This is a genomic window from Saccharobesus litoralis (genome assembly GCF_003063625.1).
Lineage (GTDB): Bacteria > Pseudomonadota > Gammaproteobacteria > Enterobacterales > Alteromonadaceae > Saccharobesus > Saccharobesus litoralis.
In genome coordinates, this window is record NZ_CP026604.1 from 115,343 (window position 1) to 230,685 (window position 115,343).

At 39.1% G+C, this 115,343-nt stretch carries 72 protein-coding genes (2 of these 72 running past the window's edge); 51 read left to right on the forward strand and 21 right to left on the reverse strand.

What is annotated here, in order from left to right:
* A protein-coding gene (locus tag C2869_RS00460) for a TonB-dependent receptor (protein ID WP_108601082.1) crosses the window boundary here: on the reverse strand, window positions 1-3,054 show its 5' portion. 678 nt of this gene lie to the left of the window's left edge; 3,054 of the gene's 3,732 nt are visible here — the first part of the coding sequence; it begins with the start codon at window positions 3,052-3,054; its stop codon lies off the left edge, out of view.
* Between the two features lie 245 nt (window positions 3,055-3,299).
* Window positions 3,300-4,730: a sulfatase-like hydrolase/transferase gene (locus tag C2869_RS00465; RefSeq protein WP_228710850.1), complete on the reverse strand. Its 1,431-nt coding sequence runs from the start codon at window positions 4,728-4,730 to the stop codon at window positions 3,300-3,302.
* Window positions 4,731-5,335: 605 nt separating this feature from the next.
* On the opposite strand from C2869_RS00465, the gene C2869_RS00470 reads away from it, so the two are divergent.
* The 3 genes from C2869_RS00470 (at window position 5,336) to C2869_RS00485 (ending at window position 10,794) form a co-directional block, all read left to right on the forward strand.
* Complete coding sequence (locus tag C2869_RS00470; protein WP_159083956.1) at window positions 5,336-7,900, forward strand: Ig-like domain-containing protein; 2,565 nt, start codon at window positions 5,336-5,338, stop codon at window positions 7,898-7,900.
* Window positions 7,901-8,090: 190 nt separating this feature from the next.
* Complete coding sequence (locus tag C2869_RS00475; protein WP_108601085.1) at window positions 8,091-9,404, forward strand: family 16 glycosylhydrolase; 1,314 nt, start codon at window positions 8,091-8,093, stop codon at window positions 9,402-9,404.
* A 652-nt stretch (window positions 9,405-10,056) separates the two neighbouring features.
* On the forward strand, window positions 10,057-10,794 hold the full coding sequence (locus C2869_RS00485; RefSeq protein WP_108601087.1) for a FadR/GntR family transcriptional regulator: 738 nt from the start codon (window positions 10,057-10,059) through the stop codon (window positions 10,792-10,794).
* Between the two features lie 68 nt (window positions 10,795-10,862).
* Here the strand turns inward: C2869_RS00485 and C2869_RS00490 are convergent, their stop codons facing one another.
* Together C2869_RS00490 and C2869_RS00495 are read right to left on the reverse strand one after the other, a co-directional pair.
* Window positions 10,863-14,567, reverse strand: coding sequence for an Ig-like domain-containing protein (locus C2869_RS00490; RefSeq protein ID WP_159083957.1), 3,705 nt, complete (start codon window positions 14,565-14,567; stop codon window positions 10,863-10,865).
* Between the two features lie 238 nt (window positions 14,568-14,805).
* Complete coding sequence (locus tag C2869_RS00495; RefSeq protein WP_108601089.1) at window positions 14,806-15,522, reverse strand: TetR/AcrR family transcriptional regulator; 717 nt, start codon at window positions 15,520-15,522, stop codon at window positions 14,806-14,808.
* Window positions 15,523-16,278: 756 nt separating this feature from the next.
* On the opposite strand from C2869_RS00495, the gene C2869_RS00500 reads away from it, so the two are divergent.
* The 5 genes from C2869_RS00500 (at window position 16,279) to C2869_RS00520 (ending at window position 24,472) form a co-directional block, all read left to right on the forward strand.
* Window positions 16,279-17,286, forward strand: coding sequence for a GGDEF domain-containing protein (locus C2869_RS00500; protein ID WP_108601090.1), 1,008 nt, complete (start codon window positions 16,279-16,281; stop codon window positions 17,284-17,286).
* 583 nt (window positions 17,287-17,869) lie between these two features.
* Window positions 17,870-18,526, forward strand: a complete 657-nt coding sequence (locus C2869_RS00505) for a putative glycoside hydrolase (protein ID WP_108601091.1) — start codon at window positions 17,870-17,872, stop codon at window positions 18,524-18,526.
* Between the two features lie 649 nt (window positions 18,527-19,175).
* A complete protein-coding gene (locus C2869_RS00510) occupies window positions 19,176-21,770 on the forward strand; it encodes a glycoside hydrolase family 2 protein (protein ID WP_108601092.1) in 2,595 nt (864 codons plus the stop codon).
* Window positions 21,771-21,925: 155 nt separating this feature from the next.
* Window positions 21,926-22,765, forward strand: a complete 840-nt coding sequence (locus C2869_RS00515) for an aspartyl protease family protein (RefSeq protein ID WP_159083958.1) — start codon at window positions 21,926-21,928, stop codon at window positions 22,763-22,765.
* 171 nt (window positions 22,766-22,936) lie between these two features.
* On the forward strand, window positions 22,937-24,472 hold the full coding sequence (locus tag C2869_RS00520; protein WP_228710727.1) for a methyl-accepting chemotaxis protein: 1,536 nt from the start codon (window positions 22,937-22,939) through the stop codon (window positions 24,470-24,472).
* Window positions 24,473-24,905: 433 nt separating this feature from the next.
* Here the strand turns inward: C2869_RS00520 and C2869_RS00530 are convergent, their stop codons facing one another.
* Window positions 24,906-25,661, reverse strand: coding sequence for a hydratase (locus C2869_RS00530; protein ID WP_108601096.1), 756 nt, complete (start codon window positions 25,659-25,661; stop codon window positions 24,906-24,908).
* A 228-nt stretch (window positions 25,662-25,889) separates the two neighbouring features.
* Between C2869_RS00530 and C2869_RS00535 the strand changes: the two genes are divergently transcribed.
* From C2869_RS00535 to C2869_RS00545, 3 genes are all read left to right on the forward strand, one after another.
* Window positions 25,890-29,630, forward strand: a complete 3,741-nt coding sequence (locus C2869_RS00535) for a S8 family serine peptidase (protein ID WP_108601097.1) — start codon at window positions 25,890-25,892, stop codon at window positions 29,628-29,630.
* 9 nt (window positions 29,631-29,639) lie between these two features.
* A complete protein-coding gene (locus tag C2869_RS00540) occupies window positions 29,640-30,569 on the forward strand; it encodes a hypothetical protein (RefSeq protein WP_108601098.1) in 930 nt (309 codons plus the stop codon).
* Window positions 30,570-30,760: 191 nt separating this feature from the next.
* Window positions 30,761-32,524 (forward strand): PAS domain-containing sensor histidine kinase, encoded by a 1,764-nt coding sequence (locus tag C2869_RS00545; RefSeq protein WP_108601099.1) that lies wholly within the window; start codon window positions 30,761-30,763, stop codon window positions 32,522-32,524.
* Window positions 32,525-32,562: 38 nt separating this feature from the next.
* Here C2869_RS00545 and C2869_RS00550 read toward each other — a convergent pair whose 3' ends face one another.
* Together C2869_RS00550 and C2869_RS00555 are read right to left on the reverse strand one after the other, a co-directional pair.
* Complete coding sequence (locus C2869_RS00550; protein WP_108601100.1) at window positions 32,563-33,123, reverse strand: YfaZ family outer membrane protein; 561 nt, start codon at window positions 33,121-33,123, stop codon at window positions 32,563-32,565.
* 319 nt (window positions 33,124-33,442) lie between these two features.
* Window positions 33,443-33,991, reverse strand: coding sequence for a YaeQ family protein (locus tag C2869_RS00555; RefSeq protein ID WP_108601101.1), 549 nt, complete (start codon window positions 33,989-33,991; stop codon window positions 33,443-33,445).
* A 163-nt stretch (window positions 33,992-34,154) separates the two neighbouring features.
* Between C2869_RS00555 and C2869_RS00560 the strand changes: the two genes are divergently transcribed.
* The 4 genes from C2869_RS00560 to C2869_RS00575 all read left to right on the forward strand — a co-directional run bounded on the left by C2869_RS00560 (window position 34,155) and on the right by C2869_RS00575 (window position 40,157).
* Entirely contained in the window at window positions 34,155-34,937 is a 783-nt protein-coding gene (locus C2869_RS00560; RefSeq protein ID WP_108601102.1) for a M48 family metallopeptidase, read from the forward strand.
* A 72-nt stretch (window positions 34,938-35,009) separates the two neighbouring features.
* A complete protein-coding gene (locus C2869_RS00565) occupies window positions 35,010-35,636 on the forward strand; it encodes an NUDIX hydrolase (protein WP_108601103.1) in 627 nt (208 codons plus the stop codon).
* Between the two features lie 60 nt (window positions 35,637-35,696).
* Window positions 35,697-37,718, forward strand: coding sequence for a tetratricopeptide repeat protein (locus tag C2869_RS00570; RefSeq protein WP_159083959.1), 2,022 nt, complete (start codon window positions 35,697-35,699; stop codon window positions 37,716-37,718).
* A 129-nt stretch (window positions 37,719-37,847) separates the two neighbouring features.
* A complete protein-coding gene (locus C2869_RS00575; protein ID WP_108601105.1) occupies window positions 37,848-40,157 on the forward strand; it encodes an ATP-binding protein in 2,310 nt (769 codons plus the stop codon).
* Window positions 40,158-40,660: 503 nt separating this feature from the next.
* On the opposite strand, the gene C2869_RS00580 is transcribed toward C2869_RS00575, so the two are convergent.
* The 5 genes from C2869_RS00580 to C2869_RS00600 form a co-directional block, all read right to left on the reverse strand.
* A complete protein-coding gene (locus C2869_RS00580; RefSeq protein WP_108601106.1) occupies window positions 40,661-42,205 on the reverse strand; it encodes a PAS domain-containing sensor histidine kinase in 1,545 nt (514 codons plus the stop codon).
* 61 nt (window positions 42,206-42,266) lie between these two features.
* Entirely contained in the window at window positions 42,267-43,178 is a 912-nt protein-coding gene (locus C2869_RS00585) for a GGDEF domain-containing response regulator (RefSeq protein WP_108601107.1), read from the reverse strand.
* A 6-nt stretch (window positions 43,179-43,184) separates the two neighbouring features.
* Window positions 43,185-43,592: a response regulator gene (locus tag C2869_RS00590; RefSeq protein ID WP_108601108.1), complete on the reverse strand. Its 408-nt coding sequence runs from the start codon at window positions 43,590-43,592 to the stop codon at window positions 43,185-43,187.
* Window positions 43,589-46,258, reverse strand: a complete 2,670-nt coding sequence (locus C2869_RS00595; RefSeq protein ID WP_108601109.1) for a PAS domain-containing protein — start codon at window positions 46,256-46,258, stop codon at window positions 43,589-43,591. Before C2869_RS00595 ends, C2869_RS00590 begins: the two co-directional genes overlap by 4 nt.
* A gap of 337 nt (window positions 46,259-46,595) precedes the next feature.
* Window positions 46,596-46,985, reverse strand: a complete 390-nt coding sequence (locus tag C2869_RS00600) for a response regulator (protein ID WP_108601110.1) — start codon at window positions 46,983-46,985, stop codon at window positions 46,596-46,598.
* Between the two features lie 402 nt (window positions 46,986-47,387).
* On the opposite strand from C2869_RS00600, the gene C2869_RS00605 reads away from it, so the two are divergent.
* The 6 genes from C2869_RS00605 to C2869_RS00630 all read left to right on the forward strand — a co-directional run bounded on the left by C2869_RS00605 (window position 47,388) and on the right by C2869_RS00630 (window position 59,563).
* Entirely contained in the window at window positions 47,388-48,572 is a 1,185-nt protein-coding gene (locus C2869_RS00605; protein WP_108601111.1) for a DUF3095 domain-containing protein, read from the forward strand.
* 428 nt (window positions 48,573-49,000) lie between these two features.
* A complete protein-coding gene (locus tag C2869_RS00610; protein WP_108601112.1) occupies window positions 49,001-51,130 on the forward strand; it encodes an EAL domain-containing protein in 2,130 nt (709 codons plus the stop codon).
* An 84-nt stretch (window positions 51,131-51,214) separates the two neighbouring features.
* On the forward strand, window positions 51,215-55,603 hold the full coding sequence (locus C2869_RS00615) for a response regulator (RefSeq protein ID WP_108601113.1): 4,389 nt from the start codon (window positions 51,215-51,217) through the stop codon (window positions 55,601-55,603).
* Window positions 55,596-56,444, forward strand: coding sequence for a CheR family methyltransferase (locus C2869_RS00620; protein WP_108601114.1), 849 nt, complete (start codon window positions 55,596-55,598; stop codon window positions 56,442-56,444). Before C2869_RS00615 ends, C2869_RS00620 begins: the two co-directional genes overlap by 8 nt.
* On the forward strand, window positions 56,416-57,006 hold the full coding sequence (locus tag C2869_RS00625) for a chemotaxis protein CheB (RefSeq protein WP_199915608.1): 591 nt from the start codon (window positions 56,416-56,418) through the stop codon (window positions 57,004-57,006). Before C2869_RS00620 ends, C2869_RS00625 begins: the two co-directional genes overlap by 29 nt.
* The gene (locus C2869_RS00630; protein WP_108601115.1) at window positions 56,996-59,563 is read left to right on the forward strand and encodes a response regulator; all 2,568 of its coding nucleotides are present in this window, start codon (window positions 56,996-56,998) and stop codon (window positions 59,561-59,563) included. Before C2869_RS00625 ends, C2869_RS00630 begins: the two co-directional genes overlap by 11 nt.
* Before the next feature lie 193 nt (window positions 59,564-59,756).
* Here the strand turns inward: C2869_RS00630 and maoP are convergent, their stop codons facing one another.
* The 3 genes from maoP to C2869_RS00645 all read right to left on the reverse strand — a co-directional run bounded on the left by maoP (window position 59,757) and on the right by C2869_RS00645 (window position 62,924).
* A complete protein-coding gene (gene maoP / locus C2869_RS00635) occupies window positions 59,757-60,116 on the reverse strand; it encodes a DUF413 domain-containing protein (protein WP_108601116.1) in 360 nt (119 codons plus the stop codon).
* An 11-nt stretch (window positions 60,117-60,127) separates the two neighbouring features.
* Window positions 60,128-60,445: a hypothetical protein gene (locus C2869_RS00640; RefSeq protein ID WP_108601117.1), complete on the reverse strand. Its 318-nt coding sequence runs from the start codon at window positions 60,443-60,445 to the stop codon at window positions 60,128-60,130.
* A 385-nt stretch (window positions 60,446-60,830) separates the two neighbouring features.
* Entirely contained in the window at window positions 60,831-62,924 is a 2,094-nt protein-coding gene (locus C2869_RS00645; RefSeq protein ID WP_108601118.1) for a PocR ligand-binding domain-containing protein, read from the reverse strand.
* A 151-nt stretch (window positions 62,925-63,075) separates the two neighbouring features.
* On the opposite strand from C2869_RS00645, the gene C2869_RS00650 reads away from it, so the two are divergent.
* The 8 genes from C2869_RS00650 to C2869_RS00685 all read left to right on the forward strand — a co-directional run bounded on the left by C2869_RS00650 (window position 63,076) and on the right by C2869_RS00685 (window position 75,168).
* A complete protein-coding gene (locus C2869_RS00650) occupies window positions 63,076-63,903 on the forward strand; it encodes a LysR family transcriptional regulator (RefSeq protein WP_108601119.1) in 828 nt (275 codons plus the stop codon).
* Window positions 63,904-64,068: 165 nt separating this feature from the next.
* Window positions 64,069-65,955, forward strand: a complete 1,887-nt coding sequence (locus tag C2869_RS00655) for an arylsulfatase (protein WP_159083960.1) — start codon at window positions 64,069-64,071, stop codon at window positions 65,953-65,955.
* A 723-nt stretch (window positions 65,956-66,678) separates the two neighbouring features.
* The gene (locus C2869_RS00660; RefSeq protein ID WP_108601121.1) at window positions 66,679-68,778 is read left to right on the forward strand and encodes a glycoside hydrolase family 127 protein; all 2,100 of its coding nucleotides are present in this window, start codon (window positions 66,679-66,681) and stop codon (window positions 68,776-68,778) included.
* 207 nt (window positions 68,779-68,985) lie between these two features.
* Entirely contained in the window at window positions 68,986-70,137 is a 1,152-nt protein-coding gene (locus C2869_RS00665) for a mandelate racemase/muconate lactonizing enzyme family protein (protein ID WP_108601122.1), read from the forward strand.
* Window positions 70,134-71,564, forward strand: a complete 1,431-nt coding sequence (locus tag C2869_RS00670) for an aldehyde dehydrogenase family protein (protein WP_108601123.1) — start codon at window positions 70,134-70,136, stop codon at window positions 71,562-71,564. The genes C2869_RS00665 and C2869_RS00670 overlap by 4 nt, the downstream gene beginning before the upstream one ends.
* Window positions 71,565-71,968: 404 nt before the next feature.
* Window positions 71,969-73,444: a sulfatase family protein gene (locus C2869_RS00675; protein ID WP_228710728.1), complete on the forward strand. Its 1,476-nt coding sequence runs from the start codon at window positions 71,969-71,971 to the stop codon at window positions 73,442-73,444.
* 162 nt (window positions 73,445-73,606) lie between these two features.
* Window positions 73,607-73,939: a zinc ribbon domain-containing protein YjdM gene (locus C2869_RS00680; protein WP_108601124.1), complete on the forward strand. Its 333-nt coding sequence runs from the start codon at window positions 73,607-73,609 to the stop codon at window positions 73,937-73,939.
* Window positions 73,940-74,289: 350 nt separating this feature from the next.
* Window positions 74,290-75,168 carry an AraC family transcriptional regulator gene (locus C2869_RS00685; protein WP_199915610.1) on the forward strand — a complete coding sequence of 293 codons (879 nt, stop codon included), beginning with the start codon at window positions 74,290-74,292 and terminating at the stop codon, window positions 75,166-75,168.
* 89 nt (window positions 75,169-75,257) lie between these two features.
* On the opposite strand, the gene C2869_RS00690 is transcribed toward C2869_RS00685, so the two are convergent.
* Window positions 75,258-76,133 carry a DNA alkylation repair protein gene (locus tag C2869_RS00690; RefSeq protein WP_108604906.1) on the reverse strand — a complete coding sequence of 292 codons (876 nt, stop codon included), beginning with the start codon at window positions 76,131-76,133 and terminating at the stop codon, window positions 75,258-75,260.
* 232 nt (window positions 76,134-76,365) lie between these two features.
* Between C2869_RS00690 and C2869_RS00695 the strand changes: the two genes are divergently transcribed.
* The 6 genes from C2869_RS00695 (at window position 76,366) to C2869_RS00720 (ending at window position 87,355) form a co-directional block, all read left to right on the forward strand.
* Complete coding sequence (locus tag C2869_RS00695) at window positions 76,366-77,112, forward strand: FadR/GntR family transcriptional regulator (protein ID WP_108601125.1); 747 nt, start codon at window positions 76,366-76,368, stop codon at window positions 77,110-77,112.
* Window positions 77,113-77,301: 189 nt separating this feature from the next.
* Window positions 77,302-78,867, forward strand: coding sequence for an MFS transporter (locus tag C2869_RS00700; RefSeq protein ID WP_108601126.1), 1,566 nt, complete (start codon window positions 77,302-77,304; stop codon window positions 78,865-78,867).
* A gap of 43 nt (window positions 78,868-78,910) precedes the next feature.
* Entirely contained in the window at window positions 78,911-79,831 is a 921-nt protein-coding gene (locus C2869_RS00705) for a 2-dehydro-3-deoxygalactonokinase (protein ID WP_108601127.1), read from the forward strand.
* Window positions 79,824-80,459 carry a 2-dehydro-3-deoxy-6-phosphogalactonate aldolase gene (locus tag C2869_RS00710; RefSeq protein WP_108601128.1) on the forward strand — a complete coding sequence of 212 codons (636 nt, stop codon included), beginning with the start codon at window positions 79,824-79,826 and terminating at the stop codon, window positions 80,457-80,459. Before C2869_RS00705 ends, C2869_RS00710 begins: the two co-directional genes overlap by 8 nt.
* Before the next feature lie 791 nt (window positions 80,460-81,250).
* Window positions 81,251-83,245 (forward strand): glycoside hydrolase family 127 protein, encoded by a 1,995-nt coding sequence (locus C2869_RS00715; RefSeq protein WP_108601129.1) that lies wholly within the window; start codon window positions 81,251-81,253, stop codon window positions 83,243-83,245.
* A gap of 1,083 nt (window positions 83,246-84,328) precedes the next feature.
* A complete protein-coding gene (locus tag C2869_RS00720; protein ID WP_108601130.1) occupies window positions 84,329-87,355 on the forward strand; it encodes a TonB-dependent receptor in 3,027 nt (1,008 codons plus the stop codon).
* Window positions 87,356-87,528: 173 nt separating this feature from the next.
* Here the strand turns inward: C2869_RS00720 and ltrA are convergent, their stop codons facing one another.
* Window positions 87,529-88,764, reverse strand: a complete 1,236-nt coding sequence (gene ltrA / locus C2869_RS00725) for a group II intron reverse transcriptase/maturase (RefSeq protein ID WP_108601131.1) — start codon at window positions 88,762-88,764, stop codon at window positions 87,529-87,531.
* Between the two features lie 955 nt (window positions 88,765-89,719).
* Between ltrA and C2869_RS00730 the strand changes: the two genes are divergently transcribed.
* Window positions 89,720-91,255: a tetratricopeptide repeat protein gene (locus tag C2869_RS00730; RefSeq protein WP_108601132.1), complete on the forward strand. Its 1,536-nt coding sequence runs from the start codon at window positions 89,720-89,722 to the stop codon at window positions 91,253-91,255.
* A 179-nt stretch (window positions 91,256-91,434) separates the two neighbouring features.
* Here C2869_RS00730 and C2869_RS00735 read toward each other — a convergent pair whose 3' ends face one another.
* On the reverse strand, window positions 91,435-91,944 hold the full coding sequence (locus C2869_RS00735) for a DUF6436 domain-containing protein (protein ID WP_108601133.1): 510 nt from the start codon (window positions 91,942-91,944) through the stop codon (window positions 91,435-91,437).
* A gap of 401 nt (window positions 91,945-92,345) precedes the next feature.
* Here C2869_RS00735 and C2869_RS00740 point away from each other — a divergent pair, with 401 nt between their 5' ends.
* A complete protein-coding gene (locus C2869_RS00740; RefSeq protein WP_108601134.1) occupies window positions 92,346-94,016 on the forward strand; it encodes a diguanylate cyclase domain-containing protein in 1,671 nt (556 codons plus the stop codon).
* Between the two features lie 143 nt (window positions 94,017-94,159).
* Here C2869_RS00740 and C2869_RS00745 read toward each other — a convergent pair whose 3' ends face one another.
* On the reverse strand, window positions 94,160-95,422 hold the full coding sequence (locus tag C2869_RS00745; RefSeq protein ID WP_108601012.1) for a hypothetical protein: 1,263 nt from the start codon (window positions 95,420-95,422) through the stop codon (window positions 94,160-94,162).
* Between the two features lie 218 nt (window positions 95,423-95,640).
* Between C2869_RS00745 and C2869_RS00750 the strand changes: the two genes are divergently transcribed.
* From C2869_RS00750 to C2869_RS00790, 9 genes are all read left to right on the forward strand, one after another.
* The gene (locus C2869_RS00750; protein WP_159083961.1) at window positions 95,641-96,021 is read left to right on the forward strand and encodes an EAL domain-containing protein; all 381 of its coding nucleotides are present in this window, start codon (window positions 95,641-95,643) and stop codon (window positions 96,019-96,021) included.
* A gap of 4 nt (window positions 96,022-96,025) precedes the next feature.
* Window positions 96,026-98,557: a chemotaxis protein CheB gene (locus tag C2869_RS00755; protein ID WP_108601136.1), complete on the forward strand. Its 2,532-nt coding sequence runs from the start codon at window positions 96,026-96,028 to the stop codon at window positions 98,555-98,557.
* A gap of 74 nt (window positions 98,558-98,631) precedes the next feature.
* Window positions 98,632-99,561, forward strand: coding sequence for a PAS domain-containing protein (locus tag C2869_RS00760; protein WP_159083962.1), 930 nt, complete (start codon window positions 98,632-98,634; stop codon window positions 99,559-99,561).
* Window positions 99,562-99,853: 292 nt separating this feature from the next.
* Window positions 99,854-100,276: an Hpt domain-containing protein gene (locus tag C2869_RS00765; protein ID WP_159083963.1), complete on the forward strand. Its 423-nt coding sequence runs from the start codon at window positions 99,854-99,856 to the stop codon at window positions 100,274-100,276.
* 3 nt (window positions 100,277-100,279) lie between these two features.
* Complete coding sequence (locus C2869_RS00770; protein ID WP_108601139.1) at window positions 100,280-101,551, forward strand: response regulator; 1,272 nt, start codon at window positions 100,280-100,282, stop codon at window positions 101,549-101,551.
* Window positions 101,552-101,593: 42 nt separating this feature from the next.
* The gene (locus C2869_RS00775; RefSeq protein ID WP_108601140.1) at window positions 101,594-104,308 is read left to right on the forward strand and encodes an ATP-binding protein; all 2,715 of its coding nucleotides are present in this window, start codon (window positions 101,594-101,596) and stop codon (window positions 104,306-104,308) included.
* 1 nt (window position 104,309) lies between these two features.
* Complete coding sequence (locus C2869_RS00780; RefSeq protein ID WP_108601141.1) at window positions 104,310-108,149, forward strand: ATP-binding protein; 3,840 nt, start codon at window positions 104,310-104,312, stop codon at window positions 108,147-108,149.
* A 5-nt stretch (window positions 108,150-108,154) separates the two neighbouring features.
* A complete protein-coding gene (locus C2869_RS00785; protein WP_108601142.1) occupies window positions 108,155-109,369 on the forward strand; it encodes an EAL domain-containing response regulator in 1,215 nt (404 codons plus the stop codon).
* 12 nt (window positions 109,370-109,381) lie between these two features.
* Complete coding sequence (locus tag C2869_RS00790; RefSeq protein WP_159083964.1) at window positions 109,382-109,795, forward strand: response regulator; 414 nt, start codon at window positions 109,382-109,384, stop codon at window positions 109,793-109,795.
* 137 nt (window positions 109,796-109,932) lie between these two features.
* Here the strand turns inward: C2869_RS00790 and C2869_RS00795 are convergent, their stop codons facing one another.
* The gene (locus C2869_RS00795; RefSeq protein WP_108601144.1) at window positions 109,933-110,214 is read right to left on the reverse strand and encodes a hypothetical protein; all 282 of its coding nucleotides are present in this window, start codon (window positions 110,212-110,214) and stop codon (window positions 109,933-109,935) included.
* Between the two features lie 197 nt (window positions 110,215-110,411).
* The gene (locus C2869_RS00800; RefSeq protein WP_108601145.1) at window positions 110,412-111,251 is read right to left on the reverse strand and encodes a LysR family transcriptional regulator; all 840 of its coding nucleotides are present in this window, start codon (window positions 111,249-111,251) and stop codon (window positions 110,412-110,414) included.
* Window positions 111,252-111,368: 117 nt separating this feature from the next.
* On the opposite strand from C2869_RS00800, the gene rimK reads away from it, so the two are divergent.
* From rimK to C2869_RS00825, 5 genes are all read left to right on the forward strand, one after another.
* The gene (gene rimK / locus C2869_RS00805; RefSeq protein WP_108601146.1) at window positions 111,369-112,271 is read left to right on the forward strand and encodes a 30S ribosomal protein S6--L-glutamate ligase; all 903 of its coding nucleotides are present in this window, start codon (window positions 111,369-111,371) and stop codon (window positions 112,269-112,271) included.
* 22 nt (window positions 112,272-112,293) lie between these two features.
* The gene (locus C2869_RS00810; protein WP_108601147.1) at window positions 112,294-113,328 is read left to right on the forward strand and encodes a succinylglutamate desuccinylase/aspartoacylase family protein; all 1,035 of its coding nucleotides are present in this window, start codon (window positions 112,294-112,296) and stop codon (window positions 113,326-113,328) included.
* The gene (locus C2869_RS00815) at window positions 113,325-113,768 is read left to right on the forward strand and encodes an ATP-dependent zinc protease family protein (RefSeq protein WP_199915611.1); all 444 of its coding nucleotides are present in this window, start codon (window positions 113,325-113,327) and stop codon (window positions 113,766-113,768) included. The genes C2869_RS00810 and C2869_RS00815 overlap by 4 nt, the downstream gene beginning before the upstream one ends.
* Before the next feature lie 67 nt (window positions 113,769-113,835).
* Window positions 113,836-114,642: a glucosaminidase domain-containing protein gene (locus tag C2869_RS00820; RefSeq protein ID WP_108601149.1), complete on the forward strand. Its 807-nt coding sequence runs from the start codon at window positions 113,836-113,838 to the stop codon at window positions 114,640-114,642.
* A 16-nt stretch (window positions 114,643-114,658) separates the two neighbouring features.
* On the forward strand, window positions 114,659-115,343 hold the 5' portion of the coding sequence (locus C2869_RS00825) for a GGDEF domain-containing protein (protein WP_108601150.1). 230 nt of this gene lie beyond the right edge of the window; 685 of the gene's 915 nt are visible here — the first part of the coding sequence; it begins with the start codon at window positions 114,659-114,661; its stop codon lies beyond the right edge, outside the window.

A 115,343-nucleotide genomic window follows, 5' to 3' on the forward strand; every position in this document is an offset into this window, starting at 1 on the left:
ACGTGATGCTTTGTAATCAAGTAATAAATCAGCATCTGATAATTCGTAATCTTCACGAACATCTTTATAGTGGTATGGAGTATTAATAGTTTCCTCAAAGTTAACCATGTCTTTGTGGAAAAGCGCGACTGATAGTAAGCCAGACTCGTTGAAATACCATTCCCAAGACACATCAATGTTAGTTGACGATAAAGGCTGTAGTTTAGTGTTACCCGCTGAACCGCTAGAATCTTCCCACTGCTGTTCAGTGATTTGAACTCTTGGGTTTAATGAATCAAAATTAGGGCGTGTCATTGTCTTAGTGACGGCAAAGCGGCCAATCATTTTGTCACTCAACGCGTAATTTAAATTCAAACTAGGTAACCAGATATCCGCTTCACCAGTATTGGTTACAAAAGCGGTTCTTTCTTGAACTTGGATACCATACTTTTCGAACGCTGGACCCCACTGCATAGTCGAGCGATCTAAATACGGCCACATGACGCCTTGAGCGCCGAATTGACGATGGTTCCAATTACTTGTCGTGATTAAATCGCCAGCAATATTATAAAATTCTCCGCGTGGATCATTCTGTTCAATAGTTGGTGGGGTCGTATCGTAATTAATTCGAACTCGACGGTTAACGTCTGGACCAACTTGACCGTTTGCCCCTGCTATTTGCCAATTTCCATTTTCATCTACTGGAAACGTATTTGCGTCATTACGAATATAGGCATGAGTAATCGCCCAATCCCAACAGCCGGTTAGTTGGTCGTTATTTACTGGTTGGTAGCGTTGATCAGTTCCTTGCATTATCGCTTGTGGACACTGCGGAGAACCTTCTATATCAGCTAAACCTCTTTCAATAAGTAAGTTGTATGGGTCAAACATATGAGCTGTACCAATAAAGTTGATTCCGCCCACGCCCGTTGCAACGCTCTCATCTTTGATGTAACGAACACCAACATTACCCGTTAGTTGACCGTCAAAAAATTCAAAGTTTGCTTTAAAGTATGCAGCTAGTGTTTCCGTTTCGATAAAACGTGTACCGCCTATACGAGGTCTAAAACCAATTTCACTACCGTCTTTATCGGCTAAAGCAGTTAACGCTTTGTTAGCGTCTAACATCGGCCAACCACCAAAGAACGCAGCCCCACGATCAATCTGCAAGTCCTCAGCAAAATCGTTGTACGGGAAGGCTTCACTCGCTAATATGTCGATAAGCTTAACGGACTGTAACCCTTTATCGTCTAGTGGCTCACCAGATTCAACATCTTGCAAATCACGGCTATTGGTGAAAGCGATATCTTGAACGCGTACGTCTTTGTTACGTTTAGCCCATTTTGCACCAAACTCTAAAGTCGTTATGTTTAATAAATCTACATCCCAGTCAAAGTCTAAGAAAATAGATTTATTTGTATCGTCTTGTTTGTTATTGCGTAAATTAAAGTTACCTAAATGACGAGAGAAAACATCAAATGGATTGAAGCGACTGGTTGCTGAATTAATGGAGCCGTCAAATGCGTCAAATTCCGCATTTTGTGTACCAGTTTGCCAGCTACAGTCTTCTAGGCTACCGGAAAGACAGTCATAACCAATTGTTTCTTGTACAGGCATGGCTTCTAGAGGCTGCCTAGTTCCCCATTGTGCCGTACCTATGGTTAAGAACCTATCTTCATCATTCAAATCTGGCGTTTCATCACTGGTTTTGGAGTAACCAGCTTTGAGGCTCATTTTTAAATCGTCTGTTAATTGTTGCTCTAGGTTTAATGTAACTACGTTAGTTTCTTGTGTTCTTAAACCTTGAGTACGACGAAATTCGCCTGTTTGTGAACGACTTAATGATCGCTCTAAGGTATTAGTACCCACATCGACAGTGTTTAGTTCTAAGTTATCATCATCTTCATGAATGAGTACTAACGGCGATATATTCATACGTAATACTTGATTATCTGTATATACGTCTTGCTTTGTGTGATTTATATCGAGTTGGATTTCTGTTTCGTCTGTAGGTCTGAACTGAATCGCTGTCGATAGTGAAAAGCGTTCACGGTCATCTGTGTTTAATGAAAAGTCAGCGTTTTCACGAGCCAATACAAATAAGTCACCCTGATGTAGGTATTGAGTCGCATCGTTCGCATCATAACCTTCCAATGTATCCAGTGGAACTAATAGGCGATTACCGTTATCATCGGTTTTTATCATCCCTTCAAGTGAGTTATCTTGAGCAATGGCTTGTGACTCTTCACGTGTATAGCGCTGGTAATTTTGTACGCGAATTTCTTGTTTAGCTAAGTTGCGTGCAACTCGATTGGCGCCACCGGATCTTGAATCCATAATTTCCACTGCACCGTCCGCCCAATCAATGTTGATGCGATCTTGTCGAATGCTTTGTGTGTCTTTAGAGACAGTAACCATGAAACCTAGAGTATCGTCTAAGAACTTTTCTGAGAAACTCGCATTTAATCGATAGTCACTTTCACCGGCAAATTCATTGTGTCGAGCTTCAATTGTAAAGTTACGACGAGGTTTATTGAGATTTAATGGTTTTACCGTATTCAGGATGACGCTACCACCCAAAGAGCCTTCATCTTGATCGGCAGACGCTGTTTTTTGTACATCAATAGACGCTAAAATATCAGAAGAAAATGTACTTAAATCAACACTATTGTTTTGTCCTTCTTCTCCTGAAGGATCACTTAAGCCACCAGTTAATGCCACACCGTTCATTGATATTTGGTTCAGATGCGCTCCGGCACCACGAATTGAAATTCGCGTTCCTTCACCGCCTTCTTCTTGCACGGTAACACCAGTAACACGTGATAGTGCGTCAGCAATATTTTGGTCAGTTGATTTACCGACATCTTCGGCATGGATTGAATCACTCACACCGGCGGCAAAACGCTTAGCGTTCATGGCTTTACGTAAGCTGGCGCTAAAGCCAGTAATTTCGATGACTTCTACATCATCTTCTGCTTTTTCTTTGTCATCTTCTGGGGCCGCGTAAAGCGGGGTCGCCATAAATGAAGCTGCAATAGCAACCGAAATTGCTTTGAGTTTAAATTGATGTGTCATGTGGCCTCTCCACGTTGTTTTGACTGTGCTTTGTAGTGCTTAACAAGCTTAAATAAGCTGTTAGGTATTTTTATACCGAGTGATTCAATGCTGGTTTAACTAGCTAGGCTTAGTGAATAATTGTTAGGAGCTAAGCCTTAATTTGGATCGCTACGGTTTAAAAATTTGTATCAGCAGGGCGCAGCAATGCGGCGTTGACTAAAAATAGTCATCGCTTATGGCTGTATCCTGTTGAAGGGTTTTATTTACAAGCTTGAAACGTTAATGCTTGTGTCGGGCTTTGTTTTTGTATCTCGATTTTTCCATCGGTATTTGTCCATACGCTCGATATCGTAGTTTTCAAATTTCCGTTGGAGTAACCAGCGCGGTCGCTCGAGTGTTGACTCCCATTTAAACAATTGTTTAAACATGTCACGTACTCGTTGCGGATGCTGGGCGGCTAGGTTGTTGATTTCTTTCGTGTCGTCTGGCACGTAGTACAATTCTGCTGGTCTGTCTGGGTAGCGAATAAGTTTCCAATCGCCTTGGCGAATTGTCGCTCGTGTGTCTTTTTTCCAATATAAAGTGTCATGAGGGCGGCCTTGCTTTAAGCCATTTACGTAAGGGACTAAATCGACGCCATCAATATCTTTAATTGTGTCTGTGTCACCACCTGCGGCAGCATAAAATGTGGGCAGTAAATCCAATGTACTAACTGGCAGTGAATATTTAGTGCCAGCTTTGAGCTTAGCAGGCCATTTCATGATGTAAGGTACGCGTAAACCGCCTTCTAAGTGATTCGATTTTGTACCACTAAACGGGTCATTGATTGACGCATTTTTGTCTGTTGGGCCACCGTTATCATTGGTGAATACGACTAAGGTGTTATCTTCAATACCTAACTCTTTAAGCGTATTTAAAATTCGACCAGAAGCGCGATCCATCGCTAACATCATGGCTGCGTAAATTTTGCGTGTACCCGTTAAGTGAGGGAATTTGGCTAAATCTTCTTCTGTCGCTTCCATCGGTGTGTGGGGTGCATTGAAAGATACAAAAGCAAAGAATGGCGTACCTTCGTTATGCTTGCGTTTAATAAAATCGATTGCTTCTTCAGCTTTTGCGTCTGTGTAGTAGCCTTTTGGCTCTTCAAAGTTGCCGAAGTTACGTTCGTTTTTATTTAGATGATCGGCTGGCGCTTTAGGGTAAGCCCAAAAGCTGCGCGCGCCGCCGCGAAAACCGTAGAACTCGTCAAAGCCTCGGTTTAAAGGGTGGAATTTATCTGCACCGCCAACATGCCATTTTCCGTAATAAGCTGTAGCGTAACCTTGCTTTTTAAGGTAATCCCCCATGGTTTTGTGTTCAAGTGGTATACCCATCTCTATGCCGTCTTTTGCGGAGTTGGCACTCATGTAACCAGGGACATTGTTTTCTTCAAAACCGAAGCGTTGTTGGTATTTACCAGTGATTAAACCTGCGCGAGAAGGGCCGCAGGTTGGGTCGGTGACGTAGCCTTGAGTAAAGACCACACCCTGTTGGGCAAATTGATCAAGATTAGGTGTTTTGATTTCTGTGCTGCCATGGAATCCGAAATCGGCGTAACCGGCATCGTCAGTAAATAACAGAACAATATTGGGCTTGTGACTCGCGATTGCATCTTTAGACACTGAAGCGTGGCTGCCGCAGGTAAAGATGACCATCAAAACTAATAACTTAGTTAATCTCATCGATTTGTGTACTCATTTTTACTGTTTTTGGTTTAGCTAATTGAAGCTTGTGCTGGTAGCTTCAATGACTCGTATAAACTGTTTATTTGATTAAGCCGTTTTGACTCAGGTTGCCCTGACTCGATTTGTCTTAGCGGTTTAATTATTACTATTAAGTTTAGTTTAATTAATAGTAATCGTTTAAACATATGATGTTTATATTTGTAATTATTTAAACATATGATGTTTGAATAAGCAATATGTTATTTTTATGTAAATGCAAAAAGTCGAATGTTAGTTTTATTAAATACGGCAAGAATTCTTTACACCCGCCAATCTAGCTAGGTTTGAGCTGCGCATTTATCGTTGTTTATCGATATTAAATATCTCTTAATGAAATATTTTTTACCCTTAGTGTTGAACATCATATGTTTGATCATGTAGCATCTTTATTGTTGATTGGTGAGTACATAGCAATATTTTTATTTTTTGTTATCAATGTGCGAGCGAATAAACAAAAAAGTAAACACACAGCAGGCTTTGTTCGCAGGAAAGGGACAAAGCTAAAAAACAAGCACAACAAAACAAGGTTTCAAACAATGAAAAACAATCTAATCGCTGCATTTGCGGTGGTGGCTGCGTGCGCCAGTGCGCAAGCTGAAGTGATCCGCCCAACAGGATTTGATGCAGGTAAAGTACGTTGGCAAGAGTTAGGTAATAAAACGGATGATTTTGAAAGTGGGTCGTTAAACCCTGCGATTTGGCAAAATGCACCGGCTAGCTTAAACGTTGGTGCGTGGACATTTGATGCAAATAACGCATACGTGCAAAATGGTCGCTTAAATATTGAGGTCACTCAAGAAACCCACACTCGCTCTTTTCAAGATAGTTGTTGGGATGGTGTCGCAGGGGGCTCGTCTCGTACGGTTCAGCGCGAACTTTATTATAAATCTGGCGCTGTTCGTACAGCAGCAGAAGGCGTTTATGGTTTTTATGAAGCAAAAATTAAAGGCGTAGATATTTTCCCTGGTTTAAGTCCTGCATTTTGGTTGTACAGTGATGGGCACCCATTCCCAGATCGAAATGACCCGACTAAACAATATGTTGATTACAGTGAAATTGATGTCGTTGAGTTGCAGCAAGCCGATTGGCGTAGCCCAACTGACTTTGATGATGTTTTCGATATGGACCATAACCTTCATGCGCGGGTTGAAGAAAATGGTCAAATTGTTTGGAAACGGCCAAAGCCTAATCCTGAAGCTCAACTGCTCCATTATGAAGCACCGTTTGATCCGTCTAAAGACTTTCATACTTATGCGGTTGAAAATCGACCTGATCGTATTTCATGGTATGTCGATGGTGTTCTAGTCGGATCTAAGCCGAATAAATGGTGGCATCGTCCTATGCATGTCATCTTTTCAATGGGTTTACGTCGTCATTTAATTCGCTATAACCCCGATTGTCAGCGTGCGGATCCAAATCCAGATAACGTGATTAGTGAAGGTTTTCCAGAGCGTGCAACTATGCAGGTCGAATATCTTAAAACGTGGCAGGCATTGCCATCTATTTGGCTTGATGATCCGCAAAATTACACGTCAACCAGTTACCAAGCCGGTTCAACGATGGACGTGACAGTGAACTATCATGGCGGCAGTAACCACTATGTGGTGGCGGATAAATACAATGGAATTACGGTTAATTTAGTTGAAAGAAATGCCAATGGTGTTGTGGCTGTCGTGGCGTCTGCTAATGATGCTTCTGTTAGTCATGAAGAAAAACGTTATGCTGGGCAAACCGTGATTAGCTTAAACCTAGCAGGTGTTACGCCAACATCACAACTACCCAATGGCCATTACTATGCGCTAGCGCCAGTATTTCGTTCATCTAATGGCTCTGATATTTTCTTACAAAATGCTATTACCAACATCAATATTACCAATGGTAACTATGAGCCAGTAACAGGCGTAAATATTGCGCCAACTAGCATTTCATTAAATGTGGGCGAAACTTATCAGCTTTCAGCGAGTGTATTGCCTAATAATGCCTCCAATAAAAACGTGACTTGGTATTCATACAATGATGGTGTTGTCACTGTTGATCCTAGTGGTTTAGTCACTGCGATTTCAGCAAATTCAACACAAGTCGAAGTGACGACAGTTGATGGCGGTTATACGGATTCTGTAACTTTCAATGTCAATGGTAATCAATCTCCTAGTGACTTGTTAAGTAACCCAGGTTTTGAAGAGGGTAACTTAATGACTACGTGGGATGCGAGCTATGGAAATTCCAGCATTGTTACTAACAACGCCAGAACAGGTAATAGAGCCGGTTACTTAAATGGTAATGGCGCGTTACAGCAATTTGTTGATGTTACACCTAACACAACTTATACATTAACTGGCTGGGGTAAAGTATCGGCTAATGGGCAAGATGTGTTTATGGGAGTGAGTGAATACGGTGGCGCAACTCAAAATGCCTTGTTCACCAGCACTAACTACCAACAAAGAACCATTACTTTTACTACAGGTGCAACTAATACATCAGCAAAAATTTGGTTCTGGAATGGTGACGCTAACGACCGTGTTTACGCTGATGATTTTGTATTAACCAGCGAAGGCGGTACGGGTACAGTTTCTGTGACTGGTGTGTCGCTATCTGACTCGTCAATTAATCTTGAAGTTGGGGGTACTCGTTCATTGTTAGCTACAGTGTTACCCAGTAACGCAACCAATAAAAATGTAACGTGGTCTTCAACTAACAATAATGTAGCAACAGTGAATAATGGTGTTGTTACCGCGGAATCTGCTGGTACGGCGACTATACGCGTGACAACTCAAGATGGAGGGCATCAAGCCTCTGCCAGTGTCAATGTGTCTGGGTCAAATACATCTTGTAGTGGCGGATGGGTTTCGGTAACCGGTGTTAATTTAACTGCGCCTAGTCAAACCGTGGCTGATGGCCAAACTTTACAGTTGTCTGCACAAGTATTGCCTGCTTGCGCAAGTAATAAGAATGTGACCTACAGTTCAAGTAATACGTCTGTCGCTATTGTTAACAGCAGTGGTTTGGTAACAGCACGTAACCCAGGGACCGCAGTGATAACAGTGAGAACTAAAAATATGGGTCGTACCGACACTATGACGATTACGGTGACGGGTTCGTAACGATTAAGTGAGCTTATCGCAAGTTCGACTCTTTATATGTGTGTAAATTAAAAGGCCAGCTTGTGCTGGCCTTTTTTTAACAAATTATTAAAAACCCTTGCGCTTGATTTGTTTAGAGTCTAATATCTCAATAATATAAACATCATATGTTTATATTTTCACAGCAAACTAAACAAGTATCGAAACGACTATGAATAAACTCGTAAAAACGGCACCAGCATGGGTGTTGGGATTACTGAGTATGTCTGCTTTTGCAGATGTACCTAAGGGTATGGATGCTAATCAAGCTATATATGAGATTGTGGCTGATCGCAGCGATAATTTTAATGGCAATTCTTTAGACCCCAATAAGTGGGTAAATGCACCGAAGAGCCTTATCGTTGGCGCTTGGACGTTTGCCCCCGCTAATGCCTTTGTTAAAGATGGCGTGTTGAATATTGCCGCGACACAAGAAACCCATACCCGACCTTTTCCTGATGTTTGCCAAGGTGGTAAAACAGTAGACCGTACTTTGTATTATAAATCGGGTGCTATCCACACGCATGCTAAAGGTGTTTATGGGTTTTACGAGGCGAAAATTAAAGGTGTAAAAATTTTCCCTGGGTTAAGCCCTGCTTTTTGGCTGTATAGCACGGATCATCCTTACCCTGATAGGCATGTGTCAGGTTCGGTTGATTATAGTGAAATCGATATTGTTGAATTGCAACAAGCGGATTGGCGAGCACCTGGCGACGAAGATCCGATAAATGTGATGGATCATAACCTGCATGCGCGAATAGTGGGTAAAAATGGCAAAACATTTTGGCGTCGTCCCAAACCTTACCCTGAGGCCCAGTTATTACATTACAAAGCGCCGTTTGATCCATCAAAGGATTACCATACTTATGTAGTAGAGAACCGTAAAGACAAGATTTCATGGTATGTTGATGGCGTATTAGTTGGCTCTAAACCCAATTTATTTTGGCATCGCCCTATGCGTGTGATTTTATCAATGGGTTTACGCCGCATGTTTATTAAATACAACCCTAAATGTCAAAGAGCGGATCCTAACCCTAATTATGTTGTACAAGACGGTTATCCTGAAGATGCAACGATGAAAGTTGACTATGTGAAAACATGGAAAGTACAACCGTCACTTTGGTTGCAAAATACTGACAGTCTTAAGTCTGTTAAAGCGGGAAGCACAATCGACGTGCAACTAGGTTATCACGCGGGTAGTGACTATCACGTGGCAGAAAGTGAATACAATGGTTTGTCATTAAACTTAGTGGAAATGAGTCAATTGGGAGTCGTTGATATTGTCGCTTCAGCTAACGACCCATCTGTTGCTTGGCAAGAGAACCGTTACGCAGGGCAATCAAACATTAAATTAGATTTAAGCTCAGTTAAACCAAGTAGTGACCTACCAAACGGCAATTTTTATGCATTGTTGCCCGTATTTAAATCGTCTAACGGTCAAGATATATACTTGCGCAAACAAGCTCATAAAATAACATTGCTTTAAGATTTATACTTTCATAAACCGTCCTGTGTACTCTAGCGAGTACTCCGACACAAAAGTTCTGACATGTTGTTGAGCTCGTTTTTATTAGCAATCTAAGTAGAAAAACGTGTGAGATTAAAGATCCGTTCCATCGTTGGACTGAATTTGGGCCGAATTTATTTCGGCTAACCCAAGGTTTGCCGATGTAAAATTGACCCTACAATTTAGCAAGTGGTTATAAATTCAACAGTTCAAAACTTTTGAGTTAAGGTGCGAGTATGATAATTCGCAGGACTGTACTCAATTACATCTATTATCGTTGCACAGCCCCGTTAATTATTAATTTGCATCTAGTTACAAACATCAGCATTTTATCTATATGTATGATGTTCCAAAACGCCTAATTTTTACTATTTTTAATTGGCTGCTGTAAATTGTTGCAGTAGAATGGATTTACATGTAAACGCATGTAGCGCTGACAAACTATATTGGTTTCAACTGTTAACAATATGATTTTGTTAGACTTTACGATCAAACACGCATCAACAGCTGAAAACCCAATAATAAGAAGGCCTATAAACATACAGGCTAAGTTTATAAAGCTGTTGAATATATGAACATCCTATGTTTATATTATTGTAACGAGAGTTTTAAATAATAGTAAAAATTAGCCATGAGTGAATTAGTTTATTACGATCTTAAACGCGCAGCGACCATGACACCGAGTTTATCGGTTCAGGTTGCTCGTGAGTTAGGTCGCCGTATTGTTGCAGGTACTTACGAGCCTGATACGTTAATTGATGACGAGAATGCGCTGGCTCAACGTTATCAAGTGAGCCGCGTTGTTATTCGCGATGCAGTTAAAATATTAGTGGGTAAGGGGTTATTAGATGTTCGCCGGGGGATTGGTACGCGTGTTCGTCCACGTAACCAATGGATTCTACTCGACGATGATGTTCTGGCTTGGCATATTACTGCGCCACCTAATGAACATTTTTTGACTCAGTTAATGGACATTCGCCGTTCGTTTGAACCTAAAGCGGCACGTTGGGCGGCCGAGCGTGCAACTGACGAAAACTTGAAAGAAATAGAAGCGGCTTTAGTGGGCATGGAGCAAGAAAAAGGCTCTATTGAAAACTTTATTATTGCTGATGCGCTTTTCCACCGTTCAGTTTTGCGCGCAGCTCATAATGAATTTTTAACCGCGATGGAAGGCGTTATTTATTCTGCGCTATTGGTGAGTGTGCGCATTACTAACCAAGATCCACGTGAAAACGAAACTTCAATTCCATTTCATCGCGAAGTTTATGAAGCGATTGCCGCTAAAGATGGTGACAAAGCAGAGCGTTTAACAGAAGCTTTATTAGGTGACGCGACAGCGCGTTTGAAAGATAAAGACTTTAAAGCTTAATCGCATTCCATATTAAAAAGGAAGCTAACTGGTATCGGCTTCCTTTTTCTATTGTTCTTCTGTTGTTTTTACTGTTTTGCTGTCTTACCCAAGCAAAATTGTCTATTTAGGTACATACAACACAGTAATGCCAGTAGCCACCAATTTAATGAACCGCCGCCGCTACTACTATTACTATTGTTGTTATCTGTATTATTGCTTGCGCTAGAGACAGTAACCCGCACACTGGCGCTGGCGGTCGCGCCATCTTGATCTTGAATACTGTAGTTGATGATTTCGTTGCTGGCGGTGCTAGGGGCAAAATAGCGAATTTGATTATTGATTATCTCTATTTGGCCATTGCCGGTTATTGTCGCGTCGACAATCGTAAGGGTATTGCTTTCTATATCGCTGTCGTTTGCCAATACGTTGATATCTATCGTATTACCGGCTTGTACACTGGCGGTGTCATTACTCGCTATTGGTAAATCGTTAATGGCATTAACGGTAATTGTGGCTAATTTTTCGTTGCTGTTCGATATACCGTCATTCACTTTAATTGGCACTAACAAATTGCCATTAAAATTTACATTTGGCGTGATTGTGGTGCCAGATACTTGATAATCATTACCTGCGGTAATCATGATGGTTAATGGATCTTGGTCGTCATTACTGACATCGAGATCGGCTAATTTAATGGTGATGGCCGTATCTTCGTTGGTTGTGAGTGGTAAAATAGCGTTAAGTACGGGGACTGTGTCAACAAAGTTCACTGTGACTGTGACGGAGCCTGTGCTAGTCCCCCCCTGATTGTCGCTCACTTGATAACTAAAGGTTTCGTTAGTAATGGCGCTGTTGGCATTAAAGCGGATCTGATTATTTTCAATGGAAACCGTATGGACTCCGGTGTAATTAATACTAGCCAATGTTAAAGGATCAGACTCAATATCAGTGTCATTGGCGAGAACATCGATTAAGTTACTGGTGTTGTCCGCCAATGTTGCGTTATCGCGAGCGACTAAAGGGGCATCGTTGACAGGCGTGACAGTTAAATTAAATGAGAAAGTATCACTGTCTAATTCACCATCGTTAACCTTGGCCGATACGGTTAAATTGCCGTTGAAGTTATTAGCTGGGGTAATTTGGTTATTTTGCACCGTATAGTTGTCGCCATTGAGTACTATTAGACTCAGCGCATCATTTTCAGTGTCTTGGGTTGTAAATTGATTGATAGATAACGTGATAGGCATATCTTCGTTAGTCGTTAGATTATCAACTCCTTGAATAATTGGCTTAGTATTGCTAGCGGCTACCGTAAAACTAAGTTGCCCTGTGGCTGTGCCGCCGTCTGTATCACTGACGGTATAGATTAAGCTATCGGCCCCGACTGTATCACTTGCCACTATCTGAATTTGATTATTAACTTGGCTTACGCTGTGGGGGCCAGTGTAAGTAATTTGGCTGATCTGTAATAAGTTGTTGGCGGTTTCAGTATCATTGTCGTTGGCGAGCACGTCAAACTTCAGTGTTTGACCTGTTAGCAAGCTTGCAACGTCGTCAACTGTGGTTGGTAGGGCATTAATTGTGATCAACATAGTGGCTTGACTACTTGTATTATTACTTTCGTCACTGACTGTTAAACCGACGGATAAACTCCCTGAAAATTGATCGTTGGGGATCACCGTTGTCCCTTGTACTTGATAGTTGTTGCCTTCTAAGACATTGAGCGTAAATACTGTGCTGTCGTTGTCATCAATAGTGACATCGTTGAGCGATAAGGTAATGTTGTCACCTTGGTTCATTTTCTTAGTGGTAACTTGCCTAATATCTGGGGTATCTTGCACCTGAGTATTACTGATTGATAAACGGGCGGGGGCAATATTGTAAAATACATTGTCGCTACATTTGACCATAACACGGGCTTGATTCACGTCAATGTTAGGTACGGTAACTGTTTCATTGCCATCGTTAGCTGTTTGGATGGTTAACGCCTGAGTAAAGGTTATGCCATTATCGGTTGATAACATAATATCCACTTGGCTACAGGATATTGGTGCTTGATCTGTGTTAGCGACTTGCCAATTAATCGTTAAGTTATCATTGCCATTTAAACTTTTATTAATCGCAGGTGAGGTGACAGTGAATGGACCCGCACTGGCTTCGACCTGTATTTGTGTACTATCGTCGCCAATACCGCCTTTATTGTCTCGTGATAAAAAGCGAAAATTAAGTGTGCGATCCGTTAATGGGTAGGTTTCTCCTAACACTAAATTGCCATCAATTACATCCTGTAGGCGAGGAAAGTAACGGACTTTGCTGTTACCGGGTTGATAGGCGCGAAATAATGGGCGAGTGCCATCATCAATCATATCGGCAGGAGAACTTGATGCTAAGCCTTTGTCGAATTGTTCCCAGCTATAGGTTAATACATCATTGTCGGCGTCTGTCGCGTTGCCAGTTAAAACAAAAGGGGTATTGGCAGGAATAGTAAAGTCTTGCCCTGCATTGCTAATGGGCGCATGGTTTAATGAATTTGATGTATTACCACAGGTTGCGCCAGCACCATTGTTAACAAAGTTGTTTATTTCATCGAGGGAAATAGAATGAAAAAAAGCCAAAGAGCCGGATTCAATATTTTGTGAATCACAAATACCAGCATAAGACATAATACTTGAACCGCTGCCTGTTTCGTAGGCGGTTGATGCATTGCGCGAGCCATCGCAAAATTCGTCAGTACCGTTAAAGCTATGATTCGCGCCCATTTGGTGACCGATTTCATGCGAAGCTAATTCAACCGCAAAGACATCACCAGTTGGGTTTTCTAGTCCGGTTGCGGCAGAGGCTTTGTGGCCCGTTAAACAAGTTACCCCAACACCGGCTAACCCGCCGTTACCGGTTAAAAATACATGACCAATGTCATAGTTTGCATCTCCAATTTGCGTGTCCAGTAAGGTTTGGTTAGCGGTTAAATCTGCTTCCTCTGGTGAATTAGCAAAAGGATCTGTGTTCGCGTTAGTTTGTAATAATGTTGAATTATTGGCTATTAGCTGAAATTGGATGCCAAACTCTTGTTGGTAAACTTGGTTAACGCGATTCATAGTCGTGACGATGGCATTTTGCGCGGCAGAAACACTACCAAAAAAATCTGTGTATTCAGCTGATGATGCGATGGCGATCCGATAAGTGATATTTTGCAAGGTGGTATTGCTGTCTGTAAATGAGCCTCGTTTGGCAAGGGTAATTGGCGTGGGCTGAAAATGCTGGATCACAGAGTCAACGAAGCGTAATTTTTGTTTCGGTTGCGGATAAAATGCCACTAGATCGGGAGACCCTTTGATTGCATCAATAAAATAAAGCTCGCCATTAATTTGATACATACCATTAAAACCCAATTCACCTATATCAAACCGTCCCGTATTTTGTTCCGCGCCTACTTGAGTGCCTTTAAAGGTATAAATGCTAGGAGTAAAGGAATGAAAGCTTGATGCGTAGATAGGCGAATAGCTTATTTTATATTGTATGGTTTGGTTATTGGGGGCCGGTAAGGTGATAACTAAAGCTGATGAGTCTGAGTGAGTTGCTAACAGTGTTAATTGGTTTTTAATGATTGAGACATCAGTTTGTAAATAAGATTCATCTAGCCGTTGTGCACTGGGGTGCAAAGCTACACTGTCTTGTTTGCCTGCTAGTTTTATCCATTGCCAATTTTGCTGACTATTGGCTAAAACTAAGTGTGATTTAAAAATGTGAGCAAGCAAGATAAATAAAAACAGACGGAATAATGTGGTTTTCATAGTGAACTTCATGAATATAGTGGGAGTGGGTCAGCGCGCTTTAATTAATTTAGTGTAGTCGAAAATGACTATAGGCGTATTAGAAACGACGAAGGTTTATCGGTAATTGTGACTGAGTTAAATTAAATTGTTAAATTGAGGTCGCCAAAGGGCTATGGGCAAGAACGAACTAAACGATATTGGCGGAGTTAATTGCCAATATCGTTTAATTTAATGGGTATAGTTAATAGTATAACTATTAATTAAATAGTTTACCTAATTTCCAGAAACCACCGCCTTTAGACGTATTTTGTTCCAGGTAACCAACCCAGAGTTGCGCTAAAGACTGTTTGGCTTCCATACTAAATTCAGGTTGCAATACAGTGAGGTTAGGTGAAGATAATATTTCTGCTAGCTTTTCTGGCGGTGTCGAAATTTGCCACAAGCCTAGTAACATAGCGTAACTTCTCACCAGTAATTGACTACAGGTTTCATCATCTTCTATTTCAAGTTTTTTTGCTAATTCTTGACCAGTCACTTGTACCATTTGAGCCATACGGTTTTTAAATGCGATTAAAATATCTTTATCGACATTTTGTTCAATAACCGAATGACTTAGGCTGGCTAAACGGAAAAATTGAGGCTGTTGTTCAACGTAGTGGCAAAGCGCTTGGATTATATGATCAGCATCGGGTTTATCTTCGGTAATTGCGCCGGTTATATCGGCATACCAATTTTTGTAGTGCTGCTCTAATAACGCTAAAAATATCTCTTCTTTACTTTTGAAATATAAATAAACGGTTCCTTTAGCTATTCCGGAATGGTTAGCGATTGCAGCAGCTGTAGGTAATAAGTCAGGATCTAAATCAAACAGCTGAGCAGCAGTTGTTAAGATAAGTTCGCGTTTTTGCTCTTTATCTTTGGCTGAGCGAGCACGTTTACTTTTTTCTTGGGGGGCTGGAGCTTCGGCAAGCATAGCAAATATCCTTATTATAAAAATCTTCGGTAAATCGCATGTTATTTACCTTATCAGCATCTCGGAATTACACGAAAATACGAGTTGTAGACTCAGATTATTTTTTAAACTATATGATGAGGGTTCATTTTGCAAATGTCTTGCTAAAAATCAATGAACTTTATCGGAATAATAAGATACTAAAATAAACTAATATAGTCTTTTCGCTCAGGTTTTATGGTTCATTGTCAGCGCTTACTCTCGACTTTGCTTACATGGATGTAAGTACTTAGGTTTCGTCGGGAACAGGAAACCTGTGGCTCCTGCGTCGTCCTAATACCTAAATCCACTTTCTTCCATTGAGAGCGGCAGCCCCAATCACATAATAAAGCATATGCTCAGGGATCTCGAAGCTTGCCTGCATGGATGCAGGTACCAAAAGTAGGCGCTTTAAGCGAGGGGCGAGAGCAGGGCGCGGTAGCTTTGACGGCTTTGCTTACAGGGATGTAAGTACTTAGGTTTCGTCTGGAACTAGAAGCCTGCCCCTAAAACCCGATCGCTTAGACTAATAGTTTAAGCCAAGTTATTAATTTAACAGGCGTTATCATATCCTATTTTTGTCGCTGCCAACTTGATTAACAATTACAGCTAATAATTAAAGCGTGAGCTTGTCGTCATTTACGTAACTTAATCGTAATTTTTAACTTAAATTGTTAGTTAAATTGTATTAATTGGTATATTGTGTAGATATTAAATAGCGTGCTGAGGTTGTACTAAATGGCTATTAAACGTAGAGAATCTGTTAGCGAAGCAAATGACTTAATGACAAAAGCTATTGCTTTATTGCGAAACTGGGAAGTACCGACAGACCCCATTAATTTTGCTGTTGCTTACGAAGTAGCAAAAGGGACAAATAAAGGGCTCATGGAAAAGTATGAGTTATTTATGTTTAGCGGCAGAAAAGTTGATAATTATTGTTTAGAGCAATGGCAACTTGAGTTTTTACAATCGCAACAACTGAATCAAGCAGGTTTAATATCCAGTTTAGATAAAGTATTAACTGATGTTCAAAACCATGTGCGCACTAGCGGCGGTTCAGTAGACAACTTTTTAACTGATATTGATTCAAGTATGAGTCAGTTAAGTGGCATTAAAAATGCTGATGATATCAAAACACCTCTTAAATCTATTTTAACCGCGACTCAAACATTAAAGTCTGAACATGATCAATTGAAAGATCAGTTAGCGGTTTCTCAATCTGAATCTCAAGCTCTCAAATCTGAATTAGATAAATTACAACGAGAAGCAACGACGGATACGTTAACCAGTTTACTTAACCGTAGAGGGCTAGAGCAGTATTTGCAATCGGTAGGTTCCAAAACCATGAAAGCCATGGTGCTGGATATTGATCACTTTAAACGTTTTAATGATACTTTTGGCCACCTTATTGGCGATGTTGTTATTGCAAAAGTAGCTGATCAATTAAATAAAGCGCTGCCAGACGACGCTAAAGCGATACGCTATGGTGGAGAGGAATTTGTTGTAGTTAGCCCCGAGCAAAACTTAGATGCAATGAAAGCGTTAGCTGAGCGTATTCGTTTGAAAGTTTCTAGTATGAAGTTGATTAATGGTAAAACTAAAGAAAGATTACCTACCATTACGGTTTCATTAGGCGTTGCTGAGCAATCTAAAGATGAAACTTTCGAGGCCCTTATTTCACGTGCGGATGAAGCTCTATACAAAGCAAAAGAAAATGGTCGAAACCAAGTTCAACTAGCCATTTAACGTTAATTCTAACAGCCTTATTTAATAGGCCGAAAAAGCAGGCCTATTATTTCCATCTTGTTTTATTGTTGACATTAATAAGTTAACTCTTGTCCTTCCCCGATAACTGAGCTAATCTGTTGTTAACAGTCTAGTCAAAGCGATCAGGTTTTAGGGGAAGCCGTCAAGCTTCGAGACCCCATGAGCATATGCTCTATTATGTGATTGGGGTGAGTAAGCGCCGACAATGAACCATAAAACCTGAGCGAGAAGACTATATTTCAATGGAATGAATGTTCAATATATATTTAGCTGAGCAAATTTTATGAAAGTACTTTGCCAGTTATAGATAACCTCAACTCTGGATAATAAATCCGTTTCTGGAGGCTATTTGAACCAATAACTGCGTTAAGTTTACTTGCAATAGGCTAGCTATTGACGCGTAAACTTGCCTTGTTCTTGGCTCAAATTTCTCTCCAGAAATAGAAAATAACTATTGTATGGTTATCGGGAGTTGTTAACGGACTTAAATTGATGGTAATAATTTTTATCGTCGCAATTCTTAACCAGAGTTGAGGTTAAATAGATTATGAGGCAAGCTTCCATGAAAAAAATCTCACTTTTATCCTTTCTTTTTGTTGCTTTGAGCCTGTTTGTTAGCGTTTTTGCTAGCGCGCAAAACCTTGATGCAAATGCTAATTACTATATTCGAGGCAATAATGTAGGCCCATGGCAATTTGCTTTGCAGTTTGGTCAAGTCGAGTTGCAAGACAAAAATGCCAAAACGGCTAAAGGTAGTTTGATAGCTAAACCGGCTAAAAAAAACAGTATTGGCGATGCTTTGCGTTTAACCTGGAACCCCAAAGGCATTAAAAATGAGTGGGGATCAGAAAACAAAAACGTATTAACTGCAACGTTAACCAATTCGCAGTGGCACACTGACTTGAGCAGTGTGGTTAATGGTGCTGCCTTGTCTTTTGATATTCGTGTAATTAAACCACCTAAAAAAGTGGTGGAGTTAACAATGGAAAGTGCATGGAACTGGCAGCAGCGCAGCACAATACCATTGAAAAATGTATTGCGTCGTTTACCTAAGAAAAAATGGACAACGGTACCTATCCCTCTTAAATGTTTTGACAACGGTAAGCTCGACTTTTCAAAAATAACCACGAGTTTTATGCTTTATTCACAAGGTAAAATGGATATCGAAATCGGTGATATTCGTTTAACCGCGTTTCCTGCTGATAAAGTAAAATGTTAACTTAGGTTGATAATTAGGTTTATTACTTCGCCGAATTTGTTGCATATAAAGCGGAAAATGCGCTAATTGCGAGTGTCTAGTTTAAATATAATGCTTGCAATTATTTGCTGTCGTATCGAATGCAACAGATAGCCTGTTTATGAGTTAAATAATTTTTATTTGACTCAACTTATTAGGGTTTTACGTCGAGGGTAAAACCTTAATCTTTACGGTTCGTGGACAATCACGAACCATTTTTTCTATTGTTATTTATATTTTTTAATCCTTTTTCTTTTTTCAATTATCTTCTTGATTCAATCTTACGCATTCTAATTAGTACTATTCCAATTTAGTTTTGATTAATTGACATTACTCTGCAGATCGAGGCTCGCTCAAAGCGCTTACTTTCGGTGCCTCGACAAAGGTTGCAGATATTAGGCGATGTGGCAGCTGGAAACCACGCTTGTAGCAGCATTGCTGCTATTGTCGAAATAAATTTCGACCTACACTGGTTTGATTTTTCTACTCATGCTAAGCATCCAACTGATCATTTCTTTATTGAAAAAGGACTGTGTTTAAAGAATACACAAAACAAAAATTCAATTTGAAAACTGACATGTTCATTTTTGTTTGATATTGTTAATGTGTATTTGATTTTTTCTTTCTGTATATGAATATTTATTGCGCTGGTTATAAAATTGTCCAATTCGTTTTGATTTTTGCTTTTTTAATCACTTCTTGTGGTGAAAACCCAAAGCCAGAACCTGATATTAACCAACCCGCCGTCGCTGCAGGTAAGACTAAGCAACGAGAAGTCGATTTTAATTTTGGTTGGAAATTTATTTTAGCAGATGAAGAGAACGCCCAATCTGTTACCTATAAGGATGATCATTGGCAAGCTATTAGATTGCCACATGACTGGAGTATTGAACTAGCGTATACCCAACAACAAACCGCAGGTGCAACAGGGTATTTGCCAGGTGGTATAGGTTGGTATCGTAAACAGTTTAAAACACCTAAAAGTGACATGAGTCAAATCCTGTTTGATGGCATTTATAACCACTCCAAGGTTTGGATTAATGGTCATTTACTCGGATATCGCCCTTATGGTTATGTGCCGTTTCACTATGATTTGACTCCTTATTTATATCGAGATGGGCGCATTAATACGCTAGCTGTGCGGGTTGATCGTAGTCGTTACGTCGATTCACGTTGGTATACAGGCTCGGGTATATACCGCAATGTGAAACTAATTAATACCGATAAAATTCATGTTCCGATTTGGGGGCAATATGTGACGACACCGCACATCGATAACACGGATGCTCAAGTGCAGGTACAAACTGAACTCAAAAATTCATTAAATAAGTCAGTCGAAATAGACGCGATTACTGATATTCAGGAATTATCTGGGCAAGTTATTACAAGCCGTAAAACTACAGCGACGCTAGACGCGAATCAAATGACAGTTGTAAAGCATCATTTGAATATTAATCATCCTAAACTGTGGGACGTTAATAATCCTAACTTGTATTTGGCTACTACTCGTTTTTTACACAAAGGTAAACTAGTTGACCAAATCACAACGCGCTTCGGCATTCGCAGTTTTCGAAATGATCCGGCACAAGGCTTTTTCTTAAATGGACAGCCATTAAAAATTAAAGGGGTTAATTTACATCATGATGGCGGATTAGTTGGCGCTGCTGTACCTAAAGGCGTATGGCAACGACGATTAACCACTCTGAAGCAAGCTGGTGTTAATGCCATTCGTACCGCACACAACGCTCCGTCGCAAGCGTTTCTTGAACTTTGTGATGAAATGGGTTTTTTAGTTCAAAATGAAATATTTGATGAATGGGACAACCCCAAAGATAAACGTAAAAATTTCAATTTGTCAGGCGCTAGCGATTATGTATCACAAAGCTATAGCGACTATTTTGCTGAATGGGCTGAGCAAGATTTAAAAAATACACTTAAACGTGATCGTAATCATACGTCAATTTTTCAATGGAGTATTGGTAATGAGATCGAATGGACTTATCCTCGTTATACCAGTTCAACGGGGTATTGGGATAAAGATAAGCCGCATGGGGTTAATTATTATTGGACAGCTCCTTATCGTACACCAGAACAAATTAAAACCATTTTACAAAGCAAACCGATAAAAGGTGCTGAATTGGCTAAAACGGCACAAAACTTGGCTAAATGGGTGCGAGAAATGGATGAGACTAGAGTGGTTACCGCTAATCTTGTTGTGCCGTCTGTTAGTCAATTGACGGGGTATGGACAAGCCTTAGATGTCATTGGTTATAGTTATCGACAAGCAGTTTATGAATATGGCCGCAAACACTTTCCAGATAAAATGATTTTAGGCACGGAAAACTGGGTGCAATGGCACGAATGGCTGCAAGTTCTCAATAAAAACTATATTGCGGGTATTTTTGTTTGGACTGGGATCAATTATTTGGGTGAATCTAATGGTCGTTGGCCTAAAAAAGGTTCGGGCTCAGGCATGTTAGATTTTGCTGGGTTTACTAAACCGAGTTATCACATGATGAAAACGGTTTGGAGTGATGAACCGCACATTTATGTGACGACTATCCCCATGGCAGACTCTGAGTATAAAGTCGAGAATGACAAAATAGTTGAAAAAGTCAAAGACAGTTGGAAGCGAGAAAAATGGGGTTGGCGCGAGGTAAACCAACATTGGAATTATGCTGAACCAGAACTCATATCGGTCGAGGTCTATACCAATGTCGAGCAAATTGAGTTGTTTTTAAATGGTAAAAGCTTAGGTGTACGCCATTTAGCAGATAACGCTGACCGTATTTTAAAGTGGGCTGTTCCTTACCAAAAAGGCGAGCTAGTTGCACGTGGAAAGGTTGACGGCAAACCGATTGAATATCTCGTTCGTACTGCGGCTAAACCTGCCGCTATTAAGTTATCTGTAGATAAGTCTGAGATAGTCGCGGATCGATACGATGTTGCCCATATCACCGCTCAAGTTGTTGATGAAAATGGTATTCCAGTTCAACACCAAGAAACGCAATTACAATTTAGTTTAAGTGAACAGCTTCGTTTGTTAGGTGTTGATAATGGCGCCAGTGACAATATTCAGAAGCACTTAAATACCCAGATCACAACGCACAAGGGTAAGGCGTTGTTGATAGTGCAAAGTAAACAGCAGACTGGGGTAGGGATAATTAAAGCACAAGCTGAAGGTTTATTAGCCGACAAAATATCATTCGAGCTTAAAGACGAGTAAACATAAACATTAAGCAAGGTGCGTAAGAGCCTTGCTTTTGCCATCATATGCACACCATAATTACGTCTTTACCGACAAAATCTGATTTTTTACTTTTGCCGAACCGACAGCTAACTTTCTATCACTTTATGCGTTTTGCTTGTTTGTTTTTTACAATGAGCTTTAGCGTATTTGCTAACGTAGAACCAAGTCACTATAAATTGGCTGAGCAATCTTTTAATGGCGAGCAAGGGTTTATCGAAGTCAGGGCCAAAGTCAACGATGTTGCGGTTAACGCTATTCTTGATACAGGAGCAGCTGCGCATGTGATGAGTCAAGGTTTAGTCGATAAACTCAATATTCAGGTTAGTCAATCCACTAAGGCTAAAGTGAAAGGTGTTGTACACACTGCATCCCTGCCTTTTGTTAATGGCGTTAGCATTGAATTATTAGGGCAAAGTGCTCAGTACAATCAGGTCATTGTCGCGCCCAATTTACCTTTTGACTTAATTATTGGCCTGCCTTTTCTGGTCAATAAGCGTGTACAAATTAATTACCCTAAGCAAAGTATTAGTTTGCTTAATCCACATTCAGGTATTTTGCTGCAAGTTGCTAATTTACGATTTAAGCGAAAAAATAATCTTTTGTTGATTAATACCCAAATTAAAGACGTAGAGTTAAATTTAGTCTTGGATACAGGTAATAGCGCAGGAGTATTACTTAATCGAGATATAGCCGTTCAACATAATTGGGTACAGCAATATCGGCAAAAAGCGGGCAGTATTCGAGGTGTTTTTATGCAAGCTGTGTCGACTAGTGTGTTAACCGTGCCAAGAGCACGTATTGGCCCAATTAAACTAACTAATGCCATAGTTGAAGTGCCAGAACAATCACATACCTTGTCAAACTTAAATCGTGGCTATCATGGTGATGGTTTGATTGGCAATACCATGCTCAATAATTTTATTTTAACTATTGATTATGACAATGCGATTGGTCATGTGTTTGTCCCTTAGGGGATGTAGATTTAATTAGCTGTGGCCTTAATTCTCCTTAGTCTTAAGAAAGGAGATAAATTCAAAAGTAAAGTTGCAACGTTAATAAACAATGGTGTAGATCAATAATAAAAACCACCTTTTCAATTATTATTTTGTCGTGAGTTTCAATATGAGTTGTTTGAACGCGCTATGTCAAAATCGGAAGGAATGGCTGCTAGCCACATTATTTTTGTTAGTGATACACAAGGCCAATTGCGTTATGTTTCGCAAAATTTTGTATCGCTAACTGGGAAAGCCCAACAAAGCTTAATTGGTGAAAGTTGGCAAAATTTACTGGTGGCAGATGTGCCTGAACTAGTAAAGCAAGAAATTAAACAAACGTTAGAGGCCGGCTTATCTTGGCAAGGTGTTATTGCGTTTAAATCTGCTCAATCTAGTCGTATATGGCTAAATGTTTTTATTACGCCAGAATATAAACAAGGGCAAAGAGTTGGTTTTCAATTTATTTGTACCTTGGCTAAAGATAATATTACTTCTCGTGCAGAAAAAACTTATAGGGCATTAAACAAAAGAGAGTATTGGGCAACGTTTGAACTATCCACTTTTAGTAAACTCTTTTTGTTGATAACGATCACCTTAATTGCCCAAGGCTTTATCTTTTGGCAAATGGGGTGGATTGTTTCCTTTATTGTTGCGATTAGCTCGGTTACACCTATCGTAATATTTTGGCAAGATATAGTGCCAACCGCTAAACGTGCACAGCAATTACAAACCGTGTTTGATTCAGTATCGCGAAAAATTGCTTTTGGTAAGGGAACAGCAAGTGTATTCGATTTTAATTTTTGTTTAATTAAAACTAAAATACGAGCCATTCTTGAGCGAACACTAGAAGCCGCCCAACCAATCGAAAAAGTGTTGTTAAGTGTCAAATCAGGCATCCATCAAACTCGAGAAAATCTTGACTTGCAACGTAATGATATTCAACAGCTTGGGGTAGCCATGGGGCAGATGCAAGCATCTACGAATGAAATAGCCATTAATACCGTCAACGCAGCCCAAAACTTAAACCAAACGTTGAGTCAATGTCAGCGTGCTCAACAAGAGATCTTTCATACAACGACCAAAATTCAAGCGTTAGCCAAAGAGGTTGATGCAGCGTCAAACGCTGCAGATAGTTTGACAGCTTCTGCAAATAGCGTAGGGGAGTTAATGGAGGACATTCAGTCGATTGCCGATCAAACTAATTTATTGGCGCTTAATGCTGCAATTGAAGCCGCACGAGCCGGTGAGCATGGCCGTGGTTTTGCCGTAGTCGCAGACGAAGTGCGTAATTTATCGTCTCGAACTCAAGAGTCGGCAAAGGATATCCATCAGCGACTATCGACTATGTTAACGACAATTGCTCAGTGGGTTGAGTTAATGGCACAAAATAAACAACAAGCCAATCATTGTGTAGAAAGCGCTGAAACATCCAATAATGAAATAGCCAGTGTGGTTAATAAAATTCAAAGTGTAACAGATAGCGCCAATCAAATTGCAACAGCGGCAGAAGAGCAGAGCGTTGTTAGCGGCGAGATTAACACTCGAATAATTCAAGTCGACAGTGCGGTTTCACAAACATGGCAAAATATGGATAGTGTTAGTGAACAAATGCAAACGTTAGCGTTAGCCGTGGATAATATCACTGGGGTGGTAAAGACGTTTGTACCGGAAAAAATCTCATAGATTGTAGAAACCCAATAAAAGAGAGGGAGGTTTCTTACTTTTTTGGATAGTACTTAAAGCTTTTCAATTAGCCAAGTATGATTATCGATTGCGGCTTTAGAGAGCATAAATTCTATTTTGGCGGATTTTTTATCTATTTTATGTAGAAAAACCAATGAAAACTCTCCATTTTCAGTCTGGATTCGCGTCGCTATTAAATTTTTAAGTGCCTTTGCCGTGAGTGGGTTGTAAGTTGACTGGAAGTGGCCGTTGTTATTTAAAGCCAATTGAAAAAGCTGAGCATTGGTCATAAGAATAATGTGGGTTTAATCTATTTTTATACGTGTTTATCAATATGAAGTGGCTGTGAAAAATGAATTGCCAATTTATCTTAAACCTCAGCGAGTATTAACAGACTAGCTTTAACTTGCTGAGGCTTAAATAAATATTAAATTTAAGCTTTGGCTGTAAATTGCACTTGGTATTCGCCTAAACCTTCGTAACTAATTGTGGTTGGCTGATCAAATGCGACTTCGACGATCCCACAGAAAGAACCGGTAATAATGGCTTGACCAGCCAGCAAATCAATACCGCGTTCACTCATATAATTGACAAACCAATACAAAGGTTTATCTGCTTGACCGTTTGGATGCACGCCTGAAAATGCTCGGTCATCACCTGGTTGATTCACTTTTATAGTCATTTCGTTAGCGTTAAATGCGGCTTGTTTGTCTAGCTCAGGACCAATAAATAGGCCTTGATTGACCATGCAATCGGCAAGTTTTTCAAAATAGTCTGCTTGGCTATCTGTGGCATATCTGGCTTGCATAAGCTCTAGTGCCATATGGGTTGAACTGATCGCTTCTTTGATTTCGCTTTCGCTATACCCACCTTCTTTTGCCGGTAAGTCTTTACCGAGAATAAAGGTGATTTCAGGCTCTAAGCGCGCACAATCATTGTCAGCAAATAATTCACAAGAAGCGCCGCTTTGTTTGCTGTTTTCAAATATTGGCGCTGCAATGACTTTCCCTTCTGCAGGAGGGAGTAAGCATTTCCAACCACCCACTTTAAGCTGTTGACTCATTTCGGCGTGGATAGCAAAAACATCATCCAAAGATGTAGGGCGAATTGATTCATCTAGCCTAGGCGCTTTTGTTCCGGCAACGCGGCGACTTAATAATTCGTTTGCTGCTTGAAGAGGATTACTCATGAGATTCCTGTTTAGTCATTTTTGCAATTATTGTATTCGTTTTTTACAGGAAGTGAATTTACAATTTTGTTTTACCTTATTTCACTTTTTGTAAATACCAATATTCACTGGATTTTGACAAACCTAAGCCATGAATTAATTTCATCTAAATTAAATGAGAAATGAGTGGTTTAGTTGCAACGCAAGGCCTATAATTCGCAGCAATTCAATATTACTAGGGAAGGTAAAATGAAATCTACCTCTATTGCGGTGTTATGCTGCGCCCTCTCATTACTTAGTTTTACAGTCAATGCGGTTATAAGCGACAAAGTCAAAGCAGCAAGTCAATCAGGTAAGGGTGCATATAGTACTAAGCCCCAGCCCAGCGCTATCATTGTAAAATGGCAAAATAAGCAAAGTCAGTCTGTTTCAGCCAGCTCAGTCAACCCAATGGGGCTAGTTAAGCGGAAATCATTTAAACATTTAACCGGTATGGAAATTTATAACGTACCGGCGCATTTATCGGCTAAAGAAGCTGCGGTATTAATGGCGAGACAGCCAGGGGTTGAAAGCGCAGAGCCGGAAGTCATATTTGAAGTTTTAGCGATCCCCAATGATGAGCATTTTGATCAATTGTGGGGACTGGATAACCAGTACGACACGGATATCAATGCACCAGAAGCTTGGGATATTACCCAAGGTAATGAACAAATTGTAATCGGAGTTATCGATTCTGGTATCGATTATCAACACGAAGATTTGGCGCCTAATGTATGGCAAAACCCAAATGAAATTCCCAGCAATGGCATTGATGATGATGGTAATGGCTATATTGATGATATATATGGAATAGATACCTATAACAATGACACTGATCCCTATGATGATAATGCACATGGTACTCATGTCGCTGGAACTATCGCAGCTAAAGCTAATAATTCTATTGGTATTGCTGGGGTAGCTCCCAATGTGAAAATAATTTCTTGTAAGTTCATTAGCTCTTGGGGTTGGGGTACTAGTGCAGGGGCAATTGAATGTTTGGATTATTTTTATGATTTAAAAATGAATCATAATATCAATATCATTGCGACAAATAACTCGTGGGGTGGCGGACTTGAAAGTCAGTTGTTAAAGGACGCAATTGAAAAGCATAATCAAGCTAATATTGCTTTTATTGCTGCGGCTGGCAATAGCAGTATAAACCTAGATAGCTTTCCTCAGTATCCTGCCGCATACGACAATGAAAATATCGTTTCTGTCGCGGCTGTTAATATAGAAGAAAACCTCGCGTACTTCTCTAACTATGGTACACAAAATGTAGATATAGCGGCACCCGGCGTTGGAATATACAGCACAATACCGGGCAATAGTTATGAGTATTTTAGCGGCACATCAATGGCCGCCCCTCATGTAGCTGGCGCCTATGCATTAGTGGATAGTTTGTATCCCGACTATACGTTAAGTCAAAAAATAAACTTGATTTCAAAAGTCGGTAAAACTCAACCCGCTTTACAGGGGCGAGTGGGAAGTGGCAAAAGCTTGGCACTTTGGACAGATGATAATTCGGGTTCATTAAATTGCCAAGATAGCTTATCGACTACGATTGTTTCTCCTGTGTTATTAAACGGTGGTGTAAAAACTGCGCCAGATGAAGAGCTAGTGGTTAACTTATCTGTTCTTGATTGTGGCGTTCCTGTTATTGGTCAAAGCTACGAGCTGTTTGTTGGCGGTGAAAAGGTGGGTGACTTAAATGATGCCGGATTAGACGCAGACTTAACCGCGAATGATGGTATTTATTCAATAGCGTTCACAGTTGACTTTATTGGCCAAGCACCAGCAACTATTAGCGGTGTGGTGAGTAATGTTTTTTATATTAATAGCTCGGTAGAACCTGCTAAATTTGAGAAAACCGACTACCAGTATCAAGAAGTGGTTGGCACGCCTATTTCCATATATGAAGAAGAATCTAAGCTTATTGATCTTGGTTTTTCAGTGGCTTGGCCTCTTGGAACGGTTGATAATTTGTATATCAGTGCAAATGGCTTATTTAGTGCCGATTTTGCTTTTGGTTACGGTTGGAATTTCCCGCTACCAGGCGGCTCTTCTGCTCATGTATTTTTACCGTATCATGATGACTTACATCCAGCTAATGGCCAGATAAGTTATCAAGTTAGTGGTGAAGCGCCTAATCGCCAAGTTATTTTTGACTATAAAAATGTTGAGTATTTTTATCCTGATTGGGATGATGAGTCGACAATTAGCTTTCAAGTCGTCATGTTTGAAAGTAAAAATGAAATTCATGTCAATTATAAAGATTTACTGGATCCAGGTTCTTATCGCAGTAATGGAGGCTCAGCCACAGTTGGCTATGAATATAATGGTCAAGCTGTGCAATTATTATATAACGAGCCCATATTAGACAATGAAACCAGTTATATTGTTAAAGCCGTTACGGTGGCGGGTTATCCGACGTTTAATCAATTTGAATTAACCGGAGGTGTAGCACGCCCTGGTTTTGAAATGACATTTACCGTTAATGCACAGGCTTCGACTGCTGACAATACAGTAAGCCTTGTCAGTTTAGATTTGGGTGATGGCACCGTTTTATCAAACCCTGATTTGGGTGAGATCAATCATGTGTATTCACAAGCGGGCGTTTATAAAATCACCGCGCGTATTTCCGAAAATGGTAAAAGTGTTTACCGGTCTATTAATATCTTAGTCGAAGATTTAACCGAAGATGAACAACAAATAATCGACTTGGTGACTCAATCAACAATTTCTCTCGTTCAGTCGACTCCGGCCGATTATGGTTTAGTTTCACAAAGTCAGCATGAAATAGATATTGCGACTGCAGAACAGGCGCGCCAAGATTTAATTGTCGCTAACCCTGAAAATTATCAATTGGTGTCACAAGCTAAATACGTTGCTGATATTTCGACTGCAGAGCAAGCACGGCAAGATTTAATTGTGGCTAATCCTGAAAATTATCAATTGGTATCGCAAGCTAAATACCTTGCTGATATTGCGACTGCCGAGCAAGCACGGCAAGATTTAATTATCGCCAATCCTGAAAATTATCAATTGGTATCACAAGCTAAATACCTTGCTGATATTGCGACTGCAGAGCGAGCAAGGCAAGATTTAATTGTCGCCAATCCTGAAAATTATCAATTGGTATCGCAAGCTAAATATGTTGCTGATATTGCGACTGCAGAGCAAGCAAGGCAAGATTTAATTGTGGCTAATCCTGAAAATTATCAATTGGTTTCACAAGTTAAATACGTTGCTGATATTGCGGCAGCAGAGCAAGCACGGCAAGAGCTTATTATTGCTAAGCCACAAGATTATAATTTAGTATCACAGTCGAAATATGAAACCGATATTGCCGATGCTGAGTTAGCGCGGCAAAACTTAGTGATCGCCAATCCACTTAATTACAATCTAGTATCAAATGCTCAATATCTGGCTGACATTGCAACAGCTGAACAAGCGCGGCAAAATTTAGTCATAGCTAATCCACTCAATTACAACTTGGTTTCACAAGCCCAATATACGGCTGATATTTTAGCGGCTGAAAATGCTCGACAAGCTTTGGTGATTGCAAATCCAACAAACTATGATCTCGTGGCTAAAGCGGTTCATGAAGCAGCCATTGCCGATGCGATCCAGTTAGCTAAAGACAATAAAGAAGCTGAAATTGATCAAAACCCAGCTCAATTTGGTTTAATAAAACTCAATACATTGTCGTTAATTGATCAGACCGTTATTGAAGCGCTAGCAACCGGTACCCATTTATTGGGTAGCCCTCAACCTTTGTCTGAATTTGAGACTTTGTTTGCCTCGGTTAAATTTATTTGGTTATACACAGATGAACTTGGTTTCAGTGGTTGGGCACCTGATCAAGCTAACAGGGATAAAATAGTCGCATCCGGTTATCAATTATTAACTGAAATTCCAGCCGGTGTTGGTTTTTGGGTTAAGAAATAGGGCAAAGTGATGTTGAATAGTTTAAAAATACTTTGCTTGATTATCGCAACATCATTATTAAGTGCTTGTGATGAACCTGGGCCATCGACCCAGGTTATTGGTAGTGTTAATAAAGGTATAGTGGTTAATGGCCAAGTCGATGTATATGAAGTTGCTGTTGACGGAGTCATTGGTAGCGAAATAAAAGCAACCGGCAGCACAGATGAAATGGGTCGATTTATTATGGATGTGCCATTGCCAGAAGGTGTGCGCCTTTATGTTAAATTGACGGCTAATCCGCAAGGTACTAGCAAAATGCTTTGTGATCTGCCAACTTGTTCGGGATCAAGTACTGACGCTCAAGGCAACATAATTAGACATTCGGTTATAATGGGGCAATGGTTACCGTTGCCAGATACTTTTATCTTAAGTGCATTTGTTAGTGAGGTTAAAGTAGGGGAATCGGTTAATATAAATATTCTGACTCACTCTGTCGCGCAAAAATATCAAGAACAAGCACCGGATAAAGCCCAGCTGGAAAATGAATATTTGCAACTGAAACAAGAGTTAAACCTAAACAGGTTGCCAAATGAAATTGAGCCGTTAAGTCCAACTGAAGACAATGTTGTTGACGACGCTAATATTCAAGATAATTTACTTGTGTTAGCCGCATTACAAACCATTGAGCAGGCCGATAACATAACCAATAAAGTGGCTAATTTTGTTGAGCATTTTCAACAAAACGAGTCTGTAGTCACTGAACATACCTCTCTGTCAGAAATTACAGCCACTGCCGTATCGCTTGCAGAGCCTCTTATTACATCAACTAATATTGGCGTATCAGAAGGCGTCGACATGGCTAGCTTAGAACGTGAATTGCAATCCGCTAACATAGTTGCAGCTAAAAAAGAAAATCGCTTACCAATGGCTGATTTACCTATTTCCCCTCCCAATTTATAGTCAAAGCGATCAGGTTTTAGGGGAAGCCGTCAAGCTTCGAGACCCCATGAGCATATGCTCTATTATGTGATTGGGGCGAGTAAGCGCAGACAATGAACCATAAGACCTGAGCGAGAAGACTATATAAAGACGTTTTAAATATGACTATGCTGGACTATCCTGTAATGGATACTCCAGCAAAATAATAAGTCATGACTAAAACAACGTTCACCTTTGATGAAGCTCGTCATTCTATGCAAATGATTTGCATAAATGCATTACATGTAGACGCAATGGCCGAGCAAGAAGACAAGCAAAGTCAGTATATAGAAGCAATTCAGTTACTAGAGCAACTGTTTAAAACCAAGCCTTTGTTAATGGCAAGCTTGTATATTGAGCCGGCTAACGAAGAATTGCATATACAATGGTATGGTGAGAGTACCTGTGTTGGCGATCACAGTGCAATTTTTAATCTTGAAGATTATGCTGATGATGAATGGGTTTTAGATTTACTTAGCTGTCATTTGCATTATTCGCGCAACAGTGCCCAATCGTTAAATCAACGTTTTCGTTTGCATTTGCCTGAAGGTGAATTCACCGTTCAAGCATTAGAATGCCAAGAGCAATGTGTAGGGCTGTTGGTTTATCAGTCTGTTCCAGAAGATGAGTTGCATATTCAATACTATGATGCGCTATTTAACACATTACGCTTATTGTTTTTTAACAAGCAGCAAAAAAACCTAGTTGAAAATAAACTGCAGACATACAAACAAGTCATGAACTTGATGCCACAGCGTGTATTTTGGAAAAACAAAAAATCCGTTTACCAAGGTGCGAACATGGCATTTGCCCGAGATGCAAGTATGAGTGATCCTGAGCACCTGATTGGCGTCACGGATCACGATATCTTTCCGTCGGAAGCTGAGTTGTATCGTTCTGATGATGCCAGAACGATGCAAACTCGGATCCACATGATCAATTCGGATGAACCGCAAACTCATGCAAATGGCAAAACAATTTGGTTACGAACCAGTAAACGGCCGATTATTAATCAGGATGAGCAAGTTATCGGTGTTGTAGGCACTTACGATGACATTACCGAGCTGAAAGTTGTCCAACAGGAATTACAAGAAGCAAAAGACAACTTAGAATTAAGAGTAAAAGAGCGAACTCAAGAACTGTCCGACAGCAATGAACGCTTAGAAAAAGTCTTGGTTGATTTAAGCCAAGCGCAAGCTCATTTGGTAGATAAAGAAAAAATGGCGGCCTTAGGTGGTCTTGTTGCGGGTATTTCTCATGAAATTAATACCCCCGTAGGCATTGCTGTAACTGGATCAAGCCATTTAAATCATGTGGTGAATCAATTACAAACAGAACAACAGTCTGGTAAGTTAACCCGGGCTAAATTTGAAAACTTATGTAGTGAGCTAAACGAAGGTTGCGATATTATTTTGCAAAACTTGAATCGAGCATCACAGTTAATCGCTAACTTCAAAATGATTGCGGTCGATCAGTCACATGACGAAAAACGTAGCTTGTTGGTGCGTGAATATGTAGAGCAAATTTTATCGACTTTACAACCTAAATTGCGGGCGCGAGACATAACCATATCAATAAATATAGACACTAGCTTATCGGCTGAAATATACCCAGGTGCTTTTGCACAAATTATTACCAATTTAACTGAAAACGCATTACTGCATGCATTTGAAAATCAAGATGGTCAGATTAATATTCAAATAGAATCAGCAGACCAGCAAATGCAGTTTATATTTAGTGACACGGGAACGGGAATTGACGATAGTGCGTTGAAACAAATATTTGATCCCTTTTTTACCACTAAGCGTAGTTCAGGTGGTTCGGGGCTAGGTCTAAATATTGTTTATAATTTAGTAACGCAACGTTTAGGTGGAAAAATAGAATGTGAAAGTTATAAAGGCAAGGGAACTGAGTTTAAAATGCAGTTCCCTATCTAGCTTCCATTTTAGTATTAGAAGCTTAATTAGCCATCTCTTTAAAATTTTAAAGTTAAGGCTAAAAACCCACCTGAATGAAGTTCAGCGTCGACTGGAGAGTCTTTGATATCTACCGAAATGTCGCGGTAGCCTAGAGATACTTCGGCTTCTGGCATTAACTGATAAGACAAACGAGCTTCTACTTCAACATAATTTTCAGCGTCGCCAAATGAAACTACTTGCGGTGCATAATAGGCTTGGCCACGTAAATATAATTCAGCCGCCAGTTTGTATTGGCCTTGTGCACCAATTGCTAAACCGCCACCATCGGCATCGCCAACAGAACCGTAAAAAACTTTACCGCCAACGAGCAAGTTGTTCATGTTTTGCGCTTTACCCACTAAGAACGCAATATCAGCTAAGTCTGCGTCTTCGTCATGGTGAAAATAACTTGCTTGAACATAGCTATTTTCGCTACCAATGCCACTATGGCCGTAACTGATCTTCGCGGTTTTATTGCTAAGTGCTAAATCTAGCGCTTTGTTTTGAGCTTGGGCAACACCAGTGATTGAGGCCGCAAGTGTAAGGGCTGTGATAAATGTTTTTTTCAATAAGTCCATGGTATTTCTTCTCAGTATTTCCGATATCAGTTATAGTCTTTTCGCTCAGGTCTTATGGTTCATTGTCAGCACTTACTCGCCCCAATCACATAATAGAGCATATGCTCATGGGGTCTCGAAGCTTGACGGCTTCCCCTAAAACCTGATCGCTTTGACTACAGTTAGGAACTGTCTTAATTAATATCAAGATCTGTTTGGCGTAAGTATGCCCGTTAAACCTTGATATTTAAACGATATTTTGTGTCATTTATCTTAAAACAGGGTTCACTTCTCGAAAATTGTTTATAAATGTTTGCTGTAATATTGGGGTGATTAAAGTTCAACCATTCTCTTGTAACGTATTAGGCGTGATATGGACTGAACCTATATCGCTCGAAATCCAAATTTCTCCACTGTCGATAGTGATTTGTAGCTGCATGTTTTTATTAACAAGTTGGCTTAATTCAATCATTTGTTGTTCAGCAAATTCAAAAACAGCTAAGTTTGTATAAGAATTTAATTTATTGGCTATTTGCTGCCACCAAGGTGTAACGGCATTACCGCCATAGCAATATAAGGTGACTCGTTCCGCCATTCGGCAGGCTTTTTTGAGTTGTTTCTCTTCGGGTTGGCCAAAAGCAATCCAATGTTTTATTTGGCCATTTAATTCAACTTGCCATAATTCCGCCTCATCGTCATTACTGCACAGTTCTTGGTTGAAATTAAGTTGGTCATTGGCATTAATAGCAAAAGCTAAAAGCCTAACCATTAAGCGCTGATCGGTTTCAGAAGGGTGTTGTGCGACGGTCAGTTTATGAGATTGATAATAATGCCGATCTGTATCAGCAATATCTAATTGTACTTTGAAAATGGTTGATTTTAAGGCCATTAAAATTTTTCATCTAGTTACTATTGCTAGTGAGTTTATCAGTATTTAATTGCCATTTTATTGTTTTTAATGGTAAATAAAATCAAGGTTAAGCGTAGGTAAGTGATTAAAATTAAAGTAAACTTGCTATAAAACTCATTTCATTTTTAAACGGAATCAAGTAATGAAAAATATCACTCTATTGTTTTTTGTCGTTTTAACTTTAGTTGCTTGTGCTAAATCACCAACGGGTCGTAGTCAGTTTATTATTGTTGGTGCAGAACAAATGTCCAAAATGGGCATAGAAAGCTTCGACAATATGAAACAAGAGCAACCGGTTTCTACCGATAAAAAGTTAACGGCTTATGTACAATGTGTTGCCGATCCTATTTTAAAAGTATTACCAGCCGAATGGCAAAATGATTGGGAAATTGTGGTATTTGATAGTGAGCAAATCAACGCTTTTGCGTTACCGGGACGTAAAATTGGGGTTTACACTGGTATTTTACAAGTGACCGAAAATGCTGACCAACTAGCGGCTATCGTAGGTCATGAAGTGGGACATGTTATTGCTAATCATGGTGCAGAGCGTGTTTCACAAGGTACGGCAGCGCAAAAAATAGCGCAAGGCGTTTCGGTATTAACTAAAGGTAGTGAATATCATAAAGAAATTAGCGCTGGTTTAGGTATTGGTGCGCAGTATGGTGTACTCATGCCATTCAGCCGACTACATGAATCGGAAGCGGACGTGTTAGGTTTACAGTATTTGATGCTAGCAGGTTATAAACCAGAAGAGTCGCAAAAGTTGTGGCAAAATATGGCGAAGGTTGGCGGTAAGCGTCAAATGGAAATTTTATCGACCCATCCTGCACCCGAAACGCGAATTAACAATTTAGGTAAACACATTAAAAAATATCGCGCACAGGGCATAAAACCTTTGTTTAAGCGTGCAGCTTGTTCTAAGTAAACAATCTTCGACTTTAGCGAGGTCTTTTTTCCTCGCTATTTTTTCACATGCTTAGGAAAATGGATATTTGTCATGAGTCAAAACTCACCTTGGTTTGATTGGGCAAAACAATTGCGGGCCATTGCGCAAGCAGGACATGCTTACAGTGAAAACCCTTATGATCTAGAACGGTTTGATCAAATAGCGGAAATAGCACACAAGATGTTTGCTGAATTGACTGAAACGCCAGTTGCAAAAATATCAGAGTTGTTTGTTGCTGAATCTGGTTATCCAACACCTAAAGTTGACGTGAGAGCAGGTGTCATTCAAGAAAATAAAATTTTACTGGTTAAAGAGCGTGCCGACGGGTTATGGACTTTACCCGGTGGATTTGCAGATGTATGTGAAACGCCAAGCGAAGCGGTTGTACGAGAAACATTGGAAGAGTCCGGTTACATCGTTAACAAGGCTAAATTAATCGCTGTGAAAGATCGAGATAGCCATAATTACTTACCTAAATATCCGTTCCACATTTATAAAATGTTCTTTTTGTGTGATTTGATTGGCGGAGAGCCTACAGTTAATTTGGAAGCGTCGGATATTGGATTTTTTGCGTTAAACAATATACCTGAGTTATCACAAGGTAGAACGTCGTTAGACGATATTAAAAGGGTATTTGATTTTACTGCGGGTAAAATTGATCAGGTTTATTGTGACTAATTGCTGCCGTTATGTAATTTGTTACGCATAAGCCAATTAAATGTACTAGTGGTGAAAACATTGATAAAACAAGTCATGACTAGCCAACTCAAAACTACACTTACTATTTGTATATTTTTGCTAATTACCGTTGGCTTAACTCTTTTATTTACTGGTGACGATACAGCGCAAGAAGCTTATTCACAAGAATCTGTCGATAATTCGCCATCGTTAACACTACCAACATTACTTAACTATTCAGTATCAAAAGGTGCCGCTCAGGGGTATGTTGACGATAGATTATGTAGCAATTGTCATGCCCAGCATAGCCAGACCTTTCAACATGTTGGCATGTCCCATTCTTTCGGTACACCTGCTGTAATGAAAAAAATCGAGAATTTTACTGCGCAGCCTTTTTACCATGCAAAATCTAATCGTTACTATCAAATAACTCAAGAAAATGAACAGTTAATTTTTCATCGCTATCAGTTAGATGAACAAGGTAACAAAATAAATGAATGGACACGCAATATAGATTACGTGGTGGGTTCGGGTAATACTAGTCGCTCTTACCTGTATCAGAATAATCTTGGGGAATTATTTCAACTGCCATTATCTTGGTATTCACAAACTCAACAATGGCAAATGGCTCCTGGTTTCGACAAAGCTGAGCATGCTGGGGTTAATCGGCCAGTACAGCGCCAATGTATGTTCTGTCATAACGCGTTTCCTGAAGTTGAGGTTAACTCTGATTTACACTGGCAGCCTCATATATTTCCTAAATCTTTGCCGTCAGGTATCGGCTGTCAACGTTGTCATGGCCCCGGTGCTGAACATATCGATAAAGTGCTCAATCCAATAGACGAAGAACCCTTATTAGCTATTCGTGAAGCGATTGTTAATCCGGCTAAATTACCAGCAGATCAACGTGATTCAGTCTGTTTTCAATGCCATATGCAACCGAGTGCGCACTTGAGTGGTATTCGCAAGCTTGAACGCGCCGATTATTCGTTTAGGCCGGGAGAAAACTTAAATGATTATTTGATCCATGTCGATGTAGTAGAGCAGGGTAAAAAACAAGACGATAAATTTCAGATCAATCACCATGGGTACCGACTCGCACAAAGTGAGTGTTTTAAACAGAGCAATAGCGAATTAACCTGTATTAGTTGCCATAACCCACATCAAAAACCCAACAAGCAAGATAAAAACCAGCACTTTGCTAATGTATGTATTGATTGTCATCAGGATGCTGCGGCTGTTGCACCTCATACGGTAAATGACAAGGATAACTGCATTGGTTGTCATATGCCTCGGCGCCGCACCCAAGATGTGGTGCATGTCGTCATGACGGATCATAAAATTCAACGTTTTTTACCAAAAGGAGATAGCCAAGCAGAATTGCAAGAAGTTGATCCTGTACTTCTCGATATGAATTTTGCGTGGCCACATGCCGCCCCTCAGGGCTCAGAAGGGGAAATGTACAAAGCCATTACCATGTTGCGAGCCTTTCCTAATGCAAATTACTTAGATTATCTTACGGCGATGATATCGCGTACAGAAGATGTTCCTATTCAAGCTTATTTTGATTTAGCCCAAGGACAATTATCTTTACAACGTTATGAACAGGCATTGAACACAGTCGAGATAATTTTAGCTGAACAACCTGATAATCAACGAGCGTTAATGTGGAAGGCATTAGCCTTGTTTGCATTGGGTGACAATAAGCAATCCGCAGCTATTTTTGCCACACTAGTTGAACAGAAAAGCCAAATAAGCGAGGTTTATTTTAATTACGCTTTGTTGCATTTAAAATTGAATAATATCAGTCAAGCTCAAAAACTGCTGAATAAAACCGTTTCCTTAAAAGAAAACATGCCACAAGCCTGGTATTACTTGGCGCTCGTTGCTGATAAAAACAATCAGTATCAATTAGCTATTGAGCACTTACAAACCGCATTGGCTATCGAACCAAGTTACACCAAAGCGTATAAAAAAATCATTGAATATTATACTTACTTAGGTGATGAAGCCCAAGCTCGGCGGTATACAGAGCATGCATTAAAATATGCGGCGCAGCCAAGCTCACTCAGCGTTAAATAGAGGTATTCGTCATACTTTAACTGACTTAGATTCTTTTTGTGTAAGGTACGAGACTAATTTTGCTTTAAATAAACAGCCACTCTATATTTTAAGAGTCGTCAAACTTATTTGGTTCTATTAAGGCTCGCAATGAAATTACAACATCGTTTTCAGTTAGCGCTAAGTGCCTTAATCATTCTCACTTTGCTGGTTACAGGCGCTTTGATATACCAAGCTGTAGAGTCCACGTTAATCGAATACAACAAAAAACAGTTGTTATTACAAAGTCAAATGATACGCAGTCACATTGATAGTAATCTTAATCAGGTTAAAGAAAACTTGAGATTATTATCTAGCCGAACTCAAATGCGCCGTTTATTAGCCAGTCGTCAAGTTGCAACAGATGAATCACAGATTAGCGGTATAACAGCCATTATAAATGATGCTTTAAAGGCAAGTGAAAGCATTACCAGAATTGATATTCATAACGCAAAAGGGATAGTTTTAGCGACAACATCAGCAGATTTCCCTCATCCAGTGGACCTACAAAAATTATATGCGCAAGCCAGTTTATCAAACGCCGAGGTTAGTGATTCTGTATCGTTGAATGATAGCCAAGGCGCCAATCATATCATGACAGTAAAACTATACTGGCAAGGAAGCGTGGTTGGTTTTCTAAGTGCCCACTTAACGTTACAGAGTATCTATCACTATATAGACATAGCTGAGAAATATGACGAAGCCACAAAAATCTATTTATTGTCGAAAATTAATGACGAATGGAAAGCTCTCAATGCAAATTATATTACCCAGCCGCAATCTAATATTCCTGTTGGTATTTCACCAGAGGTTATGCAGCTAGAAGATGAAAAAGCTTTTAACTGTATAGACAGTAAAGGTAAACAATATACTTGTTTGCTAGCCAAGGCCAAAGCGTTCAATTTTAAAACCTTGGTGGTCAATAACACAGGTTTAATGTTAAGCCATTTAACTAAAATTAAATGGCTGTTTATCGGCATACTCATAGCGTCTAGTTTGGCTTCATTGTTATTAGCTAGCTATTTAACTAAGCGATTCTCAAGGACTTTTGCTGCTGTTGCTAAAGTGGCTCATCAAATTGTTGATGATAAACCGACCAGTAAAATTGAAGTGGCAGAGCATGATGAGTTGGCTTCCTTAGCTCATGACATTAATAGTATTACGGAAAAAGTTGCGGCACGAAACCTGATGATGAATCAAGCGTTAGTGGACAAAAATGAACAACTTTGTGCTGAATCGCAACGGGCTGACGAGGCTGAACTAGCCAGTTATGCGTTTTTAGCCCGCATGAGCTATAAAATACGAACGCCATTGAATGGAATCGATGGTGTGACCTTGTTATTAAAAAATACTGAGCTAACTCCCAAGCAATCCGAGTACTGTAATACAATAGAAAAGTGCAGTGAAAGCCTATTGTCTCTGTTAAATGATGTACTAGATACCAGTAATTTAAAATTAGGCAAGTTAACTTTAGTGCCTACTATGGTTGATATCCGTAATTTCTTTTCTGAGTTACAACAGCAGTACGCTAAGCTATTCAAAGAAAAAACATTATCTTTGCAAGTGAGTATTGCCGATGATGTACCGTCCTATCTTGAAATCGATCCATTACGTTTTTCGCAATTAATAACAAAACTTATTAATAACGCACTTAAATATACGGAATTTGGCCATGTGATTATTTCATTGGATTGCTTGTCCAAATCAGCTCAGGGTTGTCATTTACAGCTTAATATTGAAGATACTGGCGTAGGTATTGATGACGAGTTACTGCCGCATGTATGTAACGCATTTGTGCAGGAAAATGCTGAAGTGGTTAAAAACTATGGTGGACATGGATTGGGATTAACTATAGCAAAACATTTGGTTGAACTCATGCAAGGACATTTAGAGGTTGAGTCAACTAAAGGATCCGGAACCTTAATTAAAATCAATTTACAGTTACCTTTTGTCACTAAAGTCACTTCATCATTTTCGCCATACAATGAGGGAACGGAAGGGACAGACGATGCAGAAAGAACTGGGGTTAGTCGCTTAGTTAATTGCCGTATTTTGTTGGTCGAAGATAACCTAATAAACCAAGAGGTAGCGGTTGCTTTGCTAGAACAATTAGGTGCTAGTGTGCCAGATATTGCTAATGATGGTTATGATGCAATACAAAGCATAAAAGAAAATAGCTATGATTTGATTTTAATGGATATCAACATGCCAAACTTAGATGGATATCAGGCCACACAAAAAATACGAGCGATGGAAGATATAACACAACCGATTATTGTAGCTTTGACTGCGAATGTACTACCCGAAAACGTCGAAAAATATTTGAATAATGGCTTTGATGCACATATCGCCAAGCCTATTCATATAGATGAGTTTTCACGCGTGTTGGAGCGGGTTCTTCAACTTTCGACCGTTAAGTGAGACAAACTGCATTTATACCGTGTTATTGCATGGCATAAAGACACTGACTCTCTATTTACTGATATAAGTATGGGCGCATGCCTGGTATGACAATTTGTAAATTTTTATGATTGAGGAGTTGTGCAACACGTCATGTTTCTAGTAACACTCGCTTTAATATAGCCTTCTCGCTCAGGTCTTATGGTTCATTGCGTTTACTCTTGACTTTGCTTACATACTGTATCTTCTACACAAATATTAATTATCACATGCTAACCAAAAGTCGAATAAAATTGCGGATTAGTAGGTAGTATTTAATGGTTTAAAAAGTACCGTCTTTCCTGCGAAAGCACAGCTACCGCATCCATGCTATCGCTAAGTACCTGCATCCCTGCAGGCACGAGGATGACGAGTGTATTTACCTATGCCAAGGTTATAAAATTTCAACCCATTAACGTAAAAGAGCGCTTTGACTATAACTTCATTGCGCGGTGGTGAATCAAAAGGGATTGCACTGGTTTAAATTAATTTTGCGGTAAGGTAAATATAAAGCTTGTGCCGTGTCCTAGCTCGCTACGGCATTCTATGGTTCCGCCATGTGCTTCGATAATATGTTTACAAGTGGCAAGCCCTATACCGCTTCCCTCAAATTGCGATTTGGGATGCAATTTAAAAAAAGCGTCGAAAATCATGTGCTTGTATTTAGCCGCGATACCTATGCCATTATCAGATACTGAGATGCTAGTTAGATTATGATGGTCTTGTTGGTCAATGTTAATAATAGTCGTACTGTCGGTATTGCGGAACTTGATTGCATTAGACACTAAGTTTTCAATGAGTAAAGTAATTAGATTTTTATCTGCAATAAAATCGTTAGCTTTGCTTTCGACGTTAATGATAGCCTGACTCGAGTTAATCGACATAGCTAAATCCAGCTTCACGTTTTCGACAATGTCGTATAAGCAACATTGGCTAAGATGCAATTTACCAGAGTCTATTTGCGAAAGTCGCTGGATATCTGACACCATGGACCGCATGCGTTCTGCACTGTGTATTATGCGTGAAAATTCATATTTAACTCGTTCGTCTTTGTTTAGCAGGGGAGAAATACGGCTTTCCACTGAATCAGAAAATGAAATGATTTTTCTTAGTGGTTCTTGTAAATCATGTGATGCTGCAAACGCAAATTGCTCTAAACGTTTGTTTTCGGCAATTTGATATTCCAGTTTTGCGATCAAGGCTTCTTTATCTGTCACATCGCGGATAGTTGCCAATGCTAGCTTTCCAGCTGCGGTATCAAGTAAGTTAAGGGTAATTTCAACAAAAATAATGTCGCCTGATTTTGTTACGGCTTGCAGTTTACCGCGCTGAGCTCCCATTTTTCTGGAACCACCAGTTTGAAAATAATGTTTTATATTATCTGCATGCTGAGCATTTTGGCTACTTATAAGCAACTGTTGGATATTTAAATGATTAAACTCTTCATTGCTATAGCCAAACAGCGCAGTTGCTTGTTGATTGGCTTTTATAATGTTACCGTTTATGTCCACCATCAAGTTAGCATCAGGGGCTAGTTCAAATAGTTGCTCACTTTGCGAAAACGCTTGATCGAGTTCATCATTTTTATTTTGTAAATTGGCTTCAAAAAGCTTTTGCTCGGTAATGTCGATATGTGACCCTATCATTCTGATTGGCATATTATTTTGGTCACGTAAAGCAAATCCTCGACAGCGGATCCAAACGGTAGAGCCATTCTTATGTTTGTATCGAACAACTTGATCATACGAGTGGCCAGGGTCTGCACAATGCTTATTAAAATTATCCATTGCGACACGTAAGTCATCTTGGTTAATGATATTTTGCCATTCTGCCGCCAGTGGTTTCTTGTCGGTTGGGTCATAGCCTAGAACATGCCAAAATTTGTCATTCATCCATTCGTTTTCAGGCTTTTCAATATCCCAATACCAAAAACCATCTAAACAAGCATCTTGAATAAAGTCGAATACACGATCATCGGTTTTAATTAATTGATAAAGCTCTTTTTTAAGATAGCTGTTGTTACTGTCCATTATTAACCTTAGCAGTTAACTGAATTGGCAAAGTTAACGAATTTAATTAAACGTGATTATGTTATTTAGCGATACAATAGGGTTGGTTATTTTGTTTAGCTTTGTACATAGCTGCATCAGCTTTTTCCATTAAGCCTTCAATGGTGTCGCCATGCAAAGGAAATACAGCCGCGCCAATCGAAACCGTCACGTCTATTTCTACAATGTCTCCATTTAATGATTGTAGGCAATAATGATCGGCTAGGGTTTTGTATTTTAGTTTGAGTAGGGCGTCGAGCTCTTGAATGCTGTCAATTTCAGGGGCGAGAATAACAAATTCGTCTCCGCCATAACGGGCGACAAAGTCAGATGCACGATTAAACATTTTTAAACGTGCCGCGAGCAGTTTTAGTAGTTGATCACCCGCAGAGTGTCCATAGTTGTCGTTAATTTCTTTAAATTTGTTGAGATCTATAAATAGAATGGCGAAAGAGCGGTTGTACCTTTGCCCTTCATCAAATAACGAGTTTAGTCGCTCATCTAACGAGCGCCGATTATTGATTAGGGTTAGCTGGTCAATACTGACTTGATTTGACAAGCTTTCTATAAGCGAAAAGCGTTCTTTAGCATAGCGAATAGAACGGCATAAAAAGTTTGTGGTTAAATCTGATTTTGGTAAATAGTCTTGTGCGCCTAAATGTATCGCTTTTTCACCAAATTCATTTTCGTCACTGCCGGTTAAAACGATAATGGGCGTTTTTTTATAACACTGTCGCACTTGCACTAGCGTATCTAAACCAAAGCTATCAGTCACGTTTAAATCGACCAATATTATATCGGGTACCATGATATGAATGGTTTTATTAAGTGCTTCTACCGTATTAAAGTCTTTGACTTGATACTTACGGGCAAAAGTCGTTTTGTTTAACAGCTCTTTTACTAGGTAAACATCATCCGGATCATCTTCTAATAAATAAACAACAACGCTATGCATTTTGGGTTACATCCTTACGTTTGTGTTATACCAATAATCTAATAAATTTGTGATCAATTGTTTAATTTCTAGCTTTGTATCGGGCTTGCAAATAAATGACTTAGCTCCCTGAGACATGGCGTCCGCAATGTCTTTATCATTTTTTGATGTTGTATAGACAATAATATAAAACAGGTTAACTTTATTTTCAGCTTTCAGTTGCTTTAGAACATCTAAACCACTTAAATTTGGCATGTTTAAGTCGAGCAAAATTAATGAATTAAGTCGATCTTGATTACGAGCGTAATATAGAAAATCGCTACCATTGGTGAAAGTAGTTAACTTAGGTGGTGATTCTAGCTCTTCACATACTGACTCTAGTAAATATATATCATCAGGATCATCATCGACTAAAATTAATTCAGGTTTAATCATAGCTGAAACTCCAGTGTAAACTTCGCTCCATTTGTATGTTCAAGACATTGAATTTGTCCATTATGAATTTGCATAATTTGCCGACAAATACTTAACCCCATTCCAGAACCACTAACCTGTAAATCTTGCCTTAGTCTTTTAAAGGGGGTAAAGATGTCTTTACTGTACTTATGGTCAATACCTATGCCATTGTCAGTATATTCAACTAGGATTTTTGAATCTATTTGCTTAACCTTAATGTGAATTTCAGGTGGTTGTTGTGGTTTATTAAACTTAATACTGTTTGAAATTAAGTTTTGAAAAACTTGCGGCAATAAACTTAAATCGGCAGACAAAGCAATTTCAACATTTTCAACCACAACTTTCGCATTGTTTTCCGCAATTAAGTAATCTAAGTTGTCTAACGCTAGGTTGATGATTTCTTCAATTGTTGTTTGCATGAAGGTGGTTTGTGAGGTGTTTATGCGTGATAATTGCAGCAGATCTTGTATCATGCCACGCATGCGTTCAGCTGCACTTTGTAGGCGGCTCATCTCGTATTTGGCTTTTTCATCGTTTGCTAGCATTGGTGCAATCCGCTGGGAAACGCTACTGGTAAATGCCGTTATTTTACGTAAAGGCTCTTGTAAGTCATGTGAGGCTGCAAAAGCGAAACGCTCCAACGATTCGTTAGAGTCTTTTAACTTATCGAGTAATATTTTGTGCGAACTGACATCAACAAAAGTACCGAGCATGATTGTTGGTGCACCTGATTCGTCACGCTCCACTATTGTGTCGAGAGAGTAGCACCAAATCCAGTTACCATTTTTATGCTTAAAGCGGTATTCCAACGGGAGCATTTCATTGTAATTCGAGCCAACGACTTGCTCCATGTGCTGTAGTACAGCGTCTAAATCGTCGGGGTGAAACAAAGATAATAGGTTTTCGTTGCTATGCAAGTCATCAAGTGTATAGCCTGTAATTGAGGTATAGCGCTGACTGATTTTTATATTTTGCTGTTTATTTAAATCATACAAATATAAGCCGCAAACTGCAGAGTTAATAATGCTTTCAAGGAACTCCTCATTTTTTGCTAGCTCTTGTTCGACTTGCTTTTGCGCAGTAATATCTATCGCAGTGCCGACGACTTTAATAACTTGTTGTTGGTCATTGTAAATAGGATACAGCGAGGTTTGATACCACTTTTCATCTGTTCCTTGTGGCAACATTTCAATATACTCAACCACTTCACCGGTATTGGAACAGCTAAAGTAGTTGTTGCGTAAGGTGGTGGTAATATCAGGAGTGAGAACCAGTTCACCGAGCTCAGTTAGGGTTTTATTGACAACCTGTTCTCGAGTTAAAGATAGTTTTTGTGCTGTGGTGTCGTTTACATCTAAGAACCGATACTCTTGATTGGGTAAAACTTCTAATACCCAAATGGCTTGATTAGCGCCCTGATATATAGCTTGTAAAATATCGCGTTTTTCTTTAACTCGAGATTCAAGTAGTTTGTTTTCGTGTATGTAGCGAAGCGAACCTGACATGACAATAGGTTGGCCTTTTTCGTCAAAAATACTGTCGCCTATGCTGTAAAACCAGCCATACTCTTGTTGAGCGTTTAACCCCAAGTATTGCACTTTATATTTTTTCTTTGTTTTGAAATGTTGATGGATAGCGTCATCCACTTCTTTGACAAAGTCAGGATGAATGTGGTTATGCCATGCATCGAAAGATGCAGGAATATCGGGCGACTGACCTATCATGGCCATTAATGTTTTTGAGTAATTAACCTCATTGGTTTCTATGTTCCACTCCCAAATACCATCTTCTGTTGCATCAATGGCTCGGTCTAGTCGCGAGTGTGAATCCAATAATTGTTGTTCTACATCTTTAATTTTAGAAAGGTTTTTGAATGAAACTAGCGTCAGTTGTTGACCTTCAAAAAAATCACTTGAAACCGTAATATCCACGGGTACATTTTTGTTATTGCATATAACGTGGCCTATCACCGTGGTTGGCTCGATAAGAGGGTTGGCCGCTAAACATTGTTTAATATGATGCTCAATAGAATGTGAATCCGATTCTATGATTTGACTAATATGTGTCGTGGTTTTATCGAGTTTGCCAAACTCCTTCTTAAAATTTTTATTTACGCGTTGTATTTGACCTTCGCTGTTAATCAATATGGTACTTAGCGGTAGTATATCTAACATGAATTCCGTCAGTTTGTGGTTAGATAATTTCGCTTGAAGTTCATCTTTAGCACCCGACATTTCGAATAATTCTTTTTTTACCCCTTCTAGCTGTTGTAACGTCGGAATTTTGATTAATTGCTTGCGTATTTTAAATAAGTAGAGTGCGGTTGTTAGTGATACACCGGCGGTTATTATTTTTGAAACACCTTGAATACCATAAGCACCCGTCCAAACTGTGTAGATACTGAAAAGGTGCGTCACGCCACACAGCAAAATAAAGGCTGAAAACAAAAAGAATATCCAAGGGTAACGCAGGTCCTGTCTCGTATTGGCAAAAACCTGAATCAGATAGGCAATAGAAAAATAAGAGAATGCGATGATGATGTCTGAGCCAACATTTGCCCAGAGAATATGAGATTGCCATAGGTAACAATGTCCGTGTGGCATATAGCTTTGACTGAAAAATGACGCTAAGGTATTAATTTCCATGTACAACTAGCAAATCTATATCGGTTTAACGACTAGTTTAGCCTATGTTTAATCTACCTACCTGCTTTTACAGTGTTAATTTGACCCAGTTATCTATCATTAGTAAAAAATTACCTTTTATTGACTTTAGATTTAACTAATATTCACAAAGTGTTGATTTTAAATGGTTTACCCCTCTTTATATTAGTTTTGATTGTGATTGAGATTAAACATGTAGCTATTATGCAGGATCAAAACTAGCGGGATTACATCCATGTATTTAAAAGCGGGTTGAGATAGCTGGTGCTGGTTATTTGCTGATTGAGTGGAAATTACATTTTTAACACAAGTTTAGCGTTTAATGGTCCATTTCAGCTAATTTTGATTCAATTAAATGACTGATAGCTTCACAAGTATCGGGTTTAACAATATAACCATCGGCACCGACTTCAGAGGCTTGCTGCCTTGCTTTGTCGCAATCGGTAATAGTATAAATGTATAGCTTGTTATTTTTCGTTAAGCCTTTTTGTTTAAGATTGGTCATTAGGCTAAATCCATCAACCAAAGGCATATTAACATCGATAAAAATTAAGCAATTATTCAAATCATTTTTTGTCGTATAACTTAAAAAGTCCACACCATTAGTAAAAGTGAGTAAATTCAATGAAGGCTTTATGCTCGCACAAGCCTCGGTAAAAAAATAAACCTCATCTGAATCATCTTCAATTAATATTACATCACGTTTCATAAATACCTGATTGATTAAAACTACGGTGAGACATAATTGTAGCAGGCGAAGAGCTTATTGGAAAAAATAACATTGTATGTTGATGGATATGCTGCCAGTATTATTTAAATAGGTATCCGATGATATCCAATTAATTGTTAATGATGGCGCTAGTACCTTTTCAATTTAATTTTGATTAGTTGAAAACATAGGTGATCACTTTCACACTGAGCGCGAAGCAGTCGAAGTGTCGGTAAATTAGAAAGTAATAAGACTTCGACAAGCTCAGCCTGAAGTTGTTTATTTAATCTAAATATGGCTAAAAACATCACTAGTGATAGTAAATTATGCGAGTGATTCAACTGATCATTTCTTTCTGGAAACAGTACTAGCCCTGTTTATTCTAATCACAAGTGGCGGACGATGAGTAACGATAGTTTTTACCAAGACTTACCCGGTTTTGAGCGCTTTAATGATTGCTCAAATAACCAATATTATTCTCCATTGCCTGATGATTGGATTGTGATAGTAACTGATGTTGTCAATTCAACTAAAGCGATTGAGCAAGGTAAATACAAACAGGTGAATGCGGTAGGTGTTGCGTCCATTGTTGCATTGTTTAACTCAGTTAAACCTTTAACCGTGCCTTATGTTTTTGGTGGTGATGGCGCCAGTATTTGTGTGCCGAATAAATATAAAAAACAAGTGGTTAACGCCTTATCAGCATCAAAACAACTCGCAGCTAACCATTTTAATCTGGAATTGCGAGTTGGTATTGTGCCGATACAGGATATTCGCCAACGCGGCAAAAACGTACTTGTTGCTAAATTCCAGCCTTATAGTCATTTTAATCAGGCCTTATTTATCGGCAATGGCTTGGCAGAAGCTGATAAAATGGTTAAACAACAAGATTCGCCTTATCTCGTTGAAACAATTAGATCTGCTACTAACGATTTATTTGATGGTTTTGAATGTCGCTGGAATGAAATACCCAGTCGCAGTGAAGAGCAAGTGGCAATTTTAATTCAGGCGTTATCGACTAATTCAGATGACATTGAACGCACGTATCAACAAATATTGACTTTGATCCGCAATATTTATGGTGAAGAAGAAGAGTATCGGCCTCTAGCGTCATCTGGATTATCGTTAACCAACTCAAGTAAAAACCTCTATTGCGAAGCGTCAATTCGTAATGCATTTTCGAGTATATTGAGTAAATTCAAATATTTAGTTAAATTGCGAGCCTTGCGCCTCGTTGGTATATACCTGATGAAAAACCAAGTTAAAACTCAAGCTACAGATTGGGGGCAGTACAAACAATTTTTGATAAAAAACACTGACTTTCAAAAGTTTGATGACATGTTACGCATGGTTATTTCTGGTTCTAAACAGCAAAGGTTACTTCTACTATCAGAGTTAGAAAAATTAAAAGATAGTGGACAAATTGTATTTGGCTTACATGCAGCCCCTAGTGCATTAATTACCTGCATGGTTCAAGATTACCATACAGATCACGTGCATTTTTTAGATGTTAGCAATGGCGGCTACGCAATGGCAGCAAAACAAATGAAAAATCAAATGAAACAGTCTTGCTCCTTAAATACTTAACTTAGTATTGGATATTGAATAAACCCTTCATTCGCTTTCTGTTTGTTGATTATAAAGCGAGTCAGTTTCATTAATTTCTGCTTCGCTAATTCCTTCACTATAACCGTTAACGCTAACTAGGTGTGGTTTATACTAAACTAGACTAAAAATTAACCGTTTATTCATATTCAAAGTTATTTTCATCGACTACACTTTGCTTTATCAAATCCCGCTTAATCAGGGGGTAGGCCTTAACGTTATATTAAGACAAGAAGGAACTTACCATGATTACTCACTCCATTGGTCAGGCTGACCACCTTGCATTAGTTCGCTCTTCTGCATCGCTTTGCTATCTATCGCAACGGTCTAAACTGCACTTATCGCTGTTTTTTTCTTTCATATTTTCCTATTGAATTACGCATTCAGTTGTATGGCTGTAAGGTTGTTATATGGACAGTGTCGCAAAAATTTTAGTCGTAGATGATGATGCTTTTAATCGAGAAATTCTTAGTAACCTATTAATCGAGCAAGGCTATGACGTTTTATGTCGAGACTCTGGTGATAGCGCTTTAGCTGTTGTAACAGGTTATGAACCGGATTTAATCTTGTTAGATATTATCATGCCAGGTATTGACGGTTTTGAAGTGACCCGCCGCTTAAAATCGGACGATAAATGGATGCATATACCCATTGTTTTGCAAACGGCATTAAACGATCGTAAATCCTGTATTAAAGGTTTGAGTTTGGGGGCAGAAGATTATATTACCAAACCAATCGATCCGTTAGAGCTAACCGCAAGGATCAGTAACCTATTGCGTTTAAAGAAAGTTAGCGATTTTCTTAAATACAACAATCAAGTACTAACTGAGTTTGATAATTTAACGGGCCTGCCCAACCGTAGTTTGTTTTTTCGCCGTTTAAAGCGCAATTTAAAGAACTGTTTAGCTAAACAGCAACAGTTAGGTTTAATTTTATTGACCAGTAGCGACTTAGATCCGGTAAATCGAACGCATGGCTCGTCTATGGCGGATTTATTGCTCAAAGGTATAGCGCAGCGCTTGCAAAAAATCAGTTATGCAAACAGCTTTTTAAGTTATATCGGGAATGGCCTATTTACTATTATTGTTGAAGGTAATAAGCAACACATTCAACAGTTTTCACAGCTGATTTTACTCGCATTTGACAAACCATTAATTTTACTTAACCAAGAGATTTTCGTTAAAGGTGATTTAGGCATCGCCATGGCGCCTGATGATAGTACTGATGCTGAAACCTTGTTACGTCGCGCTGAAATAGCCTTAAATAGTGTTAAGCAACAAGCTTTACATCAAGAATTGTTTTTTGTACCCGCCATGGATGCTCAATTAGCGCAAGCATATTCTTTAGAGCAGGATTTGCATCGCGCAATCAATCATCAAGAGTTTATTTTAAATTACCAACCTAAAGTGGATTTGCATGATGGCTCTGTTAGCAGTGCAGAATCCCTCATACGTTGGCTACATCCAACCTTGGGTTTGGTGTCTCCAGCTAAATTTATTCCTATCGCTGAAAGTAGCGGCTTAATTTTACCTATTACGCGCTGGGTACTTAATGAAGCCTGCATGCAAGCCATGCATTGGCAATTAGAGTTTTCGCGGCCAATTAAAGTGGCAGTTAATATTTCAGGTACCCATTTTCAAAGCGGTGACATTTTAAGTGATGTTCAGCAAGCGTTAAGTAATAGTGGATTAGCACCGCATTTGCTGGAATTGGAAATTACCGAAAACATCATGATGGATGATTTCAATGCTGTTTTAACAACGTTAGAACAGTTAAGTGAGTTGGGGGTTTTGTTGTCAATTGATGATTTTGGTACAGGTTATTCGAGTTTAAAATACCTTCAACACTTACCGGTTAACCGCATCAAAATTGACCAGTCATTTGTTAAAAATATCATAAACAATGCTGGGAACGCGGTCATCACTAAAAGTGTGATTGCCATGTCACACCAGTTTGGTTTTAGTGTAGTGGCTGAAGGCGTTGAAACGTCAGATGAACTTAACTTTTTACTGCAAATTGGTTGTGACACCATTCAGGGCTATTATTTTAGCAAGCCTTTACCGGTAGAAAAGTTTGATTGCCTTCTCGCGTCTAATCGCAGCTTAACCCTTTCGTCTACAGCTGCGCAAACATCCAATAAAACGCTGCTTATTTTATGCAATAACGATGATTGGGTGCAGTCATTATCTAGTGTTGCTCGGTCATTACATATAAAGGTGCTGGTCGCTAAAACTGATAAAGAAGCCATGCAACTACTCAATGTGTATGACATTCAAGTTTTGTTTATGGCAACCAATGAGCATGTCAATTTATGGACCAATACCATTACGCAGATCAGACAAATGTATCCACACGTTATGTTGTTAGTCATGAGTGAGCGCAGCGAGTATGACACCTTATCGGCGCTTAATCATCGTGGTGATATTTTAAAGTTTTATCTTACGCCCTGTGACAGTGAAAAAGTAATACGCGGTGTTTGTGATGCGTTTGAGCTCAATAAAATGATGGGGCTTAATCAAATGATTAAGGTCGTTAATTAATCAGTTAAAAATGAAAAAATCTATCGTTATTGTGGTGTAAATAGGCAGATTAAAGCTAATACGTGTAAAAGGATAGGTACGAAGATGTTTTATATCAAAAGGCTAGCGAAAGTAAAAAATACATTGTTCAGTTCAGTTGTGCTGATTGTCGTAATTGGATTTGGCGCTATTAATTATTACGGTATCAACAATGCAGCGACGACAACCCGCTGGGTTGAGCATACTTACCAAGTCATTAACGATGCCAGTCATATTGAACTTTTGCTTAGTGAAATGGAGTCATCTCAACGTAATTTCTTGCTAACAGGCAATGAAACACACCTTCAACCGTTTATAACACAAGAAAAAGCTCTTTTATCAGCTATTACAGACTTACAGCAATTAGTCAGTGATAACCCTCCCCAAGTAGAAAAACTTGAACAATTTAAAGCACTATTACAACAATGGCTTACAACACAAGCAAAACCACTCATAGCCGAGCGGCAAAAAGTTGCGCAAGGTGCGGGTAGCCTTGAAGATTTACAGTCTTTAGTTGGCAGTGAAAAAGGCAAAAATATTTTTGATAATATTCGGGTTGAATTAGCGGCAATGGATCAAGCGTTTTACCATGCAGAAAATGCCGAAGCTCGGGTATTGGTTTTGGCTATTGCCAAAAGCTTAGTGGATATGGAAACCGGTGAGAGAGGGTATTTAATTACAGGCAATGATAAATTTTTACAACCTTATCGTTTAGGCCAATCGCAAATCACTGAGCAAATTGATCAGTTACATCAGCTACTTAACAATAGCTTTAACCCGCAATATGTGAAGGCTCAATTGGATGATCTTGCTTTTATATTGTCACAGTGGCGTAATCACTTAATCACGGGTTTAGTCGAAAATAAACAAAACAGTCAACCAATCAAGCGCAGTAGTGATTTAGTTTTATCAGCAAAAACAACTGAGTTAGCAACCCAAGTTGATATGCGTTTAACAAGCCTTTATAGCCAGTTTTCACAAGCGCATAATCAAAAGGCGGTTAATTTACTGTTATCTATTCGTGAATTAATGGCTCAGCAGCAGGTGTTAGCTAAAGGTTATGTATTAACTAACCACCAACCTTTTATTGAAAAACTCACCGCCGAACATGATTTATTACAAGTTAAGCTAACTGAGTTGGAGCAAATGTTGGCCGTTAGTTTTAGTGCTAATGAGATGCGGCGTCACTTAAACAAAGTTGAATTTTTAAGTAAGGAATGGCGAGAAAGCGCCGCTATGCCTTTAATTGAATTAAGAACACAAATCAATCAAGCGCCTAACTCAATCACTAATCTTGTTGCTGAGGTTGAACAACAATCAAAGCAATCGCAAATAACTGAACTACGCGAGCTACTCAATATATTTAAACAAGTTGAGCTGGATTTACTGATTAAGCGTCAAGCTGATGCTAAAAGCACAGCTACTTTTATGCTGTGGTTAGTGGTGTTAGGTACATTGGCGATAGCGAGTTTTGCGGTTGTGGTATTAAGGGCTAGCTCAGCTTTACGTGTTAAATCAGACGAATTGCAACAAGAGCGCAGTAAACTAGAGCAACAGAATTGGGTTAAATCGAGTTTTAGCGATACGGTTGCGCAATTGCAAGGACACAAACAAATTGAGCAATTTGGTAACACATTACTGACGACGTTAGTGCCTAAATTAAACGGCCAGCTGGGTTTATTTTACTTTACGCAAAAGAGCGATGATGGCAGCCCATACTTAAGTTTGCTCAGTAGTTTTGCATTTAGCCAACGCAAAAATTTGGCGTCAAGTTATCAGTTTGGTGAATCACTGGTGGGGCAATGCGCTTTAGAGCAAAAAACCATTTTACTGAGCAATGCTCCCAATGATTATATTGTTGTCAGTTCGGGGGCTGGCGATGCGGCACCGCAAAATATCATTATTTTCCCCATTTTATTTGAAAAAAATGTGTTAGCTGTTGTTGAAATCGCATCTTTGCAAGCCTTTTCCTCTTTGCATCAATTATTAATAGAACAACTAGTCAGCAATACAGGGGTCATATTAAACAATATTTTGGCACAGCATCGTACTCAAGAGTTATTAACCGAGTCACAGGCGCAGTCAGAAGAGTTACAGGCTCAGCAAGAAGAATTGCGAGTTGCAAATAGCAACCTTGAAGCGCAAACCAATCGATTAACGGAATCAGAACAAAATTTACAGCAACAAAGTGAAGAGCTACGAGTTGCAAATGAAGAGTTAGAAGAAAAACAAGAATTACAAAAAAAACAACATGCAGAATTAGAAAAAGCGAAACAAGAAGTGGATCGCAAGGCACAAGATTTAGCCACAGCCAGTCAGTATAAAACTGAGTTTTTAGCCAATATGTCGCACGAGCTAAGAACCCCACTAAATAGTTTATTGATACTGTCCAAGGAGCTAAGTAAAAATCGACATGGTAATTTAACTAAAGAACAATTAGAGGATATTGATGTTATTCATAGTGGTGGTCATTCACTATTAACATTAATTAATGACATTATGGATTTATCCAAAGTGGAAGCAGGTAAGCTTCATATTGAATCGAATCCAACCTCTATCAAGTCGACATTTCAATCTTTACAGCGGTTATTTGCCGGTGCGGCAAGTGATAAAGGACTTAAATTTATCATTGATATTGATACAGCGATCCCTGATTACTTGCTGACTGATGCCTTGCGATTAGAGCAAATAATTAAGAACTTTTTATCTAATGCGTTTAAATTTACCAGTGCTGGCGAAGTTAAACTGCAGGCATGTTTAGCCGAGCAAAATAAACAGTTTAAGCAAAGAGCATTGCAAGAAAACTCAGTGTTAGCCATCACGGTCAGTGATACCGGTATTGGCATTGCACCTGAAAAACAACAACAGATATTTGAAGCGTTTCAACAAGCTGACGGCTCAACTACACGTAAGTTCGGTGGCACAGGGTTGGGATTAACCATTTCAAAACAACTCGCTGAGTTATTAGGCGGAGAAATTCAATTAACGAGCCAAGAAGGCGCTGGTAGTCAAGTCACACTATACCTGCCGCTTATTGAAGCTAGTGGTCAGAGCGATAACAGATTGATAAACTCGCCATCTAATAAGGCGTTAGTCAATAGCGGTTCAGAGCCGGAAGCAAAACCCGATAGCCAATCCACTACAACGGATCCTGAAATAGCTCATCGTCAAGCAAGCGCGCGCACAGATGAGTCAGGTCTAGTATTACAGACTGAGCCATTTATTGATGATGATAGACGGATTATTCAGCAAGGTGAACGTTGCATACTGATTATTGAGGATGACCTTCACTTTGCACAAGTTTTACAAAAGTTAGCTCATGAGGATGATTACAAGTGCCTAATCACAGATAAAGGACGTGAGGGCATATATTTAGCGAAAGAATATAAACCAACCGGTATTTTACTTGATATGGGCTTGCCTGATATCGACGGCGCTCATGTATTAGAACAACTCAAATTTAATTTGATAACGCGGCATATTCCGGTTCATGTTATATCTGGCGGTAATCAAAAGGTTCAGTCTCTTAATTTAGGCGCGTACAGCTTTATTGAAAAACCAGCCGAAAGCGACAATATTCGCACCGTACTAGCACAAATTGAAAAGAGCAGCCAAGGTGGTGCTAAGCAAGTGTTGGTGATTGAAGATGACAGCAAAACGCAACAAGCTGTAAAGCGCTTGTTGGATGTACCAGATATTGAATTAACATTCGCGGCCAATAGCCAGCAAGTTAACGATTGTTTAAACAAAAATGAATATGACTGCATAGTATTAGACCTTGGCTTACCTGACATAAGTGGCATTGAAGTACTAGAGAAAATTAATCAATTGCCAGGAAATAAGCCGCCAGTCATCATTTACACTGGCCAAGAAATTTCAGATCAAGATATGATGATATTGGGCAAAAACACAGCTGATATTATTATTAAAGGGGTCGAATCACCAGAGCGCTTGCTGGATGATGTGACGTTATTCCTGCATTCAGTCGGTCACGATTTACCAGAAGAACAGAAGAGCGCTATTGAGTTATTGCACAATGAACATGATGTTTTGCGAGGCAAAAAAATACTGTTAGTCGATGATGATATGCGTAATGTGTTTGCTATGTCTCGCCAGTTAACCGCTGTTGGTTTGGATGTTGTGATGGCAGAAAATGGCAAAAAGGCGATTGATCTTTTAGAGCAAGGCGTTGATGAGGAAACGCAATTTGATCTAATTTTAATGGATATTATGATGCCGGTGATGGATGGCTACGAAGCCATGACACGTATCCGTAAAATGCCGTTATTCAAAGAAATCCCTATCATTGCGTTAACAGCAAAAGCCATGACAGAGGACAAACATAAATGTTTTGATGCCGGCGCGTCTGAATACATTACTAAGCCTGTCGATATGGATAAATTAATTTCTATTCTCAGTGTTTGGTTATATGAAAACAGGACAAAGCATGGCTAAGTTAGATCACCAAGCTTATGAGTTAGATCTGTTATTAAGTGCGATACATTATCGATATGGATATGACTTTAGAGATTACGCTAAAGCTTCATTAACACGAAGAGTCGAGTTGTGTTTACAAAAACTAGACTTAACTTATGTGTCTGAGCTAATTCCTAAAATTTTACATGATACGCATTGCTTTAATGTGTTCTTAAAGGAAATGTCGGTCACTGTGACCGATTTTTTCCGCAACCCAGAGGTGTTTAATGAAATACGCACTAGTGTATTTCCTAAGTTACAAACCTTTTCTCGAATTAGTATTTGGCATGTTGGTTGTGCCACGGGGCAAGAAGTTTATTCAATGGCAATGCTCTTAGATGAAGCTGGGCTACTTGAGAAAAGCCGCTTGTATGCCACCGATTTTAATTCGGGTTCATTAGCTTATGCTAAAAAAGGCATCTATTCACAGCAAGAACTACAAGATGCGGCAGAGGGCTATCATAAAGCTGGCGGGCAAAAGCAATTATCCTACTATTTTCATTCAAACTTTGGCTCAGCAAAAATTTGTGACAATTTAAAATCGCACGTTACCTTTGCTCATCACAACTTAATGCAAGATCAAGCTTTTGCTGAGATGCAGCTAATTTTATGTCGAAATGTACTAATTTATTTTGCAGAGCCGTTAAAAAATAGAGTACTTAATATATTAAGCCAAAGCTTGAACCGCCATGGTTATTTGGTACTGGGTGATAAGGAATCTCTTATGTTTAGTGAGGTTCATGATAAGTTTCAAGAGCATGACGCTAAGTTGAAAATATACCGGAAAAAACGTGAACACAGTGTCGCCTATCATCCCTAAAATCGTAGTTATTGGCACGTCTGCAGGGGGCTTAAGTATGTTGCAGCATATATTAGCTGATTTACCAAAGGATTGGTCAACGCCGATATTGATAGTACAACATCAACTGCAAACGGCAGACGAAAGTTTAGTTGAGTTACTCAATTTAGTGAGTCCTTTACCATGTTGCTATGCGTTAGATGGGCAAAAAATTCAGTTAGGTCATGTTTATGTCTCACCGCCGGGTTACCACTTTTTAGTCGAAGACAGTCAAACATTGGCATTGTCGGATGACGAGCCTATTCATTATGCACGTCCTTCAATTGATTTACTTTTGCAATCTGCGGCAACCGCTTTTGGTAAGGCTGTAATCGCGGTGATATTGACCGGAGCGAATAGTGACGGCGCAGCAGGATTAAAAAAAGTGAAAGAGCAAGGTGGGATCACCTTGGTACAAATGCCGTTGTGTGCTGAGTATGATGCTATGCCCAACGCGGCTATTAGTGCCACTGATATTGATTGCGTATGCTTGCCTAGCCAGATCAGCTTAAAATTAAGGGAGTATTGTCACTATGAGTCATAAACATAAGCTACTAGTGGTTGATGATGAACCTCATAATTTATATACCATGCGGCGTATAATAGAGCCTATGCAAGTAGAGATTATTGAAGCTCGATCTGGCGAAGAGGCGTTGCGGGCTTTGTTAAACAATGACTTTTTTTTGGTATTAATGGATGTGCAAATGCCAGGGATGAGTGGTTTTGAAGCGGCAAGCCTTGTGTTAGATAATCCTAAAACAGCACATATTCCTATTGTGTTTGTCACCGCTAATACCCGAGAAGAAGGCGTCGCGTTAAGAGGCTATAAAACCGGTGCTGTCGATTATCTATCTAAACCGGTCGACCCGATTGTGTTGCTCGCTAAAATTCGCGTATTTCGTGAATTATGGAGTAAAACAATAGAGTTAAAACAAACTAATTTGCAATTGGCTGAGGTAAATAGAGAACAAAGTAAACTTAACCAAGAATTAGTGAAAGCCAGTGAGTCGTTAGCGTTAACCAATCATCAATTAAAACAAGAAGTCGCAGACAGGTTGGCTGCCGAGCAAGCGCTGGAAGAAGCTCGATGTCAGGCTGATTCCGCCAACAAAGCTAAAAGCGCTTTTTTAGCTAATATGAGTCATGAAATACGCACTCCACTTGGCGCTATCACAGGTTATTTGCATTTGATTATGCAGAGCCAATTAACCAGCCGACAACAGGAATATTTAAATAAAATTAAGTTGTCAGCTAACAACTTGCTGGCAGTGATTAATGATATTTTAGATTTTTCTAAAATTGAGGCGGATAAACTGGAAATAGAGTCTGTTCCGTTTGATCTTGATTCTGTGTTACACAATGTTAGCGATGTCGTCGCCTTTAAAGCGGAAGATAAGCAACTGGAATTGGTTATTGATTGCCCACAAAACATACCCTGTAATCTGGTTGGTGACCCATTGCGTTTAGGTCAAATCCTTTTGAATTTGGTCAGTAATGCTGTCAAGTTCACTAATAAAGGTGAAATCGTGCTTTGTATTCGACTGGCATCTGAAATTAAAACAACAGATCCGCGAGTGTGTATTCAATTTTCGGTGCAAGATACGGGAATAGGTATGGATGACAGCCAAATGGCTAAATTATTTCAGCCCTTTAGTCAGGCTGATTCATCTACCACTCGCCAATATGGTGGCACTGGCTTGGGGTTAGTGATTTGCCAAAAATTACTAGGGTTAATGGGCAGTGAGCTCAAAGTTGAAAGTGCAGTGGGAAAAGGTAGCCAATTTAATTTTACCTTAAATTTTGACCTAGGTGACCAAGCGCCAATTGTCAGTTTTGAGCGGTTAAACGCTTGTTTTGAGCAGGCTAATGTATTGGTGGTTGATGATCATCAATACTCACGCACTATATTGGTTAATATGTTACGCAGCTTTGGAGTTAATGCGACAACAGTTGATAGTGGTAACAAGGCTATAAAAGAGGTGAAAAAAGCCCTCGATAGCAAGCCATACAACTTATTGTTGGTAGATTGGCGAATGCCTGAATTGGATGGTTTACAAACGATTCAAGCTTTAAAACAACAACTGCCGGAACCGTCATTACCCAAGTTTATTTTAATGAGTGCTTATCAATTTGATAGCCCTGAATTACAGCAATATGATGCGTTACTTAATGGCTTTTTGGCAAAACCTGTTAGCTCATCCCAATTACTTGAAACCTTACAGGCCAGTTTGTTGTCAGCTGATTTTAACGAATTTATAGATAAGCGTACTCATACCGATCAATCAATTGAGATCCCAGACTTTTCGGGTAAAAAAGTATTATTAGTTGAAGATGATGCACTCAATCAAGAAATAGCCTTGGAGTTACTCAACCAAGTTAATTTAACTGTCGATTTAGCAGAAAACGGTCAGCAAGCTGTAGACTGTATTATTAGAAATGCTGAGTTTAAAACTTACGATATTGTGCTGATGGATTGCCAAATGCCAATTATGGATGGATACCAAGCCACCAAAACTATTCGTCAGCATGAAAGCTGTAAGCACTTACCTATTATCGCCATGACAGCAAATGCTATGACTAGCGACAAAGAAAAATGCCGCGCAGCTGGTATGACTGACCATGTGGCTAAACCGATAGACGTAGAACAACTATATAAAACATTACAGCTATATTTAAATACTGATAATTCGTTTGCACTGCAAGATCAGAGTTCAGTGCAACAAACGGGAGCTAAGACTCACACAAACGCAGAACAAAGTATACTTGATGCGCCAGGTTTAAATTCAGACGAAGGGATAAGAATGTTAGGAGGACAAGATAAATTCTATCGAAAAATGCTTGTGCAATTTGCAGAGCAAAACAGTGGTGTTGTAGAAACCATTAAAACCCAATTATCAGCAGGCCACTGGGAAGAGGCACACCGCACAACACATAACTTAAAAAGTGTATCAGGCAGTTTGGGCGCTGAAACGCTTTATCAAGTGGCGAGTCAATTGGAAAATAAAATTCTAGGAAAAAATATAGACGATATACAAGCTGCTTTACATCCGGTGCAACAACACGTGACACCTATTATTCAGCATGTTAAAAAATATTCTTAATACTGTAGAAGACGGTTAACGGCGGCGCTGCCTCTAATTTACAACTATTGTCGAAACAGCAAGAAAAACTTGTAGGGCCGGTTTTATACCGGCAAACAGCGGTACTACAAAGGTACTACAAAAATCTATGGCTGGAGGATATCAAACCCACCCCACAAAACTGATGCTTTGTGGGGCAGAGTTTATAACAAAATTACATTGCCAATTCGCTTGAAAACGACTCATCCATAAATTGGCTAACTTCGTTATTGTGCTTTGATGAAAACGGTGACGCTTTACGATGCGTCGCAGCTATGGCTTCTTGATATTTACGCCATAATTTAACCGCATACATGGAAGATTCACCATTTTGGCAAATAGTATTAACAAAGGTTTCTTCATCTGCTGAACATGGTGGAATATTACCCGATAGCAGTGATGAGAGTCTTTCACCATATTGCTCTAGCAACTGAGATTCTTTAATTGAGAAACAGCCACTTCTGCTGATCCCAGCTTTAAAATTTACGTTGTCGTAATAAGCGTATTGACCAAGGTTAATGCCGTTTTCCATCATGATATTGTCTCCTAATCACGATATTGCTGAATAAAACTAACGATGTCGCCGAAGGTGTCAAACAACAAAAACTTTTGTTGTTTGAGCTGTGAATTTGTACACTCGACTATGGTATCTTCAAACGTGAGTTGACCGTTCTCGCCACTTAAGTCGTCATCAGAATTGCCGACTTTTTCTAGGCATTTTTCAACTATTGAAGACACAGTTTTATAAGGAGCCTCGTTTGTTACACTTTGCTCACTATCAAGGTTTGATTCTTGGGCATTGAGTTTAAACACTGTTAAGGCGATAACAGCGAGTAATAGGGTAGTGATAGGCAACTTTTTCATGGTGTATACTCGGTTAAGTTCAAAGAGAAATTAATCCAAAATACCCTTCAAGAAAAACAAAAAATAATTGTCGCTACGATAAATTACTTTGTATAAAAAACGGTATTTGCAATTGAAAAAATAGAGCTGTTTTTGGTAATTAATCTTGTGACTTATGTGAAAAAAGCTGCTTAAAATTATCAAGTTTTTGTGGGCGAGCATTTATGCTTGCAGAGCGTGCAAACCTTTTAACTCAAAAGAGTAAGACTACAGAATTTTGTTCCAGACAAATAATAAGTACCTGCATCCATACATGCACCAAAAGCAGGGGGAGCAAGGGCTTACTACTTGAAATGCTGAATAGTTACAATTTCTGTTAATACAGTTTTTGTCACACTAGGGCTTACTACTTTAAATACTTGGCAATGGTGTCAAGCAACAGTGGCATATCTATGGGTTTACCTAGATACTCATCAAAACCAGCATCTTGGTAGTTAGCAAGTTCATCCTTCATGACACTGGCCGTTAGTGCCACAATAGGCACGTCAGGGTTCAGTGCTTTTATGTTTTTACAGGCTTGCATACCATCGAGGTTTGGCATGTGAATATCCATTAATATTAAATTAGGCTTGTTTTCTTTGTATTTGTTTATAGCTTGTTGACCATCGTTGGCAAAAATTAATTTCGCTTGCGTAGGTTTTAGCATATTGCCGACGACTAAACGATTTATGTCATTGTCTTCTGCTATTAATACTTGTTTGTTTTTCAGTTGCAAACCGGCCGCTGATTTTGTTGATAGTTTTTCTGGTTTTAGGTTAGTTGTCGATAGAGGCAAAATTAAATTAAACTGAGTCCCACGCCCTAATTGGCTTTCAACTTCAATAGTACCCTGCATTAAATCAACTAAGTTTTTCGAAATGGCCATACCTAAACCTGTACCGCCATATCTGCGAGTAGTCGATAGGTCGGCTTGTTCAAATCGCTCAAACAGAGCTTTGATACCTTGCTCATCCATGCCAATGCCAGAATCTATTATATTAATTGATAGTGCTGAGCTACCCTGATAATTAATTGATTGGCAAATTATTTTAACATAGCCTGAATCGGTAAATTTAATGGCGTTTGATACTATATTAATGAGTATCTGCCTAATTCTAACAGGGTCTCCTAACCAATTTTCTGGGCAGGTATTTTTTACGTCATACGTTAGATGAATGTTTTTTTCATCGGCAATTAGGCTAAAGTCGGCAGCGGTTAGATTGATTAATTCATTAATGGAAAAAGGTATTTGTTCTAGGCTAATTTTTCCTGCCTCAATTTTAGAAAAATCAAGAATGTCATTAATGATGGTTAAAAGTGAACGGGCTGAGTACATGGCTTTGTCTACCAGCAACTGACTTCTCGATTCAGTTATTCTACTTTGTAATAACTGTAGTATGCCCATGATACCGTTCATCGGCGTGCGGATCTCATGACTCATATTCGATAAAAATTCACTTTTAACTTTAGAAGCCGCTATCGCTTTTTCATTCGCTTGCCTTAAGTTTTGTTCTAGTAGTTTAGTGTCGGTTATATCTTGAATAACAGTCCAAACGCTTTTGTTGCTTGTTTCTTCATCGGCTATTACTGAATGCAGTAGCCCAAATATAATATTTCCATCGGTTGTTTTTAGTTTGATCTCAAGTGGTCCAAAAGAATGTTTTTCGGGTAATAAGACTAACTTTTCATTTAACTTCGATTTGTCTTTCTCTATAACAAAATCAGTTAATGTCATTTGCGAAATGGCTTGAGTTGAAGAGCCGATTAGCTTTAAAAATGCATGGTTTGCCAGGCTAATTTGGCCAGATTTAGCTGTTGTTTTTACAACGCCTAACGGAGCCATTTCAATAAATTGCGCGAAAGATTTAGCTAACATTTCGCGTTTACGGGTTTCTTTTTGCTTAGCGCTTAATATTTGTGCTTGGGCTAAACCCATTTCGGCAATCATTTCTGCCAATTTGGCTAAAAATTTAAAATGCGCTTCAATTTCCGACTCTGAATACACGGGTACTTTTTTAATGGCTTGAATATAGGCTTCTTCTTCAAAGCCAACGTTTTTCGCGCGCTGGCGAAACTCATCTATATCTGGTGGATTAAAAAAGAATTGGCCAGTAAATAAATTGGCGACATGCTGACCAGCAATAGTGACAGGCGTCGCGACATCGACTAAGCCATTTTTACAACGATAAACATTGTATTCATTACCTTGTTCAAGTTGTCCTGCTAGGGCTGTGTCGCTTTCTAAACAATTAGAACAAGTCGTTGCATTTTTTCGATGGAATTGGGTACATGAGTCTTGCCAGTTTGTGGCGATTAACACATTACCTTCAAGGTCGAGCAGGGCCGTAGTCATGCCGGTGGCGTTCGAATATAACTCTAATAGTTCGGTGAGTTTTTCGACATTAATTAGGTCTTTAATTAAATATCTAGGGCTAATGAGTTGATCAGGATCATACTGCATTTTTAACACCACCGTTGGGTAAGGTTAATACTTGAGTATAGTAGTCAAATAATGCTTTTTCCAAAAGCAAAAGTTAGAGTTTAAAAAAAATAATTGTCGCTACGATAAAAATTAACTAAAGTTGCCAGCAAAAAAATAGGCAAGGATTTAAATGGATATTCGGGTTTTTAAAACTTTTCTTGAAGTCGCAAAAGTAAAGCATTTCGGCAAGGCGTCAGAAAATCTTTATATAACGCAAGCGGCGGTTAGTGCACGGATAAAGCAACTCGAAGATTACTACGCCACTAAGTTGTTTATTCGTGAAAAAAATAATATCCGTTTAACCTCAGCGGGTGAGCGCTTGTATCAATATGCCAATGCTATTGTCGAGCAGTTAACCCATTCTAAGCTGAATTTAACATTAGCAGAAACCAACCAAGTATTGATAAATATTGCGGCTACCCCTAATGTTTGGGACGCTTATTTAGCAGGCAGTATTAGTGCCATTGTGTCCCAAGCCAGTGAGGTAACACTGGGAGCTGAAATTTCGTCGCGAGAATCCATTCATCGCCGGCTAATCGATAAAACGTTAGATATAGGTGTATTGTCCGACCCAATCAAAGGGGACGAACTAATTAATGAAAAAATTGGTACGTTTGAACTCGTATTGGCAGCGACGGATTTGGATTGTTTAAATAAACAAGACAAGTTTAACTATGTATTAGTGGATTGGGGGATGGCGTTTTTAAAAGAGCACAATGCGCTGCATAAATTTACCCCTATGATGCGCACAACGACTGCAAAAATTGCCTTAGATGTTATCTTAGAAAATGGTGGCGCGGCATACTTGCCAGTTGAATTAGTCGACCCTTATGTCAAAGAAGGGCAGTTGTTTTTATTACACTCCAATCTCAATATCCAACGCAGTGTATATTTAACTTACCATAAATCAAACGCTCAGCATGAAAAGATTAAACATTTGATTTGTAAGTTAGATTAGTGCGCTATTTCAGCATTTCTTAGGCTTTTTATTGTAATTCTTGCGGTTTCTTCACATATTTTAATTTAAATCATACGGCGGGTTAATAATTGTAAATCCGCTAATAATCCTGCGCTATTGTGTTAGTGTTTTTTGTGTTGATTGTTGACGATGATAAGAAAACTAATGGAACACAAAAACAATACGGTTAGATTAACAAGAGCCTTTTTTCTAATACTTTTGGGGGTATTTTGCATTGGAAGTTTAACGTTCAATGCTTATGCGAAACAGCCTAATGTTATCGTGATTTTAGTTGATGACCAAGGGTATGGTGATTTGGCAGCGCATGGCAATCCTTGGCTAAAAACGCCTGCTATGGACGAGTTATACCACTCTAGTTTACGTTTCACCGATTTTCACGTTGACCCAACTTGTTCCCCTTCACGCGCTGCATTAATGACAGGTAAATATTCGACAAAAGTCGGTGTGTGGCTGACCTATGCAGGCAGAGAGCATTTAAAGCGCAATGAAAAAACCATGGCTGATGTTTTTAAAAGTAATGGTTATTCAACCGCTATTTTTGGTAAATGGCACTTAGGAGAAAATTATCCATTTAGACCCATGGATAGAGGCTTTGATGAATCGCTTATTCATGGCGGTGGCTCTATTACCGAAACCCCAGACACGTTTGGTAATGATTACTATGACGATATATACAAGCGTAATGGTAAAGCCGAGCAAGTGTCAGGTTACGCAACCGATGTATGGTTCAAAGAAACCCAATCCTTTATTCAACGACAAGGCGATAAGCCATTTTTCGTTTACTTACCACTCAATGCCGCCCACAGCCCATTAACAGTACCAGAAAAATACGCAAAACCTTATCAAAATAAAGCGGGTATTCCTGCTCGCCGTGCTAATTTTTATGGCATGTTAGCTAATATTGATGAAAACCTTGCTAACTTGCGTAAAACACTGAAACAACAGGGTATAGCCGATAACACCATATTGCTATTTTTAAATGATAATGGCACTGGCCACGGTGTTAAATTAGCAGCTAAAAACGGGCAAGGTAACACTAAAGACGGATGGGCGATAGACGGTTACAATGCGGGAATGCGTGGCCGAAAATCTTCTGTGTATGACGGTGGCCATAGATCATTTTTATTTATGCATTGGCCAAACGGTGGTTTAGATAAAGGCAGGGATTTTCCTCATTTAACCGCCCACTTTGATTTATTACCCTCGTTAATTGAGATGTGTGGCTTGGCGTTACCCGAGCCGATCAATTTTGATGGTATTTCACTTTTGCCTTACATTCAAACGGAAAAGCAAAAACAAAAGCAATATCCAGATAGAACCATCGTTGTTCATCATCAGGGAAGACGATCTGTTAAAAACACTCATTTACAAAAATATAAAGATTATGTGGTAATGACGGAGCAATGGCGGTTAGTAGGTAAAGAGTTGTATGCAATTAAAACTGATCCAGCCCAAGCGTTTAATCTTGCACATAAGTACCCTAAAGTTGTTAAACAACTTTCTGCTGAATACGAAAATTGGTGGCAGTCAGTTGAGTTTGCCGATGACAAACCTGAACCTATCGTTTTAAACCCACGTAAACAACATACTTTAGTGATAACTACTCAAAATTTACAAGGTATGCAGCGCGCTCATTATAGTCAATTTGATAACAGAGCAGGAAAGCTAGCCACAGATGGTTACACGCATATTTACAATGATATAAGAGGCAAATATAAAATTACTCTGCGCCGTTGGCCGCGTGAATTGGATTTAGCCATTAATGCTAAAGGCGAGGACTTTAAACTTGATCCTACTAAACATGATGCTTTTTATCCTTTTCACCAATATAAAAACAAAGCACTCCAGCTAAGCAAAGCCCGTTTAAAAATTGGTAAGTTTGATGAGACTAAACCGGTAAAAGCTAACGATACTGAAATTGTATTTAAGGCCTTTATACCAGCAGGAGAATTCACAATTCAAACTTGGTTTTATACAAAAGATAATCAACAGACAAGCGCTTATTACACCTATATTGAACCTGATCTATAAGAGTTCTTCTAAAGCTTGTGTATAAGAGACATACATCCATGTCTGTCTCTTATACACAAATATTAAATAACTTAAAACAGTCAAAAGTCGATGAAAAATGCGGATTAGCAGGTTGTATATAGTGGTTAAAAAGTACCGTCTTTCCTGCGAGAGCAAAGCTACCGCGTCCTGCTATCGCCCCTCGCTTAAAGCGCCTACTTTTGGTACCTGCATCCATGCAGGCACGAGGATGACGAGGGTATTTTCTTACGCCACTGCGATAAAATTTCAAGCCATTGACCTAAAAAAGTGCTTCTGAAACTTGTGTTCAAGAGACAGACATCTATGTAGGTTGAAATTTATTTCGACAATAGCAGTTGAGCTGCTACAAACTGGTCTTCTAGGCGCGATATGGCTTAATACCGCTAATCTGACCAGCAACAACTCAGCTCAGAACAGGCCAGAAATCTTAGATCAATTTATGGGTTGAGCTTTCTTCAGCCAATATTTCCAACAGATCCCACCAAACACTCCAACTTCCATTTTGTTAACAGTTTTTAATCTTGCATAACCGCAAATATGTAATAAACTTATTGATTATATAAACATCATATGTTTATATATTTGTCATGAGTGTATTAATGGTTTGTAATTTATAGTCAAACAGTAAGACTGTTGCTTTGATAGACAGACAGCGCTGTTCAATACTTATGTGACGATTAAATAATCAGGTTTAGCAGATAGATGATTAGATTAGTTTTATTAACCAGCTTAATTTTGTTGGCCCTAGTGCAAGCTAGTATGGCTAATGATAAGTCGGTTAATCGACACATAAGCAGTCCATACGCGCAATTACAACGCATTGATATTGGCGAAGCCAAGTGGACAACCGGTTTTTGGGCTGACAAATATAAGTTAACCGAACAAGCGGTTGTGCCACACATGGGCAGTTTGCTTAAAGGCGATATTGGTCATGCATTCAATAATTTTAAAATCGCAGCTGGATTAAAGGATGGTGTTCATCAGGGCATGCATTGGCATGATGGCGATTTTTATAAATGGATGGAGTCACTGATTTATGTGTATGCCATCAATGGTGATCAAAACATATTAGCTGAATTAGACGAAGTCATTCAGGTGATTGCGCAAGCACAACTTGCCAATGGATATTTGTCTACCTCTAATCAAGTACGTGGCATTAAACCTTGGACAAAACGTAACCACCATGAGTTATATAACTCTGGTCATTTGATTACTACCGCTGTGGTACACAAGCGAGTAACAGGGCAAAACGAACTGCTCGATGTAGCGATTAAACACGCTAACTATTTGTACGATCTCTTTATGCCGACGCCAGATCATTTAAAACGATTTGGTTTCAATATGTCGCAAATCATTGGACTGGTAGATCTTTATCGAGAAACCGGAGACAAGCGATATTTAGTATTAGCTAATCACTTTACCTTGATGCGCGCCCCGCAAGATACAGACAAATTTATGCCGGCTGACGATACAGTGTTCTATATTCATCAAGGTGACATGGTTCAAGAGCGTACGCCGTTAAGAGAAGAGACAGAAGCGGTAGGCCACGCTGTACTGGGGATGCATTTGTGGTCTGGTGCAGCGGATATTTACGCAGAAACGGGCGAGGCGGCAATTATTGATGCCCTTAAACGAATTTGGGGCAGTGCTATTAATCGTAAAATGTTTGTGCATGGTGGTTTAGGGCAGATAGATAAAGCTGCAAGTGAACATTATGATTTGATCCACGAAGGGTTTTATTACGATTATTTGCTACCTAATTCAAGGGCTTATGCTGAAACTTGCGCCAATGTTTCTAACGCTATGTTCAGTTTTCGTATGCTGGGTTTGTTAGGTGAATCCAAATACGCAGATGTAATGGAATTAGTGCTATATAACGGTGCGCTTTCAGGTTTAAGTTTAGACGGAAAGCATTATTTTTATACCAACCCAACTCGTAAAGTTAATGGCGTTCACGATTATCACCAGTTAAAAAATGAGTCAGCTATACGGCAACCTTATATCGCTTGTTTTTGCTGCCCGCCAAACTTAGCGCGAACGCTCGCAAAGCTATCCAATTGGGCATATAGCAAATCAGCTAACGGTATTACAGTCAATATTTATGGTGGTAATACACTTGATACCACACTCCTTGACGGTTCAAGGCTTAAGCTCACTCAAACCACAAATTACCCTTGGCAAGGCCAAATTACTATTCAAATTGAGCAAGCTAAGTCGCAAGCGTTTGATGTGCAACTGCGGATCCCAGCTTGGGCGCAAACAGCGTCTATCGCAGTAAACGGCCAAAAGGTTAATACAGAAATTTTACCAGGTCAGTTTAGTCAGTTAACTCGCCAGTGGGCAAAAGGGGATGTCATAACCTTGGATATTCCAATGGATATTACTTACCTCGAAGGTCATCCACTGATTGAAGAAATACGCAACGAAGTTGCTGTTAAACGAGGCCCGATTGTTTATGCGCTTGAATCGGTCGACTTACCAACAGGTGTCGATATTTTAGATGTTTATATTGCACCCAATCATGAGTTTATACCCGAATATAAGCCTAATTTTTTAGGTGGCGTTACGACTTTACAAGGTTCAGTTTTGTTGCGCAGCGATAAATCGCAAGGTTTGTACCGAGCCGTTTCTCAACCTAGGTTAACCCCTTATAACACTCAATTAATTCCCTATTTTGCGTGGAGTAATCGGGGTGATGAAGATAATGAAATGACAGTGTTTATGCCAGCCGTTTGGCAATATGAGCAGGTTGTGCAAACACCGAATCATATCAAGGGCAAAGATAAGCAATGGTCTTGGTGACCATTTTAAAAAAATAAAAATGTTCAGATAAAAATTGGATAAAGGTTACGAGTACCGTAGCCCATATGCCAGAAAAGGCGCTTTTAGTAGTGCCGACTGTGTTGAAAACACATATTAAATAAGGGCTATTAGCTGCTTTTCCTATTCGCATATGCGTAGCAGTTATCAAGTCAAAGTATTAGCAGATTGAATAGGATAGTTATATCTATGAAAATTGAATGTATTCGCACCCACCATTTGCGTTGCCATTTAGAGCAGCCTTTTGGATTCTCGCAGTGGTATTACGATCAACGTAATGTCCTTGTTATCGAAGTGATCACTGATGAAGGTGTTTCCGGTTGGGGCGAATGTTATGGTCCGGCTGATGTTATTCAAGGTGCAGTCGAAAAGTTTTATGCGCCGCGTATTATTGGAATGGATCCAATTTGTACGGATGCGATATGGCAGCATATGTGGCGTTCATCGCTCGATTTTGCCCGAGCAGGTGTGATGATGGCTGCAATGTCAGGCATTGATATGGCATTGTGGGACTTAAAAGGTAAAGCATTAGGCTTGAGCGTTAGCGAATTAATGGGCGGTCGTCAGCGTGATTTAGTCCCTTGTTATGCAACGGGAATGTATTACATCGACATGCCTGAAGATACTCTAATGCCACGCTTAATTGAAGAAGCTAAGGGGTATGCGAACGAAGGCTATACCGCGATGAAAATCAAAGTTGGTAAGAACGTTGATTTTGACCTTAAATTTATTAAAGCCATGCGCGAAGCGCTACCTAACACTAAGTTAATGGCTGATTCAAACCATGCGTTTGATTTGCCAGAAGCGATTAAAATTGGTCGTGCGCTTGATGAATATGGTTACGATTGGTTTGAAGAACCTTTATCGCCGGAATATCCACATCAGTTCCGTCAATTGCATGAAAAACTGGATGTGGCGATTGCCACAGGTGAATGCGAGCAAACGCGCTTTGGCTATCAAAAATTGATAGAGCGAGGCGGCGTGCAGATTCTGCAAGCTGACTTAGCCTATTGCGGTGGCCCAAGTGAAGCGTTAAAAATCCGTACCCTAGCTTCAACACACGGTATAAATATGATCCCACACGTTTGGGGAACTCAGCTTAACTTAGCGGCAGCGACTCATTTCTTGGCCACCGCTTATCACGAGCCAGGCCGTAAAGAAGAACGCGAATTATTGCTTGAATATGATCGCACCGAAAACCCATTACGCGACGAATTATATTCAACTATGGTTCAGGTATCTGGCGAAGGTGCAGTTGTGCCGACAGCACCGGGTTTAGGCGTAGTAATAGACAAATCTGCTCTTAAGAATTTTGACATTAACACAACGGAAACACGATGAACGATTATCAATACAAGATGCTAATTAATGGTGAACTTGTTGGCGCAACCACAACTTTTCCTGTTACTAATCCAACAACAGGCGAAGTGATTGCACAAGTACCCGATGCTGAACCTCATCATATTGAGCAATGTTTAATCAGTGCTAAGCAAGGTTTTGCTACTTGGTCGGCTACCTCGTTAAGTGAGCGTGAAGCAATTATTTTAAAGTACGCTGAGATCTTAGAAGCCAACAAAGAAGAAATCATCGATCTGTTAGTGGCGGAAACGGGTAAGCCGTATGACAACGCCGAGTATGATTTTGGTATGTTGACCACATGTTTGCATTTCTTCGTTGAAGAAATGAAGCGTATTGATCAGCCCGTGATTGCTGATCCTGATGGTCGTTTCCTTAACTACATTCAGCGTCAGTCATTAGGTGTTGTAGTTGGCTACCTAGCTTGGAACTTCCCGTTATTAAATGTTGGTTACAAGTTAGGCCCATCTTTAGCATCTGGTTGTGCGGCCATTATTAAACCATCACAAGTGACACCACTGGCTACATTAAAAGTGGCTGAATACGCGTTACAAGCCGGTATTCCTGCCGGTGTGGTTAACGTGATCACCAGTAACAACTATGATGTGACTAATCCTTTGCTGACCAGTGACGATGTGTCTATGTTCACTATGATAGGCTCAACTCGAGCTGGCGTAAACGCAATGAAGACGGCTTGTACCAACATTAAGCACTTCTCGGTTGAATTAGGCGGTAACGCCCCTGTAGTGGTTTATGACGACGCTAATTTAGATAAAGCGGTTACTGATATTGTTAACCTTAAGTTTGCTAATTCAGGTCAGGTTTGTGTTTCGCCCAATCGCTGCTTTATACACGAGTCTATTTACGATGAGTTTATTGCGAAAGCGAAAGCGCACGCCGAAGGCTTAGTTTTAGGTGCTGGTAAAGGTGAAGGACGCTTGATGGGACCACTATCTAGCGAAAAAGAGCGTTCGCGCATTCTAGGTTTAGTGAAGTCTGCTCAAGAAGCGGGTGCTAATATAGTACTTGGTGGCAATGTTGTGGGTGACAAAGGTTTCTATATGGCGCCGACGATTATCTCTGACGTTAAGTTAGATATGGATTTGGCTACTAACGAAATTTTTGGCCCTGTTTTGCCTATTGTTAAATACACAGATCAAGATGATGTTATTGCACTAGCTAACGACAATGAATATGGCTTAGCGGCATACGTATATACCACAAATATTCAACGTGGTTTACAAGCAGCAGAAAAGATCACCGCCGGTAGCGTTTGTGTTAACGAAGTGCATTATGGCGTGCATTTACCACATGGCGGCCTAAAACAAAGTGGTGTTGGTAAAGACTGTTCGCGTTACAGCTTAGCCGAGTACTTAACGCTTAAACGTGTTTCTGTTTTAGTTAACGATTAGTACAGTTTCCAGAAAGAAATGGTCAGTTGAATCTTTTGTAGGTCGCCGTACGCTGTTCCAGACGCTTAACGGCATTTCCTACATCCATGTAGGTCGCCGTGAGCTGTTCCAGACGCTTAATGGATGTAGGTCGAAATTTATTTCGACAATAGCAGCAGAGCTGCTACAGACTTGGTTTCTAGCTGCGATATTTGCTTAGAATTGCAAGCTTTGTCGAGGCAAGCCTCGACCTACAAGGGGACTTTAATTAATCAAAATTAGCTAGAAACGGTACGAGTTAAAAACGTGTTTTGGCCACGCACCCTGTGGCCAGTAGTTCACGCCCAACTGTTTTGTTCCTCAAAGTAAAACAGTTGGGCTTTTTATTAAGCGATATACAATTCTTTATGAGAAGCGAGAAAATAATGCATATAAAACGTGTTGCGCAATTATTATTAAGCTTGATTATCATAGTGCAAGGAATGTTGTTCGTGAGCTTAGTTCACGCAGCAGAAGCCCCGCGCCCTAATATTCTATTTATTCTTACCGATGACCAAGGTTATGCCGATGTTGGCTTTAACGGCTCTCCCGACATCATTACACCTAACTTAGATAAGTTAGCTGAAAATGGCACGATTTTTACCTCAGCTTATGTTGTGCATCCTTTTTGTGGCCCGAGCCGTGCAGGTTTAATGACTGGCCGTTACCCGCATAAATTTGGCTCACAGTTTAACTTACCTTCTAAATACGGCATGTCGGGTGGCTTAGGTATTGATGTAAAAGAAACCTTTATCAGCAAAGTTTTACAAGATGCCGGTTATTACACAGGTGCTATTGGTAAGTGGCACTTAGGTGAAACGGCAGAGTTTCATCCAAATAATCGCGGCTTTGATGAGTTTTATGGCTTTTTAAATGGCGGTCATGTGTATTTTCCTGAGAAGTTTCAAAAAGTTTGGAAGCAAGGCCGCGAGCGAGGTCAATATCACTCGATTTGGCACTATATGAAGCCGTTGGAATACAATGGCCAAGACGTGCAAGAAAACGAATATGTAACCGATGGCTTAAGCCGTGAAGCGGTTAAATTTATTGAAAAAGCTGGAAAAAAAGACGAGCCTTTTTTCTTATATCTAGCCTACAACGCACCACATACACCGTTGGAAGCGAAAGAAGAAGATATGGCGATGTTTCCTAACATTAAAGATAAAAAGCGTAAAACCTATGCAGGTATGGTTTACGCGGTAGATCGTGGTGTTAAACGCATCGTTCAAAGCCTGAAAGACACTGGCCAGTATGACAACACCATGATCGTATTTTTAAGTGACAATGGTGGCCGACCTGATCAAGGTGCTAATAACTATCCATTGCAAGAAGGTAAAGGCAGTGTACTAGAAGGTGGTTATAGAACACCTATGTTTATTCATTGGCCTAAAGGTTTACATGGCGGTAATAAATATAAGCATCCTGTGTCGGCATTAGATTTTTATCCAACCTTTGCTAATTTAGCTGGCGCCAAAGTACCAGAACATAAAAAGCTTGACGGTAAAGATATTTGGCCAGCCGTTGTTCGCAATAAAAGTGCGCGAGCGGGTGAAAATATTTACGTTATGCGCCATTGGGCGGGTAAGTCGGATGTGGCGGTACGTCGCGACAATATTAAAGCGGTCAAGTTAAAACATGGAGCATGGCAAATGTATGACGTGGATAACGATCCGGGTGAAACCCAAAATATCGTCGAACAAAACCGTTTCCTGTTACAAGAATTAGTCGCTGAGTTTGAAATATGGAGCTGGACCAATGTGCAACCACAATGGTTTTACACGCACAATGAAGGCGCTACATGGCGAAAGCATGGAATGCCAAGGTTTGATCAGACGTTTAAAATAGCGCCTATAAAGAATTAACCCTGCTACACCATTTAAGCCATAAAATCCCAGCTCTGCTGGGATTTTTATTTATCAAATATCATCATACATCTTGTGGTTATTGGCTTTAAAATTTAAACTCCACGTTTTACATCAGTCAACGCACTGTTTTGTACAACCATTTATAAAAGTTAATAATCAATGCTGCCAAATTGCCCAAAATGCCAATCCGAATACGTATATCAAGATCAATCACTGTTAATTTGTCCTGAATGTGGCTACGAGTGGGATCCAGTTGAAGCAGAAGCCGAAGATGAGGTAATCGTTAAAGATTTTAACGGTGCTGTTTTGGCAGAAGGCGATAAAGTGACTGTCATTAAAGATTTAAAAATTAAAGGCAGTTCTCAAGTGATTAAAATCGGTACTAAAGCCTTGGTGCGCCGTATTTTTGATAAAAAAGATCACGAACTCGATTGTAAAGTCGACGGCGCTGGCGAAATGATGGTGACCGCAAAGTTTGTGAAAAAGGCTTAGTTTATTGTTTTGTTGAAAGCAGTAGTGGCTTGTATTTATCTATCGGGCTGTTCAACACTTTCACCCTGAGCGCGAAGCAGTCGAAGGGGTCAGGGTTTCTAATTTACACGTGGTCCTTCGACTCCGCCCAACTTGAAATTAGTAGGACGCTCTAAATCATGTTACAAAAATCACCAGATGCGAACTTTCGACGCTGTCTGAAAAATCGGATTGGTATTTTCTTGTTATAAACATGACTCGTTTCTCACACGCGCACCATTGCAATCACCTTGTAAGTTAGCAATTTCGGTCAAGCAAGGATTAGCTCTATCCAACATAATGCAGCCGTACCTGAAACAATAAGGATAAAGATGAAGGCTAGGCTGCATAACTCCCTTGAAAAACGCATCAAACTCGTATGTGAATATATTAACCACAACCTTAATGAATCGTTAACGCTAGATAAAATGAGTGGTATTGCTGCATTATCTAAATACCATTTTCATCGTGTCTTTAGCGCTTATACTGGGGTATCGGTTACGCAATTTGCGCAATTACAAAGGTTAAAACGTGCGTCGTTTCGCTTAGCGTTTGAAAAGGATATTCGCGTGATTGATATTGCATTAGAAGCCAGTTTTGAAAGTGCTGAAGCATTTTCTCGGGCGTTTAAGCGTACCTTTGAACAATCTCCTTCTGATTTCAGGTCAGTTCCGCAATGGCAAGAATGGCATTCGCGGTTTAATTTTTTAAATCAGACACATGGAGAGACACAAATGAAAGTCGATATTGTTGAATTCGCTGCAACAAAAATAGCGCTACTTGAGCATTTAGGTTCGCCGGATACAGTATATGAAACTGCGAAAAAGTTTATCGATTGGCGTAAAGAAACTGGATTGTCCCCGATTAAAACCAGCAAAACTTTTGGTATTCCATATAGTGATCCTCAAACGACAGAGCCTGAAAAGTTTCGTTGGGATATTTGCGGTGAGGTAAGTTGTGATGTGCTAGACAATAATTATGGGGTTAAAACAGGGATAATACCGGCCGGAAGGTGCGCGACTTTTAGGCATCAAGGCAGTTACGATAATATTCGTGATGCTATCTGTTATGTTTATCGTGAATGGTTAGCTGAAAATAACGAAGAGTTACGTGATTTTCCGTGCTTTTTTCACTACAGAAACTTTATTCATGAAGTCGATGAATGCGACTTACAAACCGATATTTATATTCCATTAGCTGCGAAAGATTAAAGCCCTTGACGAAGCAGCCGCTTCGACAAAAGATTCAATTGTTCATTACTTTAGTGAAAAAGTACTAGAGTTGGCCAAATCAATCTCGTCTATTTAGCCAACTCTCTTATTCTTAATGCTTCAGGGTGTTGCTTTTTAGCGTAATAGCGTACTGCATGGCGCAATAACCATTTTCTTTCTTTGCTTGCGCCATCTAGCCAGTCATGGCAGATTTCAAACACGGTATCGGCGTGATTTTTTGCTATATCACCTAAATGGTTAGCGACACTGCGGCGAACATATAGGGTTTCATCGTCTTTGAGAGCGTCGAGTATTTTTAACGTATAATTGGGGTCTTTAATGAAGTCAGGAATGTTGATCCCCCAAGGTAATTTGGGACGCGTTCCTTCCGAACACAGGCGGCGAACATGCGGATTTTCGTCACTGATCCAACTATACACACGTTCTAGCATTTCATCTCGATAATTGACTAAAAAGGGTCGAATACAAAATTCAGCGCTAAAGCGTTTAGTGACGGCTAATATGCCTTGGCAAGCCATTTCAAAGTTTTGTGCAGTGTGACCAGCCTCATTGTTTTTATTACTTTCAAGGCCAGGGTAGTGATTACAAATAAAGCTACCATAAGGCAGGTAAAACATTCCGCTAAGACCAAAATTGTCAGTGTCTTGTTTTTCCTCAGCCATCGCGCCTATTAAAATTGCAATACTTTGTTGGTAATCGACAGCTAAGCTGTTGTTGACCGCTTTGGCTATATGATGAGCGCGTTGTAACAAAGACAAGGGTTCTAAACCGGTTAAAGCCAAATTAACAAACGTTTTCTGATTAAATTTAGCGTCACTAATTTGTAAATTACGCGCTAAGTGTAAAACGGCAGTCTCACCAAGTAAGGTATTAAGCGGTACGCCTTTATTGATGGCATGGGGTGCGGCTGGCACTTGCGGGGTGTTGTAGTCGAATCCTGACATATCAAACACGAATATCTATTGTTTGGTTTAAGTTCATTATGCCATGGCACTAATGTTAAGTAGAACAGATTGTATGTTGTATGAGTGTTTTAACCTCATATCGCCACTTTCATACCAAATTAGGTTCTGTTTTAAAACAATGTAATAAAAAAGTTAGTTTAATTGGTGATTTTTTCTTAAAAATTAAATAAACCTATTGAATATATAAACATCATATGTTTATATATTTGGTATGAGTGAGATGGTTTATTACGATTTAAAGCACGCCGCAACAATGTCGCCCAGTTTATCCGTGCAAGTATCACGAGAGATTGGTCGGCGTATTGTTGCTGGTACGTATGCACAAGACAGCTTAATTGAAGACGAGTCGGCTTTGGCTGAGCGCTTTCAAGTGAGCCGAGCGGTTGTGCGTGATGCGGTTAAAATTCTGGTTAGTAAAGGGCTACTTGAAGTTCGTAGAGGTATAGGAACGCGTGTTCGGCCTCGGTCACAGTGGATATTGCTAGATGACGACGTGTTAGCTTGGCATATTTCAGCGCAGCCTAATTGTGAGTTTGTGCGTCAGCTTATGGATATTCGATTATGTTTTGAGCCGATGGCGTCGCGTTGGGCAGCAGAGCGGGCAACGCTTGAGCAAATTAGCGAAATTGAGCATGCCTGCATTGCGATGGAAAAAGAAAAAGGCTCGGTAGAAAACTTTATATTTGCTGATGCTATGTTTCATAAGGCCGTGTTAAGAGCTGCTGGCAATGAATTATTAACCGCAATGGAAGGCGTTATTTATTTAGCCTTGTTGGTGAGTGTACGCATTACCAATCAAGATCCGCGTAAAAATGGTACGTCTGTGCCCTTTCATCGCGAATTGTATAGTGCAATTGCTAGAAGAGAAGCCGAAAAGGCGGAGCAACTTACCGAAAAATTGTTAACCGATGCCAGCCGTCGCTTGCAAGAAGCAGCTAAACTAAATGAAATACGTTAATTTTTAAAACGGCTGACATGATTAAATTCAGTCGATAGTAGAGGATGTGAGATGGTGACTCGTCAGTATACTCGCAGTCTGAAACAACAATTTATAACAACGCGAACGCTGACAAAAAGTTAGATAAACAGGCAGCACTAAATAGAAATATGGCTGTTATTCGTAAGTGACAGTCCTGTAGGTATCCATATGGTAAACACACAACGTAACGTGACATTTTATGCATTAATCGCCGCATTTGGTGGTTTTGTATTTGGTTTAGATCTGATGAATATATCAGGTGCCATACGCTATATTAGCTCAATATTTGAATTAGATGACGGCCAAGTAGGGCGCGTTGTTGGTATTAGTTTTTTAGGTGTGGTTTGTGCATTATTTTTTGCCGGTACCTTATGCGAACGCTATGGTCGCCGTGCAGTATTAGTTGGTATTGCGTTAGCGTATTCGCTTTCATCTATTTTATCTGCTTTTGCCGTTAACTACGAAATGCTAGTTATTGGCCGTTTTATTGGTGGTGCAGCTTTTGCGTCGATTACAGTATCGGCCATGTATATAGGTGAAATTGCCCCAGCTGAGCAACGCGGAAAATTTGTGTCGGTTAATCAGTTAATGATCGCCATCGGTATTTTGTTGGCATCGATTGTTAATTTCTTTCTCATTAAATACTTAGATGATATTAGCTTTTTAAATGGTGAAAACGTTTGGCGTTATATGTTGGGCGCTGAATTAATCGCTAATGTTGTGTGGGTAGCTTTGTTACTAACCGTACCAGAATCACCGCGCTGGTTGTTGAAAAAAGGCCGTGATCAAGAAGCCAAATCTATCATCGAAAAGATTGTTCCAGCTGAACAAGTCACTAGTTTTATTAATGAAGTAAAACAAAGTTTTCATAATGAGAGCAAATCAGACACATTAACCCAGCTTAAAAACTTATTTCATAAGCGTATGAGTTTAGTGTTATGGATAGCCATTGCCTATGCCATAGTGCAAGGCGGTACTGGAATGAATGCATTATTATCGTTTGCGCCAATGGTTTTTGAGCAGGTGGGAATGACAACCGAAGACAGCTTTATGCAAACTGTTATCATGGGAGTGGTTAATTTAGCTGCTGTATTTATCGCGATTTTCACAGTCGAAAAATTAGGTCGTCGATTCTTAACCATTGCCGGATTAGTGTTGGTGGTGGTTGCTCATACTTCAAGCTGGATCGGCTTTAAAGATACCACTTATGTATTCGACCAAGCCGCTTATAGCAAAATAGAGAAACAGCTTGAAGGGGAAGAGGTTGATATGACTAAGCTATTACCTCTTGTTGGCACTACATTCGAAAACGACGTTGAATTGAAAAAAGCCCTTGCCAATGTACTGAGTAAAAAAGAATTACCGTTAGCCAGTGGCGCTATTATTAACCAAACAATCCAAGGTATTAAACCTATGCTGATTTTGTTTGGTATTTTTGCAATGTTGGCGGCATTTAATATGTCTATTGGGCCTATATTATGGGTGATTTTCTCAGAAATATTCCCTAATAGTGTACGCAGTGTTGCTTTACCGTTTGCCGCGTTAGTCCAAACCTTATCGTCATGGGCGATCAGTGAATTATTCCCATGGCAATTAAGCACATTTGGTGCAGCGAATGTGTTTTTAATGTATGCCGGTATAGGTTTAATTGGTTTGGTTGTGATGTATTTCATCTTGCCGGAGACGAAAAGCAAATCAATAGAAATGATTGAACGAGATTTGGTACGCGCTTAAGCGGCCAAATCCAAATTGAAATAGATTGAAAGTAAGTTAATAAATGACAGTGAAAAACCAAGCAATTGAGTATTTGATTATCGACTGGGGTACGACCAATTTTCGTGCCTTTGCGTTAGATAACCAAGGCCAAGTTCAAGATAAAAAAGAATTAGGGTTGGGTCTATTACAAGTCGAAGACGCTGACTTTGCCAACGCATTACAGGGCGTTTTAGCCAACTGGTTAAACAATTACCAAAGTCTACCTATTTTTATGGCGGGTATGGTGGGTTCTGCCCAAGGTTGGGTTAATGTCGACTATGCTGCTACACCGGTCAATAATCGTGGCTTAATTAACAACGCCTATCGCTTTGAATTGCCGTGGGGGGCGCTAGCCACCATTATCCCAGGTGTTAGTCATCAAGCTAAAAATGGCGTTTATGACGTAATGCGTGGTGAAGAGGTGCAGCTATTTGGTTTAGCTAAATTAACCCAATCGGCTTCATTAACGGCTGTTATGCCGGGTACACACAGTAAACATGCCGTTTTAGATAATGGAAAAATGACCGAGTTTGCGTCGTTTATGACAGGTGAGCTGTTTTCCGTTATTTCACAGCACACAATTTTAGGTCGTGGCTTACCAAAACAAATCGACAATCAAGACGCGTTTTTACGCGGTGTAACTGAAAGTAAAACTGAAAAGCTAACCAGTGCTTTGTTTGCTGCTCGTACCCACAGGCTATTTAATAATATTCAAGAATCTGATGTTTATGATTACTTATCTGGTTTGTTGATTGGCTATGAGTTAAATAATTTAGCTAACAATTTAACCAACAACCCAGTTTACTTAGTTGGTGGCAAAGGGCTATGCGCGCGTTACCAAACCGCTTGTGACGCTTTATCTATTTCAGCCATTTACATGAATGGTGATGAATGTTTCTTAGCCGGAATGGCTGATTTAATTTCGGAATTATCTAATGTCTAAACCGTTTTCTTTACAAGGCCAGTTGCCGTTAATTGCCATTATTCGCGGCGTTTTACCCCAAGATGTGATCCGTATTGCAGAGATTTTGGTAGAAGAGGGCTTCACTATGATTGAGGTGCCTCTTAACAGCCCAGATGCGCTAGACAGTATTAGTCGTTTAGTTAAGCACTATGGTGACAAATATTATATTGGTGCCGGAACCGTTACCACGCCAGAGCAAGCTAAAGCTGTCATTGAAACAGGGGCTAACCTTGTCGTGACACCAAATATGAATGAAGAAGTGATCAAAATGTCGGTGGCTGCCGGTTGTGCAACATTTCCTGGGGTTGTTACCCCAACCGAAGCGTTTAATGCGCTAGCAGCTGGTGCGACAGGCCTTAAACTGTTTCCTGTATCCGCTTTAGGTTTAGATGGCTTTAAAGCACTTAAATCTGTAGCGCCTCAAGGCACGCTGTTCTTTCCTGTTGGTGGTATTAACCCAACAATAGAAAGCATGAAGCCTTATACAGATATTGGTGCGCAAGGGTTTGGTTTAGGGTCGGCATTGTATAAGCCGAGTATGTCAGACGAACAAGTACGGCAGAATGCTCGCGACTACGTAAAATTTTTCAACGCCTGTATTGAGTAAGTCGAACTAAAACTCGACTAACCCTAGTACTGTTTCAATTTAATTTTGATTAGTTGATGTTGTTCAGTGTAGGTCGGCCTTTAGGCCGATGGGTACGCGAGTGACAACGGTTTAAATAATGGCCTAAAGGCCAACAAGGGATTCAACTGAACATTTCTATATTGAATAGGTACTAGTACCTTTTCAATTTAATTTTGATTAGTTGAAAACATTGGTGATCACTTTCACACTGAGCGCGAAGCAGTCGAAGTGTCGGTAAATTAGAAAGTAATAAGACTTCGACAAGCTCAGCCTGAAGTTGTTTATTTAATCTAAATATGGCTAAAAACATCACTAGTGATAATAAATTATGCGAGTGATTCAACTGATCATTTCTTTCTGGAAACAGTACTAGTACTCCGACACAAAAGTTATGACATGTTGAACTCGTTTTTATTAGCAATCATAAAACGAGCGAGATTAAAGACCTGTTCCCTTGCGGGGACGAATTTGTAGGGCCGAATTTATTTCGGCTAACACAAGGTTTGTCGATGTAAAATCGACCCTGCAATTTAGCAAGTGGTTATAAATTAAACCGTTCAAAATTTTTAGTTAAGGTACTAGATATTTTGAGCAAAAGAGTGATCTTTTGCTTAAATTAATCCCAAACGAAATGTACCGATTTGGGATTATTGTACGCAAAATTCAAATGTATGATCTAACTTAAAATCATAAGTAGATTGTATAAATGAACATAACAATCAGTTTAGAGCTTGGGTTATATACCTAAAGCATTTTAAAAGGTGAAAACTATGAGCAAGTTGCATACGCATCCTAACGCAATTGTCGCGAATTCAGAAAGCCCGCACGTAAAGTTAAAAGGCATAAACTTTGGCGATTGTTCTTGGAAAAAAGACGGCTTTTGGGGTGAAAAAACTCAAAAGGCAGTTGACGTTATGTTGCCATATATGGGTGATGTTTTATGTGGTGATGTCGGACACGCATTAAACAACTTTAAGATTGCGGCTGGCATGAAAGAAGGTAAACACCAAGGTATGTACTGGCATGATGGTGACTTCTATAAATTTATGGAAGGTAAAATTTATGCCTATGGTTTAACAAAAGATGAAAGCCTTTTAAAAGAGTTAGACGAGTACATTGAAATAATTGGCAAAGCGCAGGAGCCAGATGGTTACTTGCAAACTCAAATCCAATTAAAAGTAGACGCCGACGCCGAGCGTTACGCAAACCGTAAATATCATGAAATGTACAATACAGGCCATTTCTTAATTACAGCCTGTGCCCACTTTAGAATTACTGGTAAACGTAGTTTACTAGAGATGGCAATAAAACATGCCGACTTGTTATATACCTACTTTTTCCCAAATACTAAGCATTACCAACGTTTTGGTTTTAACCAAACGCAAATTATGGGCTTGGTAGAGCTATATCGCACGGTAGGTGACAAGAAATATTTAGAGCTAGCACAAAAGTTTATTGATCGTCGCGGTACTTACGAAATTGAGCACGATTCAACGACGGTTGGCTACCCAATTGGTGACATGGTGCAAGAGCGCACACCATTACGCGACGAAGTTGAACCAGTAGGGCACGCAGTATTAGCATTGTATTACTACGCAGGCGCGGCAGATGTGTATGCTGAAACCGGTGAGCAAGCGCTTAAAGATGCATTAGAGCGTTTGTGGGAACGTGTAACTCAGAAGAAAATGTACGTAACCGGTGCTGTTGGTCAAACTCACTACGGAGCATCGGCCAACCGAGACATGATTGAAGAAGGTTTCATTGATGATTATATGATGCCTAACTTGACCGCCTACAATGAAACTTGTGCCAACCTTTGTAACGCCATGTTTAGCTACCGTATGTTGGGGCTAAATGCTGAAGCCAAATATGCAGACATTATCGAATTAGTTATGCATAACTCAGGTTTGTCAGGTATCAGTATTGAAGGTAAAGATTATTTTTATGCTAACCCGCTACGTATGCTGCACGGTACACGTGATTACGATGCCCATAAAGATGTAACCGAAACACCGAACCGCGAATCCTATTTAGATTGTTTCTGTTGTCCGCCTAATTTAGTGCGTACTATTTCTAACTTGTCTGGTTGGGCCTATAGCCTTTCTGATAACGGTGTATACGTTAACCTTTATGGTGCTAATAACCTAAATACTAATTTATTAGACGGTAGTGCAATTAAGCTTTCACAAGATACTGAATATCCTTGGAAAGGCTTAGTTAAATTAACCGTAGAGCAATGTAAAACCGATGCGTTTGAAATTGCTTTACGTGTTCCGGGTTGGGCTAAAGGCGCAGACATTACCATTAACGGCCAGCAAGCTGATGTACAAGCTGTACCTGGGCAATACGCGATTATTAGTCGTCAATGGCAAGAAGGTGATGTCATCATCATTGATATACCGATGGAAGCTACCTTAGTTGAAGGTCATCCGCGTATTGAAGAAGTGCGTAACCAAGTGGCTGTTAAACGTGGTCCTGTTGTTTACTGTGTTGAAACACCTGATCTACCTGAAGAGACGAGTGTGCTGGATGTGTATATTAAAGGTGATACGGCATTAGAAGTGGACTATCGTCCTGAGTTCTTAGGCGGTACTACCTTTATTAAAGCCGATGCATTACTGCGTTCACAAAATAAAGACAGTATGTATTCAGCAATCAGCAAACCCGACTTTAAAGAGTTTAAAGCTGAGTTAGTGCCTTATTATGCATGGAGTAACCGAGGCTTAGCTGAAATGACAGTGTTTATGCCTATTATTTGGAAATAGGTTGCTAATTTTTTGTTTTATCAAACCCTGCAATTGCAGGGTTTTTTTATACCTTTGAAAATTGTTGCGCATTTTGGGCTAACAAACTTCGCGCCCCTTCATTAATTTCTTCTTGGTGCATGTTCTAACCGCAGATGGTTTAATTTACCGACTTTAGTGGGTGAGCATTTATGCTTGCAGATCCTACAAACTTTTTGCCCCAAAGAGCAAGACGACAGAATATCATTCTCGACAACAATTTCTAAATACCTGCATCCATGCACCAAAAGTAGGGGCTTTTAATCTAGGTATCGCCACAACAGCTTTATTATGTTGTAACTATAGATGGTAATAAGCTCGTTGCTTGAGATGCTGAATAGTTACGTTTGGTAATTCATAATAAATGTTTTGGTATTACCAAATTAAAGTTAATTTCATCACGGCTACTTTAAATTTTTTGATCGTTTAACTTCTACAAATATTGATCCTTATTGCTTAGTAACTATAGCTTGAATCTAAATCCGTTACCGGACAACTATCTATAATTGTAACTAATCAGCATGTCTACCACAGGCATAAAAATTACCATCATACCTGAGTATTCAGGCATCCAGCGCCTATGTATAGGTAAACTTAGCTCTCGTTTACTAAGCAAAGTCGCTAGGTTACCGCTTTCGCGGCAAAGACGGGGTAATTAGCAACACTAGGGTGTGTAATACGAATTACGCTGAGTAGATACCTAAAATTTATCCTTTTAGAAGGTTGGGTGTTGGCTTATATGGATGAGGGAAATTGTTCGCCTTGTGCTTTGTGACCTAAAAGCGCGGTTTCTGTTGAATTAACGCTAAAACCATTTATCTCAATCAATTACTAACTGCGATAAAAATTCGTATTGATATAATTCAATAACAGTTTTTGCTATTGGAATTACCAATTGTTTTTATTTTGTTAGGTTTTGTTTGATAAATTGGTTGATATTAAATCTGAAATGTGAAAATATTTGGATATACCTCTTACATTGAGGTGTAAGTCATAAATACAATAATTTATTAAATTGTTTGATATTTGGTAATGCCAATATCGACCTAGACAAGGTGAACAACAATGCATTTCAAGAAACATACAATCGCAATGGCAGTTTTATCTGTTTCTGCTTTTGGTTATTCAGCAAACACAATCGCCCAAGAAGAAGCAGCCGACGAAACAGAAGTAATTCAGGTTTCAGGTATTCGCGGTTCATTATTGACTGCACTTAACGAAAAACGCTCAGCAGATAACTTAGTAGAAGTTATTCAAGCCGACGATATTGGTAAATTACCTGACCAAAACTTAGCGGAAGTACTAGAAAACGTTACAGGTATTCAAATTACCCGTACCGCAGGTGTCGGTACTGGTGTACAAATTCGTGGTACCAATGCTAACCGTGTTGAAATTAACGGTGTATCAACCGTTGGTTCTGGCGGTGGTCGTAACGGTATCGATTTTGAAGATGTATCAGCAGCCATTATTGCCGGTGTAGAAGTGACTAAGTCTCCGCAAGCAAAAACTATTGAAGGTTCTGTTGGTGGTACTATCAACCTTAAAACCATTCGTCCTTTAGCGTTAGATGACACGCTTGCGTCTGTTCGTGTCCAAGCTGAAAACAGCAGCTTAAGTACTGAATCAGCAAAACCAAGACTGTCAGCAACGTTTGGTAAGAACTGGGAATCAGATTTAGGTAAATTTGGTTTTGTTATTGCTGGTAGTTATATTGAACAAGAAGCGGTTTCTTTCCGTCCGCGTACTGACCGCGATAGCTTAGATAACGACGGTAACCTAGCTATCCAATTCTTGACGCAAGAGCAAGAAAACGATGACTACGAAACGGTTAATATCGCCACAACATTAGAGTGGGCACCAAATGAAAACAGTAAATTCTATTTTGACGCCATTATCAATGAACAAGAACAAAGTCGTGACCAATATCGTGCTCAAGCGTCTGGTGTTAGTGCACTTAAAAATAAAGATGCTAGCAAACCAGACGAGTATGAAGTGGTTAACTTTGGTACTAAAGGCGATCACAGCTGGCCAGATTTCAAAGCAGCTTTAAAAGGTTCTATTGGACCTGATGCAAGCGAAGGCTTTGATAACCCTAACTTACGTATTTCAAGTGAAACTGGCTCACGTGTGACTGATACCGAAGTTTTTGTTTTTGGTGGTGAGTTCCAAGCTGAGCAATTTAAAATTAGTGCAGAAATTGCTACATCAAGCTCAGATTCAGTTAAGCCTAAATTTGAATCGACGGTTAACTTTATTAACCCGAAAGCACCATTGGTATCACGAATTAATTATGAGCGTACTAATGGTGATGGTGAAGTAGAAACTGGCCGAGTTGAAGTTCCTTTTATTGATGGTATTGATAGCCTTGAAGATGCAATTGCCAGTGTTGATGGTGGTACTAGCGGTATCATTTACAACGATAATGCAACACCGTTTGCCTATGATTTATCTGGTGGTACGTTATCTTTCGGTATTGACCCTAACTCAGCATACACGCCAACTAAAGAGCAGCTGTTAGATCCGAAAAACTACGTATTCGAAAAGCTAGAAAAAGGCGGCGATTTACAAAAGAACTCTGAAGATAGTTTCCGTATTGATGCAGAATACTATATAGATGATAGTGTGATCACCTCTATTGATGTGGGTTATCGTTTTAACAAATCGTCTAGTGAATACACGCGTATTAACGGTAGTTTCAGTTATGGTGATATGACTCGCGCAGCGAATGGTGAGTTATTTAAAGAGCTATTAGTGCCAGGCCCTGACAACTTTGGTAGTGCAGATGATCGTGAGCTTTATATTAAAGACTTCTTGTGGATTGACCCAGATCGTTCATTCTCTGATCCTCAAGGTACAGTTGATATTATCTACAACGCGTTAGATACACATTATGGTTCACAAAGCAGCCGTGTTAACGAAACGCCACAAAACAGCTCGTACTACTTAGTTGAAGAAGACACTAATGCTTTCTATGCTCAAGCTAATTTCGAGTATGAAAATATTCGTGGTAACTTCGGTTTACGTCATGTGAGCACTGAAGTGCAATCTTCAGGTTATGTAGATGGCGTATTAACGCCGATTAAAGGTGATTACAGCTTAGTTTTACCACGCATTAATGTGATTGCTGATTTAACTGATGACATGGTTGTACGTTTTGGTGTCGGTAAAGATATCCGTCGTCCAGATTTTGATTCACTTAAATATGGTTACAATCTAAACGATAACGAAAACACGGCTGTTGCGTTAGGTAACCCTGGCTTAGCCCCAGAAGAAGTCCAATCATTTGACCTTTCTTGGGAATGGTACTTTGCTGAAGGTTCAGTTGTTAGCGTTGGTTACTTCACTAAATTACGTACCGATATTTTTGGTACTAAAACCTTTGGTGCACCTTTACACCCAGATCCAACTACCGACAGTGGTACAGCTCGTTCAAACGATCCAAGCTGTCCAGGCGGTGGTTTCTATAACCCGAATGTAGTGCCAAGCTTATTGGGTAACCCTGATGTTAAAGGTTTATGTGTAGACTATACCCAAGACAGCAATGATGATGTTTCAACTATGCAATCGGGTTGGGAATTTGCTGTGCAATACGACTTAGCAGGTTTTGAAGATAAGCTAGGTTGGGCATCAGGTTTTGGTGTGATGGCTAACTATACAATGCAAGAATTTAACGGTGGTTCAATTGAAGATTGTACCTTTAGCCGTGGTGCAGATGTATTAGGTGATGACGTGTGTGCAGAGCGTGGTTTGGAAGATTTCTCTGAAGACGCTTATAACTTCACGCTTTACTATGAGAAGTATGGTTTATCAGCTCGTATGCGTTACACATGGCGTGATGCGTTTACCTCGACTGACTTTGGTGGTGGTTCAAGCACAAGTAGTACGCTTAGTTTCCCTGTGGTTACCTCTGCACGTGGTCAGTTAAATGCCAGTGTGACTTATGACATTACTGAGCAATTAAATGTCGGTGTTGAAGCGGTTAACTTAACTGAGCAAGGCGTAGAGCAATATTGTGTTAACGATGGCGCGCTACTGTGTTTTGTTGGTTTACCAGACCGTCGTGTCACTGCAGGTGCAACGTATAAGTTCTAAAATGCTTATTGGTTGTTAGGTAACTATTGGTGGGCGAGCATTTATGCTTGCAGAGCCTGCAAACCTTTGTTACCAAATATTTTGGTCGAGTAGGCCGAGGGAGCTTCCCCCTCAGCCTCTCACAGATCCGTACGTGAACCTCTCAATTCATACGGCTCCTCTCGTTTCACCATTTACGGCCTGCAACCAAATTGCCAATGAGAAAATAGATACGGTTGTGTATTACACACCCTTTGCATCCATTTTCTTGCTCTTTGGTAACTGAATTTCAGCCGTTTGTATTTCTTCTTCGCCCATTTCAACAATTTAAGGTTTATCCAAGACATAAGTGGCCTTAATGCTGTTTTCCAAAACCGACTGAAGTAATTTATCCACCCGCTTATCATCGGATTAAGCTTATACGCCAACTCTTGTATCGTTAACCCCGTTTGCTTATGTAGCTTGAGCGCTTTAACTTTCTCTCTAATTTTCTGTTTCGCTTTAGGGCTAATAGCAGGTGTAAAGCCAACAAACATGCGACCCCACCGATTCCTTACTAACCTTGGCCTGAAACAGTAACTAAGAAAATCAAAGCTAATGACTTCATGTGCTTCTTGTCTACCTTCATCAAAGCAGTAAACCAGTTTAGTTTTCTCTGGATGACATTCTAGACAACAATCTAACATGCGTTGCTCAATAGCTTGCTTTAACGCCTTTGCTTCTTGCTCACTACGACAGTGAACCACTGCATCATCCGCATAGCGTGCAAATTGAACATGTGGATGTTCTCTTCGCAACCATTTGTCGAATGCGTAGTGTAAAAACAAATTGGCTAGCAATGGGCTTATCACGCCTCCTTGTGGTGTTCCTTTCGTTCGCTCTATTATCTGACCATCCGAGGTTTCCATTGGCGCTTTAAGCCAACGTTCGATATAGAGTAATACCCATGGGTTATTGGTATGTTTGCGTAACGCTTTGCCCAATAACACCCAGTCCAAGTTATCAAAGAAGCCTTTGATATCTAAATCAATCACCCAGTCGTATCGCCAACACCGCTGGCGCGTTATCGCTAATGCATCATGTGCACTGCGATTAGGTCTGTAACCATAAGAATCATTATCGAATACCGATTCTAATTCAGGCTCCAACTCCATCTTGACGACCATCTGTGCAACTCGGTCTGATACCGTGGGTATGCCTAGTACTCGAACGCCCTTATCCTTAGGGATTTCGACACGCTTCACCGTCGGTGGAAAATAGCTGCCCGATGACATTCGATTCCATATCTTGTACAGGTTCTTCTTCAAGTCCTGTTCAAAATCACTCATCGATTGCTCATCAATTCCTGCCGCTCCACCGTTGGCTCTTACACGTAACCAGGCTTCATAAACTGTCCATTTCGAAATACTAAATGGTTTTGCTGAATTCAATCATTCCTCCTGCTGCAGCAGTTGATGAAAGTTTCATTTAAAACGAGGCAATCCCTTCGCTAGATAACCATTACAGCTATCATCATCACTACTACGAATTGCTCCGCCCCAGTGCTTTGCATTCAGACTTGGCTCTCATGGGGTTTCCATTCGAGGATATCTGTTAACATCAAAACGACTGGTTCTTACGTTCCATATAAAACCCCGAGTTAAATTCACGTCAGCTCTTTGCCGGCTCCCGCTTAGTTGGTAATCAGGTTGCCTCTAAGCTCTTCCCAAACTCCACCCAGTAGCTTGGTTTCGGGATGCAACGGTTAAATATTTCGACACCTACGCTGTTCGTCTCTTTAACTCACACCTGACAAATCATTGTGTTTGCCTTTCCCTTATCGCTCACGACAGTGACTCTTAACCAATGCCGCATAAGGTGGTTTCCACCTGCACCTGAATGCCGATGGGATGGGCCAAACCATCATGTTTTATATAGTTGCGTTACCTTCCAGCCTTCCTTGTACTGTTGGTAACTCGTAACACACTGGGCGAGCATTTATGCTTGCAGAGCCTGAAAACCTCTCACTAAGAGAGCAAAACAACAGAATTTTGTTCCCGACAAACTCTAAGTACCAGTATTTTACTGCAACTCCTAAGATTGAGCTTTTTAGTCGCATTACTTTCTGCAATAAGGCCTATTGTGTTGTTGCTTATATATGGTTAAGTCCTCTGCTTGTAATGTTGAATAGTTACAATTTCATTTTAATTATTCTTTTAACTTCTCTTTTACGCTTCGCTTTTCAAATTAATTGCCGTTTTACTTGTTTACCAAGAACATTATTTCGCTCGTTTGCCTTTCAATTATCTTCTAAATCGCATTTACAAATGTTTACCATGTTAAAGCTTGATTGATTGGTTTTTTTATATAAATTGTGTAATTCATATAAAAGGAATCCGTTTAAAAATGAAAAAGTTGTTAACAAACCTAAAATTGGTTTTTTCTGTGGCATCGGTTTGCGTTGCCTGCTATTCAACAACAGCACAAGCCAATATTTTTAAAGGTGATGAGCTATTTACTAAGCAAAATTATAAGGCCGCGTTTAAGGAATATGCTAAATCTGCCAATATTGGTAGTCCGCATGCTTATTATCAAATGGGTACTATGTATCACAAAGGCTTAGGAGTGGGTCAGGACTCAATTAGTGCATTAATTTGGTTTTCATTGGCCGCTGAATATCAATTTAATGATTCCGAACAGATCCTTAAAAAAATGATTAACGCTTTGCCGACTGATCAACGTGCTTTTTTTGAACAGTTGGTTTTTTCATTTCAAGAAAAGTTTGGTAAACAAAAAATTCAACAAAAATATTACCCAGAGCTCATAACAACGAATTTAGCAACTAAGGTAACTTTTGGTGGCGACGGTACGTTAGAAAGCCAATATCAAACCGCAGATGAATTATTTGGTGCAATTGATTCGGGTTTTAGTGATAGCTTTGAAGTGGAGCCGGTATCGTTTGGTTTTGAAGATGAAGAAGGTGCCATTTCTGAATCTTATGACGACCCAAGCCAATCAAAAGATCCGCTACAAGATTTTTTTAATCGTCCCTATTTTTTAATTGTTGATTACGATGTAGCTCCTGACGGCTCAGTAAGAAACATGACACCTATCCAAACAATAGGTTATCCGCGCAGAGCGTTAGAAAATTTAGAAACACAAACTTTCCCCCAGCCAACCTTTAATGGTAAGCGCGTGAATTTTGTTAATCGTACCTATATGGGCATGGCGACCTATTCTAAGTTTCAAATGTCAGATGAAAATGAACGACTGTATGATAGGGTCAGACGTTTAGCGAAGAAATTGAAGGCTAGCCAAGCGTTAGACGATAAGTATCAATATGCAATGGCTCTTTTAAATTTTACTTGGTTAAAACAAGAAGAGGGGGAAGCGTTAAGTCTACTTGAAGAAGCCGCCAAGGCAGGACACCCAAAAGCACAATTTGAATATGGCTTAAAATTATACCGTGAGCAAACTAATCCAGCGGAAGCGATACATTGGATCGCCAAAGCCAGTCAATATGGTTTAGTACAAGCTGAATATCGATTAGCGCGTATTTTACAAGATAGTCCTTGGGTGGTCGCAGATGAGAAAAAAGCCTTGTTTTGGTACGAAATGGCAGCAAACAAGCAACATGAACCTGCAATATTAAAATCAATTGAGCTTAAATTATTAGCTAATGACAAATCATTGCACAATCAAAAACAAGCGGTAGAAATGTTAAGTCAGCTAGCCGATAAAAAACACAACCATCCGACTTTTAATTACTTAGTAGCGGTTTCTCATTTAGGTGGCGAATATCGTGATTTTACTAAAGTCGTAAAACACATGCGCAAAGCGATAGACTTAGGTGAAGACTTAAACTGGGATGTATCCGCTTGGGAAGAGCAATTAGCATCTTGGACTACAGGCACGGTTTATATTAGTGAAGAGTCACAATAAACTTTAATTAGATTTATTTACCTACCAGTTTATATGATTCGATTCCCCCATGAGCATTTGTTATTTAATGTGATTGGGGAACACTCTTAATGGTATACATTCCAGATCACAGTTTCTCACCAACTTAATCAAAATAGAGCGCCAATAATAAACGTTAAAAGCAAAGTGAGAAAATATACTCACACTGGGCAAAAGCAACCATAGTGATCCAATAACAAATATTGTGGATTGATTCCAGTATTTAATTGGCTCAATACCACATCTAGCATGGCTGTTCCTTCTCCACAAACATAGCCATTATTATGTGGTCCCAAATAGCTAATATGTTGATAATCTTTAGATAGTACTAATAATGCTGGGGTTGACGGAATAAGTACAAGTTGTGCTGGAGTTAGTTTGTCGTGTGCAAGATCAAGCGTAACATTCGCAACAGCGTAAGCTGACAAACTCGATTGCATGGCTTTAAAGTATTGGCTGCATAGGCAATTTGAATTGATAATGGAAATGGCAGTCACGTTATTTTCAGTTTGTCTGTAATTTTCAAATAACGCGTATACCTTTTTTGTGTAAACCTCTCTTTCTTGCGCAAATTCATTACTAGCAAAATATCGCCAGTGCTGCTGTGCGTTGTTAACACTGAAAATCAGTAATGTGAATATGGCAATGATGACTAAAAAGTATATTAACAAATACCTAAGCCAAGGATTGTTTTTTCGTATTTTATTATTCAATAGAAGAGCACTTAGGCACAATAAAATTTCTAGTAAAAAGTATACGTTGCTTTAATTAAACTGCCAAAATGAGTAGGTTTTTTTAGTAAAAATGGGGTCTAAACTTGCGTCCTTTTTACACATCTTTGCAAATCATGTAAAAAAATATAACCTTGATTTTTATAAGGTTTTCTCTTTTAAAACAAAGGGATATAGTATTCATGTGAATATTATGTATAGCAATGGTTAATATAATCTATACTTTAGTGTAACTAAAATGACACAGTCATTAAATTACTAATATAAACAGCAATTTACGTTCATTTGCGAAGTGGGATGTAGTAAGGTGAATCGATTGAATAGGATGTTTTTTTAAGTAAATGAGCAGTTACGCAAAAATTCTGCAAGATCTCACTTTTTTGCCGGGTATATTAGAATCCTACGGCGGTTTTTTGCTGTTTGTTGATACCAATGGTTTACCCGCGCAACTTGTATATGGGTTAACTAAACAAGAAGTTTCCAGCGTGCTAAGCGGGATCGCCTCCTATGAAGATGACTTTAACAGTGATCATGATATAAAAGTGTCTCATCAGTTTGGTGATTTAACAGATAAATATCGCTGCTGGGTACGTAAACATGAATCGGGCTATTATATAACCGGCTTACCAAAAGATATTATCTATACAAGTAGCTTAAATTTAATGCCGATTGGTATTTTAAAGCTCGATCAGCATTGGATGGCGATACATAGTAATGCTTTTTTAGAAATCATTCTTGGCGTCAATCAACACGAATTACTAGAACGGAACTGGCTAAATTATTTAGATCCCGACGAAATTGTCAAAGCGCGTAAATTTTTACTAACAAGTAAAACACTCAATAACCCTTACGAGTTTGAACAAAGTGTAATGACCCCACTCGGGCGAGAAATTACCGTTAGTGTACAAATTAGTGCTGATTACGGCACTGGCTCCTCGGGCATTGAAGGTTATATGGTATTGGTCAGTGATATTACCGAGCAAGAAGAAGCCCAGCGCAAAATCGTTTTTGCCGCCAATCACGACCCACTAACAAAATTACCTAATCGTCGTGCATTAAACGAATTTATCGAACGTCATATTAACCCTGTCAGTATAAAATCTTGGGTACTCGTTTTTATTGATTTGGATGGATTTAAACAAATAAACGATACGTTAGGTCATGCTGTTGGTGATAAGTTATTAGTTGAGGTGTCGGATCGGCTATCTGGATTTATTCGCCGAGGTGAATTTATTTGTCGTAATGGCGGCGACGAGTTTTTAATGGTAATGGCTAACACGCCTTATTCTGTATTAGCTAACCGTATTACTGAACTTAGCTTATTGGTAAATCAAGATGTATTAATTGATAAGCATGAAATACATATGAAGGCCAGTGTCGGTGCCATTCCTGGCGAGGTATTAACCGAATACCATCCGCCACAAGCGCAAAAAAGTTCAATTGTAGAACTGTGGTTTACGGTTGCCGATGCGGCAATGTATTTTGCTAAGCATAAAATGAAATCGCATTGGTGTATTGCCGATATGTCTTTTATTCATAAGGTGTTTAATCATCTCGAACATAAGCAACATATCGAAACTTGCGTGCTCAACAAAAACATAGATATTTATTTTCAGCCAATTGATAAGCTTTATGCACTTGAGGCTCTTACGCGCTTTAAAGGTCCGTTGCAAGGCAGCAGTCCTGAGAATATTATCAATGCTGCAATTGAAATTGGCTGTCATATGGGGCTGTTTAACTTAATGGCGGAACAAGGTGTAAAAGTTTATGCCAAATTATTTCATGCTTCGAGTTTACAAAGCGATGAATTCCCATACTTGAATATAAATTTGGAAGCGCCACAGGTAATAGATAAAGATTTTATCGACAATTTTGTGCAACACTTAAAACAAGAAGGCTTGTCGCCTGAGCAAGTTTATATAGAAGTTTCTGAAAAAATGATGATGTTTGATTTAAGCGATATGGTCAGTGCATTCAATCAAATCAAGCAGTATGGCAGCAATTATTGGTGAAGCTGTATATGCAAGCACTGATGGCCTTTTTACTGTTATTTTGCCAAGTTAAGCCATCTTAGATTGGTGGGACCCATTTAATCTCTATGCTTCGCGCAGGGGTGAACCTATGCTTCAGCATCCTTTATTCACAATTTCTCTACTTAAGGTCGATAATAAGCTTCCTCTGTAATTTCATGGTCTGTGAGTAGATGAGTCATTAAATCTGCCCATGAATCAAACAAAACATACCGGATTGTGACTCTGAAGTTTTCCCATAAAAAACGCTTTGAACCGTACTCTTGCCGACACTGTTGGTACGCTCCATCTGTCAATTCAAAGATTTGATGGTAGAAAAAGGCAAGCAAGGTCAGTAGGTACATGTTGTAACTTAAATTCTCGTGGCCATGACCGTAGTTATGTTCAACTTCATACCCTTGGTTTTTAAGGCTGTTGAAGCATTCGTTTTCTATTTTCCATCGACAGCGCCCTGCTTTCGCCAACGCAATCACATTGTCTTTATTTATCTCAATGTCACTGACCCAGCTACCAAGATATGTCTGTTTACCCTTTTTGATTTGCCGATATTCTAGATAATTGACATGGATACTCTTTTCGCCACCATGAAGTGGCACATCATTTTGCCAACTAAATTGGTGAGTCACGTCTTTTTCATCTGTGTATGACTGACTAGATAGTGACTCATAAGCCGCTAACCAGTCATACAGGTACTTATGGTCATCTTTCTTTGCCATAAATAGAAAGCTAAACCCTTCTGCCAATGTCGATTCGATTAAGGGTTGTTTCGACATTAAACCGTCACCGCAAATAATAAAGGATTGACGAGGGTGAGCTTTTTTCAGCCTTTTTACAAAGCGCTTAGCCGCATTCATTTCACAGTCTTGTTTTTTCGCACCGTCTGTATTTTTTATGGCTTCAGGCATAACCGGAATAACCTGTCGCTGACTTGGATGCATAATGGCACCTTGTAATACCGCATGGTTATAGGTGATTTCGCCATTACGATGTTGCTTCGTTAGGCAGCCGTCACAGTGGACACTTTTGGAGCTGTGGTATTGAGTTCCATCAATGGCACAAAGGAGTTTACCAGGTAGCACTTCAAAGCTTTGTAAGTGATGATGACGTCTAAGTCGTTCAAAGTAATCTTTAAAAACCGGTGCAAAGCATTCACTGTCTATGGTATCCAGAATGTCTTTCATCTGGTTGTCTTTGGGCGTCTCTTTGATACGAAATAGGGTATTTAAATTACTTCGTTGATACTTTCTCTCTAGTCTTTTTTGGAATTGAACCAGCGAAGGGTCTTGAAAATACATACAAGCAAACGCACTCATGACTGTATCGTGAAGGGTGTACGTGCACTTGCCTTGTTGACGAGGATCATCAAAACTTTCAATATGCGATGACATGGCTTTTCGCAACGCATCGAAACTAAGGTGCTTTTTACTTTTCGTTAAAGAATTCAAAATTATGCAAGCCAATTAATTATGGTATTAGCATGCAACACTTAAATCATTTTGTCTGTGATCTTTTTCCACACTTGTTGTGATCGATTGACCTATCTCGACAAATTTAGCGCGAAAACTTTATTTTTTAGTCCCTTGTAAACCTTGAATTCCTTGGCGTTGTGTATTTACCAATAATTGCTGAGCAGTATGGTTTTAAGCTCTCAATGGATGATTTTGGTACAGGATATAGTAATTTACAGCGCTTAATTAATTGTGATTTTGATCAGATAAAGCTCGATAGAATGTTTTTTATTAACATTGAATCGGACCAACGTAAATTGGTTGGTTTACAGGCTGCAACTACACTTGTACATGGTACTGGGTCAAACTGTTTAGCCGAAGGCATTGAAACCGAACAGCATTTACAGATTGCGCTAGATAATGGCGTTGATTTTTTACAAGGTTATTACCTTGGACGGCCGCAAGGCTTTGAGCAAACATTAACTTTGCTACGTCAATTCCAAAAAGAAAATAAGCAAAAGAAATTAGCAGAAAGGTAAACTTATGAGTCCCGCCAACAGTAACAATAATAATCAACAACCAAGTCATGTGGTCGCCATTGGCGCATCTGCGGGAGGATTAGAAGCTTTACAGGCGCTATTTCGTATTATGCCAAATGATTTAGGTGTGTCTTTTGTGGTTATTCAACACCTATCGCCTGATTTTAAAAGTATGATGGATGAACTCCTTGGTAAAAATACCACAATGCCAACTCATCAAGTCAAGGAAGGTGAAAAACTATTAGCCAATAATATTTATTTGATACCCGCTGGCAAGGTCATGCGTATTGTTGAAGGCACCATATACTTATCTGATTTGCCGCCAGACAATCGAATAAACTTGCCAATCAATGAATTTTTTCGCTCATTAGCTGAATCAGAACAAAATCGTAGTATTGGCATAATTTTATCAGGCACAGGCTCCGATGGCAGCCGTGGCGTGCAAGCGCTGAAAGAAGTTGGGGGCTTGGTGATTTGTCAGGAGCCAGAACAAACTCAATTTGATGGCATGACAGTCAATGCAATAAATACAGGTAGTGTTGACTTTGTTTTACCTATTGAAAAAATGCCGGAGCAAATTAAGTTTTTTATCAATAGTCCACACCGCCAGCGGGATGCGCAAGATTTTAGTATACATTTGTCTGAAAACGCAGAAATACTTGAATCTATTTTAAAACAAGTACGCAGTGAAACGGATTTAGACTTTCGCGTTTACAAAGAGTCGACAATTTCGCGACGAATTGAACACCGCATGGCTATTTTAAGTCAAACAAGTTTGCCGCAATATTTGCAATATATAAAAAAGAATAAAAACGAAATATCGCAACTGAAACAAGATTTGTTAATTGGCGTAACCCAATTTTATCGTGACATGGAAGTGTGGGAACGGGTTACCCAAGAAGTCATTGATCCCTTAATTTTGAATAAACCGGAAGATGAAACAATACGTGTATGGATAGCAGGCTGTTCAACAGGCGAAGAAGCTTATACCGTCGCTTTGTTATTTTTAAATGCAATGGATAGGCTTAACGTTCACCGTATGCTCAAAATATTCGCCAGCGACGTAGACCAAACAGCCATTGCCTTTGGCGCTAATGGCGTATATCCAGCAAGTATCGCTACAGAGGTATCAACCAGTGATATTTCACGCTATTTCATTCAATTGTCTGATGGTAGTTACCAAGTGTCAAAACGCCTGCGTTCGACAGTGGTGTTTGCAACCCATAACTTGATTCAAGATCCGCCTTTTTCAAATATGGACATGATTTCCTGTCGTAACACTTTAATTTATTTGCAAAATGAAGCTCAGCAAAAAGCGTTAGCATTTTTCCATTTTGCGCTTAAGTTAAATGGCTCACTGGTATTGGGCTCAGCCGAGACGACGAATAGTTTAACTGCCTATTTTGAAGTTGCAGACAACCGTATGCGTATCTATCGTAAAAACAAGGATATTCGTATACCACTAACCGCAATTTCTGCTGACAGTAATATCAAACATAAAGGTTATCACCCACGCTCCATTCCGCAGTTTATTGAGCGTTCTAATGTACGCACTAATAATCATACTAAAACCAAAGATTTAGGCCGGAGTACACTATTTGATCGGTTTGTACCACCGACTTTTGTGTGTAACAACAAAGGTATTTTGGTGTATACCTATGGCGATACCAGCAATTATACCGTCAAGCTAAGGGCAGGTGAGGTCACGAATGATTTATCAGATATTCTACATAAGGATATTGTTAGTCATGCGTTAACCGTTATCCATCAAGTGATCCGCGAAAATACCAGTGTGGTGTTTGAAGATGTTTCCATTACTCTTGGTGACGAGCATGAAACCGTTTCCTTGGAGGCTATGCCGTTTAGCGAGCAAAATTCTGACCGACAGTATGTTGCACTGTCCATATTACGTAATAGTGCACCTCTACAAGAGGGAGTGCAAAAGTACACTCTGGATGAGCAAGCAGAGCGTCGCATAAATGAACTAGACCAAGCCTTAATTGAAAGTCAAAAATTGTATCGTGAAGCTTTGGAAGATTTAGACACCACAAGTGAAGAGTTACAGTCGAGCAATGAAGAATTAATGGCTGCTAATGAGGAATTACAATCCACCAACGAAGAACTACAGTCCGTTAATGAAGAGCTGTATACCGTTAATGGCGAGTATCAGCAAAAAATTGCTGAGTTAACCACCATTAATGACGATTTAGAAAACTTATTTAAAGCGACACGTTTGGCGGTGTTGTTTTTAGATAAGGAACTTAAAATTCGCCGCTTTACACCGGCAATGCGTGAGTATTTAAATGTTATAGAGCTAGATATTGATAGACCAATTAAAGATATAACTCAAGTATTTAACATTAAAGAGCTTTATCCAACGCTAGAAGCGGTAAACAATGAATGTATTGAAAAACGCTTTGAGGTTAATGTTAGTGAGGAGTTAATTATAGTGATAAATGCTACACCGTATCGACGTCATATGGATAACGAAGGTGTAGTATTAACCATGCAAAAAATTGAGCATGGTACAGACTAATGTTGCAGGATATGCATGGCGAAAGACATTATTTAGAAAACGAGCTCTTTCAATTGATCCACCAGGATCAATTGATGTTCGATTTTTTTCATAAAGAAGTGCTAGATGGTATTTGGTACTGGGATTTAGAAAGTCCAGAAAATGAATGGATGAGTCCATCTTTTTGGCAAACCTTGGGTTATGACGCCACCTCGATGCAACATAAGGTCAGTGAGTGGCAATCGATTATTTATCCTGAGGATTTAGCTATTGCAGAACTAAACTTCAAAATGCACATGAATGATCCTAGTCATCCTTATGATCAATACGTTAGGTACAAGCATAAAAAAGGTCACGTAGTGTGGGTGCGCTGCCGTGGTTTTGCTATTCATAATACGCAAGGTGTCGCAACGCGTTTTTTAGGTATTCATCTTGATGTGACTAGTTTGATGGCCAAACAAGAACGCTTACTGAAAGATAAAATAGCTCGTGAGCAAGAGCTGAGACAATTGGAATCGTTACAGATTGAAAATCGTCATTTATTAGCTGAAAACAAAACATTAAATCAAAAATTGGATGAGTTAAGTCAATTTGAATCTGTGCCTTTTTTACATCGTGCGGTAGAATTTTGGCAACAAGCTGAACGGCTAATATCTAGCGCACAGCGACTTAATCACACCATTAATATTATCTCTTTGTCAGTATTAAACGCAGATACGATTGTACAAATGTATGGTGAGCATGAGCGTGATGCAAAAATACAAACCTTAGTAGACCAGTTACATGACCGCCTGCCAGATGCATTAATCACTTCATTTTTAAATAATGAGTTAATCGCTATTACTATAGGTTACAGTGATATTGAATTTGCGACTATCGACAAGCAACTCAATACTCATATTAAAGATTACAAATGGGGGATAATTTCACCCGTTGTTAAAAGTTATTGCCTAACTGAGCTACCAAACTCTTCGATTGATCAAATTCAGAAGCTGATAATTGCCGCGAGTCAGGGCGCTAGCTAATAAGCTAGCGCAAAAAGACATCACAACTCTATTGAAATAAGTGTATAGATTTTAACAACATAGGTTTACCCTGACTCAATTACTGATACCTCCTTTAAAATCCCATCACCTGAAACTCAATTACCGCACCAAAACCAGTACTATTATTTTCCAATACAAATCTTATATACGAGGTAATGTCATCTTAGTGGGTTAAGGATCCATTGGATTAGTTTTCATAAATTAATTTGAGTCAATTTCTACCAATAATTATCATTAGGGCTATACTTAATTCAAGTGTGTCGATAATCTTGTGTTGGGTAAAATGGCTGGTGATGATCTTTTTTATGTAAAGCTGCGCGCATTACAAGATAGTGAAAAACATGCAACTGTAAATATAGACGCAATTTCAGAATTTACCGGCAATTTATCAAAAAACGAGTTAAATGATTTATTAGATCAGTACTTACAAAGTTGGCGAGCTAAACATCAAGACATGCAGGCCGCGGTTAGTAATGAAGATTTTAAATTACTGAAACGTTTAAGTCATTCGCTTAAAAGTAGTGCAGTTTGTTTAGGCGCTAAGAAAGTCGAATTATTGGCGCTATTGTTAGAGAGACTGTGTGACAAAAAAAACATACCGGTTAAAAAAGTTAACGTAGCCACTTTAGCCTTACTTGAACAGCTAGCTATGGTTACACAGAAAATTCAACAGGCTATACAAAACGAGCATTAATTTATGGCCAATACGTTACAAAAAAAGAGTCACCTTATTTTTTATAGTGGATCTGCTGATTTAGACCCTGGTGTGTCAAAAGTACTGACAGGTTTTTTTCAGCAAGTCTCAACAATAACCAATATCGACGATTTAAAACAGACATTGCGTAGTTTAAATCCTATGGTGATTTTTTTGTCGTTAAACACGTTTGAAGAAGCTATCGCCTTGTATTACCAAGCAATGGAAGAATTAAAAGAACACCGACTTAGTGAACATAAAGTGGTGTATTTAATCAACCGCCAAGATGAAGAACGCGCTTATCTCGCTTATATATCAGGCACTATTGATGAATATATTGTTTCGCGACCCATGTATGAGTTGCGTCGTCCTATCTTAGTCGCAAAGCACTTACTTTCAGAGCTAGGTGTGCAATATACAGAATCACGCAATTATGAAATTAAGTTTAGCAAGTTAGATTTATCAGATGGTCTTGAAGAGTTAGTGCGCAAGTCAGTCAAACATAAATCAGATATAAAAAATAAGTTTGTCAAAGTGATAAAGCTAATGGAGGAAAGCTTAGATAAAGCGGCTGCGGATATTGCGCAAAATCACAGTACCGAAATTGATATAAAAAAAATCAAACGTATTTTAGCGACAATCCGTTCTGATGAAATTAGACCCATATTATTACGTTTACAAAATAAAGCCTTGTCATTATTTGACGATATAGCGGCTTCTACTGAGTTACTCACTCAGCAATCGGCAACATTATTAAAAACATCACATCAAGATGAGCCTATCGAAGTTCGAAATAATGAAGAAAAAATAGCCAAGCAAAAGCCACCTGAGCCAATGCATAAAGCATTTAATAACTTTGATGAAACTAAACTAGAGCAGGCCAAATCTGAAATTAGAGTGCTTTTAGTTGAAGATGATCAAATTACAGCTGCGGTTACCTCTAAGCTATTTAAATATCCAGGGTGTCGATTAGATATTGCCACCAGTGGCAGAATGGCCATGAACTACCTTGAGAAAGGTGATTATGAACTAGTACTGATGGATATTAGTTTACCTGATACCGATGGGGTTAATTTAGCCAATACATTACATCAAACCGAAGATGCCAGAGGCCTAGATACTAAAATTGTTATGCTAACTGGCAATCGAAGCAAGTTAACTGTCAAGCGAGCGAGAGAAGCGGGAGCAAATATGTATTTAATCAAGCCATTAACGGCAAAAGCGCTTGAGCAGGTATTAATAAAATGCGGATTACCCGCACCTAACTATAATTAGTATCAGGATTTACTGAAATGTTAATTACAGGTTGAAGTTGTCATGGACAGTATACAGTCATTTTTTGATGGGAATTACATGCCACATGGGCACTGCTATTTATGGCAACCCCATATTTTATGGACGCATGTGTTATCAGACATCATTATTGCGATAGCTTATTTTTCTATTCCTGTTGTGGTTTATAAATTTGCTAAGGCAAGACAGGATATTAAAGACAGCAAAGTCTTTGTTTTATTTTCCACTTTTATTTTTTGTTGTGGGGTGACTCATTTAGTTGCGATTTATACCATATGGCATGGCATTTATGGCTGGCATGGATTAACTAAACTAACAACGGCTATAGTGTCGTTAGTTACCGCAGCGTATGTGCTTAAATTATATCCAGTTGCGGTTAAAGTCCCAACCATCAATCGAGTCAAAGAGCTTAATCAGCAGTTAGAGGATAAATCACTACAATTAGATCAGCAGTCAAAGCATTTGCAACAGGTTAATGTTTATAGAAGTGCTTTTGATAGTCTTCGACAAGCCACCTTATTGCTCGATGCTAAACATTATGTCATTGATGCAAATCAGCAAGCGTTAACTACATTAGGTGCATCTGCCTCCAATTTAAAAGGGGTTAATGTATTTGGTGGTGAAATTTTTATTTTAAACGAAAATTCAATTGATTTAGAGAACGCGATCCTCGCACAAAGCCAACATAATATTCACAATATTCGTTTTGAAAAAGCACTAGATATTATTAACAAAGTAGGACAAAGCATTCGAGTGAATGTTGATGTTCAGGTAGTTAAAGATGCGGTTAACGACGAAAATTATATTTTATTGCAATTTATTCCCCATCAATTAAAACCGACTATCAACCAAGTAGAATCTAAGGAGCAGACAAACGTTGCCACTTGGCATTGGAATATTAAAGACCAATTTTTATCGGTGTCAGATAATTTCAAAGCGCTTACTGGTACAACCGATAGCTCTGATAATCATCAGACCATTAAGCTTGCTCAGTGGTTAAATCATATACATGCCGATTCTCGTAAAGTTGTCAGTAATCAACTACAAGTTGCAATACAAAGTAATCAACCGATTGACTTGGAATATTTAGGTAATTTAGCAGGTAACAATTCATGCATGTTTAGATTGCAGGCCACACCGGTTAGTGAATCTAAAAATCAAGCAACTGGCTTTGATGGTCGAATAGAAAAGCTCAATGAAAATTCCAATGCCACGTTAGATAACAAAAGTTATGTATTAGATGGGTTTAGAATCGATAGTTCTCAATTTTATTGGTTATTGCAAACATCAGATAATCGCGATTACGAGTTTATTGCATCTAGTCAACATGCCCCGCTTTTCAATGTGTTGTCGCAACAAGAGTCTCGTAAATTAACCTTATTGGATTTTTGTCCAGAAGTGTTAAGTAAAGAAGTATATCAACACTTATATTCTGCCTTGCAACAAGTCGCCACAAACACGCATACAACGTCGTTAGTGATTAAATTACCTTTACGTGGTGAAGAGCTATGGTATCAATTACGGTTTATTCAATTAAGGCAGCAAGCAACCACTGACAAGGTCACACTTGTTTTAGGTCATGATATTAGTCATCAAAAACAAGTAGAGTTAGTGACAAATCACAAAGCTCGAGAATATGAAACAACCTTGAATAATTGTGCAATTGGTATCATTATTTTGAATACCGATTCGTTCAAAGCGAGCTATATTAACCAACGGGCATTAAGCGTATTAGGTTATTCTAAAAGTGAATTTTTGGCTTTTCCTAGTATTACTAATATGGTCCCATCGAATGAGCAAGATAAACTCATTAATCATTTAGATAAAATTAAGCGGGGTAATATAGGCGATCTATACAGCCGTACGTATCATATCAACCGTAATAACGGTACTCAGCTATCGTTAGAAATGTTTGGTTGCCTTATAGATAAAGATCACTCCTCTAACAAAGTGCTGCTGAGTTTTTACGACATCACTAAGTTATTATCAGAACTCGAGCAATTACAATCCTCTAACTTATTATTAGAGCAGTTCGCGAATGTCGCCAGTCACGATTTACAAGAACCGTTACGTAAAATTTGCCTGTATTCGGACAGCATTTTATCGCGTTTATCCGATAAGAAAAATATCGACAATGACACGCAATTTGAAGTTGAACGATTAAATGATTCAGCAACGCGAATGCGCCTAATGATAGAAGATGTGCTCAAATTAGCGCGTTTGCAAGATCGTAAACTGACATTACATAAAACGTCACTAGGAGATGTACTAACGCAAGCCAAATTATTACTTGATGCACAGGGTTATCATGAAGCCGTTACGCTCAATGCAGATAATTTTTATTATTTATTTATAGATAAACCTTTATTTGCCCAGTTGTTTTATCAACTGTTATCTAATTCAATTAAATTTAAGCAAATTGATAAACAAGTTTTAGTATCTGTCACTTGTCAACTGAATGATGAAGGCTTGTTAATAACCTACACCGATAATAGTCAAGGTTTTGATGCTCAGTACAAAGAACATATTTTTGATACCTTTAAGCGATTAGTTACTAGGGAAGAAGCATCGGGGAATGGCATAGGCTTAGCGATATGTAAGAAGATTGTATTGGAACACTCAGGAAAAATTACGGTTGATAGTGAACTGGGCGAGAGCGTCACATTCTCGATAACGTTACCTAAAAAACACCTTAGATACTCCAGTGAACATACCGCAAATTTGCAGGGTGCTGAATAATATGGCTGCTATAAAAAATACCTCTATCGTGACTATTGCTTATGGTATAGCCATCTTTATGGCGGGGATAGTATTGTCGTTAGCTTTGCAATACCGGTCTGTATCGGAAAACTTAACTGAGCAAAAAACAGGACTTAACTTACTAAGTGCTGCGCATTTCGCACACAGCGATATTCTCAATTTAGTTCACGAGCAAAAAACAGCAATTAACCACTTTATTGCGCAAAAATATATCAACCTCAATTTGCTAACAGAACCCTTAACAAATGAGCAGCAATGGCAGCGTTTTTTATGGCGACCACTAACAAATATGCTTAAAGATACCGCTTATTTTGGGGTATTAATAAACAAAAATGGTACTGCAGCATCAAGCTATTCAAGCTATTCAAGCTATTCAAGCTATTCAAGCTATTCAAGCTATTCAAGCTCAGCGCAATTATCTGCGGTGCTAATAGAAGAAGTAAACGGCGATTTTCAGCCACTAACAGGTTATGAATCAAAGCTGATGTATAACTCAATGTCTGAGAATCAACAGATACTACTGTATATACAAAAACCCGTAGCGTTAAACCCCAATTACAGTCATGTTTTGTTGGTATTAGATGTGACAGAAAAGGTGACTACCCGTTTAAATAATCATTTGAAATCAGGGATTAACTTAAGATTAATTAATACAGAAGGGCACAATGTATTAGCTTTGACTAATCAACATGCACCCACTGCAAATATTAAAACTAATTCTGCCAATAATATTGATAAACAAACAATCTGGTTTCCTGAACAGAATTTGGCGGTCGAGGCGTATGTAGACAACGCCAATGTTAAAAAAATATCTACACAGCAATTAAGTGTGTTGTTTATTGTTGGTTTATTGATTGTGCCTAGCCTTGTTTATTTCATTCATTTACTCGTTAGGCAAAATCTTAAGTATAAGCGCGAAGCGGATACATTTCGTGACGTGATTAATTTGAGTCAAGATGGCAAAGCGTTAGTTGATAAACATGGCAAAATTCATTTTACAAACCAGTCATTTGATTCTCATTACACGCAAGATAAAGACTCTCGTGATTTAGCATCAGCACTACAGTGTTTTTGTGATTTAGATTTTAATAGTTTGCCAGCGGGAGATAACAATAATAAAGGCATCCATTGTTGTAAACCGTCGCAAGGGAGCGCGCGAGATATACAAATCAACTATTTCAAGTTAGCCACAACAAATAATAAGTTACGCTTATTAGTCCTGCGTGATATCACAACGGTTAAACGTTACCAACAAGATTTAATTAACGATAAACAACGCCTAGAATCTTTAGTGCAGGAGCAAAGTGTTACACATATTGCATTAGAAAGTGTCGGTATCGGCATATTTTGGTTAGACCCCAATACCAGTGAAATCATTGATTGCTCGGCTTGTGGCGCCAGTTTATTTAATAAAGATAAAAATGCGTTACTCGGTGAAATATTTACTCAATATTGTGTTGATTTAGATCTTATAGAATACGTTCTATTCTCTGAAACCTGTCATCATTCCAGCATGTCTAAACGCATGGTGCAATTTGTTAACCCAGAAACATCAACAGTATTAAGTCTTGAAGTTTTTGCTATGCACGCAGCGCAATGGCGAGATAGAGAAGATGTTCTAGTTTGTTTTGTAATTGATAATTCAGACAAAATTCAAACACAAACAGCCTTGCAATCAGAAAAGGAAAGGGCGGAACAAGCGCTACATGCTAAATCTACATTTTTAGCCACCATGAGCCATGAAATACGCACGCCCATGAATGGTATTTTAGGCATGTTGGAGTTACTTGAGTCGAGCTCACTGGATTATGAGCAAAAAAATATACTGGATGTCGTCAACAATTCAAGTCAATTATTGATGTCAATCATCAACGATATTTTAGACTTATCAAAAATTGAGGCCGGTAAACTAACAATTGTTAATGAAAATTTTAATTTGTATGACTGCATTACTGAATCGTTGACCCCTTTACGGCAGATTGCGTTAGAAAAAAATGTCCGCTTGTTACTCGATTATGACCACCAATTACCCATGCTTGTGCAAAGTGATTGTAATCGTATCAAGCAAATATTATTTAACTTGTGTGGTAATGCAATTAAATTTAGTGCGCCAGAACAATCTGGTGATGAAAATGGCTTGGTTACTGTGACAGTTTCTTCGCGTTTTGATCAGGCAACGCAGCAACCATTGCTAGTATTCGAAGTTGAAGATAACGGCATTGGCATGTCAAAGGAACAATGTTCTCGACTATTCCAAGCTTTTGAGCAAGCAGATAGCTCAACAACACGTATTTATGGCGGTACTGGCTTAGGTTTATCGATATGTCAGCAATTAACTAAACTGTTACAAGGAAGCTTAGAAGTTAAAAGCGAGGTGGGGCAGGGTTCTACATTTATCTGTAAAATACCGCTTATTAAACAAGAACATCCTGAACTTGATTGTTCTAAAGGGATAACGGCTGAATTTTTTGATGTTTACCTTATTGCTACTGAACATAAAGCGCAAAATATCATTAAACAAATTTTTAAATCGTTAAATTGTCGTTTTACAGTTTTAGATGAAATTAGTGAAATCTCAGATTTAAAATCGGTTAAAGCACGAGAAAACTTTACTCAGGTACAGCTAATTGTATTGCATCAAAATTTTGAGCAATCAACAGACTCTATCATTAGTGAAGTAGAGCGTATTAAGCAATTAAAACCTGATTTTCAAGTATTGCTACTGACTTTACAGCCAGAAACTGAACTTTATAAATCACTTCGCCAACAATATGATAATCAAGTATTAGCTATCGAAAATTATCCTGTAGATAGAAAACGGATTATAAAAGCCCTCAACTCATTTGTTATCGGTCCCGAGGACACGGTGAATAAGCCAGTCAGTCAAGCTGTGCCTTATTTTGACCAGCCTATATTGTTGGTCGAAGATAACGTGATGAATCAAAAAGTAATATGCAAGCAATTAAGTAAACTTAATGTTGATGTTGAAGTAGCCGATAATGGTTTAGTGGGTTACGAAATGTGGATTAGTGGCCAATATCCTCTCATTATTACTGATTTTCATATGCCAGTGCTTGATGGTCCACAAATGGTGAATAAGATCCGTCGATATGAGCAGCAAAATAGCTTAAAACCTGTACCTGTAATTGTGTTGACTGCTGATGTTATGGAGTCAGCAAAAGCACAATGCATGAAGGTTGGGGTTAATGACATGATGATCAAACCGTTAAAACTTGACGTGTTAAATCAAAAATTACTCGAACTTTCTCTTACTATTTATGGTGAAAACCTTGTTCGACAATACAGTCATAATGAAGATGTTTTGCCAAAACCTAAACCTTCTGAACAGTCACGAAACACATCAACAGCTGAAAGTTCGATTGCAAATGAAAATGATGTAGAGTTTATTTACTCTATGGTATTAGAAGGACAGTCTTCATCATCTTCGCCAAGCCACGTGCAAAGTTTGCTTGGTCAATTAGACTTCAATCCAGTTGATCAAGAGGTTATCGCTGAATATGTTGGCGATGATATTGAAGACCAAAATATGGTCATTTCTGAATACCTCACTCGCACAGAGGCATTATTCAGTGACTTGGGAGAGGCAGTAGAGCAATTAGACCTCGATTCAGTGCAAAGCATTTGTCATAAACTTAAATCTTCCACTCAAGCCATAGGCGCTATATACAGCGTCAAACTTATTAACCTAATTCAGCAACACATAGAATCGCCAGATAAAAATCAAGGGCTTGCTGTTTATCAAGAACTCGGGTTTGCGCGTCAACATATTGCGTATTTTCTCGAAAGTAAGCGGATATAAATATTATGAAATCAACTCAGTTTTCAGTTAAAAAAGTTATGCTAGTTGATGATGATGAAATGGTTTTCGTCATCACCAAACCTTTGTTTAATAAATTAGGAATAAATGAGGTCAAATTTGTTGAAGACGGGCAACAAGCCTTAGATTTAATTAAACAGCAGCATGAATTTGATCTCGTTATTCTCGACTTAAACATGCCTAATATGGATGGCATTGAATTTCTTTCTTCACTCGGTGCCATGAATTATCGAAAACCTATTTTAATTAATAGTGGTACAGATGATCGCTTATTAGGTGCAGTGAAAAAAATGGCGGTAGCGCATAATCTTATCGTTGTAGATGCTTTAACTAAACCTTTATCTATTCGCAATTTTTCCCAATCGTTAACTCGAATAGAGGAGGTTTGTGCATCCCATAACGCACCCGCTCAACCACGCACTGTTTACGAATTTTCTCGCGAAGAGTTGCAGAATGCGATTATTCAAGGAGAGATCCAAAGTTATTTTCAGGCGCAAATATCGGTACAGTCGAGAAAAGTCGTTGGCGCTGAGTTACTTGCTCGATGGCATCATCCAATTCACGGCGTAATTAGCCCTTTGCATTTTATACCGCTAGCCGAACAAACAGGGTTGATCAAACCACTGTCAATTGCCCTATTTGAACAGTTGCTTAGTTATATAGAGCAATGGCATCAACAAGGTTACCCCATTGGCGCATCATTTAATTTATCGGCTCTAGCGTTAGATGATAAAAAAATGCCAGACCTATTAGGTGGCATGTGTAAAAACGCGGGTATTTGCCCATCGACTATAACGCTTGAGGTTACCGAATCGTTATTGCATAAGAGTGAAGCCAATGCGATAGAGGTATTAGGGCGATTTAGTTTAATTGGGTTTAATTTATCAATTGATGATTTTGGAACTGGGTATTCTTCACTAGAGCAACTTAAAATGTTTCCGTTTGAAGAATTGAAGATTGATCGTTCTTTTGTACAAAGAATGGAGACCGAGCAGGTATCTGAAACAATTGTCGAAAGTAACATCGCACTTGGTCACCGACTAGGCATGTCTATTGTCGCAGAGGGGGTAGAAACAGAACGCATTATGGAGTTAATGCTTAATTATAATTGTGATAAAGCGCAAGGCTTTTTAATTAATAAACCAACCGAAGGTAAGCAATTTGGACTATGGTTAAAAGAGAATTGGAATAAATCACTTTGAGGATGAATGGATATGCAGGATATATTACTAGTAGAAGATGACATAGACGACATTTACTTTTTCTTAGAAGCGATAAAAGCGATCGATCCTAAAATTAACGTCAATTTTTTAAAAGATGGATCTGAGCTAATGGATTGGTTAAAAACAACGCCGTCTATACACAGCAGTTTAATCTTTTTAGACTTAAGTACGCCTAAATTTGATGGCCGACAAGTATTAAAAACACTACATGACAACAAAATAATAAATTTAATTTGCCTCGTCGTTTACACTACGTCTTCAAACCCTAAAGACATTAAATATGCGGCAGAAATGGGAGCTAAATCCTATATTGTTAAACCCGACACCATTAAAGATCTCAAAGCAAAATTAGAAACAACAATAAAGTATTGGTTTACTGTAAACCATGAACCGCTACCTTTTTAGGTTAGGTAGTAAAAAACACTAAAGTTATATGGCTATTGGTAGAGAAAAACGAAAAGTTTCTCTACCAATATAGGCTGGAAAATATTGAGTCGTTAATAAAACGTAACTAACGACTTGAATGAATATAATTCATTCAGTTATGGTTTATCAGTTATTACTGAGTTTACTGGTTTCTGCTTGGTTTTTGGCAGTTCAGCTTTAACGGCTGCAATTGATTTATAAGTCGGGTAGTCGTCTAACTTCATTTCATCATTAACACAATTGAGTAATTTACTGTCGTTAAGCGTTTCAGGTTCAAACTCTTGTATACAGTATTGATAAACGTCTAAAACATATTCGCTATTTGGCTTATTTGTTGGGTTGGCGAAAACAGCGAACGAGGTGCTTAATAAAGCTGATAGTACAAAGAATTTTTTCATTATGTTCTCCGGTTAATTCATAATGAAAATATGTCTGAATACTGACAAGTGCCAACTAATGATTTTTATCGTTGCGACAAAAATCATTTTTAATGTTAAAAGTGGCTAATTGATAAAAAAAATTTATTAATTGACGAGTTCCTGCTTTTTTAATAAAAAAAATTAATCAAACCAATAAGTAAAGTTAATTAATTTTATTATCTAAGGTAGGGGAAAAGTTGCAAGGCGTCTTTAATTAAATCCAACTTGTTACTTTTCGCTAGATAAATCGCATAAATATCGCGGCTATATTGCGGAGCCCCTGCGACTAAATGTAGTTTATTTTTACGAATATGTTCAAAACACATTTGTTTAGGTAAATAAGAACAACCACCCGCTTCTAAGATAAAATTGAGTGCCACTCTGGGTTGGCTCATGTTGTGTCTTATGCTGGCATTTTCACCGAAATCACGCATATATTGCGTATTGACTGATTCACCATAATCCACCATTACCATGTTTTCTAATTCGTCTACTTGAGCAGCGCTGTCGGTAGAAACTAACTGTAATGGCACACTACTGATTTTTTCCGCGGCAATATTATCCATATAAGGTGGTTCGAACATAAAAGCGATATCGACTAAGCGGCTAACAACCTGTTTTCTTAGCTCTAACGGCGAAAAGGTATGGGTATATAGTTGAACGTCATCTAAATTTCGATGAATTTTTTGCAACCAATCTTGCAATAGAATGTCCCAAATTGACATCATGGCACCAATAAATAACTGGGTTTTTGCGCCGTGTGTTACGCCGACATCATGCTTTATTTTTTGCCACATGATCAGCATTTCATTGGCATGCTTGGTTAGTCGATGTCCTTCTGCGGTGAGTTTTAATCGCTTGTGTGAACGATCAAACAATAATACACCCAGTTCATCTTCTAATTGTTTAATACGGCTACTGACTGCCGCTTGGGTGATAAATAAGTTTTCGGCGGCAACGCGAAAATGTAAGGTCTGACTCACCTCAATGAAGGTTGTTAGTAGCTCAATTTTCATGCTGATACTCACTGCTGTTTAATAAAAAATATTTATCAAACAGTCTATTTTATTTAATTTTTATTTTCACGTTTTTCAGCCTAAATTTGCCTCATCAAAACAAATTAAGGCAAAACAATGAAAATCGGCATTTTATCTCGTAACGAAAATTTATACTCAACTCGTCGTCTAAAAGAAGCGGCGGAACAGCGTGGTCATGAAATCGATATTATCGATACATTGCATTGCTACATGGATATCACCAGTAGTCGCCCAGCGGTTCGTTATCATGGTCAAGAATTACCTAAATATGATGCGATTATTCCACGTATTGGTGCGTCTATTACTTATTATGGTACTGCTGTCGCCCGTCAATTTGAAATGATGGGCACATTTAATATTAACGAATCAGTTGCGATTAGTCGCTCACGCGATAAGTTACGTTCTTTGCAATTATTATCTCGTAAGGGTATTGGCTTACCGCGCACAGGGTTTGCGAGTAAACCAGATAACGTTAAAGATTTAATTAAAAACGTTGGTGGTGCGCCTTTAGTGATTAAGTTATTAGAGGGAACCCAAGGTATTGGCGTGGTATTAGCCGATACGGCAAAAGCGGCTGAAAGCATTATTGAAGCTTTCATGGGATTAAAAGCCAATATTTTAATACAAGAATTTGTTAAAGAAGCGGGTGGGGCCGATATTCGTTGCTTAGTCGTGGGTGGCCGCGTAGTCGCTGCAATGAAAAGACAAGGTGCTGAAGGTGAGTTTCGCTCAAACCTGCATCGAGGCGGTACCGCTGAAGTGGTCAAATTAAGTAAAGAAGAAAGAGCTACCGCAGTGAACGCTGCTAAAGCAATGGGACTTAACTTTTGTGGTGTTGATTTATTACGTTCGCATAATGGTCCTATGGTGATGGAAGTTAACTCGTCTCCTGGTCTTGAAGGCATTGAAACTGCAACCGGCTTAGATGTAGCTGGTCGTGTAATAGAATTTATCGAGAAAAACAACAACGGCTCAACGCGTACGCGTGGTCAAGGTTAGTATTTTTATTAGGAATTAACTAATGTCTGTTTTGCAAATCGCAGGGCACAGCATCCAGCAGGGTGAGACAAAAAAAATCAATATCCCTGTAGCTAAATTATATACCGACACTGATATTAATTTACCCGTACATATTATACGTGGCAAAAAAGAAGGCCCTACTGTTTTTATTAGTGCTGCGGTACATGGTGATGAACTAAATGGTATTGAGATTATTCGTCGTTTAATTAATTTGAAGGGCTTTAAAATTTCAGCAGGCACTTTGATTGCTGTGCCTATGGTTAACGTTTATGGTGTTGTAAACCAAAGTCGTTATATGCCAGACAGACGAGATTTAAACCGTTGTTTTCCGGGCTCTGCTAAAGGCTCGTTGGCCGGGAGATTAGCCAATACGTTTTTGTCTGAAATTGTAGAGCATTGTGATTACGGTATCGATTTACATACAGGGGCCATTCATCGCTCTAATTTACCGCAAGTTAGGGCTGACTTGTCAGATGAAGCCACCTTGGAGTTAGCGAAAGTATTTGGCGTGCCGGTTATTCTTAACTCGAATATTATTGATGGATCATTACGCGATGCAGCTGTAGAAAATGGCACAAAAGTCTTGTTATATGAAGCTGGTGAGGCATTACGCTTTGATGAATTTTCGATTCGTGCAGGTATTAAAGGTATTATTAATGTTTTACGTCATCTAAAAATGATGCCTCGCAAACGCGCTAACTCAAAAACGATAAATTATTTTATAGCCAATAATAGTGGCTGGGTTCGCGGTAATGCCAGTGGAATTGTCTCGCATTTGTTTCACTTAGGAGACCAAGTGAAAAAAGGTGACGTATTGGCAACGATTGGATCACCTTATGGCCAAGTATTATCAGAGGTTATTGCCAATAAAGATGGGGTAATTATTGGCAAACAAAATATACCTTTAGTGCAAGAAGGCGAGGCTATGTATCATGTTGCTTTCTTTAAAGAAGACGATGAGGAAATAGCTGAACATATTGAAAATATTGAAGAAGAGTTAGTCGAAAATACCAAAGGGCATGAGGCATTACTATGAAAAAACGTACTATTATTGGTCGCCTTGAAAACATTAACTTACCAGAATTGGCCATTAACGAGTTAACAGTAAGAGTTGATACAGGCGCACAAACGTCGTCTTTGCATGTTGATAATATTGAACAAATAATGGTCAACAAAAAGCCTTTCGTTGTATTTGATATTCATCCTCAAATACATGATGTTGACAAGGTAGTTCGATGTAAAGCGCCTTTACATGATATTCGAAAAATTAAATCATCAAATGGTAGTAGTGAGCAGCGCTATGTAATCAAAACTAAAGCGGCTTTAGGGGACTTAGAGTGGGATATCGAGATTACATTAACTGATCGATCCGATATGACTTATTTAATGTTACTCGGGCGAGAAGCTATGGGCAAACATTTTTATGTCGATCCAGCTCATACCTTTGTCGCCTCGGGTAATAACTCAGATGTCTGACATTAGATCTTGAACATTAGATCCCTCTCAAATGTAAATGCATTTGAGAGGAATTGAGTAACCTGAATTGAATGCAATTTTATCGATTTTATCTGTACTGACTATCCTTGCCGTAGGGATCTTTTATTATTCAGAGCACTTACCGTTTGAAACAAAACATGATCCACAGTACCAAACTGAGAGGTCGGCAACTGAAACGGTTTTGTTACCTGACTTTTCTCAATTCGATAATGCTTTTGAACGAAAAGCCGCGTTTATCCGATTTTTAACGCCGTTGATAACACTTAAAAATCAAGAGACTTTAAATAAGCGCCAAGCGTTATTGGCGTTACAACGCCGTTATTTATTAGCTAAAAAGCTCGATGGAGATGATATAGCGCTATTGAGTTTGCTCGCATCTGAATACGATGAACTAACAAATAATAATTGGTCGGATAAAATCGACGCTTTATTACTTAAAATTAACGTTATCCCATTAGAAATTGCAATTGCCCAAGCTGCAATCGACAGCGGGTGGGGGACATCAAAGTTTGCTGTGAAAGGCAATAATATATACGCTCAGTGGTGTTTTGAACCATCGTGCCTTTCAGTACCATCAAACACTGAGGCTAAACGCAAAGTAGCTAAATTCACCTCTGTTACACAATCAATTGATAAGTATTTTAATTTACTAAATAGCTCAACCGCGTATCATACTTTTCGTGAAAGTCGCGCTCATTATGAATTACCGTATAGTTGGCTGGCAATTGAAAAAATGATAGATGGATTAGAAAACTATTCTTCTAAACGAATTATTTATACAAGGCAAGTGAAACAAACCAGTAAAGATATTCATAGCCATTTAAGCCAGCTATACTTAGCGTTAAAGCAATAAGTCAATATTAGAATATATGGCGGTTCCTAAAAAGTTTGACGTTTTACTCGTTTGTCAAAATAGCAAGGTAACGACTTGGTTAGATGCCAGTTTACAGCTAACCAAGTTGCCCATTAATATCATCGAAGCTGTGAGTTTAAGTGAGTTATTCACTTTGGTTGGCGATGTTTCTCATCAACAGATAGTTATTTTGGATCAAGCGGCATGTTCGCCGTTACTTGAAAAACAGGTTATTTTTAACAAAGCTATCGATGCGCCCGCATTGGTGTTAAGTGATTCGTTTAATACTAAATTCGCTGAAAAAATACCGTTTTCTACGGTCGACGCTATCCCGTTGCCAGCTCTGACATTGAACTTACTTGAACATACCATACGTTCGGTATTGAAAGATTACATTTATACCAATAAGTTAACTAAATTAGCGCATTATGACCCACTAACAGGAGCCGCTAATCGATTGTTATTTAATGATAGGCTAGGCGAGAGTATTAAACGAGCTAAGCGATACAATGAACCTTTATCTCTGGTCTATTTTGATTTAGATGAGTTTAAACCAGTAAATGATACTTATGGTCATCACGTCGGCGATATTTTATTAAAAAAATTTGTACAAATTATAAAACAGCAAGTCAGAGAGTCCGATACTGTCGCCCGCATGGGAGGGGACGAGTTTGTATTAATTTTACCTAATACGCATTTTT

What these genes read in the sequence shown, in the direction of transcription:
- C2869_RS00720 (WP_108601130.1), top strand. Translation starts at nt 84,329, where the DNA reads ATGCATTTCAAGAAACATACAATCGCAATGGCAGTTTTATCTGTTTCT.
- C2869_RS00500 (WP_108601090.1), top strand. Translation starts at nt 16,279, where the DNA reads ATGGCTATTAAACGTAGAGAATCTGTTAGCGAAGCAAATGACTTAATG.
- C2869_RS00655 (WP_159083960.1), top strand. Translation starts at nt 64,069, where the DNA reads ATGGAACACAAAAACAATACGGTTAGATTAACAAGAGCCTTTTTTCTA.
- C2869_RS00555 (WP_108601101.1), bottom strand. Translation starts at nt 33,991, where the DNA reads ATGGCCTTAAAATCAACCATTTTCAAAGTACAATTAGATATTGCTGAT.
- C2869_RS00475 (WP_108601085.1), top strand. Translation starts at nt 8,091, where the DNA reads ATGAATAAACTCGTAAAAACGGCACCAGCATGGGTGTTGGGATTACTG.
- C2869_RS00600 (WP_108601110.1), bottom strand. Translation starts at nt 46,985, where the DNA reads ATGAAACGTGATGTAATATTAATTGAAGATGATTCAGATGAGGTTTAT.
- C2869_RS00705 (WP_108601127.1), top strand. Translation starts at nt 78,911, where the DNA reads ATGACAGTGAAAAACCAAGCAATTGAGTATTTGATTATCGACTGGGGT.
- rimK (WP_108601146.1), top strand. Translation starts at nt 111,369, where the DNA reads ATGAAAATCGGCATTTTATCTCGTAACGAAAATTTATACTCAACTCGT.
- C2869_RS00710 (WP_108601128.1), top strand. Translation starts at nt 79,824, where the DNA reads ATGTCTAAACCGTTTTCTTTACAAGGCCAGTTGCCGTTAATTGCCATT.
- C2869_RS00790 (WP_159083964.1), top strand. Translation starts at nt 109,382, where the DNA reads ATGCAGGATATATTACTAGTAGAAGATGACATAGACGACATTTACTTT.
- C2869_RS00615 (WP_108601113.1), top strand. Translation starts at nt 51,215, where the DNA reads ATGTTTTATATCAAAAGGCTAGCGAAAGTAAAAAATACATTGTTCAGT.
- C2869_RS00490 (WP_159083957.1), bottom strand. Translation starts at nt 14,567, where the DNA reads ATGAAAACCACATTATTCCGTCTGTTTTTATTTATCTTGCTTGCTCAC.
- C2869_RS00520 (WP_228710727.1), top strand. Translation starts at nt 22,937, where the DNA reads ATGTCAAAATCGGAAGGAATGGCTGCTAGCCACATTATTTTTGTTAGT.
- C2869_RS00695 (WP_108601125.1), top strand. Translation starts at nt 76,366, where the DNA reads ATGAGTGAGATGGTTTATTACGATTTAAAGCACGCCGCAACAATGTCG.
- C2869_RS00685 (WP_199915610.1), top strand. Translation starts at nt 74,290, where the DNA reads ATGAAGGCTAGGCTGCATAACTCCCTTGAAAAACGCATCAAACTCGTA.
- C2869_RS00815 (WP_199915611.1), top strand. Translation starts at nt 113,325, where the DNA reads ATGAAAAAACGTACTATTATTGGTCGCCTTGAAAACATTAACTTACCA.
- C2869_RS00810 (WP_108601147.1), top strand. Translation starts at nt 112,294, where the DNA reads ATGTCTGTTTTGCAAATCGCAGGGCACAGCATCCAGCAGGGTGAGACA.
- C2869_RS00610 (WP_108601112.1), top strand. Translation starts at nt 49,001, where the DNA reads ATGGACAGTGTCGCAAAAATTTTAGTCGTAGATGATGATGCTTTTAAT.
- C2869_RS00540 (WP_108601098.1), top strand. Translation starts at nt 29,640, where the DNA reads ATGTTGAATAGTTTAAAAATACTTTGCTTGATTATCGCAACATCATTA.
- C2869_RS00590 (WP_108601108.1), bottom strand. Translation starts at nt 43,592, where the DNA reads ATGATTAAACCTGAATTAATTTTAGTCGATGATGATCCTGATGATATA.
- C2869_RS00770 (WP_108601139.1), top strand. Translation starts at nt 100,280, where the DNA reads ATGGCCAATACGTTACAAAAAAAGAGTCACCTTATTTTTTATAGTGGA.
- C2869_RS00505 (WP_108601091.1), top strand. Translation starts at nt 17,870, where the DNA reads ATGAAAAAAATCTCACTTTTATCCTTTCTTTTTGTTGCTTTGAGCCTG.
- C2869_RS00550 (WP_108601100.1), bottom strand. Translation starts at nt 33,123, where the DNA reads ATGGACTTATTGAAAAAAACATTTATCACAGCCCTTACACTTGCGGCC.
- C2869_RS00560 (WP_108601102.1), top strand. Translation starts at nt 34,155, where the DNA reads ATGAAAAATATCACTCTATTGTTTTTTGTCGTTTTAACTTTAGTTGCT.
- C2869_RS00715 (WP_108601129.1), top strand. Translation starts at nt 81,251, where the DNA reads ATGAGCAAGTTGCATACGCATCCTAACGCAATTGTCGCGAATTCAGAA.
- C2869_RS00485 (WP_108601087.1), top strand. Translation starts at nt 10,057, where the DNA reads ATGAGTGAATTAGTTTATTACGATCTTAAACGCGCAGCGACCATGACA.
- C2869_RS00800 (WP_108601145.1), bottom strand. Translation starts at nt 111,251, where the DNA reads ATGAAAATTGAGCTACTAACAACCTTCATTGAGGTGAGTCAGACCTTA.
- C2869_RS00675 (WP_228710728.1), top strand. Translation starts at nt 71,969, where the DNA reads ATGCATATAAAACGTGTTGCGCAATTATTATTAAGCTTGATTATCATA.
- C2869_RS00510 (WP_108601092.1), top strand. Translation starts at nt 19,176, where the DNA reads ATGAATATTTATTGCGCTGGTTATAAAATTGTCCAATTCGTTTTGATT.
- C2869_RS00585 (WP_108601107.1), bottom strand. Translation starts at nt 43,178, where the DNA reads ATGCATAGCGTTGTTGTTTATTTATTAGAAGATGATCCGGATGATGTT.
- C2869_RS00740 (WP_108601134.1), top strand. Translation starts at nt 92,346, where the DNA reads ATGAGCAGTTACGCAAAAATTCTGCAAGATCTCACTTTTTTGCCGGGT.
- C2869_RS00620 (WP_108601114.1), top strand. Translation starts at nt 55,596, where the DNA reads ATGGCTAAGTTAGATCACCAAGCTTATGAGTTAGATCTGTTATTAAGT.
- C2869_RS00640 (WP_108601117.1), bottom strand. Translation starts at nt 60,445, where the DNA reads ATGAAAAAGTTGCCTATCACTACCCTATTACTCGCTGTTATCGCCTTA.
- C2869_RS00755 (WP_108601136.1), top strand. Translation starts at nt 96,026, where the DNA reads ATGAGTCCCGCCAACAGTAACAATAATAATCAACAACCAAGTCATGTG.
- C2869_RS00545 (WP_108601099.1), top strand. Translation starts at nt 30,761, where the DNA reads ATGACTAAAACAACGTTCACCTTTGATGAAGCTCGTCATTCTATGCAA.
- C2869_RS00575 (WP_108601105.1), top strand. Translation starts at nt 37,848, where the DNA reads ATGAAATTACAACATCGTTTTCAGTTAGCGCTAAGTGCCTTAATCATT.
- C2869_RS00670 (WP_108601123.1), top strand. Translation starts at nt 70,134, where the DNA reads ATGAACGATTATCAATACAAGATGCTAATTAATGGTGAACTTGTTGGC.
- C2869_RS00785 (WP_108601142.1), top strand. Translation starts at nt 108,155, where the DNA reads ATGAAATCAACTCAGTTTTCAGTTAAAAAAGTTATGCTAGTTGATGAT.
- C2869_RS00730 (WP_108601132.1), top strand. Translation starts at nt 89,720, where the DNA reads ATGAAAAAGTTGTTAACAAACCTAAAATTGGTTTTTTCTGTGGCATCG.
- C2869_RS00535 (WP_108601097.1), top strand. Translation starts at nt 25,890, where the DNA reads ATGAAATCTACCTCTATTGCGGTGTTATGCTGCGCCCTCTCATTACTT.
- C2869_RS00795 (WP_108601144.1), bottom strand. Translation starts at nt 110,214, where the DNA reads ATGAAAAAATTCTTTGTACTATCAGCTTTATTAAGCACCTCGTTCGCT.
- C2869_RS00465 (WP_228710850.1), bottom strand. Translation starts at nt 4,730, where the DNA reads ATGGTCATCTTTACCTGCGGCAGCCACGCTTCAGTGTCTAAAGATGCA.
- C2869_RS00630 (WP_108601115.1), top strand. Translation starts at nt 56,996, where the DNA reads ATGAGTCATAAACATAAGCTACTAGTGGTTGATGATGAACCTCATAAT.
- C2869_RS00680 (WP_108601124.1), top strand. Translation starts at nt 73,607, where the DNA reads ATGCTGCCAAATTGCCCAAAATGCCAATCCGAATACGTATATCAAGAT.
- C2869_RS00580 (WP_108601106.1), bottom strand. Translation starts at nt 42,205, where the DNA reads ATGGACAGTAACAACAGCTATCTTAAAAAAGAGCTTTATCAATTAATT.
- C2869_RS00595 (WP_108601109.1), bottom strand. Translation starts at nt 46,258, where the DNA reads ATGGAAATTAATACCTTAGCGTCATTTTTCAGTCAAAGCTATATGCCA.
- C2869_RS00780 (WP_108601141.1), top strand. Translation starts at nt 104,310, where the DNA reads ATGGCTGCTATAAAAAATACCTCTATCGTGACTATTGCTTATGGTATA.
- C2869_RS00565 (WP_108601103.1), top strand. Translation starts at nt 35,010, where the DNA reads ATGAGTCAAAACTCACCTTGGTTTGATTGGGCAAAACAATTGCGGGCC.
- C2869_RS00690 (WP_108604906.1), bottom strand. Translation starts at nt 76,133, where the DNA reads ATGTCAGGATTCGACTACAACACCCCGCAAGTGCCAGCCGCACCCCAT.
- C2869_RS00775 (WP_108601140.1), top strand. Translation starts at nt 101,594, where the DNA reads ATGGACAGTATACAGTCATTTTTTGATGGGAATTACATGCCACATGGG.
- C2869_RS00700 (WP_108601126.1), top strand. Translation starts at nt 77,302, where the DNA reads ATGGTAAACACACAACGTAACGTGACATTTTATGCATTAATCGCCGCA.
- C2869_RS00605 (WP_108601111.1), top strand. Translation starts at nt 47,388, where the DNA reads ATGAGTAACGATAGTTTTTACCAAGACTTACCCGGTTTTGAGCGCTTT.
- C2869_RS00660 (WP_108601121.1), top strand. Translation starts at nt 66,679, where the DNA reads ATGATTAGATTAGTTTTATTAACCAGCTTAATTTTGTTGGCCCTAGTG.
- C2869_RS00665 (WP_108601122.1), top strand. Translation starts at nt 68,986, where the DNA reads ATGAAAATTGAATGTATTCGCACCCACCATTTGCGTTGCCATTTAGAG.
- C2869_RS00515 (WP_159083958.1), top strand. Translation starts at nt 21,926, where the DNA reads ATGAGCTTTAGCGTATTTGCTAACGTAGAACCAAGTCACTATAAATTG.
- C2869_RS00745 (WP_108601012.1), bottom strand. Translation starts at nt 95,422, where the DNA reads ATGTCATCGCATATTGAAAGTTTTGATGATCCTCGTCAACAAGGCAAG.
- C2869_RS00650 (WP_108601119.1), top strand. Translation starts at nt 63,076, where the DNA reads ATGGATATTCGGGTTTTTAAAACTTTTCTTGAAGTCGCAAAAGTAAAG.
- C2869_RS00470 (WP_159083956.1), top strand. Translation starts at nt 5,336, where the DNA reads ATGAAAAACAATCTAATCGCTGCATTTGCGGTGGTGGCTGCGTGCGCC.
- C2869_RS00495 (WP_108601089.1), bottom strand. Translation starts at nt 15,522, where the DNA reads ATGCTTGCCGAAGCTCCAGCCCCCCAAGAAAAAAGTAAACGTGCTCGC.
- C2869_RS00760 (WP_159083962.1), top strand. Translation starts at nt 98,632, where the DNA reads ATGTTCGATTTTTTTCATAAAGAAGTGCTAGATGGTATTTGGTACTGG.
- C2869_RS00645 (WP_108601118.1), bottom strand. Translation starts at nt 62,924, where the DNA reads ATGCAGTATGATCCTGATCAACTCATTAGCCCTAGATATTTAATTAAA.
- maoP (WP_108601116.1), bottom strand. Translation starts at nt 60,116, where the DNA reads ATGATGGAAAACGGCATTAACCTTGGTCAATACGCTTATTACGACAAC.
- C2869_RS00530 (WP_108601096.1), bottom strand. Translation starts at nt 25,661, where the DNA reads ATGAGTAATCCTCTTCAAGCAGCAAACGAATTATTAAGTCGCCGCGTT.